Origin of the sequence: Kitasatospora sp. NPDC058492, assembly GCF_042720685.1 — a bacterium.
Lineage (GTDB): Bacteria > Actinomycetota > Actinomycetes > Streptomycetales > Streptomycetaceae > Kitasatospora.
The window spans coordinates 1-84,572 of sequence record NZ_JBHXMU010000042.1 but is presented as its reverse complement, the minus strand read 5'-3'; the positions used below and the strand labels follow the sequence as shown (position 1 = coordinate 84,572).

At 72.0% G+C, this 84,572-nt stretch carries 60 protein-coding genes and 1 pseudogene; 21 read left to right on the top strand and 40 right to left on the bottom strand.

What is annotated here, in order from left to right; all coding sequences use genetic code 11:
• Positions 1–148: 148 nt before the first annotated feature.
• A complete protein-coding gene (locus tag ACFWPI_RS25720; RefSeq protein ID WP_380425053.1) occupies positions 149–1,873 on the top strand; it encodes an ABC transporter ATP-binding protein in 1,725 nt (574 codons plus the stop codon).
• Positions 1,874–1,935: 62 nt separating this feature from the next.
• Here ACFWPI_RS25720 and ACFWPI_RS25715 read toward each other — a convergent pair whose 3' ends face one another.
• Positions 1,936–2,454 (bottom strand): GNAT family N-acetyltransferase, encoded by a 519-nt coding sequence (locus ACFWPI_RS25715; RefSeq protein WP_380373490.1) that lies wholly within the window; start codon positions 2,452–2,454, stop codon positions 1,936–1,938.
• 271 nt (positions 2,455–2,725) lie between these two features.
• Between ACFWPI_RS25715 and ACFWPI_RS25710 the strand changes: the two genes are divergently transcribed.
• Positions 2,726–2,902 (top strand): hypothetical protein, encoded by a 177-nt coding sequence (locus ACFWPI_RS25710; RefSeq protein ID WP_380373487.1) that lies wholly within the window; start codon positions 2,726–2,728, stop codon positions 2,900–2,902.
• 271 nt (positions 2,903–3,173) lie between these two features.
• Here ACFWPI_RS25710 and ACFWPI_RS25705 read toward each other — a convergent pair whose 3' ends face one another.
• Positions 3,174–4,736: a PucR family transcriptional regulator gene (locus ACFWPI_RS25705; RefSeq protein ID WP_380373485.1), complete on the bottom strand. Its 1,563-nt coding sequence runs from the start codon at positions 4,734–4,736 to the stop codon at positions 3,174–3,176.
• 292 nt (positions 4,737–5,028) lie between these two features.
• Here ACFWPI_RS25705 and ACFWPI_RS25700 point away from each other — a divergent pair, with 292 nt between their 5' ends.
• The 5 genes and pseudogenes from ACFWPI_RS25700 to ACFWPI_RS25680 all read left to right on the top strand — a co-directional run bounded on the left by ACFWPI_RS25700 (position 5,029) and on the right by ACFWPI_RS25680 (position 10,909).
• Positions 5,029–6,513, top strand: coding sequence for a sodium:solute symporter (locus ACFWPI_RS25700; protein WP_380373482.1), 1,485 nt, complete (start codon positions 5,029–5,031; stop codon positions 6,511–6,513).
• Between the two features lie 11 nt (positions 6,514–6,524).
• Positions 6,525–7,322, top strand: a complete 798-nt coding sequence (locus ACFWPI_RS25695) for a class II aldolase/adducin family protein (protein WP_380373480.1) — start codon at positions 6,525–6,527, stop codon at positions 7,320–7,322.
• Positions 7,323–7,428: 106 nt separating this feature from the next.
• Positions 7,429–8,406 (top strand): annotated as a pseudogene (gene speB / locus ACFWPI_RS25690) (agmatinase); the annotation flags it as partial.
• Positions 8,407–8,537: 131 nt separating this feature from the next.
• Positions 8,538–10,166 carry a thiamine pyrophosphate-binding protein gene (locus ACFWPI_RS25685; protein WP_380373477.1) on the top strand — a complete coding sequence of 543 codons (1,629 nt, stop codon included), beginning with the start codon at positions 8,538–8,540 and terminating at the stop codon, positions 10,164–10,166.
• A gap of 128 nt (positions 10,167–10,294) precedes the next feature.
• The gene (locus ACFWPI_RS25680) at positions 10,295–10,909 is read left to right on the top strand and encodes a TetR/AcrR family transcriptional regulator (RefSeq protein WP_380373474.1); all 615 of its coding nucleotides are present in this window, start codon (positions 10,295–10,297) and stop codon (positions 10,907–10,909) included.
• A 65-nt stretch (positions 10,910–10,974) separates the two neighbouring features.
• On the opposite strand, the gene ACFWPI_RS25675 is transcribed toward ACFWPI_RS25680, so the two are convergent.
• The 3 genes from ACFWPI_RS25675 to ACFWPI_RS25665 all read right to left on the bottom strand — a co-directional run bounded on the left by ACFWPI_RS25675 (position 10,975) and on the right by ACFWPI_RS25665 (position 13,262).
• Positions 10,975–11,205 (bottom strand): ferredoxin, encoded by a 231-nt coding sequence (locus ACFWPI_RS25675; protein WP_380373471.1) that lies wholly within the window; start codon positions 11,203–11,205, stop codon positions 10,975–10,977.
• Positions 11,202–12,410, bottom strand: coding sequence for a cytochrome P450 (locus ACFWPI_RS25670; protein WP_380373467.1), 1,209 nt, complete (start codon positions 12,408–12,410; stop codon positions 11,202–11,204). Before ACFWPI_RS25670 ends, ACFWPI_RS25675 begins: the two co-directional genes overlap by 4 nt.
• 444 nt (positions 12,411–12,854) lie before the next feature.
• Positions 12,855–13,262, bottom strand: a complete 408-nt coding sequence (locus ACFWPI_RS25665; protein WP_380373464.1) for a winged helix-turn-helix transcriptional regulator — start codon at positions 13,260–13,262, stop codon at positions 12,855–12,857.
• A 101-nt stretch (positions 13,263–13,363) separates the two neighbouring features.
• On the opposite strand from ACFWPI_RS25665, the gene ACFWPI_RS25660 reads away from it, so the two are divergent.
• Positions 13,364–14,011, top strand: a complete 648-nt coding sequence (locus ACFWPI_RS25660; protein WP_380337805.1) for an FMN-dependent NADH-azoreductase — start codon at positions 13,364–13,366, stop codon at positions 14,009–14,011.
• 242 nt (positions 14,012–14,253) lie between these two features.
• The gene (locus tag ACFWPI_RS25655; RefSeq protein ID WP_380373460.1) at positions 14,254–14,802 is read left to right on the top strand and encodes a YceI family protein; all 549 of its coding nucleotides are present in this window, start codon (positions 14,254–14,256) and stop codon (positions 14,800–14,802) included.
• Positions 14,803–15,209: 407 nt separating this feature from the next.
• Here ACFWPI_RS25655 and ACFWPI_RS25650 read toward each other — a convergent pair whose 3' ends face one another.
• A complete protein-coding gene (locus ACFWPI_RS25650; RefSeq protein ID WP_380373457.1) occupies positions 15,210–15,632 on the bottom strand; it encodes a Rid family hydrolase in 423 nt (140 codons plus the stop codon).
• A 68-nt stretch (positions 15,633–15,700) separates the two neighbouring features.
• Positions 15,701–16,375 carry an HD domain-containing protein gene (locus tag ACFWPI_RS25645; RefSeq protein ID WP_380373455.1) on the bottom strand — a complete coding sequence of 225 codons (675 nt, stop codon included), beginning with the start codon at positions 16,373–16,375 and terminating at the stop codon, positions 15,701–15,703.
• Positions 16,376–16,446: 71 nt separating this feature from the next.
• On the opposite strand from ACFWPI_RS25645, the gene ACFWPI_RS25640 reads away from it, so the two are divergent.
• Both ACFWPI_RS25640 and ACFWPI_RS25635 read left to right on the top strand, forming a co-directional pair.
• Positions 16,447–17,427, top strand: a complete 981-nt coding sequence (locus tag ACFWPI_RS25640) for a GlxA family transcriptional regulator (RefSeq protein ID WP_380373452.1) — start codon at positions 16,447–16,449, stop codon at positions 17,425–17,427.
• A 203-nt stretch (positions 17,428–17,630) separates the two neighbouring features.
• On the top strand, positions 17,631–18,392 hold the full coding sequence (locus ACFWPI_RS25635; RefSeq protein ID WP_380373450.1) for a polyprenyl synthetase family protein: 762 nt from the start codon (positions 17,631–17,633) through the stop codon (positions 18,390–18,392).
• On the opposite strand, the gene ACFWPI_RS25630 is transcribed toward ACFWPI_RS25635, so the two are convergent.
• Positions 18,376–18,690 (bottom strand): hypothetical protein, encoded by a 315-nt coding sequence (locus tag ACFWPI_RS25630; RefSeq protein WP_380373447.1) that lies wholly within the window; start codon positions 18,688–18,690, stop codon positions 18,376–18,378. The genes ACFWPI_RS25635 and ACFWPI_RS25630 overlap by 17 nt on opposite strands.
• Positions 18,691–18,711: 21 nt before the next feature.
• Positions 18,712–19,185 carry a hypothetical protein gene (locus ACFWPI_RS25625; RefSeq protein WP_380373445.1) on the bottom strand — a complete coding sequence of 158 codons (474 nt, stop codon included), beginning with the start codon at positions 19,183–19,185 and terminating at the stop codon, positions 18,712–18,714.
• A gap of 364 nt (positions 19,186–19,549) precedes the next feature.
• Between ACFWPI_RS25625 and ACFWPI_RS25620 the strand changes: the two genes are divergently transcribed.
• The gene (locus ACFWPI_RS25620; protein ID WP_380373443.1) at positions 19,550–19,849 is read left to right on the top strand and encodes a hypothetical protein; all 300 of its coding nucleotides are present in this window, start codon (positions 19,550–19,552) and stop codon (positions 19,847–19,849) included.
• Positions 19,850–20,186: 337 nt separating this feature from the next.
• Here ACFWPI_RS25620 and ACFWPI_RS25615 read toward each other — a convergent pair whose 3' ends face one another.
• The 4 genes from ACFWPI_RS25615 to ACFWPI_RS25600 are packed head-to-tail and all read right to left on the bottom strand — an operon-like array spanning position 20,187 to position 23,659.
• On the bottom strand, positions 20,187–21,383 hold the full coding sequence (locus ACFWPI_RS25615) for an ABC transporter permease (protein ID WP_380373440.1): 1,197 nt from the start codon (positions 21,381–21,383) through the stop codon (positions 20,187–20,189).
• Positions 21,380–22,090: an ABC transporter ATP-binding protein gene (locus tag ACFWPI_RS25610; RefSeq protein ID WP_380373438.1), complete on the bottom strand. Its 711-nt coding sequence runs from the start codon at positions 22,088–22,090 to the stop codon at positions 21,380–21,382. Before ACFWPI_RS25610 ends, ACFWPI_RS25615 begins: the two co-directional genes overlap by 4 nt.
• Positions 22,087–23,178, bottom strand: a complete 1,092-nt coding sequence (locus ACFWPI_RS25605; RefSeq protein ID WP_380373436.1) for an efflux RND transporter periplasmic adaptor subunit — start codon at positions 23,176–23,178, stop codon at positions 22,087–22,089. Before ACFWPI_RS25605 ends, ACFWPI_RS25610 begins: the two co-directional genes overlap by 4 nt.
• Positions 23,168–23,659 carry a hypothetical protein gene (locus ACFWPI_RS25600; protein ID WP_380373433.1) on the bottom strand — a complete coding sequence of 164 codons (492 nt, stop codon included), beginning with the start codon at positions 23,657–23,659 and terminating at the stop codon, positions 23,168–23,170. The genes ACFWPI_RS25605 and ACFWPI_RS25600 overlap by 11 nt, the downstream gene beginning before the upstream one ends.
• A 168-nt stretch (positions 23,660–23,827) precedes the next feature.
• Here ACFWPI_RS25600 and ACFWPI_RS25595 point away from each other — a divergent pair, with 168 nt between their 5' ends.
• Positions 23,828–24,493 (top strand): response regulator transcription factor, encoded by a 666-nt coding sequence (locus ACFWPI_RS25595; protein WP_063351822.1) that lies wholly within the window; start codon positions 23,828–23,830, stop codon positions 24,491–24,493.
• A gap of 89 nt (positions 24,494–24,582) precedes the next feature.
• Positions 24,583–25,755: a sensor histidine kinase gene (locus ACFWPI_RS25590; RefSeq protein WP_380373429.1), complete on the top strand. Its 1,173-nt coding sequence runs from the start codon at positions 24,583–24,585 to the stop codon at positions 25,753–25,755.
• A gap of 365 nt (positions 25,756–26,120) precedes the next feature.
• On the opposite strand, the gene ACFWPI_RS25585 is transcribed toward ACFWPI_RS25590, so the two are convergent.
• The 15 genes from ACFWPI_RS25585 to ACFWPI_RS25515 form a co-directional block, all read right to left on the bottom strand.
• Positions 26,121–26,414, bottom strand: coding sequence for a putative quinol monooxygenase (locus ACFWPI_RS25585; protein WP_380373426.1), 294 nt, complete (start codon positions 26,412–26,414; stop codon positions 26,121–26,123).
• 90 nt (positions 26,415–26,504) lie between these two features.
• Positions 26,505–27,344, bottom strand: coding sequence for a class I SAM-dependent methyltransferase (locus ACFWPI_RS25580; RefSeq protein WP_380373423.1), 840 nt, complete (start codon positions 27,342–27,344; stop codon positions 26,505–26,507).
• 88 nt (positions 27,345–27,432) lie between these two features.
• Positions 27,433–28,935: an FAD-dependent monooxygenase gene (locus ACFWPI_RS25575; RefSeq protein WP_380373421.1), complete on the bottom strand. Its 1,503-nt coding sequence runs from the start codon at positions 28,933–28,935 to the stop codon at positions 27,433–27,435.
• A gap of 22 nt (positions 28,936–28,957) precedes the next feature.
• Complete coding sequence (locus ACFWPI_RS25570) at positions 28,958–30,199, bottom strand: cytochrome P450, cyclodipeptide synthase-associated (protein WP_380373418.1); 1,242 nt, start codon at positions 30,197–30,199, stop codon at positions 28,958–28,960.
• Positions 30,200–30,226: 27 nt separating this feature from the next.
• Positions 30,227–31,297, bottom strand: a complete 1,071-nt coding sequence (locus ACFWPI_RS25565; RefSeq protein ID WP_380373416.1) for a cytochrome P450 — start codon at positions 31,295–31,297, stop codon at positions 30,227–30,229.
• A gap of 92 nt (positions 31,298–31,389) precedes the next feature.
• A complete protein-coding gene (locus ACFWPI_RS25560; RefSeq protein ID WP_380373496.1) occupies positions 31,390–32,076 on the bottom strand; it encodes a tRNA-dependent cyclodipeptide synthase in 687 nt (228 codons plus the stop codon).
• Positions 32,077–32,729: 653 nt separating this feature from the next.
• The gene (locus tag ACFWPI_RS25555; RefSeq protein ID WP_380373413.1) at positions 32,730–32,966 is read right to left on the bottom strand and encodes a hypothetical protein; all 237 of its coding nucleotides are present in this window, start codon (positions 32,964–32,966) and stop codon (positions 32,730–32,732) included.
• A gap of 110 nt (positions 32,967–33,076) precedes the next feature.
• The gene (locus ACFWPI_RS25550) at positions 33,077–33,529 is read right to left on the bottom strand and encodes a hypothetical protein (protein ID WP_380373410.1); all 453 of its coding nucleotides are present in this window, start codon (positions 33,527–33,529) and stop codon (positions 33,077–33,079) included.
• 238 nt (positions 33,530–33,767) lie between these two features.
• On the bottom strand, positions 33,768–33,968 hold the full coding sequence (locus ACFWPI_RS25545; RefSeq protein ID WP_380373408.1) for a hypothetical protein: 201 nt from the start codon (positions 33,966–33,968) through the stop codon (positions 33,768–33,770).
• A gap of 7 nt (positions 33,969–33,975) precedes the next feature.
• A complete protein-coding gene (locus tag ACFWPI_RS25540; protein WP_380373406.1) occupies positions 33,976–34,725 on the bottom strand; it encodes an SRPBCC family protein in 750 nt (249 codons plus the stop codon).
• A 38-nt stretch (positions 34,726–34,763) separates the two neighbouring features.
• A complete protein-coding gene (locus ACFWPI_RS25535) occupies positions 34,764–36,011 on the bottom strand; it encodes a cytochrome P450 (protein ID WP_380373403.1) in 1,248 nt (415 codons plus the stop codon).
• 11 nt (positions 36,012–36,022) lie between these two features.
• The gene (locus ACFWPI_RS25530) at positions 36,023–36,238 is read right to left on the bottom strand and encodes an MbtH family protein (RefSeq protein ID WP_380373401.1); all 216 of its coding nucleotides are present in this window, start codon (positions 36,236–36,238) and stop codon (positions 36,023–36,025) included.
• Between the two features lie 3 nt (positions 36,239–36,241).
• Complete coding sequence (locus ACFWPI_RS25525) at positions 36,242–60,244, bottom strand: non-ribosomal peptide synthase/polyketide synthase (RefSeq protein ID WP_380425049.1); 24,003 nt, start codon at positions 60,242–60,244, stop codon at positions 36,242–36,244.
• Between the two features lie 103 nt (positions 60,245–60,347).
• Complete coding sequence (locus ACFWPI_RS25520; protein WP_380380621.1) at positions 60,348–62,645, bottom strand: ATP-binding cassette domain-containing protein; 2,298 nt, start codon at positions 62,643–62,645, stop codon at positions 60,348–60,350.
• 191 nt (positions 62,646–62,836) lie between these two features.
• A complete protein-coding gene (locus ACFWPI_RS25515) occupies positions 62,837–63,172 on the bottom strand; it encodes a DUF5132 domain-containing protein (protein WP_380380623.1) in 336 nt (111 codons plus the stop codon).
• A 535-nt stretch (positions 63,173–63,707) separates the two neighbouring features.
• Between ACFWPI_RS25515 and ACFWPI_RS25510 the strand changes: the two genes are divergently transcribed.
• Positions 63,708–64,991 carry an amidohydrolase family protein gene (locus ACFWPI_RS25510; RefSeq protein WP_380380625.1) on the top strand — a complete coding sequence of 428 codons (1,284 nt, stop codon included), beginning with the start codon at positions 63,708–63,710 and terminating at the stop codon, positions 64,989–64,991.
• A gap of 111 nt (positions 64,992–65,102) precedes the next feature.
• On the opposite strand, the gene ACFWPI_RS25505 is transcribed toward ACFWPI_RS25510, so the two are convergent.
• The 4 genes from ACFWPI_RS25505 to ACFWPI_RS25490 form a co-directional block, all read right to left on the bottom strand.
• On the bottom strand, positions 65,103–65,477 hold the full coding sequence (locus ACFWPI_RS25505; RefSeq protein ID WP_244293774.1) for a transglycosylase SLT domain-containing protein: 375 nt from the start codon (positions 65,475–65,477) through the stop codon (positions 65,103–65,105).
• Positions 65,478–66,192: 715 nt separating this feature from the next.
• Positions 66,193–66,684: a signal peptide protein gene (locus ACFWPI_RS25500; protein ID WP_380379116.1), complete on the bottom strand. Its 492-nt coding sequence runs from the start codon at positions 66,682–66,684 to the stop codon at positions 66,193–66,195.
• Between the two features lie 321 nt (positions 66,685–67,005).
• Positions 67,006–67,587 (bottom strand): hypothetical protein, encoded by a 582-nt coding sequence (locus tag ACFWPI_RS25495; protein ID WP_380379117.1) that lies wholly within the window; start codon positions 67,585–67,587, stop codon positions 67,006–67,008.
• A gap of 458 nt (positions 67,588–68,045) precedes the next feature.
• A complete protein-coding gene (locus ACFWPI_RS25490) occupies positions 68,046–69,641 on the bottom strand; it encodes a hypothetical protein (RefSeq protein ID WP_380379119.1) in 1,596 nt (531 codons plus the stop codon).
• Between the two features lie 785 nt (positions 69,642–70,426).
• On the opposite strand from ACFWPI_RS25490, the gene ACFWPI_RS25485 reads away from it, so the two are divergent.
• Positions 70,427–70,918: a CAP domain-containing protein gene (locus tag ACFWPI_RS25485; RefSeq protein ID WP_380379147.1), complete on the top strand. Its 492-nt coding sequence runs from the start codon at positions 70,427–70,429 to the stop codon at positions 70,916–70,918.
• 51 nt (positions 70,919–70,969) lie between these two features.
• Here the strand turns inward: ACFWPI_RS25485 and ACFWPI_RS25480 are convergent, their stop codons facing one another.
• From ACFWPI_RS25480 to ACFWPI_RS25450, 7 genes are all read right to left on the bottom strand, one after another.
• The gene (locus ACFWPI_RS25480) at positions 70,970–71,611 is read right to left on the bottom strand and encodes a D-glycero-alpha-D-manno-heptose-1,7-bisphosphate 7-phosphatase (RefSeq protein WP_380379121.1); all 642 of its coding nucleotides are present in this window, start codon (positions 71,609–71,611) and stop codon (positions 70,970–70,972) included.
• Positions 71,608–73,569, bottom strand: coding sequence for a D-glycero-beta-D-manno-heptose 1-phosphate adenylyltransferase (rfaE2, locus tag ACFWPI_RS25475; protein ID WP_380379123.1), 1,962 nt, complete (start codon positions 73,567–73,569; stop codon positions 71,608–71,610). The genes ACFWPI_RS25480 and rfaE2 overlap by 4 nt, the downstream gene beginning before the upstream one ends.
• A gap of 54 nt (positions 73,570–73,623) precedes the next feature.
• Entirely contained in the window at positions 73,624–74,412 is a 789-nt protein-coding gene (locus tag ACFWPI_RS25470) for an ABC transporter permease (RefSeq protein WP_380379124.1), read from the bottom strand.
• The gene (locus ACFWPI_RS25465) at positions 74,405–75,199 is read right to left on the bottom strand and encodes an ABC transporter permease (RefSeq protein ID WP_380379125.1); all 795 of its coding nucleotides are present in this window, start codon (positions 75,197–75,199) and stop codon (positions 74,405–74,407) included. The genes ACFWPI_RS25470 and ACFWPI_RS25465 overlap by 8 nt, the downstream gene beginning before the upstream one ends.
• Positions 75,192–76,193, bottom strand: a complete 1,002-nt coding sequence (locus ACFWPI_RS25460) for an ABC transporter ATP-binding protein (protein WP_380379126.1) — start codon at positions 76,191–76,193, stop codon at positions 75,192–75,194. The genes ACFWPI_RS25465 and ACFWPI_RS25460 overlap by 8 nt, the downstream gene beginning before the upstream one ends.
• 222 nt (positions 76,194–76,415) lie before the next feature.
• Positions 76,416–77,771 carry a phenylacetate--CoA ligase family protein gene (locus ACFWPI_RS25455; RefSeq protein WP_380379128.1) on the bottom strand — a complete coding sequence of 452 codons (1,356 nt, stop codon included), beginning with the start codon at positions 77,769–77,771 and terminating at the stop codon, positions 76,416–76,418.
• A gap of 438 nt (positions 77,772–78,209) precedes the next feature.
• Entirely contained in the window at positions 78,210–78,749 is a 540-nt protein-coding gene (locus ACFWPI_RS25450; RefSeq protein WP_380379130.1) for a hypothetical protein, read from the bottom strand.
• A 304-nt stretch (positions 78,750–79,053) separates the two neighbouring features.
• On the opposite strand from ACFWPI_RS25450, the gene ACFWPI_RS25445 reads away from it, so the two are divergent.
• From ACFWPI_RS25445 to ACFWPI_RS25435, 3 genes are all read left to right on the top strand, one after another.
• Positions 79,054–80,823 carry an MOSC domain-containing protein gene (locus tag ACFWPI_RS25445; RefSeq protein ID WP_380379132.1) on the top strand — a complete coding sequence of 590 codons (1,770 nt, stop codon included), beginning with the start codon at positions 79,054–79,056 and terminating at the stop codon, positions 80,821–80,823.
• Between the two features lie 166 nt (positions 80,824–80,989).
• Complete coding sequence (locus ACFWPI_RS25440; RefSeq protein WP_380379133.1) at positions 80,990–81,685, top strand: type 1 glutamine amidotransferase domain-containing protein; 696 nt, start codon at positions 80,990–80,992, stop codon at positions 81,683–81,685.
• Between the two features lie 85 nt (positions 81,686–81,770).
• Positions 81,771–82,151 (top strand): nuclear transport factor 2 family protein, encoded by a 381-nt coding sequence (locus ACFWPI_RS25435; protein WP_380379135.1) that lies wholly within the window; start codon positions 81,771–81,773, stop codon positions 82,149–82,151.
• A 195-nt stretch (positions 82,152–82,346) separates the two neighbouring features.
• On the opposite strand, the gene ACFWPI_RS25430 is transcribed toward ACFWPI_RS25435, so the two are convergent.
• Positions 82,347–82,892 (bottom strand): SMI1/KNR4 family protein, encoded by a 546-nt coding sequence (locus ACFWPI_RS25430; RefSeq protein ID WP_380379137.1) that lies wholly within the window; start codon positions 82,890–82,892, stop codon positions 82,347–82,349.
• A gap of 405 nt (positions 82,893–83,297) precedes the next feature.
• On the opposite strand from ACFWPI_RS25430, the gene ACFWPI_RS25425 reads away from it, so the two are divergent.
• Together ACFWPI_RS25425 and ACFWPI_RS25420 are read left to right on the top strand one after the other, a co-directional pair.
• Positions 83,298–83,690, top strand: a complete 393-nt coding sequence (locus ACFWPI_RS25425; protein ID WP_380379139.1) for a ribosomal protein L7/L12 — start codon at positions 83,298–83,300, stop codon at positions 83,688–83,690.
• A 370-nt stretch (positions 83,691–84,060) separates the two neighbouring features.
• Entirely contained in the window at positions 84,061–84,468 is a 408-nt protein-coding gene (locus ACFWPI_RS25420; RefSeq protein ID WP_380425046.1) for a hypothetical protein, read from the top strand.
• Positions 84,469–84,572: the final 104 nt, after the last annotated feature.

Sequence of the window (84,572 nt, the reverse complement as noted above, 5' to 3'; positions counted from 1 at the left end):
CCCGCGCGCAGACCTTCGACGCGACCTTCTCGCTGAAGCGGACCACCGGCTTCACCCTGCACCGGGCGGACGCGTCCGACTGAGAGAAGGGAGGAGCCCCTTGGCCGGAGAACGGAAGAACAGGCGGCACGCACCACTGGTCAGGGCCATGGGCCTGTTCGTGCCGCACCGGCTCCGGCTCGGCGCCGTGCTGCTGCTGGTGGCCGCCGGATCGCTGGCCGCAATCGCACCGCCGTTCATGCTGCGGCAGATCTTCGACGTCGCGTTGCCCGAGGGCCGGCTCAGACTGCTGACCGGGTTGGCCGCCGGGATGTTCGCCCTGGTGGTGGCCAGCACGTCCGCCGGAGTGCTCCAGGCCTACCTGTTGGTCACGCTGGGGCAACGGGTGATGGACGACCTGCGCACCGCGGTCTACACGCATCTGCAGCGGATGTCCCTGTCCTTCTTCACCACGACCCGCACGGGAGAGGTGCAGTCCCGGATCGCCAATGACATCGGAGCCATGCAGTCGACGGTGACCGGCGCGGCCGCCACGATCGTCGCCAGTGCCACCACGGTGGTGGCCACGTTGCTGGCGATGCTCTCCCTGAACTGGCAGTTGACGGCCGTGTCCCTCGGGGTGCTCCCGTTCTTCGTCGGGATCAGCCGCAAGGTCGGCGCGGAGCGGCGCGGGATAGTCGAGCAGCAACAGAGCCTGATCGCCGTGATGTTCAGCCTGATCGAGGAGTCGCTGTCGGTCAGCGGCTTCCTGCTGGGCCGCACGATGGGGCGCACCGACACGCTCGTCAAGGAGTTCGCGGGGCGGTCGCGGGACCTCGCGGATCTGACCGTCCGGTCCTCGATGGCCGGGCGATGGCGCCAGTCCATCATCTCGATCATCGTGGCCGCGATGCCGATAGCGTTCTACTGGACGGCCGGAATCGTCGGTGGGCACGGTGGCCCGACCATATCCGTGGGCACCGTCGTCGCGTTCACCGCTCTCCAACAGGGCCTCTTCGGGCCGGTCATGACCCTGTTGCAGACCGGCATCGGCATCCAGAGCTCCATGGTCCTGTTCGACCGGGTCTTCGAGTACCTGGACCTCGAGGTCGACGTCGCGGAGCCCAGGGATCCCGTTCCGCTCGCCGGGCGCCACGGACACGTCCGCTTCGAGCAGGTGAGCTTCTCCTACCCGGCTTCGGGGCCCGTCCTCCAGGGGGTCGACTTCGACCTGCCGGCCGGTGAGAAGCTGGCGGTCATCGGCGCCACCGGCGCGGGCAAGACCACCCTCGGCCATCTGGTCCCGCGCCTCTACGACGTCACGGGCGGTCGGATCACCATCGACGGCGTCGACATCCGTGACCTCAGCTTCGCCACCCTTGCCGAGACGGTCGGCATCGTCTTGCAGGACACCCATCTCTTCCACACGACCGTGGCCGACAACCTGCGGTTCGCCAAGCCCGGAGCGACGGCGCGTGAGCTGGCGGCCGCCGCCGAAGCCGCTCAGATCCATGAACTGATCGAAAGCCTGCCGAAGGGGTACGACACCATCGTGGGCGAGCGCGGGTACCGGTTCTCCGGCGGCGAGAAACAGCGCCTGGCGATCGCCCGAACCATGCTGAGGAATCCGCCGGTCCTCGTCCTGGACGAGGCCACCAGCGCGCTGGACACGATCACCGAGAAGGCGGTCCAACGAGCGCTTGACGCGCTCTCCGTGGGCCGTACCACGATCACGATCGCCCACCGGTTGTCCACCGTCCGGCATGCCGACCGGATCATCGTTCTGGACGGCGGCCGGGTCGTCGAGTCGGGCACGCACGCGGACCTTCTCGCCCACGCCGGACGGTACGCGGAGCTCTGCCGGGCGAGTGGCTCCCTCGGCCCGAAACCCTGAAGCCCTGAAGCCCTGAAGAGCGGAAGATGGAAGGGTGCCAGTCGCCTATGCCAGACGCCCGCTCAGAGCCGCAGGTCCATCCGCTGCTCGACCGTGTCCAGGCCGAACTTGCGGGCGGAACGGGAGACGGTGAGCTCGAAACCGGCCTTCGCGTACAGGTGATGGGCTGCGTCGAGGCCCGCGATGGTCCACAGCAGCACGCCCTCGTACGCGCGGGCGCGGGCCTCGTCCAGGGCGGTGTCCAGCAGCCGGCCGCCCAGGCCCCGGCCCCGGGCGACCGGGTCGAGGAGCACCCACCGCAGCTGGCCCCAGCCCGGGCGCTCGTCCGCCCGGACGAGGCCGGCGGCGCCGACCACGCGGCCGTCGAGCTCGGCGACCCACAGACGACCGGGCGCCGCACCGCCCTCGCGGGCCCGGGCGAGGACCAACTCGGCCATCCCGGCGGCGACATAGGCCTCCATGGTCTCGTCCGTGCCGTACTCGCGGGCGTAGAGGACACCGTGCAGGGCGGCGACGGTGCCGAGGTCCCCGGGGCGGACGGCCTCGCGGACGGTCGCGGATCCGGGTGCGGTGGCGGCCATGCTGGCATCCCTTCCAGGAGGACACTTCCACTGAAACAGTCGTTTCAGTGGAACGATAGACGCCGAGGGCGGCGACGCCCGCGAAACCCTCGAACTGCTCTGGGAGTGGCTGACGAAGCCCGAGCACCGGGGCGCGCTACGCCTGTTCTTCGAGGGGTACGTCCGTGCCTTCGGCGGCTCCGGGCCCTGGCCGGACTTCGGCACCGCCTCGCTGGACGAGTGGCTGCCGCCCCTGGAACGCGTCCTGGACGGCACCGGCGCGAATCCCACCGTGGTGCTGGCCGTCCTTCGCGGCCTGCTGCTGGACCTCCTCGCCGACGGCGGCGGGGGCGGCGGGAGCGGGAGCAGGGACGGGGACGGGGACGGGGACGGCAACGAGGGTGGCGGGAAGCACGCCGCCCGCGTCCACGCCGCCTGGCACGCCTTCCTCGACACCACCCTCGGCTGACGCCCGGCAGGGGGCCTGCGCCAACGTGACGCTTCGTGTTCGTGTGCCGGCGCTCGCGTCCTGGCGGTGTGCTGCCCATGTGCAGGCGGGGATCTGACCACGGGCCAGCAGGTCGGGCCGGAACTGGTGTTCCCGCTGCCGGTCCGCACGGTGGCCGTGGCGCCGGATGGCCGGCTGGTGGTGGGCTTCGGCTGGGAGGTCGCCGTGTTGGCCCGCCGTTGACCGGGCCCGCACGCACGTCTCGCCGCCGGACGGCGCCGGCGGCCCGTGGTCAGTTCGCGCCGGGCGGGAGCCAGCGCAGGGCGAACCAGAGCTCCATCCGGACCTCCGCGTCGCCGAGGTCGACGGCGAGCAACTCGCCGACCCGGGCGATGCGTTGGCGCACGGTGTTTCGGTGGAGCTGGAGCGCCGCCGCGGTGCGGTCCCAGCTGCCGTGCAGGGCGAGCCAGGTGCGCAGGGTCTCCCGGAGCACGGCCGGCCCGGGGGTGCCCGCGGCGGCCAGCGGGGCGAAGGTGCTGCGGGCGAGGGCTGCGGCGTCCTCGGGGGCGACCAGGGAGTGGACGCTCGGCCCGACGGCCTCGCGGTGGTGGACGGCGGCGGCACCGGTGGCCAGCGCGTGACGCAGGGCCCGGTCGGCCTGGGCGTCGGCGATCCTCAGCTCCGCCGTGGGGACGGGCGCGCTGACGCCGAGCGTCCAGCCGAGCCGGGCGGCGGATTCGGTGTCCACGACCCGGTCCGGAGCCGCCGAGCCGGGCAGCAGCGCCCGCAGCCAGGTCCCGTCCAGGTGCAGGTGCGGTGTGCCGAGGGCGGTGCCGAGGGCGGCGAGTTGGACGGCCTCCCCGCCGCCGCCCGCCCGGCCGGTCAGCCGGCCGTGCACGACCACCCAGGCGCCGTCGGGCGGCAGCAGGGCGGCGGCCGCCTCCTCCGGTGCGGCGCCGAGCAGGAGCCGCACCAGGGCTCCCGCGCTGCGGGCGTCCGTGCCGAGCGCGTGCCGCGGGCTGGTGAGCAGCGAGAGCAGCACCACGGCCACCCCGGCCACGGACCGGTGGACGGCGGTCGGCGGTTCCTCGGCGGCGGTGACGAGCGTGAGCGGGCCGCCGGAACCGTCCGAGCCGGGCAGGGTCCGCACGGTCAGGTGCCGCCCGGCGTGGTGCTGGGCGGCGGCGGTCGGCGGCTGGGCGCGGCCTGCGGCGCGCGCGGTGGTCCGTTCGGCGAGGGCGCGCAGTTCGGCCAGGACCGGCACGGGCGGGCGCGCTCCGGCGCTGAACAGTTCGACGCCGCGCCCGTCCAGCAGTGCCGTCCAACCGCCCAGGTGCACGGCGAGTTGCTGGACGACCGCGCGCAGCGCGTCGGGGCGGGCGGCCGCGGAGGCGAGTGCGGACTGGGCTTCGGAGATCTGCCGCAGGCCGCGGTGGGCGGCTTCGGCCATCGCCGAGTAGGCGGCCCGGCCGACGGCGACGAACGGGGTGCCGTCGGGCACCCGCAGCAGGGGCAGGCCGTGCCGGTCGCAGGCGGCGACCAGGTCGGCCGGCACCTCGTCGTAGACCGGTGCGACGCCGAAGCCGAGTGCGGCGGCGCCCGCTTCGACGACGCAGCGCACGTAGGCGTCGATGCCCTCGGCGTCCTTCGGGAGGCGGACTCCGGCGGTGAGCAGCAGTTCGCCGCCGAGCAGGTAGGGGCCGGGGTTCTCGACCTCGGTGGTGCCGACGGTGCCGATCAGCCGGTCGTCGGCCGGTCCGGCGATCCGGCGCAGTCCGAGCACGGGGTCGGCGAGCAGGACGGTCAGCGGGACGGCGGGGCTGCCGGAGGCGGGAGTGGGGGCTGGGTCGGGCACGCCGGCGGCCTTTCGTCGGAGGTTTTGCACATCTGACCCCACGATATTGGATGAATCCGATACTTCTGCAGGCCAGGTGGGGCGGTTTAGGTTCAGCCCACGGCGTTTTCCTTCGGGCACCCCCGGCTCGCCCCCCGTTCCCCGCCTTTCCTGTGCGCCCCGCCAGTCCCGCCCGTTGCCCCGCCCGTTGCCCCGTCCGCTGCCCCGTCCGCTGCCCCGCCTGCTCCCCCACCCACAGCCCTGGCCCGGCCCGCTCCCCCAGCGCGTCCGGCCGGATCGGAGGACCCCCCCCATGACCCTCGACTACGTCGTGATGATCGGCTATCTGTTGGGCATCGTCGGCGTCGGCTGGTGGGGCAAGCGGCGCGCCTCCTCGAAGGCGGACTTCCTCGTCGCGGGCCGCCGTCTGGGCCCGGTGCTGTACACGGGGACGATGGCCGCCGTCGTGCTCGGCGGCGCGTCCACCATCGGCGGCGTGCGGCTCGGCTACTCCTACGGCCTGTCGGGCGCCTGGATGGTGTTCGCCATCGGGCTCGGCCTGCTGGCGCTGAGCATCCTCTTCTCCGCCCGGATCGCCCGGCTGCGGGTGTACACCGTGGCCGAGATGCTGTCGCTGCGCTACGGCGGGGCGGCGAGCGTGATCTCCGGCGTGGTCATGTGGGTCTACACCCTGATGCTGGCGGTGACTTCGACGATCGCCTACGCCAGCGTCTTCGACGTGCTGTTCGACGTGCCCCGCTGGGCTGCCGTGGTGATCGGCGGCACCATCGTGGTCGGCTACTCGGCGCTCGGGGGCATGTGGTCGATCACCCTCACCGACATGGTGCAGTTCGTGGTGAAGAGCATCGGGGTCCTGTTCCTGCTGCTGCCGGTCGCCGTCGTGAAGGCCGGCGGCCTCGCCCGGTTGAAGGCCGAACTGCCGTCCGGCTACTTCTCGTTCGGCTCGATCGGCGGCGACACCATCTTCACCTACGTGCTGATCTACACCTTCGGCATGCTGATCGGCCAGGACATCTGGCAGCGGGTGTTCACCGCCCGCACCGACCGGGTGGCCACGTACGGCGGCACGGTGGCCGGCGCCTACTGCCTGGCGTACGCCGTCGCCGGCGCGGTGATCGGGATGGCCACCAAGGCGATCTACCCCCAACTGGCCAGCCCCGACAGCGCGTTCGCGACCATCGTGAAGAGCACACTGCCGGCCGGGGTGCGCGGCCTGGTCCTGGCAGCGGCGCTGTCCGCGATGATGTCGACCGCGAGCGGCGCGCTGATCGCCTCCGCCACCGTGGCCAACAACGACATCTGGGCCCGGGTACGCACGCTCGTCGGCCAGGGAGGGCCCGGCACCGCGGCCACGGACCATGACGAGGTGCGGTCCAACCGGCTGGCGATCGTGGCCCTCGGCGTGCTGTCGATCGGCGTCGCCTGCGTCCTGGACGACGTGATCTCGGCGCTCACCGTCGCGTACAACCTGTTGGTCGGCGGTCTGCTGGTGCCGATCCTGGGCGGGCTGGTCTGGCGGCGCGGCAACCTGCCGGGCGCGCTCGCCGCGATGGTCGCGGGCGGCGGCACCGTGATCGCGCTGATGGCCGCCAAGGGTGTCCTCGCCAACGAGCCGATCTACTTCGGCCTCGCCGTGAGCCTGGTCGCCTACCTGGCCGTCAGCCTGGCCACCCGCCCGACCGACGCCACCGTGCTGGAGCACTGGCGCGGCCGGCTCGCCGGGCAGGCCGAGACCCCGGCCGCTCCCGCCGCCACCGCCCCGGCCGCCGCACTCTGAGAGGAAGCCTCATGGGCCTGCCCGCCGCACCGACCGTCCCGCCCGGACCAACGGCACCGACCGCACCGACCGAGGCCCGGCTGCGCCGCGAACTCGCCGCCGTGTACCGGCTGGTCGCCCACTTCCGGATGACCGACCTGATCTTCACCCACATCTCGGTCCGCGTCCCCGGCCCCGAGCAGCACTTCCTGATCAACCCGTACGGCCTGCTGTTCGAGGAGATCACCGCCTCCGACCTGGTCAAGATCGACCTGGCCGGGAACCCGGTGGAGCCGACCCCCCATCCGGTCAACCCGGCCGGCTTCGTGATCCACAACGCCGTCCACGCGGCCCGCCAGGACGCCCACTGCGTGCTGCACACGCACACCCGGGCAGGCTGCGCGGTCGCCGCCCAGCGGAACGGGCTGCTGCCCCTCAACCAGATCTCGATGGAGTTCCACGACCGGGTCGGCTACCACGACTACGAGGGCGTCGCGCTCAACCTCGCCGAACAGGAGCGACTGGTCGCCGACCTCGGCGGGCACCCGGCGCTGATCCTGCGCAACCACGGCCTGCTGACCGTCGGCCGCACACCGGGCGAGGCCTTCCTGCGGATGTACTACCTGGACAAGGCCTGCGAGATCCAGATCGCCGCCCAGGCCGGCGGCGGCCCGCTCGTCCTGCCGTCCCGCGAGACCGCCGAGCTCACCGCCCGCCAGCTGACCGGCCAGGAGCACGGCTCCGACCTCCAGGACGACCGGGCCGCCGAGCTGGCCTGGGCGGCCCTCCTGCGCCTCGCCGACCGGATCGCCCCCGACCACGCGAACTGACCCCGTCGACCCGGCGCAACGTCCGCCCGCCGACGCCCCGACGCCCGACACCGGCTCCCCGACAACGCCCCGACGACGCCCCGCCCGACCGACTCCAGGAGCAGCCATGAGCACCGTCCCCGGCCCCCACGCCCCCCACAGCCCCCTCGGCCCCACCGACTCCTCCCGGGTACCGCGCTACGCCGGGCCCGCCACCTTCGCCCGCCTGCCCCGGATCGACCAGGTCCCGCGCGCGGACGTCGCGGTCGTCGGCGTGCCCTTCGACACCGGCGTCTCCTACCGGCCCGGCGCCCGCTTCGGCGGCAACGCGATCCGCGAGGCCAGCCGGCTGCTGCGCCCCTACAACCCGGCCCAGGGCGCCTCGCCGTTCGCGCTCGCCCAGGTCGCCGACGCCGGGGACATCGCCGCCAACCCGTTCGACATCCACGAGGCGGTCGACACCGTCGAGGCGGCCGCCGGCGAACTGCTGGACACCGGCGCCCGGCTGATGACCCTCGGCGGCGACCACACCATCGCACTCCCGCTGCTGCGCGCCGTGGCCCGCCGGCACGGGCCGGTCGCGCTGCTGCACTTCGACGCCCACCTGGACACCTGGGACACCTACTTCGGCGCCGAGTACACCCACGGCACACCGTTCCGCCGGGCCGTCGAGGAGGGAATCCTGGACACCTCCGCCCTCTCCCACGTCGGCACCCGCGGGCCGCTCTACGGCAAGCAGGACCTCACCGACGACGAGAAGCTCGGCTTCGGCATCGTCACCTCCGCCGACGTCCTGCGGCGCGGCGTGGACGAGGTCGCCCAGCAGCTGCGCGAGCGGGTCGGCGACCGCCCCCTGTACATCTCCATCGACATCGACGTGCTCGACCCGGCGCACGCCCCCGGCACCGGCACCCCCGAGGCCGGCGGACTCACCTCGCGCGAACTGCTGGAGATCCTGCGCGGCCTGAGCGGCTGCCACCTGGTCTCCGCCGACGTGGTCGAGGTCGCGCCCGCGTACGACCACGCAGAGATCACCGCGGTGGCCGCCTCGCACACCGCCTACGAGCTGACGACGTTGATGGCCCGCCAGATCGCGAGCGAACGGACGGAGCCAGGCCCGCGAGCCGGCGCGGGCGACCGCACCGACGGACAACCGGACGGACAACCGGACGGCCGCGCCGGTGCCCGTACCGACGCCCGCACGGAGTCCCACGACGCCACCGGCGAGGTGCGCGCATGACGCACCTCCGCAACGGCGGCGACCTGGTGGTCGAGTCACTCGCCACGCTCGGCGCCCGCTGCGTCTTCGGCCTGCCCGGCCAGCACGCCCTCGGCCTGTTCGACGCGCTGCGCCGCTCCGACCTGCGGTACGTGGGGTTGCGGGTGGAGAACAACGCCGGCTTCGCCGCCGACGGCTACGCCCGCACCGCCGGGACGGTGGCCCCGCTGTTCCTGTCCACCGGGCCCGGCGCGCTCACCTCGCTGGCCGCGCTCCAGGAGGCCGCCGCCGCCTCGGTGCCGGTGCTCGCCGTCTCCAGCCAGATCCCCTCGGCCGGACTGGGTGGGCGACGGCGCGGCTATCTGCACGAACTCGTCGACCAGCAGGCCAGCTTCCGCGACGTGGTGAAGTCCGTGCACACCGCCCGGACCCCAGCGCAGATCCCCTCCGCGCTGGCCGCCGCCTGGGAGTCGGCGCTGAGCGCGCCGTACGGGCCGGTGTGGGTGGAGATCCCGCAGGACGTCCTGCTCGCGCCGGTGACCGTACCGCCGGTCACCGGGCTGCGCGCCGAACCCCGGCCACCGGTCCCCCGCCCGGAGCTGATCGCCGAGGCCGCGGTGCTGCTGGCCGAGGCCGAACGCCCGGTGATCCTGGCCGGAGGCGGTGTGGTCCGGGCGTCAGCCAGTGACGAACTGCTGCGGCTGGCCGAGCTGTTGCGGGCCCCGGTGGCCTGCACCTTCGGCGCCAAGGGGGCCTTCCCCTGGGAGCACCCGCTGTCGCTGCGGTCCTGGCTGGAGGACCGCCACACCACCGATCTGCTGGAGGACGCCGACGTCCTGCTCGTCGTCGGCTCCGGCCTGGGCGAACTGTCCAGCAACTACCACACCATGGCGCCGCGCGGCCGGATCATCCAGATCGAGGCCGACGCGGGCAAGCTGGAGGCCAACCACCCGGCCTTCGGCATCCACGCCGACGCCCGCCTCGCCCTGGCCGCCCTCTCCGACTCGGTGCCGGCCGCCGTACCGGACGGCCGGGCCGAGGCGGTGACCGCCGAACTGCTCAAGCGCGTCCAGGAGCGGATCGACGGCCAGGGGCTGGAACTCGAACAGGACTTGCTGGCATCCGTTCGCCACGCGCTACCGGACGACTCGCCGGTCTTCTTCGACATGACGATCCTCGGCTACTGGGCCTGGTCCGCCTTCGACGCCCGCCGCCCCGGAGCGATGCACTCCGCCCAGGGCGCCGGCGGCCTCGGCTACGGCTACCCCTCCGCACTGGGCGCCGCCGTGGCCGCGGACGGCCGCCCGGTCCTCGCCGTCTCCGGCGACGGCGGCGCGATGTACTCGCTCGCCGAACTCGCCACCGCCCGCCAACTCGGCCTCAACGTCACCTGGTTGATCATCGACGACGGCGGTTACGGCATCCTGCGCGAGTACATGACGGGCGCCTTCGGCGAGGCCACCGCCACCGAACTGGCCCGCCCGGACTTCGTCCGTCTGGCCGAGTCCTTCGGCGTCCCGGCCGCCATGACCACACCCGACGACCTCGCACGGGACCTGGCCGCCGCACTCGCCGCCCCGGGCCCCAACGTGCTGGTCCTGCCCGCCCTGCTGCGGATGTTCGCGCCCACCCACCTGGACGGCTGAACCACGGAGGGAGCGCGACGGCCCGGCCCGCGTCCCCGCCGCCCGGCGCACTCCCCCCATCTGCCCCACACCACCACGCCCCCGGACCGTCCGACGCCGTTCCGCCGGCCCTTGGATAGGCTGCCGCAATGGCCCTCGACTCCCCCCGGCTGCTGCGCGCCGACGCCGCCCGCAACGCGGAAAAGATCATCCGGGCTGCCCGGGAGGTCTTCACCGAACAAGGCCCCGACGCCCTCCTCGACGACGTGGCCCGCCGGGCCGGCGTCGGGGCCGCCACGCTCTTCCGCCGCTTCCCCGACAAGGCCGCGCTGCTGCGGGCCGTACTGGACGAGCGCTTCGGCGAGAACGTCCGCCCCGTCATCCAGGCTGCCGCCCACGACCCCGACCCCGCCTCCGGACTGGCCCGCGTCCTGGAAGCGGCGCTGGAATCGGTGGCCGGCGACTACAACGTGCTGGCCGCCGCCCGCTCCGCCGGCGTCCTGACCCCGGCGACCGGGCAGGAGTTCTTCACCGCCCTCGACGCTCTCCTGGCGCGCGGCCAGCGCGCAGGTGTGATCCGCGCCGACCTCGTACCCGACGACCTGCACCGCGTCGTCGTCATGCTGGTCTCGGTGCTGTGGACGATGGAACCCCGCGAGGACGGCTGGCGCCGGTACCTGTCCCTCGTCCTCGACGGCCTCACCCCCGCCGGGGCCCGCCCGCTGCCCTGCCCCGCCCCCGCACTGCACACCCGCACGCCCTGACGCCGAGGCGGGTGCCGGCCGCCCTTGCGGGGGCGGCCGGCACCACCTGCCGCTAGCGCACCGGATCAGCGCGCCGGATGCACCCGGATCGCCGAGGCCGGGCACATGGCGGCCGCCTGGCGGGCCAGTTCCGCCGCCCGTGCGCCGGGCTCGGCGGCGAGCACGACGACCTGCCCGGCCTCGTCCTGGTCGAACACCAGCGGCGCGGTCACCGCGCACTGCCCCGACGACACGCACCGCGAGGTGTCCGCCTCCACCCGCGCGACCGGCCGCTCGCGCGGCTGCTCCCCGCTCACCACAGGACCGGGACCTCGCTGAGGCCGCCCGCCAGCCGCTCGTCGTGGTCGCGCAGGCTCCGCGCGTCCACCGCCAGCCGCAGGTCGGGGAAGCGCCGGAACAGCGCGGTCAGCGCGATCTGCATCTCGGTGCGTGCCAGCACGTTGCCGATGCAGTAGTGGCCGCCGTGCCCGAAGGCCAGGTGCGCGTTGGGGGAACGCGACGGGTCGAAGGTGTCCGGCTCCTCGAACACCCGCCCGTCCCGGTTCGCGGCGTTGATCGCCACCAGCACCGCCTCGCCCCGCGCGATCGCGGTCCCCGCGACGGTGACGTCCTCGCGGGCGTAGCGGGTCAGGCCCAGGCCACCGGGCGAGGCCATCCGCAGGACCTCCTCCACGGTGGCGCGGGCCAGCGCCTCCGGGTCGGCGGCGAAGCGGTCCCGCCGGCCGGTGTCGCTCAGCAGGAACAGGACTCCCAGGTCGATCCGGGCCGACGTCGTCTCGTGGCCGGCGAACAGCAGCCCCACCGCCAGCCGGGTCATCTCCCCCTCGGTGAACGAGGGGTCCTGCGCCTGCACGGCCAGGATGTCGCTGATCACGTCCTGCCCCGGCTGCTTCCGCTTCTCCTCGGCGATGCCGGCCACGTACGCCTCGAACTCGGCCATGGCCGCGGCGCCGTCGGCCCCGCCGTACAGCGCGGCGATCCGCTCCGACCAGCCGCGCAGCAGGCCCCGGTCCGCGACCGGCACACCCAGCAGCTCGCAGATCACCATCACCGGCAACGGGAACGACAGGTGGTCGTGCAGGTTGACGGCGCGTTCCGGATCCCGCGCGCGCTCCTCCTCCATCGCGTCCAGGCAGGATGCGGCGAGCTCCCCGATCCGCTCGCCCAGCCGGCGCATCCGCGGCGCGCTGAACGCGGGCGCCAGCATCCGCCGCATCCGCGTGTGCTCGCGGTCCTCCTCCTCGGGCGAGGGGGCGGGGCGCGTGTGCAGCGCCGACTCCGAGATCCTCGGCGCGCCCTCGGAATCGGGGCGCAGCCGGGAGAAGCGGGTGTCGCCCAGAACCTCCCGGGCCTCCTCGTAGCGGGTCACCAGCCAGGCCGGGTCGCCGGCGGGTGTCGTCACCCGCGTGATCGGACCTTCCTCGCGCAGACGCGCGAACAGCGGCGCCAGGTCCAGGGCGTCGGGGCGCTCGAAGGGTAACTGCGGTGCGGGGGCGGTCATGATGGGTCTCCTCACCGGCCAAAGGCCACAAGAGCAGCGAACGCTTGGCAGAACCGCCCTCTCCTGCACGTCCAGGCCAGGGCGGACGAACGGCGTCCCCGGCCAACAAGTGAGAGTCAGCTCTCTCTTCCCTCGGGAGGGTAACACCGTCGGCACGCACAGTCAGCCACTGGGCGAGATCGGCCCGTTCGGTGCTGGAGCGGGCCCGGCCCTCGGGAGAATCGAACGGAAATCGGCGGCGACGGGGGCCTTGATTCCGGTTCGGCGACGAGCCTGAAGCAGCGACCTGGGCGCGCAGACCGGCGCCCGCTACACCGGCATCTCGCTCACCGGCCGCATCCGCCGGTGGCGCCACCCGGCGTGCACGCCGCCGCGGGACTCGCCGCCCTTGGTGCGGCACGCGGTGGAGCCGCTCCGCCGCCGGCCCCGCGACCGGCCCGGCGGTCACCCCGCCGACGCACCGCCGGCCGCGCCGGCCACGTCGAGCGGGAGCCGCTCCGGCCGACCGGAGCAGGGTGCACCGCCGTTCAGGTGCGCGGCCGCCCACCGCCCCAGCTCGGCCAACGCGGGCTCCAACGCGTTGCCCGCTTCGGTCAGCCGGTAGGAGACCCTCAGCGGAGGGCCGGCGTCCACCTCTCGCAGGATCAGGCCGGCCTCGCCGAGTTCGGTGAGCCGCTCCGAGAGCATGCGCTCGCTGATGCCCGGGATGGCCCGCCGAAGATCGGCGAAGTACACGGGCCCCGGGATCAGGGTGACGACGATCAGGCCCGTCCACCGCTTGCCGAAGAGCTGGAAGACGCGCGCAATGCCCTCGTCGGCCTTCCTGCATGCCTGCTCGCCGTGATTCGCCATGCCACCAGGGTAGCCCTCGACCTACGTAGCTTTAGAAAAGTAAGTAGCTATGTTATTACTAGCTACGTAAGAAACCTCCGCCCCTAACTCTGGAGCCCTCCATGGCCACCCTGCTGCACCTCGACTCCTCCGCCCTGCCCCACGGCTCCGCCTCCCGCGAGGTCACGGCCACCTTCCGCAAGGCATGGGAGGAGCAGCACCCCGAGGGCACGGTCGTCTACCGCGACCTCGCGGCCGAGCCGCTGCCGCACCTCACCGCTGCCGGCATCACGGCCGCCTTCGCCGACCCGGCCGACCACACGGACGAGCAGAAGGCCGCTTTCGCCCTGCGCACCGAGCTGGCCGCGGAGCTGGAGAACGCGGACGCGGTGCTCATCGGCGCCCCCATGTACAACTTCACGATCCCCTCCAGCCTCAAGGCGTGGCTGGACCACGTGATCATCATGGGCCGCACCGGCGGTGAGAACTCCTCCGTCGCGGGCAAGCCCGTCACCGTCGTCGCCAGCCGCGGCGGCTCCTACGCGCCCGGCACCCCGCGCGAGGACTTCGAGTTCGCGGCCAACTACCTGGAGAAGGCGCTGACAGGCCTGCTCGGCCTCAAGGTCGACGTCATCACGCCCGAACTGACCCTGGCCCGCACCGTCCCCGCGATGGCCGACCTGGTCGACCTGTCGGACGCCTCCCGCGCCCAGGCCCACGAGCAGGCCGCTGCCAAGGCCAAGGCCCTCGCCGCCGGCCTCTCCGCCTGACCAGCACCTGCGGACCGCACACCGGCACGGCGCGGACCGAACCCGGCCCCGCACCACCGCCGCTGCTGTCGTCGCGGGGGCGGGGCAGGGCCGCCCCCGCGACGCCCCCGCGACGACGGACGCCCCCGAATTCAGGCCCCGCCCCACCACCACCGGGCGGAAGCAGGCGCGCGACTCACCAGCCCGCGACGCCGCACCCCACCCAAGCGCCACTGCCTGCCCCACCGCGAAAGACGGTCGCCATGACCCGCCGCACCACCGACCCCACCCAGCCCTCCACCAGGCTGTCCGACCTCAGCACCGGCCCCTGGGTCCTGGACCCGGCCACGTCATCAGTGGAGATCAAGCACAAGTCGATGTGGGGACTGGCCACGATCAGGGCCGCCTTCACCAAGCTCAGCGGCGAAGGCGAGATCAGCCCCGACGGCTCCGCGCACGGCACACTGACCGTCGAGGCCGCGTCGATCCTCAGCAAGCAGGCCAAACTCGACACCCACCTGCGCTCCGCGGACTTCTTCGACGTCGACAGGTATCCGACGTTCACCTTCACCGCCACCCGCGTCGTCGCCGACAGCGCCGGAACCGCCAAGGTCACCGGCAGCCTCACCGTGCTCGGCACCACCCGCCCGCTCACCTTCACCGCCCGCGCCACGGCCGCCGGCCCGCACGAGGTGACCCTCAGCGGCGAGATCACCGTCGACCGCAACGGCTTCGGCATGAACTGGAACAGAGCCGCAATGATCAAGGGCCTCACCACCATCACCCTCACCACCCGCTTCACCCACCGCTGACCCACCGGTCCCCGCCCCCCGACCCGGCCCCGTACTGGGGCGGGCCCTGGAAGCGGAGCTGACGAGGTTGATCCGCAGGTTCCGCGGCACCTCACCGGCCGCGTTGTGTGGACGTACGCGACTTCGTCCTGTGGCTGCGGACGTGCCACAACCCGGCGCGGGACCGGCGCCGACCGGATGCGCCCGTACCGGGATCGCTGAACGCGCCACCGGCAAGCCGTACCTGAGGTCGGGCTACGCCCCGGCCACCGTCAACCACGCGGTGTCGGTGCTGGCGGCGTTCTACGACCACCATCTGCAGACCGGGCTGGGTCCCGTCGTCTCCTCGGTGCCGCCGCAGTCCCGTGAGAACCTCACGTCCGTCGCGACGGGCTCCTGGGCCCGGGCGCCGGTCCAGGAGCGGCGGTCTACCGGGATTCGGCGGGACACGCGGCGGTCGCGCGGATTTCGACGAGGAGTCCCGGGCTGGCGAGGCCGCTGACACCGATGATCGTCCAGGTCGGGTAGGGCGCTTCGACGAGGCGCTGTTTGGCCTCGATGAAGCCGGGCAAGTGCCGGCGGATGTCGACGTGGTAGCTGGTGACGTCGACGAGGGCGGACGGGTCGAGGTTCTCCAGTCGAAGGATCTCTTCGATCTTCCGGATGGCGATCTCGGTCTGCTCTTCGATGGTGTCCGGGATGGTTCCGTCGGCGCGGCGACCGATCGTTCCGGCGATGAACAGGAGGCCGTGCGCGCGGACCGCGGCGGAATAGCCGAAGCTCGCGAAGGCGCTGGTGGTTTGCCCGAAGACCGGGTTGTCCTCGGGGATCGCGACGGTGTGGACGGTCATTGCGGTGCTTCCTTTTCTTTGGTGACGCGGTCGTGTTCTTCGGTGACGCGGCCGTGGAGTCCGTGGAGTCAGTTGCCCCAGCGGGACGAACGGCAGGCGTGCTCCAGCCGGGTCCGGCCGAAGGTCTCGCGTTCACGGAGGAATTCGCCGGGGATCGTGTACCGGGGTGCGTTCTTCGGGTCTTTCGCGGCCTGCGCGACGATCGCGTCGGTGAGTGAGCGGATCATGTCCAGCCGTGGATAGGCGGCGTGCACGGCGTCGGCCTGCTCGTCGGTGACGGCGTCGATGTGGGCGGCGCCGATCGGGCCACCGAAGTCGAGTGCGACGCCCTCGCGGACGAGCACGCACAGCGTGCCACGGCGTTCTGCGATACCCGGGGAGGTGTGGAGGGCGATGGCCTGCCAGACCTGGTCGGCATCGATTGCCGGTACTCCGCGGTCGATGAGGAATGAGGCGGCCCGGTCGGCGCCTTCGACCTCGAACCGTTGGTTGTGCGGGCCGTCCGACGCCACGCCGAGGTCGTGCATCGCGCACGCGGCGAACAACAGGTCGTCCTGGTAGTCGTGGCCGACGACCAGGCCGAGGCGGCCGGCAACCAGCCGGGCGAACAGGTAGCTGCGGACGCTGTGGTTGAAGACGGACGGCGTTTCCACCGGTCGGATGAGGTTCATGACGGCGTCGGCAAGCGGTGTGCCTGGCAGCGTGATCAGGTCGGCGGTCGCCTCGCGGGTAGGTCCGGTCATGTCTTCAGCCTGGCCGTGACCGCCCTGACCTGGCGAGAGGCAAAATTTCCTTACTTCGCTAGAATCTTGCCATGGCAGTGCATCGAGTCGCGGTCCTGGCGCTGGACGGGGTCACCCCCCTCGACCTGGCGATCCCGACGCAGATCTTCACCACCCGGCCGGAAACCCCCTACGAGATGACCCTGTGCGCGCTTCAGCCGAAGGTGGCCACCAGCGCGGGTTTCGCCCTGGTCGCCGACGAGGGCCTGGAGCGGGTGAGCACCGCCGACACCGTGATCGTGCCGGGATTCGACCTGATCCTCCCGTTGCCGGACGCCGTGCTCGAGACACTGGCCGGAGCCCGCGACCGAGGCAAGCGTGTGGTGTCGATCTGCACGGGCGCCTTCGCGCTGGCCGCGGCGGGCGTCCTGGACGGGCTGCACGCCACGACCCACTGGAAGCACATCGACGAGTTCGAGCGGAGCTTCCCGGCCGTCTCGGTCGACCGCGACGTGCTCTACGTCGACGAGGGCGACGTGCTCACCTCGGCCGGGGTGTGCTGCGGCATCGACCTGTGCCTGCATATCGTGCGCCGCGACCTGGGCGCGGAGATGGCCAACCAGATCGCCCGCGGTCTGGTCGCCGCCCCGCACCGAGACGGTGGGCAGGCCCAGTACGTGCCGGCTCCCGTCGCGGTGGCCGGCGAGGCGTCGCTGTCCGGCACCCGTGGATGGGCCCTGCAGCGGCTCGGCGAGCCGCTCTCGCTGCGCGTGCTCGCCCGGCACGCGGGCCTCTCGCAGCGCACCTTCATGCGCCGGTTCACCGAGGAGACGGGCACGACCCCGTTGCAGTGGATGCTCAACGCCCGGCTGGGCAGGGCGCGGGAGCTGCTGGAATCCACGGACCGCTCGGTGGAGCAGGTGGCGCGGGACTGCGGGCTGGGCACGGCGGCCAACCTGCGGCTGCACTTCCGGCGCGCACTGGACACCACCCCCACCGCCTACCGCCGCACCTTCACACGCTCGACGTCGCGCAGTCCGGCCTGTTCACCAGCGGTCACGCCCTCGGACTGAGAACGGCCACCACGACACTGCGGGGTTTCACAGGCGGGTCGCTGCCGTCCGATGAGAGATTTCGCAGCGCCTGTGAGGCTCCTACGCGAGCCAGGAGGGCTACCGGATCAGGCGATCACGCCTCCGCGGTGATCCGGACTTTGAGCCGGTCGTATTCGGCTACCGCGTCCGGCACGTGATCGAAGCAGTCCTCCCACCTGTCGTTGCTGTACGACGACGTCCTGGACGGCGATGCGCTCCGTCGCCACCGGGCCGCCGCCTGGGAGGTGTTCGGGCCGGGCGCGGCGACCCGGTCGGCCGACGCGCTGCTGATGCTGGCGTTCGAGGTGCTCGCAGGCCCCGACGGCGAAGCCGTCGCCGGCGAGGCGTCGGCTGCCCTGCTGGACACGCTCATCCAGCTCGCGGTGGGCGAGAGCCTGGACGTGCTGTTCGAGGCCGCGCCCCGCGTCGAGCTGTCCGAGTGCCTGGAGATGGTGTCGGGCAAGACGGCGTCGCTGATCTCCTGCGCCTGCCGGCTGGGCGCCCTCCACGGCGGCGGCGGGCCGGCGCAGGTCGAGACCCTGGCCGCGTTCGGACACGACCTGGGCATGGCGTTCCAGCTGGTGGACGACCTGCTGGGGATCTGGGGCGACGAAGCGGTCACGGGCAGACCGGTCTTCGCGGACCTGCGGGCACGCAAGCTCTCGGTGCCGGTGGTCGCCGCGATGGCCTCGGACACCGCGGCGGGCGACGAACCGGCCCGCCGCTACGCGCTGCCGGCCGGCCCTGGCCGGGCCGGGGAGGCGGAGCTGGCCCGGCTGGTGGAGGAGGCCGGCGGCCGGCGCTGGACGGTGGAGCGCGCCGCCGAGCACGCGGACGGGGCCCGACGCCGTCTGCGGAGCCTCGCCGACGGCCCCGGCGCGGTGCCCGGTGCCGTCGCCGACCTCGACGCGCTCTGCGAACTGATCGTCAACCGGTCGTACTGAACCGGTCGCCCCCGGCGCGGGAGGACCAGGGCGCCGGGGTGTCGAGGATGTGCGCACGGCCCTGCCGGTAGAGCGCGGCGTCCACCTCCTTCAGGCGGCGCAGTTCCTGCGGCTCGTACAGGGCGTGGACCACGGCCGGCTCGGCGCCGTGCCCGGCGGCCTCCAGCAGCGCGTTCGCCGCCGCCCTACCGCTCTGGTTCTCACCCTCCATGGTGGCCAGGTTCACCGGGCACCGGACGAAGTCCCCGGCCTTGACTTCCTCCCCCGGCTGAAGCCGGGGGTATCCACGGAGGTCCATGATGAACAGCGGGTCGGCCGGCTACGGCCACGGGTAGCCCACCTGCTCCGGCCGGTAGCCTCCGCAGAGCTCGGCGGTGGCACGGGGATCGCCTGCGGTCAGCTGCGCTTCAAGGTGCTCGGCCTGGTCCGACGGGTCGTCCGCGGAGATCGGCAGGGTCATCAGGAACTGGGCCCAAGGCAGATCCGTCTTCTCCCGGCCAGGGGGATGCCTCAGGACGACGTCGATCCGATCGGGTTCCCCGCGGAAGGCCCAGACCGCCTCCAACTCGCACTCCCACCTGGCGAGCCAGTCCTCGCGTCCCCTCAGCCCCGCCTCCAGCAGCGTCGCGACCACTGCCGCCGGCCACTCCCAGCCGCGGTCCTCCTCGGCTCGCAGGACCTCGGCCTCGTACTGATCCGCGGCGAACCGAAACTCCGGCAGGTCGAAGCCCCGCTCGACCGGGTCGCGCCAGCCCGCCCAGACGACATGCTCCTCGTCGCGCGTGACCGTCACGTACAGAGCGCTGCAGCACCGCTCAAAGCCGCACCCGGATCGAGCGAGCCGAACCTCGTGGGGAGTTCCGGTGGCATGCAACGGCCCGCCCCGGCCCAGGAGATACCGGGGGCCTGATCCCGCGAACGGGGGGCCGCCCGATTCCCTGCTACGCAGGGACAGGTCGGCCAGGAGATCCCGGCCACTGACGAACGGGCGGACCTCCACGCCGCCCTCGCCGGGCGGTGGGCAGACGATGCTCAGACTGAGAAGATCCGGTTCCGTGGCCACCGGCAAAGGATCGCGGAGCCGGCCGCAGCTGTCATGTGAATTTGCGGGGCCTCCGCTCCTGGCAGCCGCCGGTCCCCGCCTGTAGCGTCGCCGCATGACCGACGAGACCACGGCCAGGGCAGGCAGAGAGTTCTACACGTTCGACGGCCGGATCCTGGAGGTCTTCGGCAGCTGTCCGAAGCGGTTCCACATCAAGAACATGGACCTGCGGGTCACGGGCCCCGACCGGAAGGGGAGGCGGACCGTCGAGATCGTCGCCGGTCCGCCCGAAGCCCCGGCGACGCAGCACACATGGCACCACTCGGCCGAGGAATGGCAGCGGGCCCAGGGCCTGGAAGCCCTGCTGGAAGCGGTACGGGCGGGTATCGCGGCGGCCCGGGGGCACGGAGCCTGAGGGTTTTCCGCAACCGTGGTCGAGGACGGCCGCCGCAGGACGACGTCGGCATCGAGTCCTCGGTGGCGCAGTGACACAGGTCAACTGACCGAATGAGGCTGGTCGGATCGAAACCTTGCAGAACGTGTCCGGCCCCGACGGAGACGTCGGGGCCGGACACGTTCTGGGCGGGTCGGGTGGACCAGCTGCTGGAGGGGTGGCCGCTCGGGATCCGGTTGTGGGGTTCTGGGGGTGTTGCGGTTGACCCGCCGACGCCGTGTCTCCTTCCGCCCCGGTCGTGCCCGCTGCGGTCCGGCGGGTGGGGCACTCCAAGGAGTGCCCCACGCCGTGCCGCCCGTCAGCCGGCGTGGAGGGCGAGGGTCGGGGAGAGTCGGGAGGCCCGGACGGCCGGGTAGAGGCCTGCGACCGTGCCGATGAGCAGGGTGGCGGCGAAGCCTCCGGTGACGGCCCACAAGGGGATTACCCAGGGCAGGCCGCCCGCGGCGGCGAAGGCGTAGGTGGCGGCCGCGCCCAGGGCCACGCCGGCCAGTCCGCCCAGTCCGGAGAGCAGGAGGGACTCCGTCACGAACTGGAGGCGGATCTGGCCCCTGGTGGCGCCCAGGGAGCGGCGCAGTCCGATCTCGTGGCGTCTCTCCAGCACTGAGATGATCATCGTGTTGGCGACTCCGACGCCGCCGACCAGGAGCGCCACCCCGCCCAGCCCGAGCAGGAGGTCGGTGAACGCCCCCTCGGTGGCGGCCTTGGCCTGGAGCGCCGAGGAGGGGTCGGTGACCTGCACGTTGTGCGGGTTCTGCGGGTCGACGGTGCGGGGGATCAGCGCGCGGACCGCGCTGACCGTCTGGTCCGTCGACCGTTCGTAGATCTGGGTCGGGTGGCCGTCGAAGCCCAGCAGCGTGCCGGCGCCGTCCCAGCCGATCAGGGCGGCCCGTTCGATCTCGGGGGCCAGCGGCAGCGGGTCGAGGATGCCGATGACGGTGAAGTACTGGCCGCCGATGTGGACCTGCTGGCCGGGGGCGGTGATGCCCAGGCGCTGGGCCGCGACGTGTCCGAGCACCGTCGACGGGTAGCGTCCGTTGGCCTCGTTGAGCCAGGTGCCCGAGCCGACCGCGCCGCGCACGACGTCCAGGAGTCCCTCGGTGGCGGCCTTCACGGTGATGCCGCCGGTCTCGCCGTCGGGGATCTTCTCACTGCGTCTGACGGACTGCGCCAGGTCCCCGGTCGCGCCGACCTGCTCGACCCCGGGGACGCGGCCCAGCATGCCGGTCGACTCCTCGGGCAGCTTCACCTTCTCGCCGAACAGCCCCTGGCCAGGGGAGGCCACCAGCATATTGGTGCCCAACTGGTCGAGTTGCCGCAGGAGTTGGGCCTTGCTGGAGGAGGAGATGCCGACCACCGCGATCATGGTGGCGATGCCGATGGCGATGCCCAGCGCGGACAGCACCACCCGCAGCGGCCGGGTGCGCAGGCCGGCCGAGCCGACGTGGAGGACGTCGCGGGGGCCGAGCCGGGCCGGGGCCAGCCGGGTGCGGCTCACCGCTGCCCACCCCGATCGGCCGGGGCGGCGGCGCCGGGGCGCAGATCCGCCACGACGCGGCCGTCGCGGATGCGGACCTGGCGTGGCAGGCTGTCGGCGATCTCGCCGTCGTGGGTGATCACCGCGATGGTGGCGCCCTGGGCGTTGAGGTCGTACAGCAGCTCCATCACCGCTTCGCTCGACGCGGAGTCCAGCGCGCCGGTCGGCTCGTCGGCCAGCAGCAGGTCCGGTTCGCCGACCACCGCCCGGGCGATGGCCACCCGCTGGCGCTGGCCGCCCGACAGCTCGTGCGGACGGTGGTGCATGCGGTCCGCGAGCCCGACCCGCTCCAGGGCCAGGGCCGCGCGCCTGCGGCGCTGGGCGCGCGGCAGGCCCGAGTAGAGCAGGCCCTCGGCGACGTTGTCCCGGGCGCTGACCCCGGCCACCAGGTGGAAGGACTGGAAGACGAAGCCGATGTGCCGGGCGCGCAGGGCGGACAGCCTGCGGTCGGAGAGGGCGGCGACGTCGTGGCCCGCCAGGGTGACGGATCCGGCGCTGGGCCGGTCCAGGGTGCCGACGATGTGCAGCAGGGTGGACTTGCCCGACCCCGAAGGGCCGACGATGGCGAGCAGTTCGCCGCGTCCGATGCGCAGGTCCACCCCGTGCAGCGCCGTGACCCCGCCCGGATACTCCTTGGTGACCTGGTTCAACTCGACCACCGTGCTCATGACTTGGGCACCCCGACCTTCATTCCCTCGGTCAGGTCGGTCCCGCTGACCTCGACCCGGCCCTGTCCGAACATGCCGAGCTCGACCGGGACTTCGCGCACCTTCCCGTTCTCCACGATCTGGATGCCGAAGCCGCCGCCGGACAGCGCGAGCAGTGCGTTGACCGGTACGGTCAGCACGTCCTTGTGGACCTCGCCTTCGAGCTCGACGGTGACGGGCGCCTGGTCGAAGCCCTCCGCCTGCCCCGGGTCGTCGAAGACCACCCGGGCGGTGATCTTGGCGGGCTTGTCCGGGGAGCCCTGCTCCTTGCCGTCCTCACCGATGGTGCGGTCGACGGAGGCGACCTTGCCCTTGGCCTTGCCGCCGCCGGGCAGGGCGACCTCGACCCGGGTGCCGGGCTTGGCGAGGTCGGCCCGGGAGACCTCGATCTTGATCTGCACCTGCCGTTCGGAGCCGGTGGCGGTGAGGACCGGCTTGCCGGGAGCGGCCTGGTCGCCGACGGCCGCGTCGTTCTTCTTGATCCGCACCGCCGCGGGCGAGAAGGCGATCTGGTCGGGGCCGATCTCGCCGCTCCGGGCCAGGCCGTGGGCCTTCTGCCAGCGCTTGACCGCATCCGCCGTACCGGCGGTGAACTTCTCGTCCGCGGCCAGCCCCTTGCCGTAGCCCAGGTCGCGGAGGTTCTCCTTCAGCTGCCTGACGTCCGGCCCCTCGTCTCCGGCCTTCAGCGTCCGGTACATCGGGCGCTCGCCGACCATGAGCCGGACCTTCCGGCCGTCGACCTCGTAGAGGACCCCGTCGCGTTTCACCACCGCGCCGGCCTCCGGGAGCCAGGTGAGGGTGCCCGGCACACCGGCGTTGATCCGGCGCTCCTCCGCGTAGCCGAGGACCCCGTCCACTCGGGTCCGGCTGCTCAGGTCCTGCCGCTCCACCGAGCCCGTGCTCGGCGGCAGCCCGTCCGTGCGTGCCACGCCGGCGTTGCCGCTGCCTCCGGCCTGCGAGAGGGCCGTGACCCCGCCCGCGAGCGTGACCGAGGTGGCCAGCACGGCGATCAGGTACGTTCGGCGGCTGCGCCCGCGCTCACTGCGCATTCTGACCACTGCACGCCTTGTTCGCCTGGTCGAACCTGTCCTTCTCGGCGCCCTCCGGGATCTTCATCGCCGATCCCGACATCGCCGAGTCGCCGTCGAACTTCGGGTCCGGCATGTCCACACCGTTACCGCGCATGCACCGGGCGAAGTCGAGGGCCTTGTCCTTGTCGGCCTGGGACATCTTCGCGCCACCCGAGCCACCGGCTCCCCCGCAGGCCTTGAGGGCTTCCGCCATCTTGTCCTGGCCGCCCTCCAGGACCATGGCCCGCGGGTCCTGGCCCGGCTCGGGCTCCTTCACCTGGGCGCCGTGTTCGCGCAGGCACTTACGGTGCTCGTAGGCCTGGTCCGCCGCCGCGCCCTGGCCCGACGAGTCCGAGCCGCCGCCCCCGCCGGAGCCCGAGACGCCTCCGCCACAGGCCGTGGCGAACAGCGCGAGCCCTGCCACCAACGCGGCCGCCGCGCCGTACCTGTGGTTCCGCATGTGGTTCCGCATGGAATTCCTCCGTGTCCGATGACGAGTGGCCGATGACGAGCGGCCGACCGCTCCGGCCGCTCCGGCCACGCAGAGGCTGGCACGCACCCGCATTTCGCCGCTGTCAGCCGAGACCTTTACGGCGACGAAAGGTGGCTTTCAGGTACACCTGGTGTCATGCGTGTACTGATCGTGGAGGACGAGGAATTCCTGGCGGACATGATCGCCGAGGGATTGCGGCGCGACGCCCTGGCCGTCGACGTCGTGTACAACGGCGCCGACGCGCTGGAGCGGCTGAGGCTCACCGACTACGCCGTGCTCGTGCTCGACCGCGACCTGCCCGGGGCGCACGGCGACGAGGTGTGCCGGAGCGTCGTCGAGCAGCGACTGCTGACCCGGGTGCTGATGCTCACCGCCTCCGGTACCGTCCGCGACCGCGTCGACGGCCTGGACCTGGGCGCGGACGACTACCTCACCAAGCCGTTCGCCTACGAGGAGCTGCTGGCCCGGGTACTGGCGCTCGGCCGCCGCACCCACCCCGCCCTTCCGCCGGTCATCGAACGTGCGGGCATCACCCTCGACACCGCCCGCCGCCAGGCCTTCCGGGAGGGCCGCTACCTCGCCCTGTCCCGCAAGGAGTTCGGCGTACTGGAGGTGCTGATGCAGGCCGAGGGCGCCGTGGTCTGCGGTGATGACCTGATCGAGCAGGTGTGGGAGCAGAACATGGGATACCGCACCAACGCGGTTCGGGTCGTCCTCAGCAAACTCCGCGCCAAGCTCGGCGAGCCCTCGGTCATCGACACCGTGCCCGGCCACGGCTACCGCATCGGCGTCCCGGCGTGAGGCGCTTCGCCCCGGCCGGCCTGAACCGCCCTCCGCTGCCCGGCCGACCAAGCCCGCGGCTGCCGGGCGGGGAACGGGGCCGGCTGACCATGCTCTATGGCGGGCTGCTCGTCCTCGCCGGGGCCATGCTCATCTTCCTGGTCAACTTCCTGGTCCGGGAGAACCTGTACACCTCGATCAGCACGGCCGTCGCCGTCGAACCGCGACTGGCCACACTGGGGACCCCGGCCCCCTCCGCGGCGCAAACCCTCACGGTGGGAACCGCCGCACCCGCAAACGCTCTACCCGGAACCACCCCCGCCGACGGCGGACAGTCCCACTTCCAGGCCGTCAAGGTCGTCACCCAGGCCGCCGAGCAGGCGGCCCAGAACCAGCTGCTGACCGTCTCCCTGATCGCGCTGGCCGCCTTCGCCGTCATCTCGGTGGCACTGGCCTGGTGGATGTCGGGGCGGGTGCTGCGCCCGGTGGCGGTGATCACCAACACGGCGCGGCGGCTCTCGGGTGAGAACCTGCACGAGCGGATCGCCCTCGACGCACCCCCGGGCGAGCTCAAACAGCTCGCCGACACCTTCGACGCCATGCTCGACCGCATGGAACAACTGGTGGGTGCGCAGCAGCGGTTCGCGGCCAACGCCGCGCACGAACTGCGGACTCCGCTCGCGGTGCAGCGGGCCGCCGCCGAAATCGGGCTGGCCACCGCGGACCCGGCCGCCGTCGCCCGGGTCCGCCGCAAACTGATCGAGGTCTCCGAGAGCAGCGAACGGCTCATCGAGGGACTGCTGTTGCTGTCCGTCTCCGACCAGAGGCTGGACCGGCGCGAACCGGTCGCACTGGACCAGCTGGCCCGCGCGGTGGCCGCCGAGTGCGCCGCCGCGCAGGAGCCCCGGGAGAACCGCGTCACCGTCCGGACCGACACCGTCCCCGTGTCCGTCGAGGGTGATCCGGTGCTGCTGGCACACCTGGTACGCAACCTGGTCGGCAACGCCCTGCGCTACAACCACGACGGCGGCCGGGTCGAGGTCGGCGTGCACGACGGTGTCCTGGAGGTCGCCAACACCGGCCCCCAGGTGCCGCCGGAGACGGTCCCCTACCTCTTCGAGCCCTTCCGCCGCCTCCGGGAGCGCCGGCACAGCCCGGGTGAGGGCGCGGGCCTGGGCCTGTCCATCGTCGCCTCCATCGCGCGCGCCCACCACGCCGCCATCACCGCCGTCCCCGGCAACGTGGGCGGGCTGCGGGTGCGGGTCGAGTTCCCCACGGCCTGACCCGGCTGTCCGGGGGCCCTGGCGCACGGCCGTCCCGTGCAGTGCCTTCCGGAGGACGACGGGGAAGGTCAACCGACAGAATTCGCTGACCTGTGAGCATGCCTGGTCGCTGACGTGATCGTTCCCGCTGCTCTGGAGATCTCTCCCTCGACCTCCCACCACCAACACCCTGAAGCGCCGAGGTCAGTACCAGCGCGGCGGGGGCGAGGGTGAAGCCCGGGGTGTCCCCCAGGCGGGCTTCCCAGGGCTGGTCCCGGGTACCGGAGATGGCAGCTCGGAGTCTGCGCTGGACATGGGGTCTGGCCTCAGGTCCTGTCCGTGCGGTCTCCGTGGGGCCGGCGGTCGCCCTCGTGGGGACTCTCGTCTCACGTCAGCTCGCGGTAAATCGTGATCTTGATCGGTTCCGCCAGGAGGTCTTCCACCGCGGCGGCGAGGTGCTGGGAGTGCGCGCTCCGGAAGTGGCGCTGGAGGTCCTCGGTGTGTCGCCACCGCTCGATGGCGATGAATTCCCCTGGGGTTTCGATGCTCTGCTGGATGGAGTAGTGCAGGCTTCCCTCCTCGTTCCGCGTGGGTTCGACGACCGACTGAAGCAGTTGTGCGAGCTCTGCCTCCTTGCCCGCCTTGGCGACGACCTGTCCCACGACCGTTACCTCACTCATCGGCTCCGCCTCTCTCGTTGTCGCGTCGGGGTGTTGTTCCGCTCGGATGGGCGCTCCCCGCCCTTCCTGCCGGATCGGCTCCTCCGGTGCTCACTGTCGCCGTCCGGTCGCGGGGGTGTGTCCATGGGCGGCGCCGATGGGGAGTGCGGGGAAGACCATGGACGGGTCGTCGAACAGGGAGAAGAGCCGGCCGTCGGCGGTGTCGAGCAGTCCGTGATCCTGGAACGACGGTGCGAGGCGGGCGAGCGAGAGCGCGTAGAAGCCGCGCTTTCCACCGGGGACGAAGGGGTGCCGCCGCTGGTGGGTGATGCCCTCCAGGCCGTGAGCGGCGAGGATCACCGGGAGGGTGCTGCCGAGCTCGGGGTGTGCTCCGGCGAGTGTCATCAGCTGGTGCACAGCGGTCGCGAACTCCAGGAAGGCTGTGGCCGCTTTCCTGTCCGGGGTCTGTGCGGCGGCAACGGCGAGTGCCTCGGCACTGGTGTCGATCGCCTCGGCGAAGAGCCGCCCGTGTGGTGCCAGCGAGGGAATCAGCCGGGCCAGGACGGATTCGGGGTCCGGCAGGTGCTCCAGCACGGATCTGGCGTGGATCAGATCCCAGGAACCGGATGGCAGAGCGTCTGCGGTGATGTCGTGTTCGATCACTTCGACCCCGGGATGGGTGATAGTGCTCAGGAATCGTGGATCGGTGTCGGTTGCCACCACTCTTCCGGTCTCTCCGGCGATCGATGCCAGGAGACGGGCGATACTGCCGGCTCCCGCGCCGACTTCGAGGCATGACCACCCGGGTGCCGGGTTCACCCGGGTGAGGATCTCCTCGGTTCCGGGGTCGTAGACCTGCTCGATCGTGCGCAGGCGGTCGAATTCGAGATCCGCTCGGGCGGCTGAATCCAGAACGTAAGGAGTGGGTTGCGGGCGATTCGGATCGGTCATGGTCTGCCTCTCTGTTCTCTCCGGGCCAGGTGAGTGGCGCTGGGCCGCCGGCGCGAGCGCGCGCCGCCTCGGATCCGGCCCCCGCCGGTCATCCGGCTTGCAAGCCGAGTGAGCGAAGGTGGCCGGTCACATCACCTGAGGTCTCAGTGGCCAGCGAGATGTATCCGTCCGGCCGCACGAGGAACAGGCCGTGGGGTGCGTACGCAACGGCGGCGAACCCCGCGGCGTCCGAGACGTCGTGGCCGACACGCACCACACGGACCACCGCGGGGTCCCGGGCGCCGGCGGGCCGGATGGGCGGGCTTCCGAAGGAGAGCAGCGTGAAGTGGGGGCCGCGGAAGAGGTCGAAGAGACGTACAGGGGCTCCGTCGCGCCCGGTACACGGAGCGTCCGGTGCGCGGTCGCCCGCGTGGAGGGCTTCCTCGGCTAGGGCGGGGCGCATCTCCGTGTTGGGTGGGATGCCCCGGTATCCGAGCGCCAGGTGGTGCGTGCTGCGGTCACGATGCGCGGCCAGTTCTCTGACCCGGTCCGACCCTTGGTGGATGCGGGTGCTCACGCCCAGTACCTCCGCCGCGGCCGACCGACGCTCCGCCTCGTAGGAGTCCAGGAGCGAGGGTGCCGCTTGGCCGGTTGCCGCGAGCGCCAGTTTCCAGCCCAGGTTGTAGGCGTCCTGGATGCTCGCGTTGATGCCCTGGCCGCCCGCCGGGGAATGAACATGCGCGGAGTCACCGGCCAGGAATACCCGGCCGACCCGGAAGTGCTCCGCCAGTGCCGCTCGGGCCCGGAAGACCGATGACCACCGCACCTTCCGTACCCGCAGGCCCGTGCGGGCGGCCACCAGCTCGCGGACCCGCTCCGGGGCGGGGTCGGGGGTTCCCTCCGCGAACCGCGCGATGACCTGGAAGTAGTCTGTTCTGGCGACGGGACAGATCGCGGTCATGATGCCGGCCGCGTTGCCCCAGGTGTGCCAGTGCTCGCGGTCCAGTGCGGGGATATCGGCATCGGCCACGAGCAGGGGCCGGGTATCCACTTCTTCGCGGTCGAACCGTACGCCCAGGATTTTCCGTACGGTGCTGCCGCCCCCGTCCGCCCCGACCAGGTAGTCGGCCGTGATCTCCCGCGTCTGTCCGTCGGCCCGGACGACCTGGGCCCGCACCCCGGCCTCGTCCTGGGAGAATCCGTCGAGCCGCGATCCGAACTCGACACGGTGGCCCAGCTGCAGCAGTCGCTCGCGGAGCAGTTCCTGGGTACGCGACTGAGGAAGCATCAGGGGTTCGGCGTAGGGCGTGGACCCGGTGGGATCACCACGGGAGATGACGTCCCACTCCTTGACGATTCTTCCCTCCTCCCAGGCCACCATCGGCGGCAGCGGCGCTCCCTCCGCCTGTACGGAGTCGATGATTCCGAGGTCGTCGAAGACCTCGAGGGTGCGCGGCTGGAGACCCTTGCCCCGTGATCCCGGAAAGGGGCCTGTGCCGGCATCGATGATCCGGAAGTCGACGCGCCGGCGGGCCAGTTCCACCGCCAGGACCAGTCCGGCAGGTCCTCCTCCGGCAATCAGAACGGATGTGTGGTGGCGGGTACTGTCCATGGCATGTCCCCTCTTCAGTGGTTCAGGCCGCCAGGTGCCGGCCTGCCGCGGTGGGATCGAATGTGAGGATGAGTGATTCGGGGCCGCGGGAGTAGAAGCCGGTCTCCTCGTAGGAGGCGTCCTGGGGAAAGCCGATGTTCTCCATGAGGTCGAGCAGCATGGTCACGACCGTCTCCAGTTCCCTGCGCGCGAATGCCGCCCCGACGCACGAGTGCATGCCGGCGCCGAACCCGAAGTGGGTCGCAGCGGCGGTGAAGGACCGTTCGGGACCGAGGTCGGTGCGCTGGAGGTCGAAGGTGTCGGGCTGCTCGAAGGCACGAGGATCGCGGTTGGCCGCGGCGAGCATGCACCAGACCATGGTCTCGGCCGGTATGGCAACACCGGAGATCTCGACGCTCTCCGCTGTCCTGCGGGGGATCAGCTGTACGGGCGGTGAGTAGCGGAGAGTCTCCGCGATGGCGGCGGTCACCAGCCCGGGATCGCTGCGGACCAGGGCCATCTGATCGGGGCGGGTGATCAGATGCCGGAACAGCAGGGCCAGTGTCTTGTCCGCCGGTTCGGTCGCGGCGAGGAGTACGTTGTGGCACAGAGCCGTGACCTCGTGCAGGCTCATCCGTCCGCTCTCGTACTCCGTGTGACACATCAGCGAGATCACATCCTGGCCGGGGTTCTCGCGCCGTTCCTCGATGAAGGGCCGCAGGTAGTCCTCCAGACGGCGGGCACACTGGACGCAGTACCGGTGACGCTCCTCGGTCAGGGTGACGCTCGTCACGAACTCGGCCACGCCCTGGAACCAGGAGTGCACATTGCGCCAGTCGTCTTTGGGCAGTCCGAGACTGTCCAGCGCGACCCAGATGGCCAGCGGCTGTCCGAAGTCCTTCACCAGGTCGAACCGGCCGCGCCGCAGATGGGGGCGGATGAGCTCCTCCACGTTGCGGCGGATGAGCGGGATCTGGTTCTCCAGCATCGGTCCGGTGTATCCGCGGATCATCGTTCGGTGCTTTGCGGTGTGTTCGGCGCCGGTCATCTGCGCCAGGACGCGACCGCGCATGACCGGCTCGGCGCGCTCTCGCAGCGCCTGGGTGGTGAAGATCTGGTCCTCGGTCAGAACCCGGCGGACATCTTCATGCCGGCTCAGGAAGTAAGCACCGATGCCGGGTTCGTAGTGGACGGGGTCGTTCTCTCGCAGCTGGGGGTACCAGGCGTACGGGTCCCGGGCGAACTCGTCGGACAGGACGCTGATGATGCGGGCAGTCGAATGCATGGTGTTCCCCTCTCACCGGGTTGGCCGTCACCAGGCCACGGGCAGACAGGCCGGACGGATGAACGTCAGATCGCTTCTCCAGGGAATCTCGTGTTCTTCCACGGCCAGGCGCAGGTGTGGGAAGCGTTCGAACAGAGCGGGGCAGACGATGGTGAGAACCAGCCGGTCGAGGTCGCCGTCCGTGACGGGTCCAAGGCTCGTGCGGAAGTCCGCTGGACGGACGACCGGACGATGGATGTCGAATTTCGCCGGGGTGGGGTAGTGCTCCTCGTCCCAGGCCGCGCCGAGGGGCGAGCCGCACAGCGTGTCTCCGGCCTTGATCAGGGTGCCGTGCAGTTCCAGGTCTCTGAGCGCGACATGGGCGGGGCCGAGTACCGTGCCCGGGTGGTAGCGGCGCAGTTCCCCGGCTGCGGCCCGCCACAGCACCGGATCGCGCAGGCACTCCCGTAACGGTTTGGGGTGGAGCAGGAGAGTGAACGGGCCGGTCAGCAATGCCGAGAAGAGTGACCTCGCGCACCGGACGGGCAAGCCTGTCACCACGGTGTGCGGCGGTTCGGTGTCGGCCTCCCGCTGTTCGTGGGCTTTGACGGGCGCACCGGCCGCATCACCGCGGACGGGGCCGTCCCGGAGGTTGTCTGTGAGCGGGTGCAGGTCCGGATTCCTGATAGCCGAATTTCCTGGGGGATCTTCCTGGATCAGAAGGTTCCGCAATTCCTGGGGATCGAATGACAACCCGAAGACCTCGCGGCACACGGCGGCTGTCAGCGGCGCCGCCAGTTGTTCCAGGACATCGGCCGGGTTGTTCCCGGTTTCCATGGCGTCCAGGACGAGACCGGTCTGTTTCACGATCGCCGCCCGGTGGGATTCCACCGCCCGCGTCGCGCAATTCCCGGCGCTCGGCTGCCCGGCCCGCGAGCGTGCTGCCCCGCTGATCCAGGCCGGAGAGGGAAGTGCTCCAGCGGCATCGCTCAGCCGCACGAGGTCCGGGTCGGTGAATATTCGCAGGATGTCGTCCCGCCGGGAGATCATCCACAGCCGGGATCCATCCGGAAGCTCGACCGGGCAGACCGGCCGCCGTCGGCGTGCCCAGTGGATCACGGGCGGAGGTGTGCCCAAGGGGCCCAGCGTGAAGGGAAACCTCAACGGTACTTCCGGTGTTACCGCCGGCATCGGGAGCTGCCTGAGCTGCCTCATTTCGAACCGTCCGGCAGTACGGGCTCGGCCACGACGAACCCCTGCTGTGCAGCCGACCGCAGCCCTGTCGCCGGGCCGGCGAGCACGGCTGTGGCGAGCTCGATCCGCCGGTGGTAGACGAACACCGAAGAAGGCACGTCGAAGATCGACGGGCTGTCCACGATCAGCGGCAACTCGGCGATCGGATAACTGACGCAGGCGTCGACCTGCTCCTCGCCGGGCTCCGTATCCACGATGGACCGGACCGCTCCCCGGGCAACCGCCCGGCAGGCCGCCCTGAGGGCGGCATCGGCTTGGTACGCCGTCCTGGCCTGCTCGCGCAACGCCGTGTACTCGGGTCGGCTCATCAGCTGGGTCCAGGTGTGCACGTGCTGTTCCGGCGCGGACACGCCGGCACGTGACAAGGCCAGCACCGCGGGATTTCTGAGCTGGTTCACGGCCCGCCGTACACGGCCCACCGCCTCCAGTGGCCTGACGCCAGCGGCGGTGAGGGTGTGTGCCGCCTCGAACCCGGGAACCAGGACGTCGACCCTCTTGAACTGTCCGGCCGCCCATTGGACCAGTGCCTCCACCCGGCGTGGTGTGTAGTAGCCGTTGAACGGACTCAGGCCCACGAGGCAGTGGTCGGAGGCATCGGCGATCCGGCGGCAGTTCTCGCTCTGCGGGCGAATCAGGAAATCCATGGTCACCACCGGTCGCCTGCAGCTGTGTGCCACGTTCTCATGCCAATACCTTTCCCGGTCGCCAGGTCTGAAAGTCCGCCATGAAGTGGGTGGCCCAAGGACGGCCGTCGCGCCAGAATGCACATCGAATGACCTGCCCGAACGGCTCAGTTCATTTCGAGAGGGAATTTGTCTTCTCGTCACGACTGCCGTCCGGGCGGCATACATGCAATTCGACGGTCGAGTCGTGCGCGTCACTCGCGATCACTCCGCAGTGCGCCGACGCCTCCTCGCCGTGCTGCCACACACTACGGGATGTCATGACGATGCGATAGGCCTTATTGCCATATTGGTTCGGCCTGGGAAGCCGCCTTCGACGGGCGGTGAAAATCGTTATTGTGTTCGTCAATAGGAGAATATTTCGAATGCGCCCGCCCGTCGCTCCGCAACCCGTGACGACTCGCCGTTGATCACAGATGTCCGGCACGAGCCGCACGCGTCTTCTCCGGTGCTCAGCCTGGGCGGTCGGAAGGACGATCTCGCGTTCGGGGTGACCGCCGGCGACATTGCCCTGGCGGACCGCGCGCCCGCCGTGGCCCCTGGGATCGCAGTGGCCCCGGCCCGGGCCGCGAGTCCGCTCGCCGTGCACGTGATCCTGGACTCCTGGTGCCCGCTCACCGGCTGGGCACGGTCACTGCGTTGCAAGCGAATGCCGAGATCTTCTGACGGTCGAGGGCCACCAGGTCGTCCCACAGGGCGGCCAGGCGTGGCAGGTCGGCGGCCGCGTCGCGCAGCCGCCCGTACATCTGCGCCTGGGCGGCGGCCTCGCGGGCGCGGCGGTCGCACTCGGCCGCCAGGGCCTGGGCCTGGGCCGGGGTCTTCACGTCGCTCCGGGACCGGGGTGTCTCCACCAGCGGCACGGTAGCGCCGGCACGTCGGCGGGCCAAGCCGGATGCCGCGGCGCCCGTGCCCTGACCCCGTAGCGCGCACGCGCGCGACGAGGCCGGGCCGCCGCCGCCTCCTACATCGGCGCCTGTGGGCTACCCCAGTCATAGGTGGTGATCTGGTAGGCCACCAGGTCGGGGCGAACCGACGCGAGCCGGGAGGCGACGTCGCCGCTGGACATCGCCACCGGCCCGACCGCTGCGCCGCCGCCGTCGGCGGCGATGGAGGTGAGCTCGATACCGGTGGACTTGAGCGCGGCGGCCAGCGGCTGGGCCTGCCCGACGGCGATGGAGTCACCCATCCACAGGATCCTTGAGGGCTTCTTCAGCCCTTCGGTGCCGGGCGACGACGGCTGCCGCTCCGCGCCGGCCTCGGCCTTCGCCGGCCCCGGGCCACTCCCGTCCTCGGCCGGGGAGCTTCCGCAGGAGGTCAGGGCGAGGACGGCCGCGCAGAGGACGCCACCCCGGCGCAGGCCCCGGTTAACGGAAGGGGTGTCGTGGTCATGGGACGTTCGGTGTTCGTAGGTCATGCGGAAGAAGCTAGGAGGCCTCTTTTCACGCCGTTTGACCGTTGTGTCACCGCGGTTCGACGACCTCATGAGCATCACGTAACCGACGTCCCTGAGCTCACAGCCTCACCCCGCTGGAGTTCGGAATCACCCATCCCGAGGTGCGTGTGCCGTCAACTCCTGCCCGGGGCGGCGAGGCCGGTGTCGGTCGGGAGCGGTGGCTTCCGGCCGGCACCGGCCTCGTGAGGGGCCAGGAGATCTACCAGCGGCGGGTCGGCGGTGCCGGGTCGAGCTTGGCGGCGAGCGCGGAGAGGAAGGTCGGGAGCTTGTCGACCATGGCCTTGGGGACCGGGGTGGTCTGGATGCCGCCCCGCCGCACGTCCTCGACGACGAGCGTGTAGGTGCCGTTCTCCTCGACGAGTTCGGCGGCGAAGAGCAGGGTTCGGGTTGAGGTTTCCATCGGGGTCCTAGGCTTGGGTGTCGTTGAGCAAGGCGGTCCACGCCGCGGTGGCCCGCTGCTCGTCGACGTCCTCGGCGAACAGGTGGTGGCCCAGCCAGATCGGCACGTTCCAGGTGCTGCCGTTGAAGAACCGGTAGAGCGCGTCCGGGCCGCGCAGACCGACGAAGTCGGTGCTGAGCCAGTCCACGACCACCTCCTCCGAGCCCCTGTCCGCACCGGGGAGGTGGAGCGGCACCCGGTCGCCGACGGCCGCGTCGTCGGCGAGGCCGAGGCGGCGGCGCAGCGCGGCGAAGTCGGCCGGGTCGGCGGTGGGTTCGGGGCGCTGGGCCCTGAGGTAGACGGCGGGGCGGCCGGCGAAGTGGCGCAGGTACTCGGCGAGGCCGTGCTGGTAGAAGTCGACGTGCTTCTCGGCAACGTCCGACTTGGCGTCCCACATCCAGGCCTCGTCGACGATGCCCGTGTGCACCCAGTGGATCCCCATCCGCAGGTGGCTCGATCCGCCGTCGGCGGGCTCGATGCGGTAGCTGAGCGTGTTGGAGAAGCCGCCGTCCTGGGTCGCCCGGACGGCGAAGTGCCGCGGCGGCTCCCAGGCCACGACGGTGGAGTCGCCCCGGGTGGCCTTTCCGCCGACGCGCGGCTCGACCTCCATCGGGTACAGCCAGCCCAGGTTGCCTGCGCCGGTGGCGACGGCGGCCCAGACCTGCTCGGGCGTGGCTGGCAGGTCCTGTTCCCGGCGGACCTCGAATTCTCGGGCCATGGTCGGTGCTCCTTCGTCTTCGTTCGTGGGTCAGTGGGTCAGTGGGTGAGCGGGAGGGCGCTCAGCCGCCGTTGCAGCGGGTTGGGCCGCCAATCGAGCACAGCCCCGTCGGCCAGCCGCAGCTCGGGCAGTCGGCGGACCAAGGTGCCGATCGCCACCTCCGTCTGGAGCTTGGCCAGCGGGCCGCCGAGGCAGAAGTGCGGCCCGTGGCCGAAGCTCAGGTGCCGGTTTCCGGGGCGGGTCAGGTCGAGCCGGTCGGGGTCCTCGAAGCGCTCGGGATCGCGGTTGGTCGCGCCGAGGAACAGGTACGCCAGCTCGCCCTCGCGCAGTAGTTGCCCGCCGATCTCCAGGTCCTCCGCGACGACCCGGACGATCACCTGGGTCACCGTGTCGTAGCGGGCCAGCTCCTCGACGGCGCCGCGGATCAGCCCCGGATCCGCGCGCAGCCGGGCCAGCTGGTCGGGGTGGCGTAGCAGGGCCAGCACGCCGTTGCCGATCAGGTGGGTGGTGGTCTCGTCGCCTGCGGTGATCAGGACGAAGCAGGTGGACAGCAGTTCGGAGTCGGTGAGCCGGTCGTCCTGCGCCTGGGTGGCGACCAGGGCGCTGATCAGGTCGTCGCCCGGTTCACGCCGGCGCCGCCGGATGAGCCCGGACAGGTACTCCTCGTACTGCCCGATCGCCTCCTCGGACTTGTCGATGTCCTCGCCCAGCCGCCCGAAGCGGTGGAACCAGCTCTTGACCTGGGGCCGGTCCCCGTCCGGAATGCCGAAGAGCTCGCAGACGGCGGACATCGGCAGTGGGGAGGCGACCGCTTCGATCAGGTCCATGGTCGGCCCGGCCGCGACCGCCTCGTCGATGAGCCGGTCGACGATCCGCTGGACGCCGTCGCGCAGGGCTTCGACGCGCCGGGCGGTGAAGGCGCGGTTGGCCAGCTTGCGCAGCCGGGCGTGGTCCGGCGGGTCGGTGTTGGTCATCACCCGGCCGAGCCGGTCGGAGAGCCGGCTGAGGGCCTTCAGATCGCCGCCCAGGCCGCCGTAAGCACGGGTCATCCGGTCCCGGTCGTTGGACAGCCGCAGGTCGCCGAGCGCCGTCTCGACGTCGGCGTACCGGGTGAGGTACCAGATGCCCTGGGCGCTGCGGTGGACCGGGCTCTCGCGCCGCATGCGGGCGTAGAACGGGTACGGGTCCCGCCGGGCCTCGGGGGTGAGCAGGTCGGCGGCGAGGTCGTGGGGCGGGGCGAGGCCCGCCGTGGGGCGGGCCTCGTCCGTGGTGTCGGTCAGGTTCACTACGGGCCGCGCTACCGCTGGGCTTCCATGGCGTCGGCGAGGCTCCTGGGCCGCATGTCGGTCCAGGACTTCTCGACGTACTCCAGGCAGGCGGCGTTGGTGTCGGGGCCGTGGACGACGGTCCAGCCGGCCGGGACGTCCGCGAACTGCGGCCAGAGCGAGTGCTGGTTCTCGTCGTTGACGAGCACGAGGAAAGTGCCGTCCTGGTCGTCGAAGGGGTTGGTCATGGGTCAGTCCTCCTGGTGGGAAAGGGTGGTGGTGCCATCGGCGCGATCGGCGTTACCAGCGCCATCGGCACGATCGGTGTCACCGGTGGCCTCGGCGAGCCTGGCGGCCAGGATCGGTCCGATCTGCGCCAGCGAGCCGGCTTGGGTCATCCGGTCGTGCCGGGTGGTGATCTCGTGCGATTCGATCCGGCCGGCGACGTACGGGCGCCAGATTTCGGGCCCCGCGTTGTCCTCGGCCCGGTCGATCGTGGAGTTGAACAGCAGCAGGTCTCCGTCGAAGTCGCCGGGGACGAAGTCGACCGCCAGCCTGGCGTTGTTGATCATGATCTCGACGATCACCTCGATCTGTCGCTCGTTCAGGCCGGCCAGCGCGCTGCCCCGCCGGTTCAGGACCTCGGCGACCTCGGCGTAGGTGATCTCCTGGTCGCCCAGCTCGTCCGGGTCGACATCGAGCACCCCGACGAGCACGTCGCGCACGGTGGGCACCGGCACCTCCGCGAACTGCACGTCCTTCACCGGGTAGGCATCGAGGATCGCCAGCAGTTCGGTCCGTTCGCCGCGGGCCTGGAGCTCGCAGGCGATCGCGTGGGCGATCAGCCCGCCGGCGGACCAGCCGAGGAGCAGGTACGGACCCTCCGACTGGATCTTCTGGATCTGGTCGGCGTAGTCGGCCGCCATCTCCTCGTAGGACGTCGGCAGGGTTTCGGGCCGGCCGAGGCCACGCGCCTGGATGGCGTAGACCGGGTGCTGCGGGCCGAGGTGGTTCAGCAGTCCGCTGTACGACCAGCTGATGCCGCCGCCGGGGTGGATGCAGAACAGCGGTGTCCCGGTCCCGGTCGAACGCAGCGGCAGCACCACGTCCAACGCGTCGTCGGGATCGTCCATGAGCAGCCGCTCGGTGAGACCGGCGACGGTCGGCGCCTCGAACAGCATCCGCAGGCCCAGCTCCAGGCCGAGCGTCTCGCGGACCCGGGAGGCCAGCCGGGCGGCCAGCAGCGAGTGCCCGCCGAGGTCGAAGAAGTTGTCGTCGATGCTCACCTGCTCCCGGCCGAGGACCTCGGCGAAGAGGCCGCACAGCAGCTGCTCCTGCGGCGTCCGGGGTCCGCGCCCGGCGTCCGACGCCCCGTACTCGGGGGCCGGCAGGGCGGCACGGTCGAGCTTGCCGTTGGCGGTCAGCGGCAGCGCGTCCACGGTGACGAACGCCGCCGGCACCATGTAGTCCGGCAGGTCACGGCGCAGCCGGCCGGCCAGCTCGCCCGCCTCGGGCGCGCCCTCGGGGGCGGGCACCAGGTAGGCGACCAGCCGCTTGTCGCCCGGCCGATCCTCCCGGGCGACGACGGCCGCCTGGGCGACGCCGGGGCAGCCCGCCAGGACCGCCTCGATCTCTCCGGGCTCGATCCGCAGGCCGCGCAGCTTGACCTGGTGGTCGGCGCGTCCGGCGAAGTCCAGCGTGCCGTCGGCCCGCCACGACGCGAGGTCGCCGGTGCGGTACATCCGGCTCCCGGGCGGCCCGTACGGGTCGGCGGTGAAGCGCTCCGCCGTCAGGCCGGCCCGCCCGAGGTAGCCGCGGGCCACGCCCGTCCCCGCGAGGTACAGCTCGCCGACCATGCCGGTCGGCACCGGGCGCAGCCTGTCGTCGAGCACGTAGGCGCGCATGTTCGCCATCGGCCGGCCGATCGGCACGGTCGCGGCGTGTTCGGGCAGGACGCCCACCGGGTGGCAGGTGGCCAGGGTGGTGGCCTCGGTGGGCCCGTAGCCGTTGACCACCTCGATGCCGGGGCAGGCCGCCAGCACCCTGGCGACGGCGGCCGGGGAGACCACGTCGCCGCCGGTCCACACTTCGCGCACCCCGGCGAGCAGGCCCGGGCGCTCCTCGGCGACCAGGCGGAACAGTCCGGCCGTCAGCCACAGTCCGGTCACCCCGTTCGAGGTGATCGTGTGTTGCAACAGGTCGAGGTCGAGCTGCTCCGGCGGTGCGACCACGACCCGGCCGCCGTTGAGCAGCGGCACCCACAGCTCGTAGGTGGAGAGGTCGAAGGCCGTCGGGGAGTGCATCAGCACCCGCTCGTGTCCGCCGCCGCGGAACTCGGGGGTCAGCGCGTGACCCACCACGTCACGGTGGGTGACGGCCACGCCCTTCGGCCGACCGGTCGAGCCGGAGGTGTACATGATGTACGCCAACTGCCCGGGTTCACAGGGAACTTCGAAGCCGGAGGGATCGGCGGCCTCGGACTGCACCAGCGCGGTGGTCACCTCCTGGGTGAGCACCAGGGCCGCCCCGCTCTCCCGCAGGATCAGGTCGATCCGGGAGGAGGGGAAGCGCGAGTCCAGCGGCACGTAGGCGCCACCGGCCTTGATGATCGCCAGGATCGCCACGACCAGCTCCGCCGAGCGGTCCAGCATGACCGCGACCGGCGTCTCCGGCCGCACGCCCTGGCGGACCAGTGCCCGGGCCAGGCGGTTGGCCCGCAGGTCGAGCTCCCGGTAGGTCAGCTCGGTGCCGCCGGCCACGACCGCGACGGCCTCCGGGGTGGCCCCCACCTGGCGGGCGAACAACTCCGGTACCGCGGCTCCGGGCAGCTCGGCCACTGCACCGTTGGACCCGGCGAGCAGTCGGCGGCGTTCCTCGACGGGCATGATGTCGATCCGGCTGATCGGCCGGTCGGGGTCGGCGACCGCCGCGCGCAGCAGCCGGGCCAAGCGCTCGAACAGCAGCTCCACGGTGGCCGGGTCGAACAGGTCGGTCGCGTACTCCACCGCGCCGACCAGGCCGTCGGGGGCGCCGTCCGGGCGGAACTGCTCGGCCAGGCTGAAGGTCAGGTCGACCCGCGCGGTCCCGGTCGGCGCCTCCAGGTGGCCGGTCTCCAGCCCCGGCAGCGCGAACTCGCCGAGCGGCGCGTTCTGCAGGGCCAGCATGATCTGGAACAACGGGTGGTGCGCCAGCGACCGGGCCGGGTTGGCCACCTCGACCAGGTACTCGAACGGCACGTCCTGGTGGTCGTACGCGGTGAGCGCCTTCTGCCGGACCCGGCCGACGAGTTCGGAGAAGCCCGGGTCGCCTGCGGTGTCGGTGCGCAGTACCAGGGTGTTGACGAAGAACCCGACGAGCTCGTCCAGCGCCTGGTCCGTCCGGCCGGCGATGGGGCTGCCGATCGGGATGTCGGTGCCGGCGCCGAGCCGGGTGAGCAGGGCCGCGAGTCCGGCCTGGAGCACCATGAACATGCTGGCGCCGCGCGCGGCGGCCAAGTCCCGCAGGGCTTGGTGCAGTTCGGCGTCCAGTCGGACCACGACCCGGTCGCCCCGCTGGGAGGCCACCGGCGGCCGCGGCCGGTCGGCGGGCAGCTGCAGCTGCTGCGGGACGCCGGACAGCTCCTCCTTCCAGTAGGCCAGTTGCCGGGCGAACAGGCTGTCCGGGTCGGTGGCGTCACCGAGCAGGTCGCGTTGCCAGGCGCTGTAGTCGGCGTACTGCACCGGCAGCGGGGACCACTGCGGGGCCTCGCCCCGGCAGCGGGCCGCGTAGGCCGCGGCGAGGTCACCCGAGAGCGGGCCCATCGACCAGCCGTCGGCGGCGATGTGGTGCACCACGACCAGCAGCACGTGCCGGTCGGGGGCCAGGGCGTACAGCTCCGCCCGGACCGGCGGCTCCGCCGCGAGGTCGAAGCCGCACTGCGCCGTCTCCGCCAGGCGCTCCGCCAGCCGGCTCTCGTCGAGCTCGACCACCGGCAGTGCGGGGTGCGCCTGCGCGGCGCTCAGCACGACCTGGTGGGGCGTGCCGTCCGTCTCACGGAAGACCGTCCGCAGGCTCTCGTGCCGGGCGACCACATCCGCGAGCGCGGCGCGCAGGGCCGGGCGGTCCAGTTCGCCGGTCAGGCTGAGCGCGAGCGGCATGTTGTAGGTGGCGCTCGGCCCGTCCATCCGGTGCAGGAACCACAGGCGGCGCTGGGCGAAGGACAGCGGCACCCGCTCGGGCCTCGGCCGGACGATCAGCGCGGGCCTCGCCGCTCCGGAGCCGTCCAGGCGGGCCGCCAGCCCTGCCACGGTCGGGCTCTCGAACAGCGTCCGGACCTCCAGCTCCGCGCCGAGGGTGGCCCGGACCCGGGAGGCCAGCCGGGTCGCCAGCAGGGAGTGCCCCCCGAGGTCGAAGAAGCTGTCGTCGACGCCGACCTGTGCCAGGCCGAGCACCTCGGCGAACAGCTCGGCGAGGAGCTGCTCCTGCGGGGTGCGTGGCGCCCGTCCGACAGCGACGGGACCGAGGTCGGGGGCCGGCAGCGCACGGCGGTCGAGCTTGCCGTTGGCGGTCAGCGGCAGTGCCTCCAGCGCCACGAACGCCGACGGGACCAGGTAATCGGGCAGCCGGCTCCGCAGCCAGTCACGGAGTTCGCCCAGGAGGGCGCCGGTGCCCCGGCCGCCGGTCGGGCGGTTGGTCAGCGAGGACAGCGCCTGGCCCGTGGCCCGGGCGGGCCGGTAGGCCTCGACCGGAGAGCGGTGGAGCGCCTGTGGGTCGGTGAAGACGACGTCCACGGCGTCCGCCGCAGCGGCCGACCAGGTGACGACCGCCGAGCGGCCGGACTCCGACCCGAGGGCGTGGAAGTCCTCCGGGTCGGGGAGGTCGGCGTCCTCCGGGGCGTGCAGCCGTTCCAGCAGTTCGGCGAGCGAGCCGTCCCCGTTCTGCACCGCCCGGGCCAGCGCGGCTTCCCGCGCCACGCGGCGGTTCGGCACCCCCGTGATCCGCAGCACTCCGACGGACGGCTGGGCGAGCAGCTCGCGCAGTTCGGCCGGCCCGGCGACCTGCTGCCCCCACGCCAGCTCGACCGACCGGTCCGGGGCCGTCGGGGTGACCGGCGGCTTGTGCAGCGTCACGTCGTAGCGGTAGCGGGTCAGCTCGTTGTGGTGGCGGCCCCGCTTGACCTCCACGGCCACCGCGCCGACGTCCGCACCGACGTCCGCACCGTTCTCCCGCAGGACGGTGAAGAAGTCCGGGTCGACCAGGAGCTCCTTCTCCACCCGGAGGGACTGCTCCACCGCGCGCCGCACCGAGGTGAGGTCGGCGCCGTCGCCGACCCGGTGGAGTTGGACGGCGGTGGCCAGCGGGCGCAGCAGTCGCAGGTTGCGGATGTCGCCGAGGAAGAGCGCGCCGCCGGGGGCGAGCAGTCGAATCAGCTTTTCGATCACGTCGGTGAGGTAGTCGGCGGACGGGAAGTACTGCACGACCGAGTTGATGACGATGGTGTCGAAGTGTCCGGCGGGTAGGCCGTCGGTGTCGTGCGCCGGGCGGGTGTGCAGCACGACGCGGTCGGCCAGTTGCTCCTGCCGGGCGATCTGGGCGGCCAGCGCGTCGATCGCGGTGGCGGAGAAGTCGGTCGCCCAGTAGGTCTCGCAGTGCGGTGCGATCTGCGAGAGGAGCAGGCCGGTGCCGACGCCGACCTCCAGTACCCGGCGGGGGTGCAGGGCCAGGATGCGGGCCACGGTGGCGTCGCGCCATTCCCTCATCTGCTCGGCGGGGATCGGGCTGGCGTCGTAACTGCTGTTCCAGCCGACGAAGTTCTGGCCGAAGGCGGTTTCCTCGGGGGTGATGGGCAGGGCGTCGTAGATGTCCTGCCATTCGCCCACGTGGTCGGCTTCCAGGGCGCTGTCGCGGGCCTCCGTCTGGTGGGGGACGACGTAGCCGATGAGCCGGTCGTCCTGGGCGAGGACGGCGGCCCGGGCGACGGCGGGGTGCTCGGCCAGAGCCGACTCGACTTCGCCGGGTTCGACCCGGAAGCCGCGCACCTTCACCTGGTCGTCGGCGCGGCCGACGTACTCCAGCTGGCCGTCGGCGCGCCAGCGCACCACGTCCCCGGTGCGGTACATGCGGCTCCCGACCGCCCCGAACGGGCAGGCGACAAAGCGACCCGCCGTCAGGGACGGCCGGTTCAGGTAGCCGCGCGCCAGACCCGCGCCCGCGACGTACAGCTCCCCGGGGACGCCGGGCGGCACCGGGCGCAGCCGCTCGTCCAGCACGTACACCCGCGCGTTGGCGATCGGCCGCCCGATCGGCGGTACGCCGGAACCCGGGGCGAGGGGGTCGCTCATCGTCGCGCACACCGTCGTCTCCGTCGGGCCGTACGCGTTGACCATCCGGCGCCCGGGGGCCCAGCGCGCCACCAGCTCCGGCGGGCAGGCCTCGCCCGCCACCACCAGGGTCGACACCGTCACCGCGCCCTCCGGCAGGGCCGCCAGGACGGACGGGGGCACGGTCGCGTGGGTGACCGCGAGGCCCGGGTCGGTCAGCGCGGCGACCGGCTCCGCCGCCGGGGGCAGCACCAGGGCGGCGCCGCGCAGCAGGGCGGTGAAGATCTCCGACACCGAGGCGTCGAAGCTGGGCGAGGCGAACTGGAGCACCCGGCTGTCGGGTGCGATCGCGAACCGCTCGATCTGGGCGGCGACCAGACTGGCGACGCCGCCGTGGGCGACCACGACGCCCTTGGGACGGCCGGTCGAACCCGAGGTGTAGATCACGTAGGCCGGGTGCCGGACGTCGAGGGCGACCTCAGGGTCGGAGTCCGGCCAGTCGCCCTCGACCACGATGGCGGGGTCGTCGACCACCAGCGCCGGGCGGGCGTCCTCCAGCATGAAGTCGATCCGTGACTGCGGGTACGCCGGATCCACCGGCAGGTACGCCGCCCCGGCCTTCAGGACACCCAGGACCGCCACCACCGACTCCACCGAACGCGGCAGCGCCACCGCCACCAGCTGCTCCGGACCCACGCCCCGGGCGATCAGCGCATGCGCGAACCGGTTCGCCCGGGAGTTCAGCTCGCGGTACGTCAACTCGACATCGCCGGACACCAGGGCGAGCGCGTCCGGCGTCGCCGCCACCTGCACCGCGAACGCCTCCGGCACCGGCACGGCGGCCACCTCGCGGGCGGTCGCGTTGCCCCGCTCCAGCAGCTGGCTCCGCTCGTCGGAGTCGAGGAGGTCGATCCCCCCGATCGACCGGTCCGGATCGGCGGTGACGGCCTCCAGCAGGAGCGTCCAGCGCCGCACCAGGGCCTCGATCGTCGAGCGGTCGAACAGGTCGGTGGCGTATTCCGCCGCGCCGAGGATCCCGGCCGGTTCCCCGGCCGGACCGAACTGCTCGACGAGGCTCACCCCGAGGTCGAACTTGGCGGTTCCGGTGGCCACCGCGTAGGTGGCGACCTCCAGGCCGGGCAGCGAGAACCGACCCATCGGCGCGTTCTGCACGGCGAGGATCGTCTGGAACAACGGGTGGTGCGACAGCGACCTGGACGGGTTCAGCACCTCCACCAGGTGCTCGAACGGCACGTCCTGGTGCGCGTACGCCGACAGCGCCGTCTCCCGCACCCGCCCCAGCAGTTCGGCGAAGCTCGGATCACCGCTCGTGTCGGTGCGCAGCACCAGCGTGTTCACGAAGAACCCGACCAACTCGTCCAGCGCCTCGTCGGTCCGCCCCGCGATCGGACTCCCGATCGGAATGTCCGTCCCCGCACCCAGCCGCGTGTACAGCGCCGCCAGCGCCGCCTGCAGCACCATGAACAGACTGGTGCCGGTGTTCCGCGCCAACTCGGTCAAAGCGGCGTGCAGTTCGGGTCCCAGCTCCAGACCGACGTGGTCCCCGTGCCAACCGGCGACGGCCGGCCGAGGCCGGTCGGCGGGCAGCTGGATCAGCTCCGGCAGGTCGGACAGCTGGCGCTTCCAGTAGTCGAGCTGCTCGGCGAACCGGCTCTGCGGGTCGGCGGCGTCGCCGAGCAGCTCGCGCTGCCAGAGCGTGTAGTCGGCGTACTGCACCGGCAGAGCGTCGCGGTCCGGCTCGCGGCCCTGGCAGCGGGCGACGTAGGCCTCGGCCAGGTCACGGGCCAGCGGGCCGGTGGACCAGCCGTCACCGGCGATGTGGTGCATCACCAGCAGCAGCACGTGCTCGTCCGGCGCGACCGCGAACAGCTCAGCCCTCAGCGGCGGTTCCGCCGCCAGGTCGAAGGGCCGCCGGGCGAACTCGGCGAGCCAGTGGTGCAGTTCGGCCTGCGAGACCTTGGTCAGCCCGGCCCGGGGCCGGGCCTCGGCCGGGTCCAGGACCCGCTGGCACGGGACGCCGCCCACTTCCGGGAACACCGTCCGCAGGCTCTCGTGCCGGGCCACCACGTCGGCCAGCGCCTCGTCCAGCGCCGCCCGGTCGAGCGTTCCGGTCAGCTGGAGCGCCAGCGGGATGTGGTAGGTCGCGGCGCTGCCGTCCATGCGGTGCATGAACCAGAGCCGACGCTGGGCGAAGGACAGCGGCACGGCCTCCGGCCGCTCCCGCGCGGTCAGCGTCGGGCGGGCACTGCCGGACTCCGTCAGCGCCCCCGCCAGACCCGCCACCGTGGGCGCCTGGAAGAGCGCGCGCAGCCCGAGCTCCACGCCGAGGACCGAGCGCACCCGAGCGGCCAGCCGGGTGGCGAGCAGGGAGTGCCCGCCGAGGTCGAAGAAGTCGTCGTCGACCCCGACCTGGCCCCGGCCCAGCACCTCCGCGAACAGCTCGCACAGGATCTGCTCCTGCGGCGTGCGCGGCGCCCGGCCGACCTCGGCCGAACCGAGGTCGGGTGCGGGCAGCGCGGCGCGGTCCAGCTTGCCGTTGGGCGTCAGCGGCAGCACGTCCAGCACCGTGAACACGGCCGGCACCAGGTAGTCGGGCAGCCGGTCGCGCAGGTGTGCCGCCAGCTCCGCCGGACGGACGGTCGCGTCCGGACGAGCCGTGACGTAGCCGACGAGCCGGTCGCCCTGGGCCACGACCGCGGCCTGGGCGACGGCGGGGTACTCGGCCAGGGCGGCCTCGACCTCGCCGAGTTCGACGCGGAAGCCGCGCACCTTCACCTGCTGGTCGGCGCGGCCGACGTACTCCAGCTCACCGTCCGCCCGGCGCCGCACCACGTCCCCGGTGCGGTACATCCGGCTGCCCGCCTCGAACGGGCAGGCGACGAACCGACCCGCCGTCAGGCCCGGCCGGTTCAGATAGCCGCGCGCCAGCCCCGGCCCCGCGACGTACAGCTCCCCCGCGACGCCCGGCGGCACCAGGCGCAGTCGCTCGTCCAGTACGTACACCCGGAAGCCCGCGACCGGCCGGCCGATCGGCGGCACGCCGGAGCCCGCCGCCAGCGGGGCGCTCATCGTCGCGCACACCGTCGTCTCCGTCGGGCCGTACGCGTTGACCATCCGGCGCCCCGGGGCCCAGCGCGCCACCAGCTCCGGCGGGCACGCCTCGCCCGCCACCACCAGGGTGCCGGCCGTGACATCGGCACCGTCCACTGCCGCCAGGGCCGAGGGCGGCAGCGTCACATGGGTGACGCCGAGCCGGCGGTCCGTCAGGGCCTCCAACGGGGCCTCGGCGGGGGCCAGCACGAGGGTGGCACCGGTCAGCAGGGCGCTGCACAGGTCCCAGAACGACGCGTCGAAGCTGGGCGAGGCGAACTGGAGGACGCGGCTGCCCGGCGACACGCCGAGCCGCTCGACCTGCGCCGCCACCAGGCCCGACACCCCGGCGTGGCTCACCACGACGCCCTTGGGGCGGCCGGTCGAACCCGAGGTGTAGATCACGTACGCCGGGTGCCGGACGTCGAGCGCGACCACCGGATCCGTGTCCGGCCGGTCTCCGTCGCCCACCATCGCCGGGTCGTCGACCAGCATCGCCGGGCAGGCGTCCGCCAGCATGAAGTCGATCCGCGCCCGCGGGTACGCCGGATCCACCGGCAGGTACGCCGCCCCGGCCTTCAGCACACCCAGGACCGCCACCACCGACTCCACCGAACGCGGCAACGCCACCGCCACGACCTGCTCAGGACCCACACCCCGCGCGACCAACGCATGCGCGAACCGGTTCGCCCGGGAGTTCAACTCCCGGTACGTCAACTCCGCGTCACCACACACCAGCGCGACCTCGTCCGGCACCACCGCCACCTGCGCGGCGAACAGTTCCGGCAGGCTCACCCCGGCCGCCCCGCCCTCGACGGCGGGCAGCAGCTCGCGGCGCTCCTCGGCCGACAGCAGCTCGATCCCGCCGATCGGCTGGTCGGGCGCGGCGGCGACCGCGGCCAGCAGCCTGGTCCACCGGGCGACCAGGGCCTCGACCGTCGAACGGTCGAACAGGTCGGTGCTGTACTCGACCGCACCGCTGAGCCCGGCCGGCGCGCCGTCGGGCCCGTGCTCCTCCGCGAACCCGAAGGTCAGGTCGAGCCGCGCGGTCCCGGTGAGCACGCTCACCCCCGAGACCCGCAGGCCGGGCAGCCGGAAGTCCCCGCCGGGCGCGTTCTGCACCACCAGCCCGGTCTGGAACAACGGGTGGTGCGACAGCGACCGGGCCGGGTTCAGCGCCTCCACCAGGTGCTCGAACGGCACGTCCTGGTGCGCGTACGCCGACAGCGCCGTCTCCCGCACCCGCCCCAGCAGTTCGCCGAAGCTCGGATCACCGCTCGTGTCGGTGCGCAGCACCAGCGTGTTCACGAAGAACCCGACCAACTCGTCCAGCGCCTCGTCGGTCCGGCCCGCGATCGGGCTGCCGATCGGAATGTCCGTGCCCGCGCCCAGCCGCGTGTACAGCGCCGCCAGGCCCGCCTGCAGCACCATGAACAGGCTGGCCCCCGACCGTCGCGCCAACCCCAGGAGGGCGGCGTGCAGTTCGGCGTCGATCCGGAGTTCCAGCAGGTCTCCGCCGTACGACATGGTGGCCGGGCGGGGCCGGTCGACCGGCAGTTGCAGCTGCTCGGGCAGCCCGGCCAGCTCCTCGCTCCAGTACCGGACCTGCCGGGCGAAGAGGCTGTCCCCGTCGTGCTCGTCGCCGAGGATCTCGTGCTGCCACAGTGTGTAGTCGCCGTACGTCACCGGCAGCGGCGGCCAGGCGGGTGACCCGCCATCCCGCCGGGCGGCGTAGGCGGTGGCCAGGTCACGGGCCAGCGGGCCCATGGACCAGCCGTCACCGGCGATGTGGTGCATCACCAGCAGCAGTACGTGCTCGTCCGGCGCGACCGCGAACAGCTCCGCCCGCAGCGGTACTTCCGAGGTCAGGTCGAAGGCGCGCACCGCCGCCTCGCGCAGCAGGGCGGGCAGCTCCGCCTCGCCGGCCGCCCGCACGGTCAGCGGGACGGGCACCTCCGCGGGGTCCAGCACCCGCTGGTGCGGGATGCCCGCAATGTGCGGGAAGACGGTCCGCAGGGTCTCGTGCCGGGCCAGCACGTCGGTGAGCGCGGCGCTCAGCGCGTCCCGGTCGAGCTCGCCGCTCAGCCGCAGGGCCAGCGGCATGTGGTAGGTGGCGCTCGGTGCCCCGAACTGCTGGAGGAACCAGAGCCGGCGCTGGGCGAAGGACAGCGGCATGGGCTCACGGCGGGGCCGGGGCACCAGGGCCTGCCGCGCGGTGGCGGCGTCGTGCAGCCCGGCCGCGAGCCCGGCCGGTGTCGGGGTCCGGAACAGGCGGCGCAGCTCCAGCTCGACCCCGAGGGTCGCCCGGACCCGGGAGACCAGCCGGGTGGCGAGCAGCGAGTGCCCGCCCAGGTCGAAGAAGTCGTCGTCGACCCCGACCTGGCCCCGGCCCAGCACCTCCGCGAACAGCTCGCACAGGATCTGCTCCTGCGGCGTGCGCGGCGCCCGGCCGGTCTCCCTGGTCGTGGCCTCGGGCGCCGGCAGCGCCGCCCGGTCCAGCTTCCCGTTCGGCGTCAGCGGCAGCACTTCCAGCAGCACGAACGCCGACGGCACCAGGTACTCCGGCACCCGGCCGCGCAGGTACGCCGTCAGCGCCGCCGCGGTCGCCCCGCTCCCGGCCACCGGGACGACGTACGCGACGATCCGGTCCTCCCGGGCGAGCACCGCGACCTGGGCGACGCCCGGATGCGCCGTCAGCTCGGCCTCGATCTCGCCCGGCTCGACCCGGAACCCGCGGACCTTCACCTGGTGGTCCACCCGCCCGGCGAACTCCAGCTCGCCGTCGGCACGCCAGCGCACCAGGTCGCCGGTGCGGTACATCCGGGCACCGGCCGGACCGTACGGGTTGGCGACGAAGCGCCCGGCGGTGAGCCCAGGCCGGTTCAGGTAGCCACGGGCCAGCCCCGCCCCGGCGAGGTACAGCTCGCCCAGCACCCCGGGGGCTACCGGTCGAAGCGCCGAATCCAGCACGTACACCTGGCAGTTGGCGATCGGGCGGCCGATCGGCACCGGCAACGGGCAGCCGGCGGGGTCGGCCGGCAGCGAGTAGGCGGTGATCACATGGGTCTCGGCGGGCCCGTAGTGGTTGTGCAGCACCCGGCCCGGCCGACGGGCCTGGAAGCGGCGCACCGCACCGCCCAGGCGCATCGCCTCGCCGGCCTGGGCCACCAGTCGGAGGGCCGGCAGGTCCAGCCCGGCCTCCTCCGCGGCCTCGGCGAGTGCCTCGACCACGAGGTTCGGCGCGAACAGCTCGGCCACCTCGTGCCGGTCCAGCCAGTGGGCGAACAGCTCGGCGCTGCGGCGCTGCTCCTCGGTCGGCACCACCAGCGTCTTGCCGTAGAGCAGTGCGGAGAGCACCTCCTGCACCGAGACGTCGAAGCTGATCGCGGTGAACTGCGCGGTGCGCGTGCCGGGTTCACCGCCGACGACCTCATGGTGCCACTCCAGCAGGTTCAGCAGCCCGGCGGCGGGCATCACCACGGCCTTGGGCCGGCCGGTGGAGCCGGAGGTGTAGATGACGTAGGCGGGACGGCGCCCGTCCACGGCCACGGCCGGGTCGTGCTCCGGCAGGTCCCCGTCCGCCGTGACGGCGGCGAGGTCGTCGAGCACCACGGCCGGGCCCGCGTCCTCCAGCATGTACGCGATCCGGGCGGCCGGGTAGTCCGGGTCGACCGGCAGGTACGGCGCGCCCGTCTTGAGCACCGCGAGGACGGCGACCACCAGCTCGGCCGAACGCGGCAGCCGCAGCGCGACGACCTGCTCCGGGCCCACGCCGCGCGCGATCAGCGCGTGGGCCAGGCGGTTGGCCCGGCGGTTCAGCTCGCGGTAGGTCAGCTCGGTGCCCTCGAACACCACGGCCGGAGCCTCCGGGGTCGCCCGGACCCGCGCCTCGAACAGCGCGGGCAGATCAGCCGTGGGGACCGGGCGGGCGGTGTCGTTGCGGGCGACCAGCAGCTCGTGCCGCTCCTCGGTGGTGAGGACCTCGATCCGGCTCAGCGGCCGCTCCGGCTCGGCGACCACCGCCGCCAGCAGCCGCAGCCACCGGGCGAACAGCGTCTCCACCGTGGCGCGGTCGAACAGGTCGGTGCTGTACTCGACCCGCCCGACGATGCCCTCGGCCGGCCCGCCGGTGCCGCCGCGCTCCAGCAGGTGGAAGCCGAGGTCGAACATCGCGGTGGGCGTGCGCACCAGGAGGATCTCGGAGCCCAGACCGTCCAGCGCGAACTCGGTGCGGGGCACGTTCTGCAGCGCGAGCAGCACCTGGAACAGCGGCTGGCGGGCCGACGACCGGGCCGGGTTGAGGGCCTCGACGACGTGCTCGAACGGCAGGTCCTGGTGAGCGTAGGCGGCCAACGCGCCCTCCCGGACCCTGGCCAGCAGCTCCGCGAAGGTCGGGTCGCCCGAGGTGTCGGTGCGCAGCACCAGGGTGTTGACGAAGAACCCGACGAGCTCGTCCAGCGCCTGGTCCGTCCGGCCGGCGACCAGGCTGCCGACCGGGATGTCCGTGCCCGCGCCGAGTTTGTCCAGCAGCGATGCCAGGGCGGCCTGCAGCACCATGTACACGCTGGCACCGTGCTCCCGGCCCAACCGGACCAGCCCGGCGTGCAGTTCCGGGTCCAGTTCGACGTCGAGGTGCCCGCCGGCGTAGGAGGGGGTCGCAGGGCGGTGGCGGTCCGTGGGGAGCCGGAGCTGCTCCGGAAGGTCGGCCAGGGTCCGCGTCCAGTGGTCCGCCTGGCGGGCGAACAGGCTGTCCGGGTCGGCCGCGTCGCCGAGCAGCCGGTTCTGCCACAGGGTGTAGTCGGCGTACTGCACGGGCAGCGGAGCCCACTGCGGCTCCTCGCCCCGGCGGCGTGCCGCGTACGCGGTGGCCAGGTCGGCGGACAACGGGCCCAGCGACCAGCCGTCGCCCGCGATGTGGTGCATCACCACCAGCAGCACGTGCTCGTCCGGCGCCAGTTCGAACAGCTCTGCGCGCAGCGGCGGTTGGGTCGCGAGGTCGAATCCGTTCGCCGCCGCTGCCGTCAGCAGCTCCGTCAGGTCCGCCTCACCCACGCGGGTGACGGCCAGTCGGGGTGGTGCCGTTCGGGCGTCCAGCACCTCCTGGCGGGGGACGCCGTCGACCTGGGGGTAGATCGTGCGCAGGCTCTCGTGCCGGGCGACGACGTCGCCGAGCGCCGCCCGCAGGGCGTCCTGGTCCAGGTCGCCGGTCAGCCGCCACGCCAGCGGCATGTTGTAGACGGAGCCGGCGTCCTCCAGCTGGTGCAGGAACCACAGCCGTCGCTGGGCGAAGGACAGCGGGACCGTCTCGGGCCGCTCCGCGCGGCGCAGCGCGAGCCTCGCCCGGCCGGCCCCGCCGAGCCCGGCGGCCAGCCCGGCCACCGTCGGCGTCTCGAAGAGGGCGCGCAGCTCCAGTTCCACCCCGAGGGCGGCACGCGCCCTGGCGACCAGCCGGGTGGCGAGCAGGGAGTGCCCGCCGAGGTCGAAGAAGTCGTCGTCGGCGCCGACCTCGGCGACGCCCAGTACCTCGGCGAACAGCTCCGCGAGGACCTGCTCCTGAGGGGTGCGCGGGGCCCGGCCGGTCCGCGGCGCGGTGAGGACGGGTGCGGGCAGCGCGCGCCGGTCCAGCTTGCCGGTGGCTGTCAGCGGCAGGCCCTCCAGGGGCACGAAGGCGGCCGGGACCATGTGGTCCGGCAGTCGCTCGCGCAGGTGTGCCCGCAGCTCCTCCGGCTGGAGTTCCGCCCCGGCGACGGCCACCGGGTAGGCGACCAGCCGCGCGTCCCCGGCCCGGTCCTCCCGGACGGTCACCGCGACCTGGGCGACCTGCGGGTGTTCCGCCAGCGCCGCCTCGATCTCGCCGAGTTCGATCCGGAAGCCCCGGACCTTGACCTGGTCGTCGGTCCGGCCGAGGAACTCCAGGTTCCGGTCGGCGCCCCAGCGCACCAGGTCGCCGGTGCGGTACATCCGCGTGCCGCTCGGACCGAACGGGTCCGCCACGAACCGCCCCGCGGTGAGCGCCGGCCGGTTCAGGTAGCCGCGGGCCAGGCCCGCTCCGGCGAGGTACAGCTCGCCCGCCACGCCCGCGGGCACCGGCTGCAGCGTGCTGTCGAGGACGTACAGCCGGATGCCCCCGAGCGGCCGGCCGATCACCGGGCGCGGACTCGATCCCAGCGGTGCGACGACGGCGTCCACCGTGCATTCGGTCGGCCCGTAGTAGTTCAGGCAGGACACGCCCTCGACCGCCCGCAGCTGCTCCCACAGCTGCTCCGGAACGGCCTCCCCGCCCATCGAGACCACCGCGGGACGGCGCCCCGGGTCGTCCAGGAGCCCCCGTGCGACGAGCACGTGCAGGTAGGACGGGGTGGCGTTGACGTAGTCCAGGCCGGCGCGCGTGACGTAGTCGACGAAGGCGTCCGGGTCGGACCAGGTCGCCTCGTCCAGGACGTGCAGTTCGTGGCCCGCGTACAGGCTGGACAGCTGGTCGCAGGAGGCGTCGAACGACACCGAGGTGGTCAGCCCGATGCGCAGCCGTTCCTTCGTCCGCCGGGGGAACAGCAGCGGCCGCTGGCTGACGAAGAGGTTGAGCAGGCCGCCGTGGGTCGACACCACGCCCTTGGGCCTGCCGGTGGAGCCGGAGGTGTAGATCACGTAGGCCGGGTGCCTGGGGTCGACGGCGACCAGCGGGTCCGTCGCCGGGCAGTCGGCCACCAGGGCGGCCGCCGCCGGGTCGTCGAGCACCAGCCACCCGGCCGGGCCGGCCTCCGGCAGCCGGTCCCGGGCCCGGGCATCGGTCACCACCAGGACCGGGCCGGCGTCCTCCAGCATGTGCCCGATCCGCGCGGCCGGGTACTCGGGATCGACCGGGACGTAGGCCGCCCCGGTCCGCAGCACCGCGAGGATCGCCACCACCAGCTCGGCCGACCTCGGCAGGGCCACCGCCACCAGCCGCTCCGGCCCCGCGCCCTGCGCGATCAGGGCGTGCGCCAGCCGGTTCGCCCGCTCGTCCAACTCCTCGTACGTCAGCGAGACGTCCCCGCACACCAGCGCCACCAGGTCCGGCGTCGCCCGCACCTGCGCCCGGAACAGCTCCGGCACGCTCGCGGCCGGAAGCTCCACCTCCGGTCCGGTGCCCAGTGCCGTCAGGTCATCGCGTTCCTCCGCGGAGAGCACGCCGAACCGGCTGAGCCGCTGCTGCGGGTCGGTGACCGCGGCGCGGAGCAGCCGCTCCCAGCGGCCGAACATCGTCTCGACGGTGGCCGGGTCGTAGAGGTCGCCGGCGTACTCGACGAGCCCGTCGATCCCCTCCGGGGTGCCGTCCTGCGCCTGGCGCTCGGACATGGTGAAGATCAGGTCGAGCTTGGCAGTGGTCGTGGTCAACGGCATGTCTTCGACGTGCAGCCCGGGTGGCGCGAAGTCGGCCCGGGGCGCGTTCTGCAGCACCAGCATGACCTGGAACAGCGGGTGGTGCGCCAGCGAGCGCACCGGGTTGAGGGCTTCGACCAGGTGCTCGAACGGCAGGTCCTGGTGGGCGTACCCGGCCAGCGAGGTGTCCCGGACCCGGCCCAGCAGCTCGGCGAAGGTCGGATCGCCCGAGGTGTCGGTGCGGAAGACCAGGGTGTTGACGAAGTAGCCGACCAGCTCGTCCAGCGCCTGGTCGGTCCGGCCGGCGACCGGGCTGCCGACCGGGATGTCGTCGCCCGCGCCGAGCTTGCTCAGCAGCGCCGCCAGGCCGGCCTGGAGGACCATGAAGAGACTGGTGCCGTGCTCGCGGGCGAGCTCGCGCAGACCGCGGTGCATCTCGGCGTCCAGTCCGGCGTGCACGAAGCCGCCCCGGCGCGAGGCGGCCGCCGGGCGGGACCGGTCGGCGGGCAGCTGGATCCGCTCCGGGAGACCGGCCAACTGCCGTGTCCAGTAGGCCGCCTGGCGGGCGAACGGACTGTCCGGGTCAGTGGATTCGCCGAGCAGCTCGTGCTGCCAGAGGGTGTAGTCGGTGTACTGGACCGGCAGGCTCTTCCAGCGCGGCTCCTCGCCGCGGCAGCGCGCCGCGTAGGCGGCGGTCAGGTCCTGCGCGAGCGGGCCCAGCGACCAGCCGTCACCCGCGATGTGGTGGAGCACCACCTGGAGCACGTGCTCGTCCGACGCCAGCTCGAACAGGCCGGCCCGCAGCGGCGCATCACCCGCCAGGTCGAACGGCCGGTCCGTCGCCGCCGCCATCAGGGCGGACAGCTCGGCCTCGGCGGTCCGGCGCACGAGCAGCCGCGGGCGGGCCGCCACGACGCCCAGCACCTGCTGGTACGGGACACCGTCGACGGCCGGGTAGACGGTCCGCAGGCTCTCGTGCCGCCCGACCACGTCCGCGAGGGCTGCCTCCATTGCCCGGCGGTCCAGGTCCCCGGACAGCCGCCAGGCCAGGGAGATGTGGTAGTTCGCGCCGGTGCCGTCCAGCTGGTGCAGGAACCAGAGCCGCCGCTGCGCGAACGACAGCGGGACCAGCTCGGGGCGCTCGCGCCGTACCAGCGCCGCCTGCGCCGGTCCGGCCGCCGCCAGTGCGGCGGCCAGGCCGGCCGGGGTCGGCGCCTCGAACAGGGTGCGCAGCGGCATCTCCACGCCGAGCGTCGCACGGATCCGGGCGGCCAGGCGGGTGGCGAGCAGGGAGTGCCCGCCCAGGTCGAAGAAGCCGTCCTCGACGCCGGCCGACGCCACGCCCAGGACCTCGGCGAACAGCTCGCAGAGGACCTGCTCCCGCGGGGTGCGCGGCGCGCGACCGGTGACCACCGGGGCGAGGTCGGGGGCGGGCAGTGCCCGGTGGTCCAGCTTGCCGTTGGCGGTCAACGGCAGCGCGTCCAGCACGACGTACGCCGACGGCACCATGTGCTCCGGCAGCCGCTCGGTCAGGTGCTCACGCAGGTCGGCCGGGCGCGGTGCGGCACCGGCGGCCGGGACCAGGTAGGCGACCAGGCGGGTGTCGTCGGCCCGGTCCTGCCGGGCGAGGACGGCGGTCTGGGCGACGCCGGGGTGCGCGGCCAGGGCCGCCTCGATCTCGCCGAGCTCGATCCGGAAGCCGCGGACCTTCACCTGCTGGTCGGCCCGGCCGACGTAGCTCAGGCTGCCTTCCGCAGCCCGGCGCACCACGTCGCCGGTGCGGTACATCCGCGATCCCGGCGGTCCGAACGGGTCGGCGACGAAGCGCCCGGCGGTCAGGCCGGGCCGGTTCAGGTAGCCGCGCGCCAGACCGGCGCCCGCCACGTACAGCTCGCCGGCCACGCCCGGGGCCACCGGCCGCAGGTGGGGGTCCAGCACGTAGGCGCGCAGGTCGGGGATCGCGGCGCCGACCACGCTGGCCGCCCCCGCGGTCGCGGCCGAACGGTCGAGCGCGGCGTAGGTGACGTGCACCGTGGTCTCGGTGATGCCGTACATGTTGACCAGCCGCGGCGCGTCGTCCGGGTGCCGTTCGTACCAGGGCGCCAGGCGGGCGGGCTCCAGGGCCTCGCCGCCGAACACGACGGTCCGCAGGGCGAGTTCGCACGGGTGCTCGGCGTCGGCCTGCATCAGCTGGTAGAAGGCGGACGGCGTCTGGTTGAGCACCGTCACCCGCTCGCGGGCGAGGAGCTCCAGGAACCGGCCGGGCGAGCGGCTGGTCTCGTGGTCCACGACCACCAGCCGGCCGCCGTACAGCAGCGGGCCCCACAGCTCCCAGACCGAGAAGTCGAAGGCGTAGGAGTGGAAGAGCGTCCAGACGTCCTCGGCGGAGAAGTCGAACAGCGCCCGCGTGGTGCCGAACAGCCGCACCACGTTGCGGTGCGGGACCACCACGCCCTTGGGCTTCCCGGTGGAGCCCGAGGTGTAGATGACGTACGCCGGGTGACCGGGATCGACGGCGACCGCGGGGTCCGTGTCCGGCAGGCCGTCCAGGTCGGCGATGTCCAGCAGGAGCCGGTCCACGGACTCCGCACCGGGCAGGTCACCGATCTGACGAGTCGTCAGCAGCAGTGCGGGGCGGGCGTCCTGGAGCAGGTAGGAGATCCGGGCCGCCGGGTACTGCGGGTCCACCGGCACGTAGGCGCCGCCGGCCTTGAGCACCGCCAGTACCGCCACGACCAGCTCGGCCGAGCGCGGCAGCGCCAGTGCCACCAACTGCTCCGGGCCGACACCCCGGCCGATCAGCGCGTGCGCGAGCCGGTTGGCCCGGGCGTTCAGCTCGCCGTACGTCAGGTTGACTTCGCCGTCCGTGAGGGCGACCGCGGCCGGGTCGGCCCGCGCCTGCCGCTCGAACAGCGCGGTCAGGCTGCTCTCCGGCTGTTCCCCGCTCCGGTCGGCCTCGGCCGGCAGGAGCGCGCGGAGCTCCTCGGCGGACAGCACGTCCACCCGGCCGATCCGCCGACCGGGGTCGGCGACGACTGCGCGCAGCAGCCGCAGCCACCGGTCGACGATCCCCGCCACGGTGCCCTCGTCGAACAGGTCGGTGCTGTACTCGACCACGCCCGACAGCCCCTCCGTACCCGGCTGTTCGGCCAGGATGAAGGTCAGGTCGCACTTGGCCGTGCCGGTGTGCACCAGGTCGGTCGTCACCCGCAGCCCCGGCAGGTCGAAGGCGCCGAGCGGGGCGTTCTGCAGGGCGAGCATGGTCTGGAACAGGGGGTGGTGCGCCAGTGTCCGGGTCGGGTTCAGTGCCTCCACGAGGTGCTCGAACGGCACATCCTGGTGCGCGTACGCGGCCAGCGCGTCGGAGCGCACCCGGCCCAGCAGTTCGGTGAACGACGGGTCGCCGGACAGGTCGGTGCGCAGCACCAGGGTGTTGACGAAGAATCCGACCAGGTCGTCCAACGCCTCGTCGGTGCGTCCCGCGATCGGCGTGCCGATCGGGACGTCGGTGCCGGCGCCGAGCTTGCCCAGAAGGGCGGCCAGACCGGCCTGGAGCACCATGAAGAGGCTGGCGCCACCGTCGCGGGCGAGTTCGCGCAGGCCCTCGTGCAGCTCGGCGTCGACCTGCACCGGCAGGTGGGCACCCCGGTAGGACATCACCGCCGGGCGGGGCCGGTCGAAGGGCAGCTCCACCTGGTCGGGCAGGTCCGCCAACTGCCCCCTCCAGTACGCGAGCTGGCCGCTCAGCAGGCTGTCCGGGTCCGAGCCGTCGCCGAGCAGCTCCTGCTGCCAGAGGGCGTAGTCGGCGTACTGGACCGGCAGTGGCGACCACTCCGGCTTCGCGCCCTCGGTACGGGCCGCGTAGGCGGTCCGCAGGTCCCGCAGGAGCGGGCCCGCCGACCAGCCGTCACCGGCGATGTGGTGCACCACCAGCAGCAGCACGTGGTCCTCGGTGCCGAGCCGGAAGAGCTCGGCACGCAGCGGTGGCTCGTCGGAGAGCTCGAAGCCGTACCGCGCCGCCTCCGCCAGCCGCTGCGGCAGGCCGCGCTCGCCGCCCTCGGTCACCCTCAACCGCGGCCGGGCCTCGTCGGCCTCCAGCACCCGCTGGTACGGAACGCCGTCGGCCACGGGGAAGACGGTGCGCAGGCTCTCGTGCCGCTCGACCAAGTCCGTCAGGGCCGCCTCCAGGGCCCGCTCGTCGAGGGTTCCGCCGAGGCGCAGCGCCAGCGGGATGTTGTAGGTGGCGCTCGGGCCCTCCATGCGGTGCAGGAACCACAGTCGGCGCTGCGCGAAGGACAGCGGCACCGTGTCGGGACGCTCGCGTCGCGACAGCGCGGGCCGCGCCCGGCCGGCGATGTCCACCGCCGCCGCCAGTTCCGCCACCGTCGGCGCGTCGAACAGGTCGCGCAGCCCCAGCTCCACGCCGAGCACCGACCGGGCCCGGGCGACCAGCCGGGTGGCCAGCAGGGAGTGCCCGCCGAGGTCGAAGAAGTCGTCGTCGGCGCCGACCTCCGGCACGCCGAGCACCTCGGCGAACAGCCCGGCGAGCAGGTGCTCGGTCGCGGTGCGCGGAGCACGGCCCGGGTCGGCGGGCTGCCGGTCGGGCGCGGGGAGGGCACGCCGGTCGAGCTTGCCGTTGGGAGTCAGGGGCAGGGCGTCCAGCAGCACGACGATGGACGGCACCATGTGCTTGGGCAGCCGCTCCCGGAGGTGTTCGCGCAGGGCGGTGTCGGTGACCGTGGCGCCGGGCTCGGCGACGGCGTAGGCGACCAGTCGGGGCTCGTCCTCGGTACGCACCATGGCGGCGGCCCGGGCGACCTGCGGGTGCTCGGCGAGGACGGCCTCGACTTCGCCGAGCTCCACCCGGAAGCCCCGGACCTTGACCTGATCGTCCGTGCGCCCGAGGAACTCCAGGTTCCCGTCCGTGCCCCACCGCACCCGGTCGCCGGTGCGGTACATCCGCGTGCCAATCGGACCGAACGGGTCCGCCACGAACCGCCCGGCGGTCAGGCCCGGCCGGTTGAGGTAGCCGCGGGCCAGGCAGGGCCCGGCGATGTACAGCTCGCCCGGCGTACCGGCCGGCAGCGGCCGCAGGGCGCCGTCGAGCACGTACAGCCGGACGTTGCCGGCGGGCCGGCCGATGACCGGGAGCGGACTCGACCCCACGGAGGCGACCACCGGGTTGACGGTGCACTCGGACGGTCCGTAGAGGTTGAGGCAGGAGACCCCGTCCGCCGCCCGCAGTTCTTCCCACAGCCGCTCCGGGACGGCCTCGCCACCGGCCGCGACCAGCGCCGGACGCCACCTCTGGTCGCCCAGGAGCCCGTGGGCGACCAGGACGTGCAGGTAGGAAGGGGTGGCTTCGATGTAGTCCAGCCCGTGGCGCGCCGCGTAGCCGACGAAGGCGTCGGGGTCGGTCCAGGTCTCGTAGTCCAGGACGTGCAGCTCGTGCCCCGCGAACAGGGCGAGCAGCTGGTTCCACGAGGCATCGAACGACACCGACGTCGTCAGGGCCACCCGCAGTCGCTGCCGTCCGCCCGTCGCCGGCGGAAAGTGGACCTGCCGGAGGTCGGTGAGCAGGTTGAGCAGGCCGCCGTGGGTCGGCACCACGCCCTTGGGCCTGCCGGTGGAGCCGGAGGTGAAGATGACGTACGCCGGGTGGCCCGGGTCGACGGCCGCCATCGGGTCAGCCGCTGACAGACCACCCACCAGCTCGGCCGTCGCCGGGTCGTCGATGACCAGCCGGTCGACGGAACCCTTCCCCGGCAGCCTGCCCTCGCTGAGGGTGTCGGTCACCAGCAGGGCCGGGCGTGCGTCATCGAGCAGGAGGGCGATCCGGGCGGCCGGGTACTCGGGATCGAGCGGGACGTAGGCCGCCCCGGTCTTGAGCACCGCGAGGATCGCCACCACCAGCTCGGCCGACCTCGGCAGGGCCACCGCCACCAGCCGCTCCGGCCCCGCGCCCCGCGAGACCAGGGCGTTCGCCAGCCGGTTCGCCCGCTCGTCCAGCTCCGCAAAGGTCAGAGAAACGTCCCCGCACACCAACGCCACCAGATCCGGCGCCGCCCGCACATGCTTGCGGAACAGCTCCGGCAGGGTCTCGGCCGGGAGTTCCACCGTCGGCCCGGTGCCGAGGGCCGCCACCTGGTGGTGCTCCTCGGCCGTGAGCAGGTCGATCCGGCCCAGCACCTCGTCCGGGTCCCAGTCCGCGACGGCGTCGAGCAGGGAGATCAGCCGCTGCTGATGGGCGGCGAGGTCGTCCTCACCGTACGCCTCGGGCGAGCCGTGGAGCCTGAGCAACGGCGGGTTGCCGTCCCGGTAGTCGAACACCCAGACGGCCAGGTCGCTGGTCGACCCCGACACGAAGTGGTGCACGGAGGCGGGGTGACCGGCGAAGGTCGGCCGGGAGTTGAACGCCATGATGTTGACGATCAGCGGGAACGCCGTCCCGATGCTGCCGGGCATCCCGAGGTCCCGCAGCAGGTCCTCGCTCCGGTACCGCTCGTGTGCGACGGCCGCCTCGACCTCCCGCGCCGCCTGGGCGACGAGGTCGCGCCACGGCATGTCCGGTCGTACCGTCAGCCGCAGGGGCACCACGTTGGACATCGTGCCCGGCACCGACATCAGGTCGCGGTCGGCGGACCGACGGGCCGTGACGGGTAGGGCGAGCACCACGTCCTGCGTTCCGGTCAGCCGATGTGCGTAGAGCGCCGCCGCCGCGACCACCAGGCGGGACCAGCGGACGCCGATCCTTCCCGCCGCCGCGCGCAGCGCGTCCGGGCGCCGCAGTTCCCGCTCCTCGGCCAACCGGAGCGCGCGGTCCGGGTCGGCCGGGGCCGTGCGGGTCAGCCGCGTCGGTCCCGGCCGGTCGGCGAAGCGTTCCGTCCAGTAGGAGCGGTCGGCGGTGAAGTCCGCCGACGCACGGTAGGCCTCGTCGCTGTCGACCAGGTCCCGTAGCGAGCCGAACGGCGATGGCGGCACGGCACCGTCCTCGGCGAGCGCCGAGTACACCTCGCCGACCCGCTGGCGGACCATGGAGCTGCTGATCGCGTCCAGCACCACGTGGTGGTAGTTCAGGTACCAGAGATACTCGGTCGGCGACAGCCGGACCAGAGCGTGCCCGAACAGCGGGTCGCGCGCGAGGTCCAGCGGGCGCAGCAGGTCCCGCTCCATCCACTCCATGGCCGCCTCACGGGGTACGGGCTCCCCGCTGAGATCCAGGTGTACCGGCGCCCAGTCCCAGGTCTCACGGAGGACCTGGCGCGGGCCCTCGCCCTCGTCGACGAAGGTCACGTGCAGGGCGTCGACCTCGTCGACCACCCGGCGAAGTGCGGTCTCGAACAGCTCCGGGTCGACCGGCCCGTGGATCTCCAGGCACTCACCGACGCGGTAGCCGGGAATCGGTGTCCGGGAGCGTTGCTCGGCGAGCCAGATCTCGCGCTGGGCCCCGGTCAGGGGAAGGGCGTCGCCGTCGCGACGGGACATGGGGGTACCTCCAGAAGTGTGGGCGGGCATGCGCGCGGGGCACGCCGGGCCACGCCGACCGCGGTGGCGTCACGCGGTCGGCGGGCAGGGCGGCCTGCTGCGGTCAGGCGGCGAGTTCGCCGGCCTGGAGCTGCCAGAGGGATGCGTAGAGTCCGTGCCGGGCGAGGAGTCCGTCGTGGGTGCCCTGTTCGGCCACCACGCCGCCCTTGTCCATGACGTAGATCCGGTCGGCGTGGCGGACGGTGGAGAGCCGGTGGGCGATGATGACCATCGTCCGGTCGGCCGCGAAGGCCCGGAGCGTGCGCTGGATGGCGGCCTCGGTCTCGTTGTCCACGGCGGAGGTGGCCTCGTCGAGGATGACGACCGGCGCGTCCTTGAGGATCGCCCGCGCCAGGGCGATCCGCTGCCGCTGGCCGCCCGAGAGGGCGGCGCCGCGTTCGCCGATCACCGTGTCGTAGCCGTCCGGCAGCGTCGCGATGAAGGTGTGCGCCTCGGCCATTGTGGCCGCCTCGACCACGGCCTCGTCCGGGGCACCGAAACTGCCGTAGCGGATGTTGTCGGCGATGGTTCCGTCGAAGAGGAACGGGTCCTGGGCGACGAACCCGATCGCGTGGCGCAGGTCGCGACGGCGCAGGTCGCGCACGTCCCGACCATCGAGCAGCACGCCGCCGGAGTCCGCGTCCTGGAAGCGCATCAGCAGCTTGGCGATGGTCGTCTTGCCGGAGCCGGTGGCGCCGACGAGGGCGGTGACCTGCCCGGCGGGGATGGTCAGCGACAGGTCCTCCAGGACCGGCGGCCGGCCGGGGTAGGCGAAGGTCACGTCGTCGAGGACGATCTCGCCCTTCACCGTCTCGACGTCGAGCGGACCCCCGGTGCCCTCGGTCTCGACGGGCAGGGCCCGCAGCCGCTGGACCCGGTCGTAGGCCGCGAGCGTGCGTTGGTACTGGTCGACGATGCCGCCGAGCCGGTTCATCCGCAGCATCACCATCTGGGGCAGCCCGATCAGCGGGCTGAACACCTCGAAGCGCAGCGTGCCGTTGAGCACGGAGCGGCCGCCGATCAGCAGGGTGCCGGCCATCGAACTCGTCGTGCAGACCCGGACGACCTCGGCGTGCCGGATCGTGCCCCGGTCGGTCTGCTGGTTGCTCTCCTGGGCTTCCTCGCTGAGCCGGTCGATGCGCTCGGCCTCGTAGTCCTCGGTGCAGAAGCTCTTGACGGTGGCGCCGGCTTCCAGGGTGTTCACCAGCTGGCTGTGCAGCCTGGCCCGGCGCTCGCCGGACAGGGCGTAGTCGGCCGCGGCCTTGTCCTGGTAGCGGAGCGACAGCCAGGCGATGACCGGGATCGGCAGGAACGCGATCCAGGCGATCTGCGGTGCCAGCAGCAGGAACGCCGGCACCAACAGGGCCAGGCTGGTGCCCAGTTGCAGCACGTCGTTCGCCGAGGAGGCGAAGAAGTTGCCCAGCTGCCGGACGTCGTCGGTGAGCACGCCGGCGATCCGGCTGGTCCGCTCGCCTTCCAGGTGTCCCAGTTCGAGGTGCTGCACGTGGGCGTAGGTGCGGCTCCGCCAGTCGTGCTCGATGTCCTGGCCGAGCCCGCGCCACTGGAGGTTCGAGGCGTACGAGAGACCTGCCACGGCAGCACAGGCGATGGTCACCAGCCCTGCCAAGCCCCAGAGTTGGGCGGTCGCGGTGGTCAGGCCGAAGCGGACCAGCGGCGCGGCCTCGCCCTTGATAAGAACCAGGGCGGTCCAGCCGAGGAAAGTGCCGAGCGCCATTTCCGAGACCTGGCAGGCGACCGAGAGTGCGGAGGCCCGGTAGAGGCGCCGACGGTGCGGCCCGACGATCTCCCGCAACGGGTGCAGACCCGTGCCGGCCCCGGACAGTTCCCTGGTCCGCTCGACCGCTCTGTGCCAAGCCCTTCGGACGACGGCGACCGTCGCGACCGTGACCCCGCCGAGCGCCACCAGCTGCCTGCTCAGCGCCGACCCGCGGATCAGCGCGATGCCGGCCGCTGCCCCAGCACCCACGGCGAGGACGGGTCGCAGCGCGGGACCGCGACCCGGAGACGAAGCCGGTTCGGCGGCGGGCCGGGTCGGCGCCGGACGTCCTGTCGCGACCGGCCGCGCCGCCACCTGGGCGACCGCCCGGCGCAGGATCCGGCCGACGTCCGTGGCACTCACCCGCGAATCGTGCCGGACGAGGACCCCACCGGTGACCGGGTTCGCCTGGGCCTCGGTGATCCCTGGGATGCGGCGCAGGGCCGCGGCGAGGACTTCGGCCGTCCGGGGCCGTCCGAGAACCAACCTGACGTCCCAGCGCTGGCGGCCCGGAATGACCGAGCGCGGGCTCGCGTCCAGATCCACGGAGCGGATTCCGGCTGCGGCACCCAGCAGAGATGGCATGTGTACGATCACCTGTTTGCGGAGGTCACGGGCGATCCGTCATCGGGCACGACGGAGCACTGCGACGGAGTGGGAATTATGAACGGGCGGCCGATGCGGCCGGAAGGCCCGCGGCCGACCACCGCGTGGACACAGCTCGCGAGCTCGGTCGCGGTGTGCGTCCAGGCGGCGGGTCAGGTCGTGCCGGTGCGTCAGTGCGCCTTTCCGGCACCGACGGTCGCACGGATCTTCGGGGTCCTCGCCTCGGCCTCGCCCGGGTCGATCACCTCGGTCTTCTCCTCGACCGGGGCCGCGTTCCCGGCGGCGCGATGGCCGTCACCGGAGGTGACCTGAGCCGCCACCATGTCGGCGGCCACCTCGGCCGCGAGGTCGTGGATGTTCTCGCCGGCCTCCTGAGCGGCCTTCTTCACCTCCATGACGAGGCCGACGGACGTCTTGACGACGCCGCGCACCAGTGGCTTGAGGAGGCGCTTGGCCAGCGGCGCGACGACAAGACCGATCAGGAACGGCGGAACTACGGGCGGCATGGTGTTCCAACCTCTCTACGCAGACAGATGACAGGGGGCCCGGGCGCTTGGGACTCCGGAGCGCGCACAGTAGGACGGACGGAAGTACCCCTCTCGCGGGGTGACCGGTTCCCGTCGCGGATTTCCCGCCGAACCGAAAGTCCTCGCCGCCGGGGCCCACCGCCCGATCCTCCGTCACCGTAGTCGAGCCAAGCTCACCAAAACCAAACATTCTCAACGGGATTCACTCGTGCGAGTGCAATCCGAACCACCAACCGCAACGAATCAAGGTATGTGTGCCAATCAACTTGGCAGATAATAGTATTTAGTGATCAATCGCGATCTCCGAGTTCCCGCGCGTCCGACGACTTGACCCCTGTCCGTCTCTTTCCCACCCGCTCGCACCCTCACCCGGAAGAACTCCCCCACAGCCCACCAGTCCGGGTGGCCGGACGCACCCGAGGTTGGGCCGGTCGGCTGACGACCCGGCACCGCCGGACCGACCGATCCGTCCGGCCCCCTGGTCCCGGCCCCGTGACCGGCCGAAGATGACGGCATGGGTATCGACGACTCGGGTGCCGGGCTGCTGGTGACGAACGTGCGTGTCTTCGACGGGATCGGAGCGGAGTCGGTGCCTGGGCACGTCCGGGTGGAACGGGACAGGATCGCGGAGGTGGTCCTCGGCACCCCGATCCCGCGCGGCATTCCCCAAGGCGCGACGGTGCTCGACGGCGGCGGCCGCACCCTCCTCCCCGGCCTCACCGACGCGCACGTCCACCTGTTCGCGATCGGCAGCACCATGACGGAGCTCCGGCTCACACCGACCGGCACCCTCCACTACCAGGCCCTGGCCGCGGCCCGCGACATGCTGATGCGCGGCTTCACCACCGTGCGGGACATGGCCGGAGACACCGAACCTCTCCGGCGCGTGCTGGACCGCGGGCTGTTCCCGGGCCCACGGATCTACCCGAGCCAGGCGGCCGTCTCCCAAACCGCCGGCCACGGCGACTTCGGGACGGTCCACGACGCCCCGACCGCCCTGGGCGGGCCACCGGCCCGGACCGAACAGATCGGGTTCACCCGGGTGGCCGACGGGCCGGAACGGGTGCTCGCCGCGGTGCGCGAGCAGCTGAAGAAGGGAGCCACCCAGATCAAGCTGATGGCCGGCGGCGGGGTCATCTCCGAGTTCGACCCGCTGGACGTCCTGCAGTTCACCACGGCCGAGTTGGAGGCCGCCGTCGCCGCGGCCTCCGACTGGGGCACCTACGTGACCGTGCACGTCTACACCTCCGAAGGTGTCCGCCGCGCGGTGCGAGCCGGAGTGCGCTGCATCGAGCACGGGCACCTCGTCGACGAGGACACCATCCGCTACCTCGCGGAGCAGAGCGTGTGGCTGAGCACCCAGCCGTTCGAGGTCGACGACCACCACTACGCCTCTCCGGACAGCGACCGCAAGAACCGCGAGGTCTGTGAAGGCGTCGCCCGCACCATCGCCTGGGCGGTGAAGCACGGCGTTCGGCTGGCCTTCGGCACCGACCTGGTGCTCGACCCCGGTAAGGCCCACCGGCAGAACGAGATGCTCGTCCGGCTCGGCAGCTACCTCAGCCCGGTCGAGGCCCTGCGGACGGCCACCTCCGGCAACGCCGAGCTGTTCCGCCTGTCCGGCCGCCGAGACCCCTATCGCGCCGCGCCACTCGGCGTCATCGCGCCGGGAGCATGGGCCGACCTCCTGGTCGTCGACGGCGACCCGACCACCGACCTGTCCGTCCTCGCCGACCCCGAACGCAACCTGCGACTGATCGTCAAGGACGGCGTCGTCCACAAGAACGAGCTCGGCTGACCCGAACACGAAGGGCCTGTTCCCGCGCAGATGCGCGGGAACAGGCCCTTCGTGGGTCACTCCGGTTGCCCCTGTCCGGCCCCCGGGGTGAGGGGAAGCCGAATGGTCGGCTTAGTACCAGTGGTTGGCCTGCCAGAAGTTCCAGGCGGCGTTCGGGCTGCCGTAGCGGGTGTTCATGTAGTCCAGCGACCACTTGATCTGGGTGGACGGGTTGGTCTTCCAGTCCGCGCCGGCCGAGGCCATCTTGGAGGCCGGCAGCGCCTGGCCCAGACCGTACGAGCCCGAGCTCGGGTTGGTCGCCGTGACGTTCCAGCCCGACTCGTGGGAGATGATCTGGCTGAACGAGGCCAGCTGGTCCGCCGGCACGATCTGCGCGGCGAGGGCCTGCGGGGAGGCGTCCGCGGCCGAGGCGACGGCGGGGACCACCGCGGCACCGAGGGCGGTCACACCGGCGGCACCGGCGAGAATCACGGCAGAGGTACGCATGCGGAGCTTGAAAGCGGGCATATAGACAAGACCTCAATCAGTTGGGCCGGTGTCACTCCCCGCCTCGACCGTGGCCGGACAGGGGCCGAACGGTCGCGGGATGTGACTCGGCGGTGAGCCGTTCACCGGCGGGACAGGAGCCGGTGTGGCTGGCGATGAATGCAAAGTTGCCAGACCGGATCGGCGCTCGCCAAGACCCCCTCGCTACGACCCGCCGTCGTAGCCAAGAGACCGGCACTGATTCGAGAGGCGGGCCGCCCGGAGCGCGCCGAACCCTCCCGGCCTGCGCAAACGCCCCCCAATAACATGCCAAATAGTTGCAAAATAGTGCAAAACGGACACCACTATCCGTCGTCGTACACCGCATTCGCATGTGAGCGCACTCACGGCCCCACCCCCGGAGCCGTCACCGACCGACCCACCGCCATCACCTTGAGTCAGTGCCAATCGGCTGCCATTGAGACCGCCACCACACCCGGCCGACGCGGGAACGGCACCACAGCGCGTCGCCGCGGCTGTCGGCCCCCTGGTCGGCACGGCGACAGGCGGGCAGGGCGCGAAGCCGTCACGGGACCCCGGCCGGCCACCGAGACGCCCGTCCCGCCGGCTTCCCCCGCTCCGAAGACGTCCCGGCGTCGTTCGTCACCGTGTACGAGTCACCGGGCATCTCGATGCGGCCCACGCGGCCCACGCGGCCGGCGAAGCCCCGAGGATTTCAGGCGTACAGCGCGATCCTGGGCTGGACCGTACCCGGGCCGGCGTTGACGACGGTGAGCCGGTACCGCTGGGTGAGGGTGTGATGGCTGTGGAGGACCAGCTTCGCCCGGGTGAGGTCGGTGTACAGCGTGCCGGTCTCGCTGGCCAGCCGCACGGTCTTCCAGTGGCCGCCGCTCAGGATCTCCAGCTTGATGTCCGTCGGCGCGAGGAAGGGCCCGTCGTCCGGTGACTCGACGAGGATCTGCGGGGCGACGGTCCGGTCCGCCGACGAGTCGTTGCGGTAGGTGACCGTGATCGGGTGCGCCGCGTGGTCGGACGGCAGCGGCCGGTCGGGCAGGCCGACGAACGAGACCGGTGCGACAGCGGTCACCACCTGCGGGGCGAAGGCCCCCGTGGCGAGCGCCGGCGACGGCAGCGTGAACGGCGCGGCCAACACGGCGGCGAGGGCGGTCGGGGCCAGAGCCCGGCGGAGGACCTTCCAGGTGGGCATGGTGTCTCCTTCGGTCGTCGACGGCGCTCCCGGGAAGTCCACCGGCGGCCGGGCGATCACCCACCCACCGAGCACATCCCCGGCTGGACGGACTGCCGCCGCCGGGCAGCCCGGACCGTACCCATCCACCCTGCACACCAATGGCCCAACGCGCATCCGCACCAAACCGGCGGCCCCGCCCAGGACCCTCCAGGAACGAGGCCCGGGAGACGAGGCTGCCGGCCCGGCAGAGATCGCGGGGGACCGATCCGCCGGCGGGGTGGCCTCGCGCGGAGCCGCGTCGCTGATCTTGTGACGTCTGCACGCTCCCCCGTCGGCGGGTCAGGGACTGTCCTGTCCGGTGATGCGCCGTGCGACCTCGATGTGGCTGAATCCGGGGATGGGCGACCCAACGGCCTTCTCGTAGCGAACAGCGTCAGCGATCCCGAGCTTCTCGCCAGTGGAGAGGGTTCTGTTCGCCGTCCACAGAAGCATCCGCAGGTTTTCGTTCTGGACGTCGAGGAGAGTGGCGGCAGGCTCCAGCGGCGCACCGATGCCAACCCGCCAGTCGGCTACCGCAGTCCAGAAGCCGGCCACGGTGTCCCAGCAGATCGCGCTTCGGGGTCCAAGCAGCAGGCGTATCTCGTCGGGAGACCGGAACGTGTCGAGTCCGTGGGAGACGAGGTTCTGGAGGTTCTCCAGGAGCGCGACAACGAACTCGTACTCGGCCTCGTCGTTCAGCAACTCCTCGACGACCAGCATCACCTCAGCGGTCGCGCCGCAGTCCCGCCGGGCTGCCCGAAATGCGACCTGCCGGCAGACGTCCAGGTCGTCGCTGTGATCTACCGATCCTGGCCTCACACCCGCCAGTTCGAGGAGCCGTCGTGATCGCCCGGCCTGCCGTCGGCGCCATGGGATTCGCATCGTGTCTCTTTCCGCTTGCGGCAATGGCGATCACGGTCACCCGTGGTCGGCCAGCATGGCACGGCGTTCCGGGAGGCCACTCAAGGGGGTCGATCGCCGTGGGAGCCGAGGACGACCCAGCATCACAAGATCTGCGACTGAGCAGGCGATGGCCACGCCCGGCCGGGCTCGGTGGCCGGGCTCAGGGTGTGGACGGCGCGGACCGGGATGGCGTCCCGAACGGATAGGGACGGGGACGCCGGGCAACTCTCCCAGCTGATGTGACCAGGCGGTGCGCGACGAAGCCGAAGCGTGGGACGTGAACGCCGCAGCGAGCACCTGGCCCTCGAGATCTGGCTCGCCGAGGACCGCCTCAACTGGCAACAAGAACTCCGCAGGACGGGCCCTCACCGGACAGCACGAAGCACCGGCCACCGTGCTGGCGGCCGGTGCTTCGTCCCGTCGGACCCCGGGCTGGTCTACCAGTGCTCGTGGTGGTCGCAGCGCATGTCGTACTCGTCGTGTTCGTCGTGCTTGTGGTGCTTGATCGTGGTGGGGTCGGTGGCGGTGTGGGTGATGGTGTCGCCGCCCCCGGTGACGGTCGCGGTGTTCGTGACCTCGTCGTCGGCCCGGCAGGAGACATCGACCTGCAGCGTGATGGGCGGGTAGCTGCTCCCGGCGGGAAGGGCGTCACTGCGGGTGCAGGTGAGCGTGCCCCGGTCACAGGTCCAGCCCGTGCCGCTGATGCTGTCGGCCTTGAGCCCCACGGGGAGGGTGTCGTGCACGGTGACCGTGGTGCCGTCGGTCGGGGCGGCCCCGGCGGCGTTGCCGACGGCGATGGTGTAGGTGCCGTCCCGCCCCTGGGTGAAGTGCCTGGCGTGGGTCTTGGTGATGGTCAGGGACGGGACCGTGTAGGAGATGATCACCTGGCCGCTGTGGTTCGCCGTCCCGATCGTCGAGAGCGCATAGCTCGTGCCGGTACCCGTGGGAGTGGCGAAGCTGCTGCCCCCACCACCCCCTCCCCCACCTGCTGCGGTGCCCCTGTTGTTGACAGCGCCGCTGCCGCCGCCCCCGCCGGCGAAGTACCCACCCCCACCGCCGCCACCACTAGCGATCTCAGAAGCGGCGCAGCCGCCGTCGAAGCTGCCCCCGGCGCCACCGGTACCGACCGTGGCACCCGAGAACCCGCTCCCCGGCCCACCGTTCATGACCGCACAGGACGGAACGGTGCCGGCGGCCCCGCCGGCACCCCCGGTGCTCGTGCTGGTGCTGCCACCGCCCCCGCCCTGCCCCGGCGAAGCCCCAGGGCCGGTGGCACTTCCCGAGGTGCCGCCGGTGGCGTCCGGCGTTGTCCCGCCGTTGCCCCCGTTCCCTCCCCCGGAGCCCGCTCCGGTGCCGCCGGCGGCACCGCCGCCCCCGGCGACCACCAGCAGGGAGCCGCCCGTGCTGACGCTGGAGGCCCCGCCTCCACCCGGGCCCTCGAAATGAAAACCGGTGAGCGGGAAACCCCCCCCTGGGGCGCCGCCGTTGAACCCGCCGGCACCCGGCGTCCCGGTGGCGTTGCAGCCTTTGCCACCGGTGCCGCCGACGTTGACGGTGAAGGTCGTCGATGTGGTGGTCTGCGGCAGGGTGGTCACCACCCGCGCCCCCGCCCCACCGGTCCCCGTGACGGAACAGGCGGTGCCGGTGTTGTCGGCGCCGCCGGCACCGTCCGCGGTGATCGTCACCACCGCCGCCGCCGGAACCGTCAAGGTCTGCGAAGCGCCGGTGAAGGTGAAGGTCTGCGACGGATCAGCCCGCTGCGTCCGCACCGGCACGGCCCCCACCGGCGCGGCGGTCGCCGGTGGAGCCGTGGCCGCCAGCAGTGCCATGCCGGACAGCAGCGCGCTCCCCACCGACACCACCCCCGCACCGCGCTCCCCACGCCGTCCGCCCGAGCCGACCGGATCGGATGCGACGACGGCACCGCCCGGGGTCGCCTCACCGGACAGGGCCCTGTTGAACACGGTCACGGGCCGCTGACGGCCGACCCGGTACCACGGCGGATCGCCCTGTCCACGAGTACGAGCGCTCATCCGCAGGTTCACCTCTCCTCACAACAAAGCGCCCCGCACCCCCGCGCGACAAGGCGCAAGCGACACAGGACACCTGATGAAAAATCATGACAAACCATAATTAGACGCCCATATCCAAGCACTTCGAGGTAGCGGGACAATGAGAAACGCCGTGTGTCGCAACGCCCGCGCGAGCCGGCGAGGGACCGGCATCCGAGCAGGTCACCGTCTGGTTCTGACGCACTCGGGATGATCCAGTCGGCCTCCGAAGCCCGCTTCGAGGCCGGCCTCGACTGGGCGCGGGCCTGGGCGAAGGGCCACGCGGGGCCAGCAGCGGCCACCGGGGCGGCGCATCCACCTACGGCCGCCGTACACCCAGCTGCAGCTGCTCCTCCAGCTCCCCCCGAACGCCCACCGGCGCCATGCGCAGGTGCTTCCTGCGCGGCATCCTGGGAGGGGTGGCACCGTCCGGCACCCCACCCCGCTACAACTCCGAGGGGGCCCGCAAGAACCAACAGGTCTTGCGTCAATTCCTGGAGGATCCCATGACCAATCTGGTCGACTGGCGCTACTGCTAAAAATGCCAGACCCTGTTCTTCGACATTCTTCCGGAGAAAGGCGCATGCCCTGCCGGCAACGGACACAAAGCCTTCGGCTTCGCATACAGCTTCCCATCCGACGCGACAGAAACCCCAACTCAGCAGACCAACTGGCGCCGGTGCGGCAATTGCTACGCCCTGTTCTTCGACGGTCTTCCGGAGAAAGGTCTATGCGCTGCGGGTGGCGGACACCAGGCGAGCGGCTTGGTGTTCGTCATCGATCATTGGCCAGATGAACCCCAGGTCTACATGGATTGGCAGGAGTTGGCAACCTTCGACCTCGTCAACAGCGCCCGTCAGCAGAACGGGTGCCCAGACGTATCGATAGACGCGGCGCTCGTCGGCGCGACACGCGCCCACAGCCAGGACCTCGCCGACCACCCCGGCCTGAAGGACCAGATATGGAACGGATGGCCCGGCCACATGGGATCGGACGGCAGTACACCACCAGACCGGATCATGAGAGCCGTCGGAATTTCCGGCAGCGAGAACGTCTACTTCGGATGGTCCTCAGGAAACGCTCCTCCGCCCACGCCCCAGGATGCGTTCAACTGGTGGATGAATGAACCAGCACACAGAGCCAACCTCCTCGACCGAAATCACACACGGGCCGGCCTGGGAACATCCTATGGGCCCGGCACATCTGCCGACGGGAGTCCGGCTACTTACTTCTATTTCACACAAGACTTCATCGGCTAAGGGCAGCGTCTTGGTGAATTGAGGCACAAGGCTCCGAGCAGCCCTCGGCCGTCAGACCAGTCGGCGGAGCACGTCGTAAGTGGTCGAGGACTGGAGGTCCGGGCGTGGGCAGTTGAGTGCTTGGCGGCCGACGAGGGCGGTATGGGTTCCGGCTCGCTGACCGGCGGCGACGTCGCTTGGTGAGTCTCCGACCATCCAGGATCGGGTGAGATCGAGTCCGAGGTCGTGGGCGGCTTGGTGGAGCATTCCCGGAGCCGGTTTCCGGCACTGACAGGCGCTTTGGTACGCGGGAAGGGTGCCTTCCGGGTGGTGAGGGCAGGCGTAGACGGCATCGAGATGAACGCCGTGGTGGGCGAGGAGCAGGGTCAACCGGTCGTGCATGGCGCTCATGGTCTCCGCAGTGAAGAACCCGCGGGCCACACCGCTCTGGTTGGTGACGACGACGAGGGCGTAGCCCGCTTGTTGAAGGGCCAGCAGTGGTGCCTCGATGCCTGGTTGGAGGACCAGCTCGGCGGGGTGGGAGGGGTAGTGGCGGGGTTCGGTCAGGGTGCCGTCGCGGTCGAGGAACACGGCCTTCCGGCGCCGTTCCGGATGCGGCCTGTGCCTCGGGTCATTCTGTCGCACGGCCGTCACTGTGTGCCGGCCGACGAATACGGCCGTGCCGGTGACCGGGATGCTGCCGCCGAGGATCATCTGACGCCCGCCCGCTGGGCGACGTGGTGAATCCGGCCGGTGGTGGAGTGGCCGTCGAGGAACGGCACGGTGACGACTTCTCCTCCCCAGCTTTCGACGAGGTCGGCTTCGGCGATCCGTTGGCCTGCGTAGTCGCCGCCTTTGACCCAGATGTCCGGGCGGAGCTCGGCCAGCACCCTTGCGGGGGTGTCCTCGTCGAAGACGATCACGCCGTCCACACAGTTCAGGGCTGTCAGCAGCATGGCGCGTTCGCGTTCGCCTACGACCGGCCGGCTCTCGCCTTTGAGGCGGCGAACGGAGGCGTCGCTGTTGATGCACACGACCAGAACGTCACCCAGGCGCCGGGCCTGGTCGAGCAGGGAGAGGTGGCCGGCGTGCAGCAGGTCGAAACAGCCGCCCGCCCCGACGACCTTGCCGCCCTGCGCGCGTACCCGGGCGGCGTGCTCCAGCGGGCCCGTGCACCAGGGGGCGGGCACGACGGCCAGGGAGGCGGGGCCGCCTGCTTCGATGTAGCTGGTGGCAGCTTCGACAGCTGCGGCCACGGCGTGGGAGGGCAGCCGTTCGGCGGCGAGCGTCATAGCTGCGGTGACCGCCAGTTGGTCGCCGGCTCCGCAGGTGTCGCCGGCTGCGTATCTGGCCGGGACTGCCAGGGGGTGGCCGTCGGGATTCGTGACCAGGACCGCGCCGTTGCGGCCGCGTGTGATCGCCAGCTGCTCCACGGGCCAGATGGCCAGCAGTCGGACGGCGCGGGCCGTGTCGCCCGCCAGGTCGCGAGGTCCGGTGTGTCCGCTGAAGGCGAATGCCTCCTCGGCGTTCGGGACGGCCAGGGCGGTGCCGGGAACCGGCGCTGTGCCTCTGGGGTGCGGGTCCCACACCAGTGAACGGCCGGCTGCGGCCGAGGTGAGGGCTTGGCGGAGTTCCGGGTGGGAGGTGATGCCGCGCCCGTAGTCGCACACCAGGACTGCCTCGGCGGTGTCCAGCCGGGCATGCGCCAGTTCTGGCAACGGTCCGAGTGGAAGTGGGCAGGTGTCCGTGTCGAGCCGGAGCACAGTGCGGTCGGCGGTGCGGATGCGGGTCTTGATCGGGGTGGTCCCGCCGGTTGCCAGATCAATGACCTCGATCCCGGCTTCGCCCAGCAGGGCGCGTACCTGCGCCCCGGATTCGTCGTGCCCGGTACCGCAGACGAGGGTGACGCGCCAGCCGGGGGTCCGGGCGGCGAGGACGGCTGCCAGCCCGGCGCCGCCCGGCCGGTTGACGGTCTGGGTGCCGGAGACGACGGGGACGGGGGCTTCCGGGGAGAGGCGGTCTGCGGTCCCGGTGATGTCGCGGTCCAGCAGGACGTCGCCGACCACCACCAGTCGACGCGGGCCGTCCGGTTGTGTGTCGGCGGAGGGAGCGGGTCCGGTGAGGTGGGTGTCGATGCCGGCGCACAGCAGGTGTACGGCGACCAGGTGGCATTCCTGGACGGTGGCGGCTTGGGCGGCGTCCACGGACACCGCCTCGTCGCTCACGTCGGAGAGGGGGTTCGGGCCGGGGCCGGTCAAGGCCCATACGGTGAGGCCTGCTTCCCGGCCGGCGCGGGCGGCGGCGAGCACGTTGGGACTGGTACCGGAGGTGGAGAGGAGGAGCAGGACGTCGCCAGGGCGCCCGTGTGCACGGACCTGCCGGGCGAAGACCTCCTCGGGCCCGTAGTCGTTGGCTATGGCGGTGACCGACGAGGAGTCGGCGTGCAGCGCGATCGCGGAGAGCGGGGCGCGCTCGGCGCGGAACCGGCCGACCAGTTCGGCCGTCAGGTGCTGGGCCTCGGCTGCTGACCCGCCGTTGCCCGCGACCAGCAGTCGCCTCCCGGCGGCCAGGGCAGGGGCGAGGATCCGACCCCAGCGGTCCAGGACATCGGTGTCGAGGTGGTGCAGCGCCTGGACGAGGGCGCGGATGTGTTCTTGGCCCGATGGAGCCATGAAGTGCCTCCGGAAGGGGAGTTGAGGGGGAGGACGCAGCCGGTGGGTGCGCGGTCACACCGACTCGGGTGCGGAGCCATGACGGACACGTCGGGCCTGATACCGGAGGAGGACGCCGGTCAGGAGAAGCCACGACGCTGCTACGGCCACCTCGTGTGCCACCGCCCCCCATACCTGACCCGTCGTACCGATCCGCACCGCGTTCAGGCCGGCGCCCAGGGGTAGCGCCTGGCCGATCAGGTGAAGGATTCCGTCCGGATCAACAGGAACGACCACGCCGCCGCAGAGCAGTATGAGGTAGCCGACGAAATTGACGGCCATTCCCTCGTCCAGGCCGAGGAGAACGAGCGCGCAGCAGAGCATTCCTGTGCAGAGACAGCCCATCGTGGTGAGGAGAACGAGGGGATACGCAGCCGCGACGTCGGCCGTCGCGCGCCAGCCGAGCATGGTGGGCCCAAGGACAACCAGGGCCACGAGTGACATGGCGAGCCCTTCGGCGACGTACACCCACGACCGCAGGAGCATGACGGCGAGCAGGGGGACGTTCCCGAGGCGCAGCCGGTACATGGTCCCTTGGGGGACTTCGGCGGTCACCACAGTGGACACGTGGCTGGTGACCGCTGCGACCGGAGCGAAGACGACGGCTCCGACGAACGCGTACGCACGTCCGGTGGCTCCCCCGGCGAGTTGCCCGAGGAGGGTGAAGAAGGCGACCTGGAAGACCGTCCGAATCGCCACGCTGGACGACGCCGCCAAGCCGGCTGAGGCGACCCGGTAGTCCTTCCCCGAGAGACGGCAGATCCGCAGGCCGACGGTGAGCGCACTTCGGACGGATTCAGGCAAGCTCAAGGGTCCCCTTGACTCGGCCGCGCCGCAGCACGGCATTGAACGCGTACACCCCACAGGCGAGGTAGAGCACGGTCAGGATCAGCACGCCCGCCAGGTGAACGGAGGCAGGCGCCCGGCCGTGGGCGGCATCGTGCACCAACGCGGCCAGATGGTGCAGGCTGACGGCCTGGGCCGGCCAGCGCAGCACCGGAGCGAGGAGATCCGGCGGGATGACGATGCCGCCGAGAACGAAGACCGGGTAGCCGAGGGCCTCGATGACGCGCAGCCCCGCTCGGGACAGAAGGACGACGCAGCTCAGGAGGAGCCCCATGGCTGCTGCGGAGGCGACGGCCGCGACAGTGACGAGTACGGCCGCCGACGGCCGGGGAAGCTGTGGGTGCAGCCCGAGGACGGGCACGGCGACAACCACCGCGGCCAGCGTGCGCACCAGTCCCGCCGCAGCAACCCCGAGCGTCTTGCCGAGAAGGACGGACAGCAGGGAAACAGGGCGAACCAGCAGTGCCGCGAGGGTTCCCTGGGCCGCCTCACGGCGCAGTAGCGTTCCCGCGCCCCACAGGGTGGACGACCACAGTCCGATCATCACGCAACCGAACACGACCTCGGTCGCCTGTCCGGGGTCGGTACTCGCGGTTCCCCGGGAGACTACGGCCAGGAGGACCACCGGCTGGATCACCGAGACGACCATCGCCGTTCTGACCCGGCCGGTCTCCCTGATCTGAAGGACGGCCGCGCGCCACACCGCCCACGCTTCCGTCCGCGCGGCACGCAGGGCGTCACCCACGATTCACGGCCAGTCGTCGTATCACGGCCTCGACACCGGGCGAGGCGACATCGATGTCCGTCACCGGATGCCGTCGTACGACCTCGGCCAGTCGGGCGAGCACGTCCGCGTCCCAGGCTCCGACCTGGAAGGCAAGTCTCCAGCCGTCCTCGTCCTGCTGGATCCGCACGGACGCGTTGGCCAGGAGTTCGGCAGCGTCACGCGGCGCGACGCCTGGGCCGGACAAGCTCACCTCCGCAGTGAAACCCGCCTGCCGCCGGAACTCGTTGACGGGCAGGTCGTGGGAGACCGAGCCGGATTCGAGCAGCACGACTCGGCCCGCCAGGCGGTCGATGTCGGTCGGGTAGTGGCTGGTGAGGAGCACCGCCGTGCCCGTGCCGGCGAGCCGCGCGACGGCCTCGCGGACCCGCTCCCCCTCCAGGAGGTCCAGGCCGATCGTCGGCTCGTCCAGCATGAGCAGGCACGGCTGGTTCAGCATTCCCACAGCCAGGTGGAGGCGCTGCCGCATGCCTTTGGAGAACGTCTCGACCCGGCTCTCGGCCCGTTCGGCGAGCCCGACCTCCTCCAGGGCCGCCAGCGAGCGGTCGCGCAGGTGCCGGTGCGGGCCGGACAGGCCGCCGAAGAACATGATGTTGTCCAGGGCCGAGAGCCGGGGGTACAGCCCCCGGTCTCCGCCGAAGACGACACCGATGTGACGGCGTGCCCGGCGTGCCTGCCCGGCCAGGTCGGCACCGCAGACCGCGGCCCCGCCCGCTGACGGGAGGAGCAGCGTCGAGAGGATCTTCAAGAGCGTGGTCTTGCCCGCACCGTTGTCTCCGAGCAGTCCGACGATCTCCCCGGCACGCACCGTGAAACTGACGCCACGCAGCGCCTCGACAGGCGGGGTTCCGGGAAATGCCCTGCGAAGGTTCTCCACTCGCAGGACTTCCCCGTCCGGCTGACACGGCCTCACGACAACCCCATTACACGTCACCTCGTGGTATCTCGGATTCATCACATGCGCCCGTCCACGATCCCCGGGCCGGCGTGGTACCGGCCCGGGGGTGGAATCCGGCTTCCCCGTGCGGGTCGCCGGGCGACCGGCTAGATCACGCCGTCGGCACGAAAGAACTGCTGGATCTGCGCGATGCGCTCCTCCTTGGTCATGTTGGTCACCTCCTCTCGGAATCGGACAACGGGCCTCCCCTGTCACTGCTGCCGCCTTCGTTGCCCAGGCTCAGAGCCTGCCCGGGCTGTCGGCGACGTCGGGGAGGAAGCTCACGAAGTCGACGTCCTTGCGCCGGCCGGCGCTGTGGAAGTCGCCGTCGTCGACTTCCCGCACCCGGCACCGGACGTCCGGGCCGAGGACGTCCGCGAGACTGCGGGTCAGCTCCGTCGCGTCCGCAGCGGTGAACGCAGGAGCGGGCGAGACCAGCACGGACACGGAGAAGTCGGCCTCCTGCACGACTTGGTAGCGGCGGACCGGGTGGCGGCGGACAGCCCGGACGGCCCAGAGCACGGGGACCGCCGTCCCGTCCGGCCGGCGAAGCTCCCCCGGGTTCCGCCCCTCCACCAAGTCCATCACCTTGTGCCGGAGGCCACACGCGCACGGCGCCCCTGCCAGCGAGCCGAAGTCCCCCGTCCGGTAGCGGATGAGGGGCATCGCCAGATTGGTCAGATCGGTGATCACGACCTCCCCGACGCTGCCCTCCGGCACCGGCACACCATCGTCGTCGACGACCTCCAACCACAGCCGCTCCGAATCGATGTGGTAGGAGCCCAGCGCACACTGCACCGCGATGGTGCCGACTTCCTTCATCGCGTACATGTCGGTCACCGTCAGCCCGAAGAAGTCCGCGAGTGCCTCCCGAACGGCGGGGACGAGAAGCTCCCCGCACGACACGACGGACCGCACCGACGGCAGGCGGCCGCCGTGCTGCCCCAACAGCCCCATGAAGTCCATGAGGTTACGCGGAGACCCCGTCAGCACGTCGGGGCGGAAGCCCCTCGCCCGGTCGGCGAACCCGGCACGGTCGGGTGCCGTGCGTCCGGCCGTGCCGAACTGCGCAACGCGCGCGAACCCCATCCCGGGAGAGGTGTACTCGAACCAGTGGTCGAGTCGCGCGAGACACGGCATCAGCACCTTTCGGTCGAACACCAACCCCGCTCGCTCGTTCCGGACGAGCGCGGTGGCCCACTCGTGGACGAACGCGTCGTCATGGCGGATCATCCGCAACGGCACACCACTGGTCCCCGACGTTTCCAGGACCCTGCACACCGCCGGGTCGATGTCGTCGTCGCAGTGGTCGATCATGCCCTCGGCAAGCTGACGCTTGCCCACCAACGGGAAGGCGGACAGTACCCGCCACGGATCCGCCCCGCCGTCGACCGTGATCCCGGTCCGCCGGTACGCCGGGACCGCATCGACGGCGTGCCGGAGCACCGCTGTCAGCCGCTCGCGCTGCATCTCCCTGATCCGTCCGGGCCGCTGCGCGAGTTCGGAGTACAGCGTGCGCTCCCCGTAGATCCGCGGAAAGAGCAGTCCCTCATGAACCATCTGCGAGTGCCAGTGCCGCTCGTTCCCTGTTCCCACCAACGGATCGAATTGCCGCCGCACAGTCCCACTCCACCATTTCATGTCCACCGGAAGAGTCCGAAGAGTCGTCTCCCGCTACTCCTCGGGGACATTCAGCGATCGCTGCCCGGGACCCCCTACGCCCAACCAGCGTGGCGTCACCCCATGCCCCGGCTGCCCCACCGGTCTCACCGCCTCCGGGCGCTTTCCGGCCGGGCGTCGCCAGAGGCTGGCGCGCAGCGTCATGTCGAGTCATCTCATTCGGGCTTCCAGGCTGATCGCACGAGGTTCTTCGAGCGGCTTGTGCCGCCACCCTGGACTACGGCCGAAGGGCCGGTTCCGGCTCACCTGAACCGCTCCTGGCGGGACGGAGCCGGTTCAACGGGTGGCACCAGCTACACAGAGCGGCCGGCTCCGCAGTGTGGCGGAGTGCGCCAGCACCAGCCGGATCGCGAACTACAGCCGTCGTGAGAACACGGGAACCCTGCTCAGCAGCCAGAAAGCGCTGCTCGTACCGAGGCCGTAGGCGAGGTGGGCGGTCAGATCATCACCCAGCGTCTTGGCGTCGTATCTCCAGATGGGTTTGTAGAGTCCCGCGATCGGAAGCACCACGTATCCGCTGAGCCACACGAGCGCACCGTACGGGAGCCCGTAGAGGACGCGGGGTTTGCGCAGCGAGGCGCTGGCGATGCCGTAGAAGGCCGCGTTGCCCACTCCGTAGGACCAGTGCATGAACGTGCTGACGGGGAACGCCGCGCTGTCCGGCAGCTCGCGCCGGGTGAAGGCCTCGACCAGGCGCTTCCCGACCTGCCCGGGGTCCGGCGCCTCCTGCCAGGTTCGGACCGGGGCGAACTCCCAGTGCAGGGCGTCGCGTTCGCCGCCTGCCCGGCGCTGGCGCAGGAACCGCGCGGCGTCCATGCAGACGGTGCCGACCACTCCCGCCGCCAGGCCCGCACCGACAGCGCCGAGCGGGGTCAGCTGCTTGCGAGTGCGCATAGGTCGATCGCTCCCGATCCCAGTTCTTTCAGAAGCCGGCGCTCTGGCCGCCGTCGACGTGCAGGATCTCGCCGGTGACGAACGAGGCCTGTTCGAGATGCATGATCGTCGAGATTCATGATCGCCTCGACGACGGCGGCGTACCCGCGTCTGCGGTGCTCGTCCGGTGACGGCGCCCACCGGTTTTCACTTTACTCGTCGCCGCGCCCCGGCGCCGCGTAGAGCTCTTCGGGTGCGGTCGGCGGCCGACCGTACGACGCTGGAGGCAGGCACCGGCCTGTCGAGCGCGGGAGGAGCACAGGTCATGGCCGTTCTGATCGCCGTGAACGTCGGCATGCCCAAGGACGTCCCCTGGCAGGGCAGGACCACCCGCACCGGCATCTGGAAGTACCCCGTCGCCGGTCCCGTGATGGCGCGCCGGCTCAACCTGGACGGCGACGGGCAGGGTGACCTCGCCGGGCACGGCGGCGAGCAACGAGCAGTTCTGGTCTACCAGTTGAGCTCCTACTGCCACTGGCAGGAGCACCTGGAGCGGGACGACTTCACGTACGGCCAGTTCGGCGAGAACCTCACCGTGGACGGACTCGCCGACGACGAGGTGTGCATCGGTGACCGCTACGGGATCGGCGGTGCGGTCTTCGAGGTCACCCAACCCCGCGTGACGTGCTACCGCGTGGGGCTGCGGCTCGGCGAGCCGCAGATGGCCGCCCTGCTGGTGTCCCATCGCCGCCCGGGCTTCTACATGCGGGTGCTGACCGAAGGGCCGGTGCGGGCCGGCGACGAGATCGTGAAGATCGCCTCGGGCCCCGAGGAGATGACCGTCGCGGAGATCGACGCGCTGCTCTACCTGCCCGGCCACGCCCGGCCGCAGCTCGAACGGGCCCTGCGCATCACCGCGTTGAGCCCCGGCTGGAAGACGTCGCTGCGAGCCCTGCTCGACGACGCGGACCGCGGCCCCGGCGCCGCGGGTGGAAACCGCGGGCTGACCACCAGCAGCCCGCCGCCGGCCTGGCCCGGGTTCCGTCGGCTCGAAGCCGCCCGCATCGAACCGGAGAGCGCGGACATCTTCTCGCTCACTCTGGCGGCGGTCGACGGTGAGCCGCTCCCCGCCGCCCTGCCGGGGCAGTTCCTCACGGTCCGCCTGCGGCCGGACCCACAGGCCTCCCCGGTCATCCGCAACTACTCGCTCTCCGGCCGACCGGGCGCCGAGACGTACCGCATCAGTGTCAAGCAGGAGCCGAACGGCGTCGCCAGCACCTACCTGCGCCAGCACGTGAAGGTGGGTGACGTCCTCGATGTCGCCGCTCCGCGCGGCACGTTCCTGCTCGCGGACGCGGACACTCCGGTCCTGCTGCTGTCCGCCGGTGTCGGCGCCACCCCGGTCCTGGCCATGCTGCACGCCCTCGCCGCGGAGCGCTCGCAGCGCGCGGTGTGGTGGCTGCACGCGGCCCGGGACGGCGAGAACCACCCGTTCGCCGGCGAAGTACGTGCACTGCTCTCCCAGCTGCCCGCAGGCCGGTCGTTCATCTCCTACAGCCGCCCGTCCGGCGTCGACCGCCCGGGTGTCGACTACACCGTCAGCGGGCGGTTCAGTCCCGAACGGATCCGCGGCCTGGAGCCGCCTCCGGACGCCGACGCCTACATCTGCGGGCCGAACGCGTTCATGCGGGACATGACCGGAGCCCTCCAGGCCTGCGGCCTGCCGCCCTCCCGGATCCACACCGAGGTCTTCGGGGCCACGTCCGCCGTCACCCCCGGCGTGGTGACCGGACCCGCCCGGACACCGCACCAGCAGGCCGCGCCTCCCGGCGGCCGCCCGGGGCCGTCCGTAGCCTTCGCGCGCAGCGGGCTGGTCGTCCCCTGGCACCCTGACTACGGGACGCTGCTCGAACTCGCCGAGGCGTGCGACGTGCCCGTCCGCTGGTCCTGCCGCACCGGAATCTGCCACACCTGCGAGACCGCGCTCCTCTCCGGCCACGTCGACTACGCCCCGCAGCCCCTGGAGCCCCCCGCCGCGGGAAGCGCGCTCATCTGCTGCTCGACACCCCCGGCCGACGTGGTCCTCGACATGTGACCGGATGCGTCCGTGGCCGGGGGCGCCACCGTCGGCGGCGCGATACGTGTGCCAGAGCGCCGACGGAGCACCGGGTTGCGCGCGGTCGGCGCAGCTGCCTAGCGTGGTTGCGTGGGGCATCCCGCCGAACCCACTCCTGGCATGTGTCCGAGAGGGGATCTCTGCCATGGCAAAGGTGCTTTTCATCGTCAGCGGAGCCACCTACTGGGTGTTGAAGGACGGCACGCGGCACGCGACCGGCTACTGGGCCGAAGAGTTCGCGAACCCGTACAAGATCCTCACGGACGCCGGTCACGAAGTCGTCGTCGCGACGCCCAACGGTGTGACGCCGACCGTCGACATGATGAGCCTGCGCCCCGAGATGGTCGGCGGAAACGACAACGCCCTGGAACTGGAGGCCATCATCCGTTCCGCGGAGGTGCTGCGTCGACCGCTGCAGCTGTCGGACGTGCGCCTGGAGGACTACGACGCGGTCTACCTGCCGGGCGGTCACGGCCCGATGGCGGACCTGGCGTGGGACGCCGACGTGGGGCGGCTGCTGACCCGGCAACTGGCCTCGGGCAAGCCGCTGTTCATCGTCTGCCACGGCCCCGCCGCGATGCTGGCCACCAGGATCCACGGCGAGTCGCCGTTCAAGGGCTACCACATCACCTGCTTCACCGACGAGGAGGAGGACGGCGTCGGACTCGCCTCCAGGGCGCCGTGGCTGCTGGAGACCGACGTGAAGGCGAAGGTCGGGGTCGACTTCAGCCGCGGTCCGGTCTGGGAGCCCTACATGGTCGAGGACCGCAACCTGGTGACCGGACAGAACCCGGCCTCGGCCGCGGTCCTCGGGAACCGGATGCTGGAGATCCTCAAGTGACCAGCCCGGGAGCGATCCCGCCCAGACACGCGCCCGCGTCACAGGACGTCGGGCACGTGGTGTTCCGAGCGAAAGGGCCATAACGGTGGAAGCGACGGTTGCCCGGGCCCTGCTGGACCGGCACTGGGCCGCATCGAACAGCGGCGACGCGGACGCGGAACACGACATCTACGCCGACGACGTCATCGTCGAGTACCCGCAGTCCGGCGAGGTCATCCGCGGCAGGAGCAACATCCAGGCACTGCGCACCCGACATCCCGCGGTCCGGACCTTCACCGTGCGCAGGATCCTCGGAACCGGCGACCTCTGGGTCACCGAATTCGTGCTCACCTATGACGGCAAACCCACGCAGACGGTGAGCATCATGGAGTTCTCGGCAGGGCGGGTGGTGCGGGAGACGCAGTACTTCGCCGACCCGTTCGACCCGCCGGCCTGGCGGTCGCAGTGGGTCGAACCCGGGGAGTGATCCGCCACTGGTCTGCGGCCGCGACCTCGAACACACCCGAACTCGCCGAGCGCGCCGGAGGCAGTAGCGGGCGACGTGGGCAGACCCCCTCGGCGACGACCACAGTCAGCGCCTCGTTGGGGCAGACGGTGGCCAGTTGCTCCGTTGCCTCCCGCTCCGCGATGTCCTCGTCCGCCTCGGTAAACACCGTGCGAGTCACAGCGGCTGCCGCCAGTTGCGGTAGGCGTGCGGGGGCTCGGCGAAGCCTCTGTCGCTGAACGGGTTCGGCAGCGTGCCGCCGAGGATGCCGAGAAGGAAGTCGCCGAAGCCCGCCTCGAATCGGACCCAGCGTTCCTCCCCGTAGAGGGGCTGGCGCTTGAAGACGGCGACGTCCCAGCTGTCCGGGTCCTGGCTGCCGCAGAGCCAGGAGACCACGTCACCATTGGCGCTCCTCGCGAAGGGGAGAAGCCTCCCCTCCTCCAGGTTCTCCGGGGCGGTGCCGGTAGGGGCCGCCGGCTCCTCCGCCGGGTCGAAGTCCAGTCCGTCGACGAGGTCGCCGTACGGGGAGCGGGCCACCGGCGGCGTGCTGACGCCGAGGTACTCGTCCAGCTCGCCGCCGCCGTAGAGCATGACGAAGTCACGGTAGTCGGCGGGAAGGCGAAGGCCCGCGGTCCGTGCCAGCTCGTCCCAGTCGATGGTGTCGCCCGGGGTACTCGGCTGCCCAAGCAGGGCCGAGAGACGGGTGATGGCCGGGTGGACCATGGCGGTGTCTCCTCCGTGGGGTGGGGTTCGATCAGTCACCGTACTGCCCGGCGTCCTGACCGGTGCCGCTGTGGATCGACCTGCCGAGATTCTTCCAGCCGCTCCCTGCTGTGTAGACCCGCAGCCACAACCGGTGAACACCCGGCATCGGCTGCCCCCCAGGATCGGTGGGAACCCGGTCCCGGCGGCGACCGCCCGAACAAAGTCCGGCGAGGATGCGGAGCACCTTCGGGCTTCGCTCGGAGCCGGTGGCGTTCGGGTGCTGCCCATGTACAGCACGGCGTACCGGGGTGCGACCGGGTGTCAGGGTCTGACGGCGCGGCCGGTGTGGAAAACCTGTGGCCGGGCGCGGGCACGGGCGGTTGACTGGCACCGGACACGACACTGACCGACCAAGGGGGGTTCGTGGAGGATCCGCAGTTCACGATCGTGGTGAGCGGTGGCTCGCCTGGCGGGGCGACGGCCCTGAAGGCGGTACGCGCGGTCACCGGCCTGAGTCTGTGGCACAGCAAGCGGCTCCTGGACAGCGCACCTGCCACCGTACGGGAAGACGTTCCGTTCGAGATCGCCGCCCCCGCAGCCCGCCAGCTGCGCCGGGCCGGCGTGCCCGCCTCCGTCCGGTGCGACTGGTGCCGGCGCACCCTGCCCGACGACGGCACCCCCGTCGACCCCGGGCCCTGCACCTCCTGGGCCTGGCCCACCGCCCACTGCCAGGCCAACTCCCTCACCACCTGCGGCTGCGGCTACTGCACTGCCTACGGCCCCCTGCCCGGACACACCGCCCACCACGGCACCTGAGCCCCCTGTCACCTGTACACGGGGCGGCGGTGGCCTGCGGTCCTCGCGGCGCAGCGGGGCAAGACGAGGTGGGGCGGGAGCCAGGCCGGATTGCGAGGCCGCCGGGCTATCTGGCGGCCGCCGCGCGGGCAGAGGACGGGTCCAGCGGCGCCGCCGAGGTCAGGTGGAGTGACTCCGTGACCTGAGTCAACTTCCTTGCCAGTTGGTATTGATGATGTATGGTCAGGTCAGTTTTGCAGGTCACGGCGGTGACGCTGCCGGTGGTGCCGGTCCCGGTGTATCACCCCGGGAAGGACTCCGGGATCGACCGCCGCCTGACCGGTCCGTCGTCGACGGTGTGACACCGGTGATCGGCATTGGGAGGGGCATCATGAACGGCAGGATCGTGACTCTGCTCGGCGTACCCGTACTGCTCGCGGGGGCGGTGCTCGCAGCGGCCCCGGCGCACGCCGGCACCGGGGTGCGGATCGACGGCGCGACCGTTTCCGGTGGCGCCTCGGCGACGGTGAACGTCACCATCGCGTACTCCTGCGACGCCGGCGGCTTCGTCGCGTCCGCGACCGTGACCACCGAGGACCGTACGTCCGGCGCCCTTGGCTACGCCCGTTTCACCCCGAACTGCACGGGCGCGAACGTCGAAGTGACCGTCCCGGTCACGACTTTGAACCAGAGCCGCTACGTCGCGGGTGACACGGCCGCCGTCCGGGCCTCATTGCTCGACGCGACCGACACCGAGGTGGTCGGGACCATCACCCGGCTCACCGTCGGTACCGCGTAGCCGGGCCGGCTGCGGGCGGGGGGGGGCGCGGCCGGGGGGGGGCGCGGGGGGGCCCCCCCCCCCGGGGGGGGGGGGGGCGGAGGGGGGGGGGGGGGGGGGGTGGC

Coding starts and splice junctions, on each gene's coding strand:
- ACFWPI_RS25720 (WP_380425053.1), top strand. CDS start 149: ATGGGCCTGTTCGTGCCGCACCGGCTCCGGCTCGGCGCCGTGCTGCTG.
- ACFWPI_RS25715 (WP_380373490.1), bottom strand. CDS start 2,454: ATGGCCGCCACCGCACCCGGATCCGCGACCGTCCGCGAGGCCGTCCGC.
- ACFWPI_RS25700 (WP_380373482.1), top strand. CDS start 5,029: ATGACCCTCGACTACGTCGTGATGATCGGCTATCTGTTGGGCATCGTC.
- ACFWPI_RS25695 (WP_380373480.1), top strand. CDS start 6,525: ATGGGCCTGCCCGCCGCACCGACCGTCCCGCCCGGACCAACGGCACCG.
- ACFWPI_RS25685 (WP_380373477.1), top strand. CDS start 8,538: ATGACGCACCTCCGCAACGGCGGCGACCTGGTGGTCGAGTCACTCGCC.
- ACFWPI_RS25680 (WP_380373474.1), top strand. CDS start 10,295: ATGGCCCTCGACTCCCCCCGGCTGCTGCGCGCCGACGCCGCCCGCAAC.
- ACFWPI_RS25670 (WP_380373467.1), bottom strand. CDS start 12,410: ATGACCGCCCCCGCACCGCAGTTACCCTTCGAGCGCCCCGACGCCCTG.
- ACFWPI_RS25665 (WP_380373464.1), bottom strand. CDS start 13,262: ATGGCGAATCACGGCGAGCAGGCATGCAGGAAGGCCGACGAGGGCATT.
- ACFWPI_RS25660 (WP_380337805.1), top strand. CDS start 13,364: ATGGCCACCCTGCTGCACCTCGACTCCTCCGCCCTGCCCCACGGCTCC.
- ACFWPI_RS25655 (WP_380373460.1), top strand. CDS start 14,254: ATGACCCGCCGCACCACCGACCCCACCCAGCCCTCCACCAGGCTGTCC.
- ACFWPI_RS25650 (WP_380373457.1), bottom strand. CDS start 15,632: ATGACCGTCCACACCGTCGCGATCCCCGAGGACAACCCGGTCTTCGGG.
- ACFWPI_RS25645 (WP_380373455.1), bottom strand. CDS start 16,375: ATGACCGGACCTACCCGCGAGGCGACCGCCGACCTGATCACGCTGCCA.
- ACFWPI_RS25640 (WP_380373452.1), top strand. CDS start 16,447: ATGGCAGTGCATCGAGTCGCGGTCCTGGCGCTGGACGGGGTCACCCCC.
- ACFWPI_RS25630 (WP_380373447.1), bottom strand. CDS start 18,690: ATGGACCTCCGTGGATACCCCCGGCTTCAGCCGGGGGAGGAAGTCAAG.
- ACFWPI_RS25620 (WP_380373443.1), top strand. CDS start 19,550: ATGACCGACGAGACCACGGCCAGGGCAGGCAGAGAGTTCTACACGTTC.
- ACFWPI_RS25610 (WP_380373438.1), bottom strand. CDS start 22,090: ATGAGCACGGTGGTCGAGTTGAACCAGGTCACCAAGGAGTATCCGGGC.
- ACFWPI_RS25605 (WP_380373436.1), bottom strand. CDS start 23,178: ATGCGCAGTGAGCGCGGGCGCAGCCGCCGAACGTACCTGATCGCCGTG.
- ACFWPI_RS25600 (WP_380373433.1), bottom strand. CDS start 23,659: ATGCGGAACCACAGGTACGGCGCGGCGGCCGCGTTGGTGGCAGGGCTC.
- ACFWPI_RS25595 (WP_063351822.1), top strand. CDS start 23,828: ATGCGTGTACTGATCGTGGAGGACGAGGAATTCCTGGCGGACATGATC.
- ACFWPI_RS25590 (WP_380373429.1), top strand. CDS start 24,583: ATGCTCTATGGCGGGCTGCTCGTCCTCGCCGGGGCCATGCTCATCTTC.
- ACFWPI_RS25585 (WP_380373426.1), bottom strand. CDS start 26,414: ATGAGTGAGGTAACGGTCGTGGGACAGGTCGTCGCCAAGGCGGGCAAG.
- ACFWPI_RS25580 (WP_380373423.1), bottom strand. CDS start 27,344: ATGACCGATCCGAATCGCCCGCAACCCACTCCTTACGTTCTGGATTCA.
- ACFWPI_RS25575 (WP_380373421.1), bottom strand. CDS start 28,935: ATGGACAGTACCCGCCACCACACATCCGTTCTGATTGCCGGAGGAGGA.
- ACFWPI_RS25570 (WP_380373418.1), bottom strand. CDS start 30,199: ATGCATTCGACTGCCCGCATCATCAGCGTCCTGTCCGACGAGTTCGCC.
- ACFWPI_RS25560 (WP_380373496.1), bottom strand. CDS start 32,076: ATGGATTTCCTGATTCGCCCGCAGAGCGAGAACTGCCGCCGGATCGCC.
- ACFWPI_RS25550 (WP_380373410.1), bottom strand. CDS start 33,529: ATGACCTACGAACACCGAACGTCCCATGACCACGACACCCCTTCCGTT.
- ACFWPI_RS25545 (WP_380373408.1), bottom strand. CDS start 33,968: ATGGAAACCTCAACCCGAACCCTGCTCTTCGCCGCCGAACTCGTCGAG.
- ACFWPI_RS25540 (WP_380373406.1), bottom strand. CDS start 34,725: ATGGCCCGAGAATTCGAGGTCCGCCGGGAACAGGACCTGCCAGCCACG.
- ACFWPI_RS25530 (WP_380373401.1), bottom strand. CDS start 36,238: ATGACCAACCCCTTCGACGACCAGGACGGCACTTTCCTCGTGCTCGTC.
- ACFWPI_RS25525 (WP_380425049.1), bottom strand. CDS start 60,244: ATGTCCCGTCGCGACGGCGACGCCCTTCCCCTGACCGGGGCCCAGCGC.
- ACFWPI_RS25520 (WP_380380621.1), bottom strand. CDS start 62,645: ATGCCATCTCTGCTGGGTGCCGCAGCCGGAATCCGCTCCGTGGATCTG.
- ACFWPI_RS25515 (WP_380380623.1), bottom strand. CDS start 63,172: ATGCCGCCCGTAGTTCCGCCGTTCCTGATCGGTCTTGTCGTCGCGCCG.
- ACFWPI_RS25510 (WP_380380625.1), top strand. CDS start 63,708: ATGGGTATCGACGACTCGGGTGCCGGGCTGCTGGTGACGAACGTGCGT.
- ACFWPI_RS25505 (WP_244293774.1), bottom strand. CDS start 65,477: ATGCGTACCTCTGCCGTGATTCTCGCCGGTGCCGCCGGTGTGACCGCC.
- ACFWPI_RS25500 (WP_380379116.1), bottom strand. CDS start 66,684: ATGCCCACCTGGAAGGTCCTCCGCCGGGCTCTGGCCCCGACCGCCCTC.
- ACFWPI_RS25495 (WP_380379117.1), bottom strand. CDS start 67,587: ATGCGAATCCCATGGCGCCGACGGCAGGCCGGGCGATCACGACGGCTC.
- ACFWPI_RS25490 (WP_380379119.1), bottom strand. CDS start 69,641: ATGAGCGCTCGTACTCGTGGACAGGGCGATCCGCCGTGGTACCGGGTC.
- ACFWPI_RS25480 (WP_380379121.1), bottom strand. CDS start 71,611: ATGATCCTCGGCGGCAGCATCCCGGTCACCGGCACGGCCGTATTCGTC.
- rfaE2 (WP_380379123.1), bottom strand. CDS start 73,569: ATGGCTCCATCGGGCCAAGAACACATCCGCGCCCTCGTCCAGGCGCTG.
- ACFWPI_RS25460 (WP_380379126.1), bottom strand. CDS start 76,193: ATGAATCCGAGATACCACGAGGTGACGTGTAATGGGGTTGTCGTGAGG.
- ACFWPI_RS25450 (WP_380379130.1), bottom strand. CDS start 78,749: ATGCGCACTCGCAAGCAGCTGACCCCGCTCGGCGCTGTCGGTGCGGGC.
- ACFWPI_RS25445 (WP_380379132.1), top strand. CDS start 79,054: ATGGCCGTTCTGATCGCCGTGAACGTCGGCATGCCCAAGGACGTCCCC.
- ACFWPI_RS25440 (WP_380379133.1), top strand. CDS start 80,990: ATGGCAAAGGTGCTTTTCATCGTCAGCGGAGCCACCTACTGGGTGTTG.
- ACFWPI_RS25430 (WP_380379137.1), bottom strand. CDS start 82,892: ATGGTCCACCCGGCCATCACCCGTCTCTCGGCCCTGCTTGGGCAGCCG.
- ACFWPI_RS25420 (WP_380425046.1), top strand. CDS start 84,061: ATGAACGGCAGGATCGTGACTCTGCTCGGCGTACCCGTACTGCTCGCG.